This window comes from Flavobacterium foetidum, from assembly GCF_004634245.1.
Taxonomy (GTDB): Bacteria; Bacteroidota; Bacteroidia; order Flavobacteriales; family Flavobacteriaceae; genus Flavobacterium; species Flavobacterium foetidum.
Genome location: NZ_SJTF01000014.1, coordinates 1 through 115,343, shown reverse-complemented (window position 1 = coordinate 115,343; position 115,343 = coordinate 1). Strand labels below are relative to the sequence as shown.

The 115,343-nt window shown below is 35.4% G+C and carries 108 protein-coding genes, 2 tRNA genes and 1 pseudogene (1 of these 111 running past the window's edge); 42 read left to right on the top strand and 69 right to left on the bottom strand.

The window, feature by feature from the left end; all coding sequences use genetic code 11:
* From atpA to E0W73_RS17255, 9 genes are all read left to right on the top strand, one after another.
* Positions 1–1,219: the 3' portion of a F0F1 ATP synthase subunit alpha gene (gene atpA, locus E0W73_RS17295; protein WP_135223295.1), read on the top strand. It extends 359 nt beyond the left edge of the window; the window shows 1,219 of its 1,578 coding nt (coding positions 360–1,578); the start codon falls outside the window, past its left edge; the stop codon is at positions 1,217–1,219.
* Between the two features lie 90 nt (positions 1,220–1,309).
* Positions 1,310–2,170, top strand: a complete 861-nt coding sequence (gene atpG / locus E0W73_RS17290; RefSeq protein WP_135223294.1) for an ATP synthase F1 subunit gamma — start codon at positions 1,310–1,312, stop codon at positions 2,168–2,170.
* 769 nt (positions 2,171–2,939) lie between these two features.
* Positions 2,940–3,386 (top strand): GNAT family N-acetyltransferase, encoded by a 447-nt coding sequence (locus E0W73_RS17285; RefSeq protein WP_135223293.1) that lies wholly within the window; start codon positions 2,940–2,942, stop codon positions 3,384–3,386.
* Between the two features lie 92 nt (positions 3,387–3,478).
* Complete coding sequence (locus E0W73_RS17280) at positions 3,479–4,939, top strand: lipopolysaccharide biosynthesis protein (protein WP_135223292.1); 1,461 nt, start codon at positions 3,479–3,481, stop codon at positions 4,937–4,939.
* Positions 4,940–4,965: 26 nt separating this feature from the next.
* Positions 4,966–5,400, top strand: coding sequence for a dUTP diphosphatase (gene dut, locus E0W73_RS17275; RefSeq protein ID WP_135223291.1), 435 nt, complete (start codon positions 4,966–4,968; stop codon positions 5,398–5,400).
* Positions 5,401–5,488: 88 nt separating this feature from the next.
* Positions 5,489–6,505, top strand: a complete 1,017-nt coding sequence (locus E0W73_RS17270) for a sugar nucleotidyltransferase (RefSeq protein ID WP_135223290.1) — start codon at positions 5,489–5,491, stop codon at positions 6,503–6,505.
* Positions 6,506–6,554: 49 nt separating this feature from the next.
* Positions 6,555–7,904, top strand: a complete 1,350-nt coding sequence (locus E0W73_RS17265) for a tetratricopeptide repeat protein (RefSeq protein WP_135223289.1) — start codon at positions 6,555–6,557, stop codon at positions 7,902–7,904.
* Between the two features lie 14 nt (positions 7,905–7,918).
* Positions 7,919–8,698, top strand: a complete 780-nt coding sequence (locus tag E0W73_RS17260; protein WP_135223288.1) for a DUF4292 domain-containing protein — start codon at positions 7,919–7,921, stop codon at positions 8,696–8,698.
* Between the two features lie 24 nt (positions 8,699–8,722).
* The gene (locus E0W73_RS17255) at positions 8,723–9,976 is read left to right on the top strand and encodes a murein hydrolase activator EnvC family protein (RefSeq protein ID WP_135223287.1); all 1,254 of its coding nucleotides are present in this window, start codon (positions 8,723–8,725) and stop codon (positions 9,974–9,976) included.
* A gap of 36 nt (positions 9,977–10,012) precedes the next feature.
* Here E0W73_RS17255 and E0W73_RS17250 read toward each other — a convergent pair whose 3' ends face one another.
* Complete coding sequence (locus E0W73_RS17250; RefSeq protein ID WP_135223286.1) at positions 10,013–10,432, bottom strand: CBS domain-containing protein; 420 nt, start codon at positions 10,430–10,432, stop codon at positions 10,013–10,015.
* A gap of 191 nt (positions 10,433–10,623) precedes the next feature.
* Here E0W73_RS17250 and rbfA point away from each other — a divergent pair, with 191 nt between their 5' ends.
* The 5 genes from rbfA to E0W73_RS17225 all read left to right on the top strand — a co-directional run bounded on the left by rbfA (position 10,624) and on the right by E0W73_RS17225 (position 14,476).
* Positions 10,624–11,016, top strand: a complete 393-nt coding sequence (gene rbfA, locus E0W73_RS17245; protein WP_135223285.1) for a 30S ribosome-binding factor RbfA — start codon at positions 10,624–10,626, stop codon at positions 11,014–11,016.
* 1 nt (position 11,017) lies between these two features.
* Positions 11,018–12,217 carry an ABC transporter permease gene (locus tag E0W73_RS17240; RefSeq protein WP_135223284.1) on the top strand — a complete coding sequence of 400 codons (1,200 nt, stop codon included), beginning with the start codon at positions 11,018–11,020 and terminating at the stop codon, positions 12,215–12,217.
* Positions 12,218–12,390: 173 nt separating this feature from the next.
* The gene (locus tag E0W73_RS17235) at positions 12,391–13,818 is read left to right on the top strand and encodes an MATE family efflux transporter (protein ID WP_135223283.1); all 1,428 of its coding nucleotides are present in this window, start codon (positions 12,391–12,393) and stop codon (positions 13,816–13,818) included.
* 114 nt (positions 13,819–13,932) lie between these two features.
* Positions 13,933–14,187 carry a type II toxin-antitoxin system Phd/YefM family antitoxin gene (locus tag E0W73_RS17230; protein ID WP_135223282.1) on the top strand — a complete coding sequence of 85 codons (255 nt, stop codon included), beginning with the start codon at positions 13,933–13,935 and terminating at the stop codon, positions 14,185–14,187.
* A gap of 13 nt (positions 14,188–14,200) precedes the next feature.
* A complete protein-coding gene (locus tag E0W73_RS17225) occupies positions 14,201–14,476 on the top strand; it encodes a Txe/YoeB family addiction module toxin (protein ID WP_135223281.1) in 276 nt (91 codons plus the stop codon).
* A 78-nt stretch (positions 14,477–14,554) separates the two neighbouring features.
* Here E0W73_RS17225 and dusB read toward each other — a convergent pair whose 3' ends face one another.
* The 35 genes and pseudogenes from dusB to E0W73_RS17050 form a co-directional block, all read right to left on the bottom strand.
* On the bottom strand, positions 14,555–15,547 hold the full coding sequence (dusB, locus tag E0W73_RS17220; protein WP_135223280.1) for a tRNA dihydrouridine synthase DusB: 993 nt from the start codon (positions 15,545–15,547) through the stop codon (positions 14,555–14,557).
* 148 nt (positions 15,548–15,695) lie between these two features.
* Complete coding sequence (locus E0W73_RS17215) at positions 15,696–16,985, bottom strand: phenylacetate--CoA ligase family protein (RefSeq protein WP_135223279.1); 1,290 nt, start codon at positions 16,983–16,985, stop codon at positions 15,696–15,698.
* A complete protein-coding gene (locus E0W73_RS17210) occupies positions 16,982–18,646 on the bottom strand; it encodes a C45 family autoproteolytic acyltransferase/hydolase (protein ID WP_135223278.1) in 1,665 nt (554 codons plus the stop codon). The genes E0W73_RS17215 and E0W73_RS17210 overlap by 4 nt, the downstream gene beginning before the upstream one ends.
* Before the next feature lie 6 nt (positions 18,647–18,652).
* Positions 18,653–20,170 carry a phytoene desaturase family protein gene (locus E0W73_RS17205; RefSeq protein ID WP_135223277.1) on the bottom strand — a complete coding sequence of 506 codons (1,518 nt, stop codon included), beginning with the start codon at positions 20,168–20,170 and terminating at the stop codon, positions 18,653–18,655.
* Entirely contained in the window at positions 20,170–23,850 is a 3,681-nt protein-coding gene (locus E0W73_RS17200) for a 1-acyl-sn-glycerol-3-phosphate acyltransferase (RefSeq protein WP_135223276.1), read from the bottom strand. The genes E0W73_RS17205 and E0W73_RS17200 overlap by 1 nt, the downstream gene beginning before the upstream one ends.
* 97 nt (positions 23,851–23,947) lie before the next feature.
* A complete protein-coding gene (locus tag E0W73_RS17195) occupies positions 23,948–25,123 on the bottom strand; it encodes a DUF2062 domain-containing protein (protein WP_135223275.1) in 1,176 nt (391 codons plus the stop codon).
* Positions 25,124–25,142: 19 nt separating this feature from the next.
* Positions 25,143–25,628, bottom strand: a complete 486-nt coding sequence (locus E0W73_RS17190) for a hypothetical protein (protein ID WP_135223274.1) — start codon at positions 25,626–25,628, stop codon at positions 25,143–25,145.
* Between the two features lie 3 nt (positions 25,629–25,631).
* Entirely contained in the window at positions 25,632–26,003 is a 372-nt protein-coding gene (locus E0W73_RS17185; RefSeq protein ID WP_135223273.1) for a 3-hydroxyacyl-ACP dehydratase, read from the bottom strand.
* Between the two features lie 3 nt (positions 26,004–26,006).
* Positions 26,007–26,651, bottom strand: coding sequence for an outer membrane beta-barrel protein (locus E0W73_RS17180; RefSeq protein ID WP_135223272.1), 645 nt, complete (start codon positions 26,649–26,651; stop codon positions 26,007–26,009).
* Positions 26,652–26,653: 2 nt separating this feature from the next.
* Positions 26,654–27,268 carry an outer membrane beta-barrel protein gene (locus E0W73_RS17175; protein ID WP_135223271.1) on the bottom strand — a complete coding sequence of 205 codons (615 nt, stop codon included), beginning with the start codon at positions 27,266–27,268 and terminating at the stop codon, positions 26,654–26,656.
* A complete protein-coding gene (locus E0W73_RS17170; protein ID WP_135223270.1) occupies positions 27,268–27,867 on the bottom strand; it encodes a porin family protein in 600 nt (199 codons plus the stop codon). Before E0W73_RS17170 ends, E0W73_RS17175 begins: the two co-directional genes overlap by 1 nt.
* A 36-nt stretch (positions 27,868–27,903) precedes the next feature.
* Positions 27,904–28,497: a hypothetical protein gene (locus E0W73_RS17165; RefSeq protein ID WP_244248501.1), complete on the bottom strand. Its 594-nt coding sequence runs from the start codon at positions 28,495–28,497 to the stop codon at positions 27,904–27,906.
* A gap of 7 nt (positions 28,498–28,504) precedes the next feature.
* Complete coding sequence (locus E0W73_RS17160; protein WP_135223268.1) at positions 28,505–29,131, bottom strand: outer membrane lipoprotein carrier protein LolA; 627 nt, start codon at positions 29,129–29,131, stop codon at positions 28,505–28,507.
* Between the two features lie 110 nt (positions 29,132–29,241).
* Positions 29,242–29,901: a polysaccharide deacetylase family protein gene (locus E0W73_RS17155; protein ID WP_244248500.1), complete on the bottom strand. Its 660-nt coding sequence runs from the start codon at positions 29,899–29,901 to the stop codon at positions 29,242–29,244.
* A gap of 103 nt (positions 29,902–30,004) precedes the next feature.
* Positions 30,005–31,078 carry a beta-ketoacyl synthase N-terminal-like domain-containing protein gene (locus E0W73_RS17150; RefSeq protein WP_135223266.1) on the bottom strand — a complete coding sequence of 358 codons (1,074 nt, stop codon included), beginning with the start codon at positions 31,076–31,078 and terminating at the stop codon, positions 30,005–30,007.
* Positions 31,079–31,160: 82 nt separating this feature from the next.
* The gene (locus E0W73_RS17145) at positions 31,161–32,357 is read right to left on the bottom strand and encodes a beta-ketoacyl-[acyl-carrier-protein] synthase family protein (protein ID WP_135223265.1); all 1,197 of its coding nucleotides are present in this window, start codon (positions 32,355–32,357) and stop codon (positions 31,161–31,163) included.
* A gap of 82 nt (positions 32,358–32,439) precedes the next feature.
* Complete coding sequence (locus E0W73_RS17140; RefSeq protein ID WP_135223264.1) at positions 32,440–32,697, bottom strand: phosphopantetheine-binding protein; 258 nt, start codon at positions 32,695–32,697, stop codon at positions 32,440–32,442.
* A 2-nt stretch (positions 32,698–32,699) separates the two neighbouring features.
* On the bottom strand, positions 32,700–33,317 hold the full coding sequence (locus E0W73_RS17135; RefSeq protein WP_135223263.1) for a 3-oxoacyl-ACP synthase: 618 nt from the start codon (positions 33,315–33,317) through the stop codon (positions 32,700–32,702).
* Between the two features lie 30 nt (positions 33,318–33,347).
* A pseudogene (locus tag E0W73_RS17130) lies at positions 33,348–34,239 on the bottom strand (virulence RhuM family protein).
* A gap of 106 nt (positions 34,240–34,345) precedes the next feature.
* Positions 34,346–35,485, bottom strand: coding sequence for a beta-ketoacyl synthase N-terminal-like domain-containing protein (locus E0W73_RS17125; protein ID WP_135223262.1), 1,140 nt, complete (start codon positions 35,483–35,485; stop codon positions 34,346–34,348).
* 156 nt (positions 35,486–35,641) lie between these two features.
* Positions 35,642–36,091 carry an acyl-CoA thioesterase gene (locus tag E0W73_RS17120; protein WP_135223261.1) on the bottom strand — a complete coding sequence of 150 codons (450 nt, stop codon included), beginning with the start codon at positions 36,089–36,091 and terminating at the stop codon, positions 35,642–35,644.
* On the bottom strand, positions 36,066–37,349 hold the full coding sequence (locus tag E0W73_RS17115; RefSeq protein ID WP_162847722.1) for an ABC transporter permease: 1,284 nt from the start codon (positions 37,347–37,349) through the stop codon (positions 36,066–36,068). Before E0W73_RS17115 ends, E0W73_RS17120 begins: the two co-directional genes overlap by 26 nt.
* On the bottom strand, positions 37,339–38,037 hold the full coding sequence (locus tag E0W73_RS17110) for an ABC transporter ATP-binding protein (RefSeq protein ID WP_162847721.1): 699 nt from the start codon (positions 38,035–38,037) through the stop codon (positions 37,339–37,341). Before E0W73_RS17110 ends, E0W73_RS17115 begins: the two co-directional genes overlap by 11 nt.
* A gap of 62 nt (positions 38,038–38,099) precedes the next feature.
* On the bottom strand, positions 38,100–39,098 hold the full coding sequence (locus tag E0W73_RS17105) for a BtrH N-terminal domain-containing protein (protein WP_135223259.1): 999 nt from the start codon (positions 39,096–39,098) through the stop codon (positions 38,100–38,102).
* Positions 39,098–39,502, bottom strand: coding sequence for a hypothetical protein (locus tag E0W73_RS17100; protein ID WP_135223258.1), 405 nt, complete (start codon positions 39,500–39,502; stop codon positions 39,098–39,100). Before E0W73_RS17100 ends, E0W73_RS17105 begins: the two co-directional genes overlap by 1 nt.
* Before the next feature lie 138 nt (positions 39,503–39,640).
* Complete coding sequence (locus E0W73_RS17095; RefSeq protein ID WP_135223257.1) at positions 39,641–40,105, bottom strand: ABC transporter permease; 465 nt, start codon at positions 40,103–40,105, stop codon at positions 39,641–39,643.
* A 9-nt stretch (positions 40,106–40,114) separates the two neighbouring features.
* Complete coding sequence (locus E0W73_RS17090; RefSeq protein WP_135223256.1) at positions 40,115–40,546, bottom strand: hypothetical protein; 432 nt, start codon at positions 40,544–40,546, stop codon at positions 40,115–40,117.
* Between the two features lies 1 nt (position 40,547).
* A complete protein-coding gene (locus E0W73_RS17085) occupies positions 40,548–41,681 on the bottom strand; it encodes a beta-ketoacyl-ACP synthase III (protein ID WP_135223255.1) in 1,134 nt (377 codons plus the stop codon).
* 17 nt (positions 41,682–41,698) lie between these two features.
* Complete coding sequence (locus E0W73_RS17080; protein WP_135223254.1) at positions 41,699–42,601, bottom strand: NADPH-dependent FMN reductase family protein; 903 nt, start codon at positions 42,599–42,601, stop codon at positions 41,699–41,701.
* 218 nt (positions 42,602–42,819) lie between these two features.
* Entirely contained in the window at positions 42,820–43,701 is an 882-nt protein-coding gene (locus E0W73_RS17075) for an LpxL/LpxP family acyltransferase (protein WP_135223253.1), read from the bottom strand.
* Positions 43,701–43,955: an acyl carrier protein gene (locus E0W73_RS17070; protein ID WP_135223252.1), complete on the bottom strand. Its 255-nt coding sequence runs from the start codon at positions 43,953–43,955 to the stop codon at positions 43,701–43,703. The genes E0W73_RS17075 and E0W73_RS17070 overlap by 1 nt, the downstream gene beginning before the upstream one ends.
* Positions 43,948–45,183, bottom strand: coding sequence for a beta-ketoacyl-[acyl-carrier-protein] synthase family protein (locus E0W73_RS17065; protein WP_135223251.1), 1,236 nt, complete (start codon positions 45,181–45,183; stop codon positions 43,948–43,950). The genes E0W73_RS17070 and E0W73_RS17065 overlap by 8 nt, the downstream gene beginning before the upstream one ends.
* A gap of 215 nt (positions 45,184–45,398) precedes the next feature.
* Positions 45,399–46,130, bottom strand: coding sequence for a 3-oxoacyl-ACP reductase FabG (fabG, locus tag E0W73_RS17060; protein WP_135223250.1), 732 nt, complete (start codon positions 46,128–46,130; stop codon positions 45,399–45,401).
* 84 nt (positions 46,131–46,214) lie between these two features.
* Positions 46,215–47,429, bottom strand: coding sequence for a WG repeat-containing protein (locus tag E0W73_RS17055; RefSeq protein WP_135223249.1), 1,215 nt, complete (start codon positions 47,427–47,429; stop codon positions 46,215–46,217).
* Between the two features lie 67 nt (positions 47,430–47,496).
* Positions 47,497–49,017: an HAL/PAL/TAL family ammonia-lyase gene (locus E0W73_RS17050; RefSeq protein ID WP_135223248.1), complete on the bottom strand. Its 1,521-nt coding sequence runs from the start codon at positions 49,015–49,017 to the stop codon at positions 47,497–47,499.
* A gap of 101 nt (positions 49,018–49,118) precedes the next feature.
* On the opposite strand from E0W73_RS17050, the gene E0W73_RS17045 reads away from it, so the two are divergent.
* Complete coding sequence (locus E0W73_RS17045; RefSeq protein WP_135223247.1) at positions 49,119–50,369, top strand: NAD(P)/FAD-dependent oxidoreductase; 1,251 nt, start codon at positions 49,119–49,121, stop codon at positions 50,367–50,369.
* 43 nt (positions 50,370–50,412) lie between these two features.
* On the opposite strand, the gene E0W73_RS17040 is transcribed toward E0W73_RS17045, so the two are convergent.
* From E0W73_RS17040 to E0W73_RS17020, 5 genes are all read right to left on the bottom strand, one after another.
* On the bottom strand, positions 50,413–51,018 hold the full coding sequence (locus tag E0W73_RS17040) for a hypothetical protein (protein WP_135223246.1): 606 nt from the start codon (positions 51,016–51,018) through the stop codon (positions 50,413–50,415).
* A gap of 187 nt (positions 51,019–51,205) precedes the next feature.
* Entirely contained in the window at positions 51,206–51,541 is a 336-nt protein-coding gene (locus E0W73_RS17035; protein ID WP_135223245.1) for an L-rhamnose mutarotase, read from the bottom strand.
* 10 nt (positions 51,542–51,551) lie between these two features.
* Entirely contained in the window at positions 51,552–52,406 is an 855-nt protein-coding gene (locus E0W73_RS17030) for a fumarylacetoacetate hydrolase family protein (protein ID WP_135223244.1), read from the bottom strand.
* Between the two features lie 114 nt (positions 52,407–52,520).
* Positions 52,521–53,285, bottom strand: a complete 765-nt coding sequence (locus tag E0W73_RS17025) for an SDR family NAD(P)-dependent oxidoreductase (protein WP_135223243.1) — start codon at positions 53,283–53,285, stop codon at positions 52,521–52,523.
* A 39-nt stretch (positions 53,286–53,324) separates the two neighbouring features.
* A complete protein-coding gene (locus E0W73_RS17020) occupies positions 53,325–54,980 on the bottom strand; it encodes a UxaA family hydrolase (RefSeq protein WP_135223242.1) in 1,656 nt (551 codons plus the stop codon).
* A gap of 170 nt (positions 54,981–55,150) precedes the next feature.
* Here E0W73_RS17020 and E0W73_RS17015 point away from each other — a divergent pair, with 170 nt between their 5' ends.
* Entirely contained in the window at positions 55,151–56,020 is an 870-nt protein-coding gene (locus tag E0W73_RS17015; protein WP_135223241.1) for an AraC family transcriptional regulator, read from the top strand.
* A 170-nt stretch (positions 56,021–56,190) separates the two neighbouring features.
* Here E0W73_RS17015 and E0W73_RS17010 read toward each other — a convergent pair whose 3' ends face one another.
* From E0W73_RS17010 to E0W73_RS16990, 5 genes are all read right to left on the bottom strand, one after another.
* The gene (locus E0W73_RS17010; RefSeq protein ID WP_135223240.1) at positions 56,191–56,970 is read right to left on the bottom strand and encodes an L-fucose dehydrogenase; all 780 of its coding nucleotides are present in this window, start codon (positions 56,968–56,970) and stop codon (positions 56,191–56,193) included.
* A gap of 353 nt (positions 56,971–57,323) precedes the next feature.
* Positions 57,324–59,009, bottom strand: coding sequence for a sodium/sugar symporter (locus tag E0W73_RS17005; RefSeq protein ID WP_135223239.1), 1,686 nt, complete (start codon positions 59,007–59,009; stop codon positions 57,324–57,326).
* A gap of 258 nt (positions 59,010–59,267) precedes the next feature.
* A complete protein-coding gene (locus E0W73_RS17000; protein WP_135223238.1) occupies positions 59,268–60,329 on the bottom strand; it encodes a UDP-glucose--hexose-1-phosphate uridylyltransferase in 1,062 nt (353 codons plus the stop codon).
* Positions 60,330–60,345: 16 nt separating this feature from the next.
* A complete protein-coding gene (gene galK / locus E0W73_RS16995) occupies positions 60,346–61,506 on the bottom strand; it encodes a galactokinase (RefSeq protein ID WP_135223237.1) in 1,161 nt (386 codons plus the stop codon).
* 237 nt (positions 61,507–61,743) lie between these two features.
* A complete protein-coding gene (locus E0W73_RS16990) occupies positions 61,744–62,736 on the bottom strand; it encodes an aldose epimerase family protein (protein ID WP_317129337.1) in 993 nt (330 codons plus the stop codon).
* 162 nt (positions 62,737–62,898) lie between these two features.
* On the opposite strand from E0W73_RS16990, the gene E0W73_RS16985 reads away from it, so the two are divergent.
* On the top strand, positions 62,899–63,897 hold the full coding sequence (locus tag E0W73_RS16985; RefSeq protein WP_135223235.1) for a GntR family transcriptional regulator: 999 nt from the start codon (positions 62,899–62,901) through the stop codon (positions 63,895–63,897).
* A gap of 80 nt (positions 63,898–63,977) precedes the next feature.
* Here the strand turns inward: E0W73_RS16985 and E0W73_RS16980 are convergent, their stop codons facing one another.
* Positions 63,978–64,667, bottom strand: a complete 690-nt coding sequence (locus E0W73_RS16980) for an NUDIX hydrolase (RefSeq protein WP_135223234.1) — start codon at positions 64,665–64,667, stop codon at positions 63,978–63,980.
* A gap of 559 nt (positions 64,668–65,226) precedes the next feature.
* On the opposite strand from E0W73_RS16980, the gene E0W73_RS16975 reads away from it, so the two are divergent.
* The 14 genes from E0W73_RS16975 (at position 65,227) to E0W73_RS21480 (ending at position 85,307) form a co-directional block, all read left to right on the top strand.
* Positions 65,227–68,283, top strand: coding sequence for a SusC/RagA family TonB-linked outer membrane protein (locus E0W73_RS16975; RefSeq protein WP_135223233.1), 3,057 nt, complete (start codon positions 65,227–65,229; stop codon positions 68,281–68,283).
* Positions 68,284–68,311: 28 nt separating this feature from the next.
* Positions 68,312–69,871, top strand: a complete 1,560-nt coding sequence (locus tag E0W73_RS16970) for a RagB/SusD family nutrient uptake outer membrane protein (RefSeq protein ID WP_135223232.1) — start codon at positions 68,312–68,314, stop codon at positions 69,869–69,871.
* Between the two features lie 124 nt (positions 69,872–69,995).
* Positions 69,996–70,997: an arabinan endo-1,5-alpha-L-arabinosidase gene (locus tag E0W73_RS16965; protein WP_135223231.1), complete on the top strand. Its 1,002-nt coding sequence runs from the start codon at positions 69,996–69,998 to the stop codon at positions 70,995–70,997.
* 55 nt (positions 70,998–71,052) lie between these two features.
* A complete protein-coding gene (locus E0W73_RS16960; protein WP_135223230.1) occupies positions 71,053–72,591 on the top strand; it encodes an alpha-N-arabinofuranosidase in 1,539 nt (512 codons plus the stop codon).
* A gap of 11 nt (positions 72,592–72,602) precedes the next feature.
* Positions 72,603–74,225: an arabinan endo-1,5-alpha-L-arabinosidase gene (locus E0W73_RS16955; RefSeq protein ID WP_135223229.1), complete on the top strand. Its 1,623-nt coding sequence runs from the start codon at positions 72,603–72,605 to the stop codon at positions 74,223–74,225.
* 369 nt (positions 74,226–74,594) lie between these two features.
* The gene (locus E0W73_RS16950; protein WP_317129336.1) at positions 74,595–75,611 is read left to right on the top strand and encodes an arabinan endo-1,5-alpha-L-arabinosidase; all 1,017 of its coding nucleotides are present in this window, start codon (positions 74,595–74,597) and stop codon (positions 75,609–75,611) included.
* A 5-nt stretch (positions 75,612–75,616) separates the two neighbouring features.
* Entirely contained in the window at positions 75,617–77,596 is a 1,980-nt protein-coding gene (locus E0W73_RS16945; RefSeq protein ID WP_135223228.1) for a glycoside hydrolase family 127 protein, read from the top strand.
* Between the two features lie 82 nt (positions 77,597–77,678).
* Complete coding sequence (locus E0W73_RS16940; protein ID WP_135223227.1) at positions 77,679–78,794, top strand: glycoside hydrolase family 43 protein; 1,116 nt, start codon at positions 77,679–77,681, stop codon at positions 78,792–78,794.
* Between the two features lie 314 nt (positions 78,795–79,108).
* The gene (locus E0W73_RS16935) at positions 79,109–80,800 is read left to right on the top strand and encodes a ribulokinase (RefSeq protein ID WP_135223226.1); all 1,692 of its coding nucleotides are present in this window, start codon (positions 79,109–79,111) and stop codon (positions 80,798–80,800) included.
* Positions 80,784–81,485, top strand: coding sequence for an L-ribulose-5-phosphate 4-epimerase (locus E0W73_RS16930; protein ID WP_008465939.1), 702 nt, complete (start codon positions 80,784–80,786; stop codon positions 81,483–81,485). Before E0W73_RS16935 ends, E0W73_RS16930 begins: the two co-directional genes overlap by 17 nt.
* 180 nt (positions 81,486–81,665) lie before the next feature.
* Complete coding sequence (gene araA / locus E0W73_RS16925) at positions 81,666–83,174, top strand: L-arabinose isomerase (protein ID WP_135223225.1); 1,509 nt, start codon at positions 81,666–81,668, stop codon at positions 83,172–83,174.
* Positions 83,175–83,426: 252 nt separating this feature from the next.
* Positions 83,427–84,611, top strand: coding sequence for an aldose epimerase family protein (locus E0W73_RS16920; protein WP_135223224.1), 1,185 nt, complete (start codon positions 83,427–83,429; stop codon positions 84,609–84,611).
* Between the two features lie 129 nt (positions 84,612–84,740).
* A complete protein-coding gene (locus tag E0W73_RS16915) occupies positions 84,741–85,076 on the top strand; it encodes a hypothetical protein (RefSeq protein ID WP_135223223.1) in 336 nt (111 codons plus the stop codon).
* 81 nt (positions 85,077–85,157) lie between these two features.
* A complete protein-coding gene (locus E0W73_RS21480) occupies positions 85,158–85,307 on the top strand; it encodes a hypothetical protein (protein ID WP_162847720.1) in 150 nt (49 codons plus the stop codon).
* Here E0W73_RS21480 and E0W73_RS16910 read toward each other — a convergent pair.
* Positions 85,291–85,878 carry a Fic/DOC family protein gene (locus E0W73_RS16910; protein ID WP_135223222.1) on the bottom strand — a complete coding sequence of 196 codons (588 nt, stop codon included), beginning with the start codon at positions 85,876–85,878 and terminating at the stop codon, positions 85,291–85,293. The genes E0W73_RS21480 and E0W73_RS16910 overlap by 17 nt on opposite strands.
* 117 nt (positions 85,879–85,995) lie before the next feature.
* Here E0W73_RS16910 and E0W73_RS16905 point away from each other — a divergent pair, with 117 nt between their 5' ends.
* The gene (locus E0W73_RS16905; RefSeq protein ID WP_135223221.1) at positions 85,996–86,472 is read left to right on the top strand and encodes an OsmC family protein; all 477 of its coding nucleotides are present in this window, start codon (positions 85,996–85,998) and stop codon (positions 86,470–86,472) included.
* A 117-nt stretch (positions 86,473–86,589) separates the two neighbouring features.
* Here the strand turns inward: E0W73_RS16905 and E0W73_RS16900 are convergent.
* Positions 86,590–86,669: transfer RNA gene (locus E0W73_RS16900), tRNA-Leu, on the bottom strand.
* Positions 86,670–86,956: 287 nt separating this feature from the next.
* Between E0W73_RS16900 and E0W73_RS16895 the strand changes: the two genes are divergently transcribed.
* The 4 genes from E0W73_RS16895 (at position 86,957) to E0W73_RS16880 (ending at position 90,581) form a co-directional block, all read left to right on the top strand.
* The gene (locus tag E0W73_RS16895; RefSeq protein WP_135223220.1) at positions 86,957–87,898 is read left to right on the top strand and encodes a ribose-phosphate pyrophosphokinase; all 942 of its coding nucleotides are present in this window, start codon (positions 86,957–86,959) and stop codon (positions 87,896–87,898) included.
* Positions 87,899–87,954: 56 nt separating this feature from the next.
* Positions 87,955–88,566 carry a 50S ribosomal protein L25/general stress protein Ctc gene (locus E0W73_RS16890; protein ID WP_135223219.1) on the top strand — a complete coding sequence of 204 codons (612 nt, stop codon included), beginning with the start codon at positions 87,955–87,957 and terminating at the stop codon, positions 88,564–88,566.
* A gap of 586 nt (positions 88,567–89,152) precedes the next feature.
* Positions 89,153–89,830 (top strand): aminoacyl-tRNA hydrolase, encoded by a 678-nt coding sequence (gene pth, locus E0W73_RS16885; RefSeq protein ID WP_135223343.1) that lies wholly within the window; start codon positions 89,153–89,155, stop codon positions 89,828–89,830.
* A gap of 139 nt (positions 89,831–89,969) precedes the next feature.
* Positions 89,970–90,581: a superoxide dismutase gene (locus tag E0W73_RS16880; protein ID WP_095930681.1), complete on the top strand. Its 612-nt coding sequence runs from the start codon at positions 89,970–89,972 to the stop codon at positions 90,579–90,581.
* A 60-nt stretch (positions 90,582–90,641) separates the two neighbouring features.
* Here E0W73_RS16880 and E0W73_RS16875 read toward each other — a convergent pair whose 3' ends face one another.
* The 5 genes from E0W73_RS16875 to E0W73_RS16855 form a co-directional block, all read right to left on the bottom strand.
* Positions 90,642–90,950 (bottom strand): hypothetical protein, encoded by a 309-nt coding sequence (locus E0W73_RS16875; RefSeq protein WP_135223218.1) that lies wholly within the window; start codon positions 90,948–90,950, stop codon positions 90,642–90,644.
* 404 nt (positions 90,951–91,354) lie between these two features.
* Complete coding sequence (locus tag E0W73_RS16870; RefSeq protein WP_135223217.1) at positions 91,355–93,253, bottom strand: amidophosphoribosyltransferase; 1,899 nt, start codon at positions 93,251–93,253, stop codon at positions 91,355–91,357.
* A 78-nt stretch (positions 93,254–93,331) separates the two neighbouring features.
* Positions 93,332–94,255, bottom strand: coding sequence for a PfkB family carbohydrate kinase (locus E0W73_RS16865; protein WP_135223216.1), 924 nt, complete (start codon positions 94,253–94,255; stop codon positions 93,332–93,334).
* 211 nt (positions 94,256–94,466) lie between these two features.
* Positions 94,467–95,147, bottom strand: a complete 681-nt coding sequence (locus E0W73_RS16860; RefSeq protein WP_135223215.1) for a tetratricopeptide repeat protein — start codon at positions 95,145–95,147, stop codon at positions 94,467–94,469.
* 192 nt (positions 95,148–95,339) lie between these two features.
* Positions 95,340–96,536, bottom strand: a complete 1,197-nt coding sequence (locus E0W73_RS16855; RefSeq protein WP_135223214.1) for a C1 family peptidase — start codon at positions 96,534–96,536, stop codon at positions 95,340–95,342.
* 247 nt (positions 96,537–96,783) lie between these two features.
* Here E0W73_RS16855 and E0W73_RS16850 point away from each other — a divergent pair, with 247 nt between their 5' ends.
* Positions 96,784–97,581 (top strand): AraC family transcriptional regulator, encoded by a 798-nt coding sequence (locus tag E0W73_RS16850; RefSeq protein ID WP_135223213.1) that lies wholly within the window; start codon positions 96,784–96,786, stop codon positions 97,579–97,581.
* Positions 97,582–97,659: 78 nt separating this feature from the next.
* Positions 97,660–98,523, top strand: a complete 864-nt coding sequence (locus tag E0W73_RS16845; RefSeq protein ID WP_135223212.1) for a CPBP family intramembrane glutamic endopeptidase — start codon at positions 97,660–97,662, stop codon at positions 98,521–98,523.
* Positions 98,524–98,607: 84 nt separating this feature from the next.
* Here the strand turns inward: E0W73_RS16845 and E0W73_RS16840 are convergent, their stop codons facing one another.
* The 13 genes from E0W73_RS16840 to E0W73_RS16780 form a co-directional block, all read right to left on the bottom strand.
* Entirely contained in the window at positions 98,608–99,765 is a 1,158-nt protein-coding gene (locus E0W73_RS16840) for a BamA/TamA family outer membrane protein (RefSeq protein WP_135223211.1), read from the bottom strand.
* 73 nt (positions 99,766–99,838) lie between these two features.
* Positions 99,839–101,011: a helix-turn-helix domain-containing protein gene (locus tag E0W73_RS16835; protein ID WP_135223210.1), complete on the bottom strand. Its 1,173-nt coding sequence runs from the start codon at positions 101,009–101,011 to the stop codon at positions 99,839–99,841.
* A gap of 120 nt (positions 101,012–101,131) precedes the next feature.
* Positions 101,132–101,710 carry a DUF4136 domain-containing protein gene (locus E0W73_RS16830; protein WP_135223209.1) on the bottom strand — a complete coding sequence of 193 codons (579 nt, stop codon included), beginning with the start codon at positions 101,708–101,710 and terminating at the stop codon, positions 101,132–101,134.
* Between the two features lie 217 nt (positions 101,711–101,927).
* On the bottom strand, positions 101,928–102,677 hold the full coding sequence (locus E0W73_RS16825; RefSeq protein WP_135223208.1) for a DUF6515 family protein: 750 nt from the start codon (positions 102,675–102,677) through the stop codon (positions 101,928–101,930).
* Positions 102,678–102,698: 21 nt separating this feature from the next.
* The gene (locus E0W73_RS16820) at positions 102,699–103,439 is read right to left on the bottom strand and encodes a DUF2092 domain-containing protein (RefSeq protein ID WP_135223207.1); all 741 of its coding nucleotides are present in this window, start codon (positions 103,437–103,439) and stop codon (positions 102,699–102,701) included.
* A 117-nt stretch (positions 103,440–103,556) separates the two neighbouring features.
* On the bottom strand, positions 103,557–104,366 hold the full coding sequence (locus tag E0W73_RS16815; RefSeq protein WP_135223206.1) for a transporter: 810 nt from the start codon (positions 104,364–104,366) through the stop codon (positions 103,557–103,559).
* 83 nt (positions 104,367–104,449) lie between these two features.
* A complete protein-coding gene (locus E0W73_RS16810; RefSeq protein WP_135223205.1) occupies positions 104,450–105,466 on the bottom strand; it encodes an HAD family hydrolase in 1,017 nt (338 codons plus the stop codon).
* 60 nt (positions 105,467–105,526) lie between these two features.
* On the bottom strand, positions 105,527–107,203 hold the full coding sequence (locus E0W73_RS16805; protein ID WP_135223204.1) for an arylsulfatase: 1,677 nt from the start codon (positions 107,201–107,203) through the stop codon (positions 105,527–105,529).
* 484 nt (positions 107,204–107,687) lie between these two features.
* Complete coding sequence (gene pyk / locus E0W73_RS16800; RefSeq protein ID WP_135223203.1) at positions 107,688–109,121, bottom strand: pyruvate kinase; 1,434 nt, start codon at positions 109,119–109,121, stop codon at positions 107,688–107,690.
* A gap of 5 nt (positions 109,122–109,126) precedes the next feature.
* Positions 109,127–109,615, bottom strand: coding sequence for an IPExxxVDY family protein (locus E0W73_RS16795; protein ID WP_135223202.1), 489 nt, complete (start codon positions 109,613–109,615; stop codon positions 109,127–109,129).
* 125 nt (positions 109,616–109,740) lie between these two features.
* The gene (rnc, locus tag E0W73_RS16790; protein ID WP_135223201.1) at positions 109,741–110,481 is read right to left on the bottom strand and encodes a ribonuclease III; all 741 of its coding nucleotides are present in this window, start codon (positions 110,479–110,481) and stop codon (positions 109,741–109,743) included.
* A 12-nt stretch (positions 110,482–110,493) separates the two neighbouring features.
* A complete protein-coding gene (fabF, locus tag E0W73_RS16785; protein ID WP_135223200.1) occupies positions 110,494–111,747 on the bottom strand; it encodes a beta-ketoacyl-ACP synthase II in 1,254 nt (417 codons plus the stop codon).
* Positions 111,748–111,988: 241 nt separating this feature from the next.
* Entirely contained in the window at positions 111,989–112,225 is a 237-nt protein-coding gene (locus E0W73_RS16780; RefSeq protein WP_007137004.1) for an acyl carrier protein, read from the bottom strand.
* A gap of 175 nt (positions 112,226–112,400) precedes the next feature.
* On the opposite strand from E0W73_RS16780, the gene purN reads away from it, so the two are divergent.
* Positions 112,401–112,964 carry a phosphoribosylglycinamide formyltransferase gene (gene purN, locus E0W73_RS16775; RefSeq protein WP_135223199.1) on the top strand — a complete coding sequence of 188 codons (564 nt, stop codon included), beginning with the start codon at positions 112,401–112,403 and terminating at the stop codon, positions 112,962–112,964.
* Between the two features lie 90 nt (positions 112,965–113,054).
* Positions 113,055–113,534: a ribonuclease HI gene (gene rnhA / locus E0W73_RS16770; RefSeq protein ID WP_135223198.1), complete on the top strand. Its 480-nt coding sequence runs from the start codon at positions 113,055–113,057 to the stop codon at positions 113,532–113,534.
* A 62-nt stretch (positions 113,535–113,596) separates the two neighbouring features.
* On the opposite strand, the gene E0W73_RS16765 is transcribed toward rnhA, so the two are convergent.
* The gene (locus tag E0W73_RS16765) at positions 113,597–113,944 is read right to left on the bottom strand and encodes a DUF6249 domain-containing protein (protein WP_135223197.1); all 348 of its coding nucleotides are present in this window, start codon (positions 113,942–113,944) and stop codon (positions 113,597–113,599) included.
* Between the two features lie 282 nt (positions 113,945–114,226).
* Here E0W73_RS16765 and E0W73_RS16760 point away from each other — a divergent pair, with 282 nt between their 5' ends.
* Both E0W73_RS16760 and E0W73_RS16755 read left to right on the top strand, forming a co-directional pair.
* Positions 114,227–114,814 carry an RNA polymerase sigma factor gene (locus tag E0W73_RS16760; protein ID WP_135223196.1) on the top strand — a complete coding sequence of 196 codons (588 nt, stop codon included), beginning with the start codon at positions 114,227–114,229 and terminating at the stop codon, positions 114,812–114,814.
* Positions 114,798–115,193: a hypothetical protein gene (locus E0W73_RS16755; protein WP_135223195.1), complete on the top strand. Its 396-nt coding sequence runs from the start codon at positions 114,798–114,800 to the stop codon at positions 115,191–115,193. The genes E0W73_RS16760 and E0W73_RS16755 overlap by 17 nt, the downstream gene beginning before the upstream one ends.
* 76 nt (positions 115,194–115,269) lie before the next feature.
* Here the strand turns inward: E0W73_RS16755 and E0W73_RS16750 are convergent.
* Positions 115,270–115,343, bottom strand: a tRNA-Asn gene (locus tag E0W73_RS16750).

The following is a 115,343-nucleotide window of genomic DNA, read 5'->3' as shown; positions in this document are numbered from 1 at the left end:
ACCAATCGGTGGAGACTTATACGAGATGCCTTTAGAAAGAAAAGCACCTGGTGTTGTATTCCGTCAGCCAGTAACTGAACCATTGCAAACTGGAGTAAAAGCAGTTGACGCTATGATTCCTGTAGGACGTGGACAACGTGAGCTTGTAATTGGTGACCGTCAAACTGGTAAATCAACCGTTTGTATTGATACCATCTTAAATCAAAAAGAATTTTACGATGCAGGAAAACCTGTATTCTGTATATATGTTGCAATTGGACAAAAAGCTTCAACTGTAGCAGGAATTGCAAAAATGTTAGAAGAAAAAGGAGCAATGGCTTATACAGTTATCGTTGCTGCTAATGCTTCTGACCCAGCTCCAATGCAAGTTTATGCTCCATTCGCTGGTGCTGCAATTGGAGAATATTTTAGAGATTCAGGTCGTCCAGCTTTAATTGTTTATGATGACTTGTCTAAACAAGCTGTTGCTTACCGTGAGGTTTCTCTTTTATTAAGAAGACCACCAGGACGTGAGGCTTACCCTGGAGACGTTTTCTACTTACACTCTCGTTTATTAGAGCGTGCTTGTAAAGTAATCGCTGATGATGGTATCGCTAAAAACATGAACGATTTGCCAGAGTCTATCAAACCTATCGTAAAAGGTGGTGGTTCTTTGACAGCTTTACCAATTATCGAAACTCAGGCTGGTGACGTTTCTGCATATATCCCAACAAACGTAATCTCTATTACAGATGGTCAGATTTTCCTTGATGGAGATTTGTTCAACTCAGGGGTTCGTCCTGCAATTAACGTAGGTATCTCTGTATCTCGTGTTGGAGGTAATGCTCAAATTAAATCGATGAAAAAGGTTTCTGGAACTTTAAAATTAGACCAGGCTCAATTCCGTGAATTAGAAGCTTTCGCTAAATTTGGTTCTGACCTTGACTCTGTTACTTTAAACGTAATTGAAAAAGGAAAAAGAAACGTTGAAATCTTAAAACAAGGTTTAAACGATCCTTATACAGTTGAAAACCAAGTAGCTATTATCTATGCTGGTTCTAAAAACTTATTAAGAAACGTTCCTGTAGAAAAAGTAAAAGAATTTGAAGCAGATTTCTTAGCTTACTTAAACAGCAAACATAAAGATACGCTTAACGCGTTAAAAGCTGGTAAGTTAGACGATAACATTACAGATGTTATTGAAAAAGCGGCAAAAGAAATTTCAGCAAAATATAACTAATTAGATAATTCGTTAATTAGATAATTAGAAAATGCTTTAACATTTTTCTAATTATCTAATTTTCAAATTGTCACATTTTCTAATTAATAGATGGCAAATTTAAAAGAAATCCGTAATAGAATTACTTCCGTTTCATCGACGATGCAGATTACATCGGCTATGAAAATGGTTTCTGCTGCAAAGCTGAAGAAAGCACAAGATGCAATCACAGCAATGCGTCCTTATGCCGAAAAATTAACAGAATTATTGCAAAATCTTTCTGCTTCGCTTGAAGGTGAAGTTGGTGGTGCATACACGACACAACGTGAGGTTAAAAAAGTATTGCTTGTTGCAATTACTTCTAACAGAGGTTTGTGTGGTGCTTTTAATTCCAATGTTATTAAAGAAATTAAAAATCGCACCGCTTTTTATGCCGGAAAGCAGGTTGATGTTTTTGCTATAGGTAAAAAAGGAAATGATGCATTAAGCAAAACGCATAAAGTTCACGGTCATCATAATGCAATTTTTGACCATTTAACTTTTGAGAACGTTGCTGGCATCGCTGATAATCTAACTGAAAGATTCTTATCTGGAGAATACGACAGAATTGAATTGATTTACAATCAGTTTAAAAATGCTGCAACTCAAATTGTTCAGACTGAGCAGTTTTTGCCTTTGGCACCAATTAATTCTGACAAAGCAGTTTCTGGCGCTGATTATATTTATGAGCCATCAAAAGAAGAAATTGTATTGACTTTGATTCCAAAATCATTAAAGACGCAATTGTATAAAGGAATTCGTGATTCATTCGCTTCTGAGCATGGAGCACGTATGACGGCAATGCACAAAGCAACAGATAATGCTACAGCTTTAAGAAACCAATTGAAATTAACTTATAACAAAGCACGTCAGGCTGCGATTACAAGTGAAATTTTGGAAATTGTGGGTGGAGCAGAAGCTTTAAACGGATAATATCTCCACAATATAAAAAAGAAAAAGCCAGCGATTGCTGGCTTTTTCTTTTATTGAAAAGTTTGATGCTTTTTTTAATTTCTTTATAAAATGGTGATTCTCGATTTTGTTCAAAAATTGAGAATCACTACCATTTTATAAAAATTGACAGATAACTCTGTGTGCTTTGTCTTTCTTGGGAACAAACTAGCTTTATTAGTCCCACGGCTCTGTTTTTTTGAGGGTTACATTACAGCAGAATCAATCCCTTTGCTTTGTCTTTTATGGGAACAAACTAGCTTTATTAGTCCCAATGCTTAGTTTTTTTAAAGGGTTACATTTTAGCTATCCTCAATCCCTATGTTACAAATTTAAGAAAGGTTTAAGAAAAAAATCTTACATAATTTCCATGTTAGATTTATATTATTCACATGTTTTATGTAAAAATGAGGATATTTTTGCGCTAGTGTGTTCATTTTGTTGAAATTACATTTGAGTTTTTAGCCTAAATCTACTTTAATTTCAATTATAATATAATTAGTTAAAACGGTAAATCCTTAAATATATTGTGCGGTGTTCTATTTTTTTAGTCGAATTTGTGTTGATTTTTTTGCAATGATTTTTTCAAAATGTAATTATATATAGAAATATCGGTAGAACATCAGCGATTTATCAAAACATTTACATTGCCCCTAAAAGTCAAAAAAATAATAAAATAAGGTTTTTGTTATTTGATTGACATATTACGAGTCTGCTTTTTTAAGTATTTTTGAGTTTAATTTTTAATTACATGAAACTTCAAGTAAAAGAGCTGACGACCATAGCAGAAATGCTAGAACAGATAAATACCATACGTTTTTTATATCCTAATATTACAGTAGAAAAATACGAAGCCTTTCTAAATGAAATGGTACCGCATAATTATGTCCAAATCGGGGTTTTTGAAGAAAAAGTTTGTCTTGGAATTACCGGTTGTTGGTCGGCAACTAAATTATGGACTGGAAAATATCTTGAAATTGACAATTTTGTAGTAAATCCAAAACACCGTTCGAAAGGTATCGGAAAAATGCTTACAGATTATATAGAGCAAAAAGCAAATGATTTAGGATGCAGCAGTATTGTCCTAGATGCTTTTACCGGAAATTTTGCTGCACATCGTTTTTATTATAATCAGGGATATGGCCCGAAAGGCTTTCATTTTGTGAAAGTTTTAGACGAAAATAAATTAACCAGGTAAAATTAGAATTAACTTTTTTATTGGTCCGCCAAAAGCATTAATAAACAAAAGAATTGGTTATTTTTGTTTTCCGAACTTTATTACTAATTATTTTGGGATTATATAAAAATCTATTTAAACAGACCGCAATTTATGGACTGGCAACCGTTTTACCGCGAATGCTTAGTTTCTTGCTGGTTAGATTATATACGGGAATTTTACCGACAGCTGAGTATGGAGAAGTATCGATTGTTTTATCCTGGATGGTTTTCTTCAATGTTGTACTCTCGTACGGAATGGAAACGGCTTTTTTTAGATTTTATAGTGCAGAAGAAGATAAAAAAAATGTAATTGCTACTTCTACGATTTCTATTTTTTGGTCCTCGATTATCTTTTTGTTTGCTGCTTTAATTTTCAGGAACACTTTGGCAAATTGGGCCGAAGTAGATGTACAATACATTACCTACACAGTTTGGATTTTAGTTTTGGATGCATTGGTCTTAATTCCGTTTTCAAAATTAAGAGCCAATCAAAGACCTATGGTTTATGCCGCTATCAAGATTGGAAATGTTGTGATCAATTTATTGCTTAACATATTTTTCTTGCTTTATCTGCCAAATCTAGCGGCCGAACATCCCAATTCTGTTTGGGATAATTTATATGTTGAGAATTTTCAGATTGCCTATATTTTTATAGCAAATCTGCTGGCAAGCTTAGCGACTTTTGTGGTGCTTTCTCCAAATTATCTTTCCCTTGGACGAAAATTCGACCCAGTACTTTGGAGAAAAATGATGAAATACGGACTTCCGATTTTGGTTGCAGGATTGGCATTTGCGGTAAATGAACATTTTGATAAAATTCTTCTTGGTTATCTGCTTCCAGAAAACCTTGCAAAATCTGAAGTTGGAGCTTACTCTGCCTGTTATAAGTTAGGATTATTTATGGTGCTTTTTGCAACGGCTTTTAGATTAGGAATCGAACCTTTCTTTTTCAGCCATGCAAAAAACGAAAATGCACCGCAGACTTATGCCGTGATCACAAAATATTTTGTAATTCTTGGTTCCCTAATTTTATTGGGAGTTATTGTATTTGCAGATGTTTTAAAATATTTGCTGCTCGATAATAAATCGTATTGGGAAGCCATGAAAGTGGTGCCTCTTATTATTCTGGCCAATTTCTTTTTAGGCATTTACAACAATCTTTCGGTTTGGTACAAACTGACCGATAAAACAAAAATTGGTGCTTACATTTCTATTGTTGGCGCTATTGTGACTTTAATTTTAAATTATCTTTTAATTCCAAAATACAGCTATTATGGTTCTGCAATCGCTACCATCTCTGCCTACGGAAGCATGATGCTGATTTCGTATATTTTAGGAAATAAATACTATCCGATACCTTATGACATGAATAAGATTGGTGCTTATTTGGGAGTTTCTATTTTATTTTCTATTATTTCTTTTTACGGATTTAGAGAGAAATATTATGTCGGAATTCCACTTCTCTTAGCTTTTATGTATTTAGTTTACCATTTCGAAAAAGATACCATAAAAGGAATACTGAAGAAAAAATAACTACGTTTAAAATTCTATATTAAAAAATGAAAATTCAAATTATCAATAAATCACAGCACGATTTGCCAAATTACGAAACGATTGCTTCTGCAGGAATGGATTTGCGTGCCAATATTTTAGAACCAATTACGTTAAGACCTTTAGAAAGAACGATTGTAAAAACCGGACTTTTTATAGAATTGCCAATTGGTTACGAAGCGCAAGTAAGACCAAGAAGCGGACTGGCGGCTAAAAAAGGAGTTACTGTCTTAAACTCGCCAGGAACTATCGATGCCGATTACAGAGGAGAAATTGGAGTAATTTTAGTAAATTTATCTAATGATGATTTTGTAATCGAAAACGGAGAAAGAATTGCCCAGCTGATTATTGCTAAACACGAAAGAGCCGAATGGATTGAAGTAGAAACGCTTTCTGAAACTTCTAGAGGAGAAGGCGGTTTTGGAAGCACTGGAGTGAAATAATCTCATACGCAATTTTCCGTTTCAATAAAAAAATGACCAAACCCAATGAAGATTTAAAGTAAAATCTTCCTATAAAATCAAACAGAAAATGAAAATAATTGTGCCAATGGCCGGCCGTGGATCAAGACTTAGGCCGCATACGTTAACAGTTCCAAAACCATTAATTCCAGTCGCAGGTAAATCAATCGTACACCGCTTAGTTGAAGATATTGCCAAAATATTAAAAGAACCAATAGAAGAAGTTGCCTTTATTTTAGGTGATGAAGCTTTCTTTGGTGATGATGTTGTAAAAAGTCTACAAGATTTAGCAGAAGGATTAGGAGCAAAAGCTTCGATCTACCGCCAAGATCAGCCTTTAGGAACTGGACACGCCATTATGTGTGCGAAAGAATCTCTGTCTGGACCAGCTGTAATTGCTTATGCTGATACTTTGATTAGAGCAGATTTTGAATTAGATCCTGATGCAGATGCTGTAATCTGGGTTAAACAAGTGGAGCAACCAGAAGCATTTGGCGTTGTAAAACTCAATCAGAATAATGAAATTATCGAACTGGTAGAAAAACCAAAAGAATTTGTAAGTGATTTGGCTGTTATCGGAATTTATTATTTTAAAGAAGTTGGAGTTTTAAGAAATGAACTTCAAAATGTTTTGGATAACAATATTCAGAATGGTGGAGAATACCAAATCAATGACGGAATTAAAGCGATGATGGCCAACGGAAAAGTTTTCAAAACCGGGAGTGTTGACGAGTGGATGGATTGCGGAAACAAAGATGTTACTGTAGAAACAAATTCCAGAATGTTAGGTTTCCTTCATAACGACGGAGAGCATTTGGTAGACTATGGTGTGACATTAGAAAATGCAACAATTATTCCTCCATGTTACATTGGCGAAAATGTAGTCTTAAAAAATACAACCGTTGGACCAAACGTTTCTGTTGGAAAAGGATGTCACATTACTGATAGTACTATTAAAAATAGCTTAATTCAGACTCATACTCAAATTAAAAATGCTAACTTAGATAACGCAATGATCGGAAATCATGTAAGTTATGATGGCAAATTTACCAGTGTGAGCATTGGAGATTATTCAGTTTTAGAATAAAATAAATTTTAAGTAGGTTCCGTTTGTATAAAATGTGATTTATAAAATAATGAAAAACAAAGTTTTAGCTCTTTTATTTTTAGCTGTTTTGAGCAGTTCGTTTTCGGTTTATGCACAAACAGAACCCGAAGATATTGCTATGGCAACTGATGAATATCAGGACTCATTTTATGAATCACTAAAACAAAAAGGAATTGAAAATTATGACAAAGCAATTGTATCATTGGAGAAATGCATCAAGCTAAAACCCAATGATGCAGTCGCTTACTTTGAGCTGGGAAAAAATTATCTCGCACTTAAAGAATTTCAAAATGCACAAAATGCTTTTGAGAAAGCAACACAGCTTGATCCTAAAAACAAATGGTTTTGGCTTGGCATATATGATGTAAGTTACGAAACCAAAAATTATCCATTGGCAATCGAGACTATTCAGAAAATAATTGTTTTTGATGAAGAGTATAAAGACGATTTGATTTCGCTTTACATGATTACCAACCAATACGATAAGGCACTTGCAACAATTAACGAAATGAATGATAAATACGGAAAATCTTCAGATCGTGAAATTTATAAGCAGCAAATCTTGTCACAAGGAAAATATCAGAACGCTGAAATTGACAACCTGATTGCACAAATCAAAAAAGATCCTAAAGAAGAATCAAATTACGTCAATCTTATTTTTCTGTATTCTAAAAACAACGAAGGAGACAAGGCGCTTGAGGTTGCCAAACAATTAGCAAAAGAAATTCCGAATTCAGAATGGGGACAGGTAAGTTTATTCAAAACCTATCTAGATGCCAATCAGGCCGATAAAGCCATAAAATCTATGAATGTGATTTTGGCAAGTTCCAAAATTGATTCAAAGATAAAACACCGTACGCTTAATGAGTTTTTGATTTATGTAAACAAAAACCCGCAGTACGCCACAGAATTAGAAAAAGCAATTGCCTATTTTGACAATGATCCAAATGTTGATGTTGCAAAAGAAATAGGAAAATTTTATCACAACAAAGGACAATTTGAAAACGCTGTTAAGTATTATGAAAAAGATTTAAATTCGAATTCTGATACCGATCGAGAAACCAATCTGTTGTTACTCGAAGCTTACACACAGACCAAACAATTTGAGCCAATGGCAAAAAGAGCCATGATGCTGATAGAAGTTTACCCAAGCCAGCCTCAATTTTATTACTATGCAGGACTGGGAAACAATCAAATTAAACAATTTAAAAACGCCAAAACGGTTTTAGAAATGGGGCTTGATTACGTGGTTGATGACGCCACTCTTGAAGCAAATTTTAATATTCAGTTAGGAGAAGCTTATAATGGATTAGGAGATGCCAAGAAAAAAGAGGAATACTTTTTGAAGGCAAATGAATTATTAAAGAAAAAAAAGTAAAAGGAGACATTCAAATGAAAAAATATATAGCAATAGCAATCTTATCGATTTCATTAATTTCTTGTAAATCGAAAATGACTGCAGTACAGACCAGCCCAACCGAAACGGTTGCAATTAAGGAAGACAAGAAGGTGGTAGAAAAACATTACGAGAACAAATTAGATTTTTCTACATTATATATAAAAGCCAGCGCCAAGTACGTTGATGAAAAACAAAGTCAGAACGTAACGGCAGAAATTCGTATTGAAAGAGACAAACAGATATTGATTAGTGTTCGTTTTTTAGGAATTACAATGGCAAAAGCACTCATTACACCTTCGGCAGTGAGTTATTACGAAAAAATAAACAGTACCTATTATGAAGGTGATTTTTCTAGTTTAAGTAAATGGCTTGGAACCGATTTGGACTACAATAAAGTTCAAAATCTATTGGTAGGCGAGGCTTTTGATGATTTGCGAAAAGGTAAATATACGCAGACGATTGTCGAAAATCTTTTCCGTTTAGAAGATCAAAGAGACAATAACATTAAAAAATCATTTTATCTGGATGCCGAAAAATATCTGATTCAGAAAGAAGAAATTTCACAACCTTCAGAAAACAGAAACTTGCAAATTGCCTACTCAGACAACAAAGTTTTTGATCAGGGAATTATTCCAACAACAATCGAAATCAATGCGGTACAGCCAAAGGGCAAAACAAATATTAACTTAAACTACAATAACATTTCATTTAATGAAGAACTTTCTTTTCCGTATAGCGTTCCAAGCGGTTATAAAAAAGTTATAATTAAGTAAATTTGCACTAAAGAAAACAAAAACATGCCAAAATTTCTCCTAAGCCTAATTTTAGTTTGTGCCACTACATTTGTATGGGCGCAGGATTCGCAGCAAGAAAAACTGGAGCAGCGTAAAGCTCAGATTCAGCAGGAAATCAGAGACAACGAAAAAATGTTGCAGTCTGTTCGAAAAAGAGAAAAATCTGCCGTAAACGAATATTTGATTCAGGCGAATAAAATTAAGCTCAAAGAAAAATTAATCAATACTACTGCAAAACAAGAAAAATTGCTTAGTAATGATATGTATATTAATCAGGTTCAGGTAAATAAACTTAAAAAAGAACTTAAAGTTTTAAAAGAAGATTATGCCGAAATGATTTTAAAATCATACAAAAGCCGATCTGAGCAAAGTCGCGCTATGTTTATTTTGTCTTCTGAAAGTTTTCTTCAGGCTTATAAAAGGGCACAGTATTTAAAACAATATACCAATTACAGAAAAAATCAAGGACTAGAAATTCAGGCAAAAACAGCACAATTGCTTGATTTTAATGCCAAACTAGATGGACAAAGACAAGTTAAAAAGAAAATTATTGCTGAAAACCAAAAAGAAAAAGTAACACTTGAGGTTGAAAAAAAGGAACAGCAAAAATTGGTCAATTCGCTTAAAAAAGATAAAAATAAAATTGCGGCAGATATTCGTGCTAAACAAAGCGAATCTAAACGAATCGACAAACAAATCGATCGTTTAATTCGTGAAGCTATTGCCGAAGCAAACAGAAAAGCAGCGGCTGAAAGAGCAAAAGCAAATCCGGGTTCTAGCGAAACAAAAGCACCAGTTTCATCTTCTAAAATTGCCTTAACGCCAGAAGACAAAATTCTGGCTGCAGACTTTAAAGCTAATAGAGGAAGACTGCCATGGCCAGTAGAAAAGGGATTTATCTCTTTAGGCTACGGAGACCAGCCGCATCCACTGCATCCTTCTCTGACAATTCATAATTCTGGAGTTGAGATTACCACCGAAGAAGGAGCAAATGCACGAGCGGTTTTTGATGGAGAAGTTTCAAAAGTAATTGTTTTGTCTCCTGTAAACAAAGCAGTTGTAATTCAGCATGGAGACTTTTTCACCGTTTATCAAAACTTGAGTTCTGTATCAGTTAGTCAAGGTGATAAAGTAAATATCAAGCAAAGCATCGGAAAAGTAAGAACCAGCGGCGATACAGGAAAAACCGTTATTAAGTTTTTGATTCTGCAAAATACTTCTAACAATAATCCGGAGGGATGGCTGCAAAGTAGATAAAAAAGTAAAGGAGCTGTTTAGGCTCCTTTTTTTATGTTAATCATATTGTTCTAAAAAATATCTTAGAACATCGGTTGTAGTTACAATTCCTTTTAGCGCACCATTTTCTACTACTGGCAAGGCATGAAATTCTTCTTTAACAAAAACTTCTGCCAAATCTCTGATAATCATATCGGGAGAAACCGTTTTAGGTTTTGAAGTCATAACCTGAGAAATGGTCAACATTTGAAGTATCGCTTCGTCGGCTCCATCCTGTCCTTCAAACAAAGCGCCAAAAGTCAGACGATTTACATCTGTACGGCTGATGATTCCAACAACTTCTTTCCCGTTTACTACTGGAATATGACGAATAGAATTGGCTTTCAGCTTTTCTACTACTTCTTTCAAATCGTCATTTTGGTTTACAGTCACCACGGTTTTAGTCATGATGTGACTAATTGGTTCTCTCTTTTTCATAATAGATACTTTTTTAATTTCTACTCAAATGTGTAAAATAATTCCGATATTTAATATGATTTTTATCAGCTAAAGCGAATACAGAAGTATAAATTTATTTTAGAAAAAAGCTTGTAGAACTTGATATAGCAAATTCAATTTTAGTTGATTTGAAAATGCATCTATGAATTTAAAAGTATTATTTTTGCAGTATGGAAACAAATAGACAGAAAAAAATAGGTGGCGTCATCCAAAAAGATTTGGTTGATATTTTGCAGGGTGAAATCCGAAAAAACGGAATTACAAATTTGGTCATTTCGGTATCCAAAGTCAGTGTAACTACAGATTTGTCTGTGGCAACGGTATATTTGAGTATTTTTCCACAGGAAAAAGCAAAAGAAACATTAGAAGCCATAAAAACTAATACCAATTTGATAAAACACGATTTGGCACAACGTGTACGTCTGCAGTTACGCAGGGTTCCAAATTTGGTCTTTTTTATTGATGATTCATTAGATTATATCGAAAAAATTGACAATGCCCTATCCGGAAAAGAAAACCCAATCGAAAATCGTGATCTTTTAGAAAAAAGAAGAAAGTCTTAAATTGAATTTTCCTTTATACATAGCCAAACGTTATATTTTTAGCCTTAGCAAAAACAATGCTATCAATATCATCAACCTTATTGCCAGCTTGGGAATCATTGTTGGTACGATGGCTTTGTTTGTGGTTTTATCTGTTTTCAGTGGCTTAAAGGTCTTTAGTCTTTCATTTACAAATGAAATTGATCCCGATTTGAAAGCCGTAAGCACTTATGGAAAATCATTTTACATAACTCCCGAACAGGAAAAAGAAATAAAACAAATTGACGGAATCGCGTCTTATACTAAAATTATAGAAGAGCGAGTTTTGTTCTTGTTTAAAGATAAACAGCAAGTTACTTATCTAAAAGGTGTTGACAGCAATTATCCGATCGTAAATAATATCAGGAAAAAACTATTTAATGGGGAATGGCTCAAATCGGATAGTTTTCAGGTCGTAATCGGTTACGGAATGGCGCAGAATTTTTCGATGGGAATTCTCGATTTTGAAAACCCGTTACAAGTTTTTGCTCCAAAACCTGGAAAAGGTGCTATAGAAAATCCTGAAGAAGCTTTTAATAAGACAGATGTTATGCCGGTTGGAATCTATTCGATAAGCGAAGAATTAGATTCGAAATATGTTTTTGCCGATTTAGGACTGACACAGGAATTACTGATGTATAAGCCAAATCAGATTTCAGGAATTGAATTTAAACTGAATGATAACGCAGATGAAACCCAGATTAATGCCCAGCTCAAGAAGATTTTTGCCAATAAAATCACACTGAAAAATCGTGCACAACTCAATGAGTCTTTGTATAAAATGCTCAATACCGAAAATATTGTTGTATATCTTATTTTTACTTTAGTAATCATTGTGGCGCTTTTTAATTTGGTTGGTGCTTTGATTATGATGATTTTAGAGAAAAAAGGAAACTTGAAAACGCTCTTTAATCTAGGAACAGAAATAAGCAGTTTAAGGAGAATATTTCTCTTACAAGGTACTTTGCTAAGTGTCTTTGGAGGCTTGATTGGTCTTGCCTTAGGAATTGTTTTAGTTCTGCTTCAACAAAAATATGAGCTAATAATGCTGACAGCAACCTTAGCTTACCCGGTAGTCTTTACCGTTGAAAATGTAATTATAGTGATGGCAACAATCATCTCTCTCGGATTTGTGGCATCGTTAATTGCAAGCAGCCGAGTTACCAAAAAGCTGTTGGATTAATATTTATCCATAAAAAAATATTACTTATATTTACTGCCTTGAAAATCTACAGCATATGATTGTTTCTGCCTAATCCTATTTTATTTCTTAGAATAATTAGGATACTTACGTTTTTATTTTTGAAGTTCAGATTTATGCATCTGAACCAATTTTATCATTTATCCTAAAATATCATGACAGAAACATCAATAAAGAAAAGTTTTATTTCTAAAATTTTTACCACTTTAAAACAAGCCCTAAAAGGAGACGAATCATTTGATTATACTTCCGGAAGTATAAAGAAAGCCGTAATTCTTCTAGCCATTCCAATGGTTTTAGAAATGATGATGGAATCGGTTTTTGCATTAGTCGATTTGTATTTCGTTGGGCATTTGGAAGAAAGCAGTTTTGCCATTCAGACAGTTGGTTTAACCGAATCGGTTTTAACCGTTATTTATTCGCTCGCTATCGGAATGAGTATGGCAGCCACAGCAGTTGTGGCGAGAAGAATTGGCGAAAAAGATCCTACTGCCGCCGCAAAAGCAGGAATGCAGGCAATCATTATTGCGTTTGCTGTGAATAGCGTTATGAGCATTCTCGGAATTATTTATGCAAAAGATATTCTGATTTTGATGGGATCCTCATTAGAATCAGCTGAACATGGTTACCGTTTTACACAGATTATGATTGGCTCGAGTTTATGTATCATGCTTTTGTTCTTGATAAACGGAATTTTCCGCGGCGCAGGAAATGCGGCAATAGCGATGAAAAGTCTTTGGATTGCCAATATTTGCAATATCATTTTATGTCCGATTTTAATTAATGGTTTAGGACCAATTCCTGCTTTCGGATTAATTGGTGCAGCATTGGCAACAAGTATCGGAAGAAGTATTGGAGTTTTATATCAAGTGTATCATTTATTTTTTGGAAATGGCGTTTTAAAAATTAAAATATCCTATTTCACACCCGATTTTAAACAGATAAAAGCGCTAGTAAAAATCGCCGCTCCAGGAATTTTACAATTTGTAATCGCTTCCTGCAGTTGGATTTTCCTCGCACAATTAGTAGCTACGACAGGCGGAGATCATGGTTCGGCAGGTTATCAGACTGCTCTTAGAGTGATGATGTTTTTTATACTCCCCGCTTGGGGATTAAGCAATGCTGCAGCGACTTTGGTTGGGCAGAATTTGGGAGCGAATCAAATTGAACGAGCCGAAAAATCGGTTTATACAACGGCACGGTACAATGTAATTTTCATGGCATCCATTATGATTATTACATTAGGTTTCGCCAATCCTATTATCTCATTTTTTATAGATGATAAAACAGATATCAGAATTGCGGTTGAAGCTTTACAAATAATGAGCATCGGATTTATTTTCTACGGAATCGGAATGGTTCTAATCAATACCTTTAATGGAGCAGGAGATACCTGGACACCAACTGGAATCAATTTCTGTGGATTTTGGCTTTTTCAGATTCCGATGGCTTATATATTAGCAAAACATTTTAAGATGGGGCCAACAGGAGTTTTTATTGCCGTACCGGTTGCTGAAACCGCAATTACCTTAGCGGGCATTGTCCTGTATAAAAGAGGAAAGTGGAAAAGAGTTCAAGTTTAGTGAAAGATAAAAAATGGACTTTCGATATAAAGGCTTTTTTTAGTTAAATATCTTTTTTTAAACATACATTAAAAAAACTTATACATTTGTACGTACAAAAAAACGTACTGCATCATGAAAGCAATTACAATTTCAACATTAAGAAAAAACATTAAAAATTATTTTGATGAAGTTACGGAGTCTTCAGAAATAATTGTTGTGCCAAGGAATTCTGAAGAAGATGCCGTTGTAATACTGTCTATGAAGGAGTATAATTCAATATTAGAAACACAACATTTAATGTCGACTAAAGAAAATAGAAGAAGGCTTTCAGAATCTATAGAACAAATGGAGAATGGAAAATTAAAATCTTATAATTTAGAGGACTAGTTTCTTGTTTGGTATGGATATTTGCTTTACTAAAAATGCTTGGGAAGATTTTGAATATTGGATTGAAACCGATACTGACACAGCAGTAAAAATAAAAGAATTGATAAAATCAATAAAGGAGAATCCTTTCAAAGGAATTGGAAAACCAGAGCCTTTACGACATGATTTAAAGAGTTTTTGGTCTCGAAGAATTACAGGAGAACATAGATTAGTTTATAAAGTATCCGGTACAAAAGGCATTGATCAAAAATGTATTATTTTACAATGTAGATTTCATTATGATGATTAATAATAAGTAAAGACCTTCAAATTTGAAGGTCTTTTTTGATTGTATGTCTTTGTCAAAAATTTAAAAAAACATCAAATTCTAAACAAATTCATATCCGGCATAAACCTCTTCGATTTCTTTCATGATAGCGAATAAATCTTCAGGAGCATCAGTTGTAACTAATTTTTGTTTGAATTCTTTGAAGGAATGAATTCCTTTGAAATAGTTGGTATAATGACGACGCATTTCTACAATTCCTAAACGCTCACCTTTCCATTCCATTGACCATTTTAAATGATTTCTGGCTGCTTCGACACGGTCAATAACCGTTGGAGCAGGTAAGTGCTCTCCAGTTTTAAAGAAATGTTTGATTTCGTTAAAAATCCACGGATAACCAATCGCGGCACGGCCGATCATGATTCCGTCAATTCCGTATTCATTTTTATAGTGTAATGCTTTTTCTGGGCTGTCGATATCGCCGTTTCCGAAAATAGGCATTGTAATTCTTGGGTTATTTTTTACACGTGCAATATGAGACCAGTCTGAATGACCTTTGTACATTTGTGCACGAGTTCTCGCATGAATAGTTAAAGCTTGAACACCAATATCCTGAAGTCTTTCTGCGACTTCATCGATATTGATGGAGTTTTCGTCCCAGCCCAAACGTGTTTTTACTGTAACGGGCAAATCAGTTCCTTTGATAACCGCTTTGGTCAAACGAACCATCAAATCAACATCTTTTAAAACTCCAGCTCCAGCTCCTCTGCAAACTACTTTTTTTACAGGACATCCAAAATTAATATCCACTAAATCAGGTTTTACCGTAGAAACAATTTTAGACGAAAGTTCCATCGCTTCTTCATCGCCACCAAAAATCTGAATTCCGACCGGGCGTTCATAATCAAAAATATCCAGTTTCATGCGGCTTTTTATAGCGTCGCGAATCAATCCTTCCGATGAAATAAATTCAGAATACATCATGTCTGCGCCGTGCGTTTTGCATAATCTGCGAAACGGCGGATCACTGACATCTTCCATCGGCGCGAGTAATAAAGGAAATTCGGGTAATTCTATGTTGCCAATCTTGACCATCTTCATAATTTTTTGCAAAATTACAACATTTTAGTTGAATTGGAACAATTCAAGATGCAAAGGAGCAAAGGAACAGAGGGACAAAGGTTTTCCATAGTGCTGATTAAGAGCCTTTGAAACTTTGTGCCTTTGTTACTTTGTGGCTATATTAAGAACGATAATCAAAAAATCGTATTGGTTTTCGGCTCATTGGATTAAATACCAACGGATTTACAACCTCTCTGGGAGCAAATTCAATTTTTGGCGTTACTCTCAATTTGGCTCTAAAATGATCTTTAATTTCCTGCAAAAATTCTGGAGATTGATTTTTTGCAACAATTTTAATTAGGATTTCATCTGTTCCTAAATTATTGGTTGAAATTTCGATAAGATGATTTTCGATAGAATCAAAACTGCTTAAAACATCATTCATCGCTGGTGGATAAAGTGTTGTTCCTTTGTATTTGATCATTTGTTTTTTACGTCCAAGTACTGGCCCTACACGTAAAGTATTTCTGCCGCACTCACAAGGCTCGTTGTGAAACTGAACAATATCTCCGGTTTTAAAACGCAATAACGGCATCGCTTCAATGCCTAAAGTCGTAATAGTCAGTTCGCCCGTTTCGCCATTTTTAACAGGGATGTTATTTTCGTCCAGAACTTCAACAATGATTAATTCCGGATGATGATGTCCGCCTTTACCGTGTTCACATTCTGTAAAAGCTGTGCTCATTTCCGTAGAAGCATATGTCGAAAACAATTTGATGTTCCATTTATCGGTGATTTTTTTCGACAAAATATTCATTGCAAAATCTTGTTCTCTCAAAGATTCGCCGATACAGATTGCGCCTTTAATACTTGAATTATTATAATCGATTCCGTGAATTTCGGCGTATTCAATTAATTTCAGAAGAAAAGACGGAACCGTAATTAAGTAACTCGGGTTGTATTTTAAAATCGAGTCCCACTGCATTTCAGGAATCCCTGCACCAACGCGAATCACGCCGACCTTCAGTTTACGAAGTCCTAGAAAATAGGCTAAACCAGCCATAAACTTTCTGTCGATTGTGGTCATTAATTGTACTACATCGCCTTCCGCAATTCCGGCACAGGCAAAAGAAATTGCTTCATTGTAAGCCAATCGGTCTAGATCAGAATCTGTTAAGCCGAATGTTACAGGATCACCCAGAGTGCCAGATGTTGAAGCATAATCGATAATTTTATGTTGCGGAACACACAAAAAATCATCATTATATTGCTGTAAATCTTCTTTGGTTGTAACCGGCAAAAATTGTAAATCTTCTATTGTTTTTACTTTTGAGATATCAATATTCTGTCCTGCAAAAAGTCTTTTATAAAAAGGAGAATTCTCGCTTATGTAACTTAAAAGTTCGGCTAATTTTTTTTCCTGAAAAATTTTAATTTCTTCTAAAGAATCTTTTTCTATTGCTGGAATCATTTTAATTTTCTTTTGATCTTTTTTAAATATTTTTCAATCTGTTCTTTTTCAGGCAAAGTGGTGATTTCTTTGGTCAACGCTTTTTCGAAATTAAGCCGAGCCTGCTCGAATTCTTTTTTTTGGTAAAAGTACAATCCTGCTTTATAATACACAACCCAATAATCAGGGTTTAATGATTGATAATTCTGCAGAAATTCAACAGAAATCCTTTCTTCATTAGCTAGAAGCGAATCTATTTTGCGATCTTCAGTTCTGAACTTTTTATAATTCTGAAAAGCAACTGTTTCCAGAAAAGGGTCGTTGGCAATATTCAGATTTTTGATTTGAAACGATTGGACCTCTTTTTTTCTTTTGCCAAAAACAGAATCCAAATCGTAACAGACAAATTCGCCCAATTGATACGGATTTGCAGAAACCCAGACTAATTTTTCTTTTGGTTTAAAGATGATTCCGTGATGCGCCATTAACTGATTTAAAGCTTTTTCTGAACCGTAGCCCAATTCAATATTCTTTAAACCGTTTTTGTTTCTAAGAATTTCCGAGGCGATTTCAGGATTTACTTTTTTATTTTCAGACAAAAGTTCCTGCATTCTTTCAAATCGATATTCCGAATGACTGTTTAGAATCTGCTCCTGATTTCTTTTATCATCTTTAAATGCTTCACCTTGAAAATGGTTCGAACAAATTAACTGATCGGTATTAGGAACATCGTAAACATCCATTTTATCGGGAGCAACCTCAATCAAAATCGCTTTGTTGTCATGGGCACTTCCCACCATAATCGATTCAGAAACAAAGACTTTTCTTTTTTTTGCAATGGCAATTGCTTCTTCTATATTTTGGGAGTGTTGTAAAATCTCGCGGGTCAGAATTGAAATGGGTGTTTTGGCAATAAGCGGAATTTTAGATTTCGAAGCATTGATTGTAACCGTTAGACCTTCTTCATTCATTCCAGAAACTACGCCAATCATTCCGGGCCAGGTAACCATCATAAATTTATGTCCTTGTTTCGGATTAATAAAAGCAATGATTTTATTTTCTGCGAATTCATCATTCACATAAAAATCAAAATTGCGTCCGAGGATTAGGTTGCCGTCTTCGGTTTTTTCGTTCCAAACCGCAAAAGAAGAACATCCTACCAATGCCAAATCTTGCAAAGCATGCCCAATATCGTGCGCACCATGAAGGTACAAACTACGTTGAAAACGGGGTGCAATATTATCATATTCGGTAGAAGTATATTCTGAAACACCATAAATTTCTGCCTGAAATTCGTTGGGCACATTCAGGTATAATTTTCGATTGTACCAGCCTAAAAATTTGCGTAGAATTTTCTGCTGAAAATCTGATTGTACAAAATCGGTTATTTTTGAGAAAAAAATATGCTGTTGTTTTTTAAGAAGCGAATCTGTCAACGCTCCTGTATTTAAACCAATTTCGAGCGGATCTCCTTCTGCATAAAGTTCCCACAGACCTTGCTTGTTTTTTAAAAGTGAATTATTTCCGGAAACAATAACACTGTCTGATATTTTCTGAACAACAGGTTTTGCGGCATTAAAAGTGCTGATATCCGGTTTGTGTTTTTTAGATTTTGAGGTGCCACAGGAAACCATCAGTCCTAAAAAAACAATCAAAACACAATATAAGATGCGGTTTTTCATAATCGTTTATTCAGATTCTTTATTGATTTTGTTTACCAGATATTCTTTTCCTACGATTTCAGAACACGTATTTACTGCTCCGATTGTAACACCCAAAACGCCGTGCATATTGGTACTTTGGCCTGTAAGATACAGATTTTCGAGTTTGGTTTTAACCGGAATCATTGTTTTCATCGGGTTATTAGAATCCTTAACATAACCGTACATATTTCCGTTATGTCCGCCGATGTAATCGCGATACGATAATGGAGTAGAAGTATGTATTGATTTTATGCAGTCTCTGATTCCTGGAAATCTTATTTCGATTTCATCCAAAAATTTAGCTGTTTTTCGGTTTTTAAAGTCTTCATAACTTTGACCACGGTCGCTTTCCTCAGAAGTTGTATTAAAAGTATCTGCCCACGGTTCGACATCCTTATATTTCATATAGGTTAAAAAAGTCATGCCTTCTGCCCAGATTTCTTCGTTTTTAGAAGCATTCATTGAAGCCATATAACTTTTTGGCCATGAATTTTCATCATATTCCTGAGCTGTCCAGACATCGGAACTATTCTTGAAATGATAAAAATTATGGTTGATGTATTTAAAGCTTTCGGGTTTAAAAACAATGTATAAACTAAAAGCCGAAATTACATCTTCAAGATCTTGAACACGATTAAAAAAGGCTTTTCGGAAATTTTCTTCTCCAGCCATTTTCAAAGTCGTTTTTGGTTCTATGTTTGAAATAAAAAGCGAGCCGGCAACCTGTGTCCCGTCTTTTAAATCTACTGAAACGACTTGGTTGTCTTTGACATTTAAACGGATGACTTCTTTGTACTTAAAAAATTCTCCGCCGTATTTTTTTAATTGTTTTAAAAGCTGTTTGGTAATCTGACTGCCGCCATTAATGCATCGCCATGAACTTTGAATGTACGAATTGACCGAAAGGGCATGAACGTAAAAAGGCGATTTATCTGGAATTCCGGCGTACAAAAAATTCGAACCGGCCAAGACAGCTTTTAGTTTTTCATTTTCAGTGCAGGAATCAATGATTTCTTTTGCGTTTTGCTCAAGAATTTCGGTATCGTATTTTCCTTCCCATTTTAAATTATAAAGCGGAAAAGCATCGCAGGTCTCCTGTAATTTTTTGCAATAGAGGTACAGATTCTCTTTTTCTTCGGGAAAAAATTCAGTGAGTTGTTTTACAAAATTTTCATAACCCTGCGCATGTGGATATTCGTTTGGATCGTTTCCAAATGAAATCATATCGAAACAATCTTCATCTAGTTTTTTAAGATTCAGTTGCTCGATAATATCCAGATATTTGAAATATTTATAAAGATTCTGTCCTTTTTCTAACCCTCCGATATAATGAATTCCGGTATCGAAAATCGTTTTGTCGCGAACAAAAGTCTGCAGATTTCCACCGTATTGATTGTTTTTTTCGAGTACGCAAACGCTGTAGCCTTCTTTAGCCAAAATGATAGACGAAACCAATCCGCCTAAACCGCTGCCTATAATCACTACATCGTATTGTTGCTTCATTACTTTTTCTTCAAAACAATTATGTTATTTTCTTCAGAAACTATTTCAAAATCAGAACCAATCAACTGGTTTTTTAAGGCTGGAGAATTCACTAAAATTATTGATGTTGTATTTAAGACAAGTTTTTCAATCTCATCTTTAAGGCTTTCATCAGAAATCAAAAGAATATCATATTGGTTTTCAGATGCTGATTCTAATTTGTCGAGATATATTATCTTTCTCTTTTTAAGGAAATAATTTGTTTTGGCAACCAACGTTTTTTCTTCATCATTGATAAAAGAAAATATTTTTCGCTGTGGTTCCTGCAGCGAAAGTAAGACATCCAATTGTCCGTAATCGCTTCCTAAATGAAGAATTTTAGCTTTAGTATTAATATATTTATTTAGACGATAATACGTTTCTAGATTTTGTTTTACATCTCTTTTTACTTCATTTACAATTTCGATTTCTTTATAATCATAACTGTTAACGAGCATTTTTTTGAAATATTCAGGTCCTTCAAGTTCTTCACGGATTTTGCGATATTCTGCTTTAAAAAATGTACTGATTTGTTTTGTTCGTTCGGCATAATTATTTCCATACGAAAGATTTTCAGGTGTTATTCTTTCTAAAATTGTAAGGGTGAGTGCACTTTTGTGAATTACAAAATCACCTTTTGGAATTGCTTCTGAAGCACCATGAATGACCACCGGAATAATATCCAGATTGAATTCTTCTGCCAAAAAGAAAGCACCTTTGTGGAATCGTTTGATAACATTGTTTTCTGAACGCGTTCCTTCTGGAAAAACCATTAAAGAATAACCTTCCTCTACTTTTTTACGGAGATGTTCTACACCGCCTTCGATACCTTCAGAAACCGGATAAAAACCTGCTTTTCTAACAAGACCGCCAAAAATAGGAGAATTGTAAACCCAGTCGCTTACCAAGAAAATAATTTTTGGACTCAACATTCCGATGGCGAGAATATCTACAAATGACGAATGATTCGCAATTATTATCGCTGGCTTTTTGAAAGTTTCATGGTAATTGTTGATCACATTTTTGCTGATAAAAGGATTGGAATACAATACCGATTTCATCAATTTTGAAACAACGTATCGGAATCCCTTCATTTTTGTTTTCGCTTTAAGCGGAATAATTGGCAGTAGGGTAAAACTGAAAATCGACATTACAATACCGCTCAAGCCATAAAAAGTGAACGACAGCACACCGTGAATAAAAGTTCGTAATTTGAATGGCGGATTTCCTTTTTTAGGACGATTCGACAAAAATAACTTGAACAAAATCGGATAAAAAATGAAAGTAATAATCAAGGCTGCAAAAACTCCGATAAGTGAAACCGATGAAATAGAAGTCAGTGCGGGATGTTTGGCAAAAATCATTGCGCCGATTCCTAAAATGGTCGTGATTACTGCCAGAATAATTGAGGTTCTGTAAATGGCAATTTCATTTTTTCCGTTGGTATATTCTTTTTGCAAAGCGCTGGTCATGAAAATACTAAAATCGACTCCGTGACCAAAAATTAGTGTGCAGACAATCATACTGAATATATTCATCTGAATGCCAAAAATACCCATAATTCCCGCAGTTACAATTCCGGTCAATGCGATTGGAATACAGCTGATGATTACCAATTCTATTCTTCTAAAAAAGAAAAACAGAATAAGAACGACAGCGATAAAAGAATAATTGACCAGCGAATTAAAATCGGTTTTCAAAGTGCTGAAAAAAGTTTCATTCATCTGCTGACGATCAATCGCAATCAGATTTTCTTTGGCAGAAGCCGATTTAACAAAAGCATCACGTTGTTCTGGAGATACTTTCACCAAAGTTGAAATCGTATAAAAACCGTTTTTTTCGGTTACAAATTCCTTTAGCTGCAGCGCTTGAATTTTTAAATATTCATCAGCCATGATTGGTTGAAAATCAAAATCGAGACGATCAAAAAATTGCGAGTAGGTGGTAGGCTTAAATCCGAGTTTAGCACCTTCGGCAATTAATTCTGATTTTAGGAATTGTTTTTTTTGAGAATTCCAGAACGAATTCCATTTTTCAATTTTTTGTCGTTGCGCATCCTGAGCAATCATGATGCCGCCTACAGAACTGAAATTCAGTATTTTATTCTTGTTTTTTTCGTTCGATAAATCTGCAAAAAGATGGCTGTTGTGATGTAAAGCTTCATCAAGGCTTTTTCCGTACGAAGCCAGATAGATAGTTTTAGAGGTTAAGCTTGTGCTTTCTTCCAATTGTTTTTCGGCAGCCTTGATTTCCTTCGGAACAAAATTCAGCTGTGATAAATCGTTATTAAAACCGACATCGTTATAAGTAAAACAGCAGATAATCGTAATGATAACGCAGAATCCGATTAAGAATTTATTATTATGAAATGAAAAATGAGCCATTTTATCAATGACATTTTTCTTGTGTTCAGCCTGGTTTTCTTTTGGTTTGTACAAATGTGGCACAATCAAAAGAGAGAACACTGCCGAAGCCATAACAATTACGGCAGCGAAAATTCCGAGATCATTTAGTGCGTCAGATTTTACAAATAGGAGACATAAAAAAGCAACAGCCGTGGTAGAGCTGCTCATTATAACCGGCATCGTAATGTCTTTGTACAACGTTTTTACATCACTATTATGTTTGTAATGTGTAAGAATATGAATCGAATAATCAATCGTGATTCCCAATAAGATAGATCCGATTCCGAGCGAAATTGCCGAAATCTGTTCTCTGACAAAATATAAAAATGCAACAGCAAACAAGCCTCCAAAAACTGTAGGCAGAAAAATGATTAACGGAATCAAAATTTTTCTGTAAAACAAAATCAGAATCAGCATTAAGGTAAACATTGCGATTGAGGTTGTCAAAACAATATCGCTTTTGATTTGTTTCGCATTGGCGGCCGCAATTAACGCTGATCCAAAATAACTTACAGATGTTTTTCCCTTAAACTGTTTATTTAGATTTTCCTGAATCGATTGCAGCTTTTCGGAAAAAATGCTGTTTTTTTCAGTTTCGCTAGATGAAATGTCAGAGGTCAAAAAAAGCAACAGTTTCTTTTTGTCTTTGGTCATTACAAAACCATTGTCGAGCGTAAAATCGTCGCCAATATTTAGCTGCTGTAGTTTTTTTAGGGCAATAAAAGAAATTCCAAGTGGATCCTGAAGAATAAAATCTTTGGTTATAAATCCCGATGGAGAGATAATCGATTTATAATTTCCTTGAACTGTTGCTGCAATACTGTCTTTTTGCAGTTTGTTTTCGATAGCTGCATAATCTTTATCGTCAAGAAAAAGAGGCAGATTGTTGTAAACAAAATCAATGGTTTCTTGAATATTTTCTTCGTCGATTTTTCCCTGAATTCCGCTAATGTAAGGTTGGCAAGATTTAGAAACACTGTCTGAAAAAACAGCTGCCATTTCTTTTAAATCTTCGGAAGAGCCATTTTTTTCGAGCGAAAAAATAACGGTGGTTTTATCGGCAAAATTGAGCTGTTTTAAAACTTTTGCCGTAACATCTGCTTTTTCGTTTGCTGGAATAAGCTTGGTAATGTCTTCTTCAAATTTAAGCTTCGAAGCAAAAAATCCGAAAATCAAAAGCATCAAAAAAGCCAATAGTACCGAAAGAGATTTTCTTCGATTTACAAATAAATGAATGGCGTAGAAATATTGATGCATGGATTTTTATTTAAAATTTTTCCGCCACGAATTTCACAAATTTTCCCGAATTGATTGGTGTTAATTTGTGAAAATTACGACAAGAAATATAAATTAATTAATGCGTTTTTTTGCTAAATGCAGTTAAAAGCAAATAACTTATAAAGCCAACTGATAGCGCTGAAACGGATGCTAAAATAAGACTTCCGACGATATATTGGGCAGCATTTTTCTGAATATCGTCAAGTGTCATCGAGCTATCTAGAAATAAAGGTCCGTCTGAAGGAATAAAAAGGCTTCCAATCTGCAAAGAGCCATAAATAATAAAGGGGATAAAAGGAGGAAAACTCACATTTGAGAACAGAAAAGCAATGACTTTGTTGAGCCTAAAAAGCGCAGCAAGAGTAAAAAGAAGTACTGTTTGAAAACCCCAGAAAGGAGATAGGCCGATAAAAATTCCTAAAGAGATTGCAGCTGATTTTTTGAAATTAGAATCGCTGCTTTCTAAGACATCTTCTAGAAAAAATTTTTTAAGGCCTTTTTTTTTTGCTTTCCTAAAGAAATCACGTGGTTTTATATACAATAAAGCATTGGTTACCAAAACAGTATTCAAAATACTGATTCGAGTAAAATCTCTGAAAGGGCGAAAATGAGAAACACGTTCTGCTGGGTCGTACAAGACCTTGATCGGAATATTTTTTACCAGAATTCCTTTCCACGCAGCACGTACAATTACTTCAATTTCGAACTCAAATTTATTGGTGTAAAATTGTTTTGGAAGCAGTCGCAACGGATACAACCTAAAACCAGATTGTGTATCCTGAAGCTCAATGCCAGTTTCGAACTTAAACCAGAAATTAGAAAATTTGTTGCCGAAACTGCTTTTCTTAGGCACATTTTCCTGTGTCATATTTCGGCTTCCAATTAAGAGTGAATTGGGAGCAATTTGAATTTCCTCAATGAAACCTGGAATATCCGATGCAAAATGCTGACCGTCAGAGTCAATTGTGATGGCGTATTCGAAATTCAGTTCAAGGGCTTTTCTAAAACCATTTCTTAGCGCTCTACCTTTTCCTAAATTTTTAGGATGATGAATTTGCGTAAGCTGTGAATATTGTTTTAGGATTTCACTGGTTTCATCTGTCGAGCCGTCATTTACAATAATGACATTTGAAGTGAAATCTAAAATAGAATCCAGCACTTTTTTCAATGTTTTCTGATTATTATAAGTCGGAACAATAATGCAGAAAGACGTTGAATCGAGCAGATTCTGCTGAGATAAAATAGGTTTCATTGAGGGTTTTTTCTAAGGCTTATTTCACAAACTGTTTCTCTTTTTCAGAGAAGCTTTTAGATTGCAAAACAAAGTCTTTTAGATATTCTTTCAAAGCACCAGTATGCGCTGCATAGTGAGCTGTGATGAATTTCTTGTCTTCTTTAATATTTTTTTTGTACCCTGTAATAGCAGGAACATCTTCCTGAATACTCAGTCTGATCATTCTCATTTCTATGTTGCTTGGGTCGCTTTTAATAGTGGCTTCCAAAAGTTTCGCTCCTTCTTTAAAGCGTTCGATTTTTTCGCCTATTTTTTTTTCGAATTTAGAGTCTACTAAAATCGAAGCCGCTTTGTAGGCTACCAGGATTTTTTCGTCGTTATTCGAAATGCCAGCAAGTTTGTCAATAAATTCTTTTGCGTTGGCTTCTGATTTTGCAACATCAGGATAAATCTTTCGGATCGATGCCAAATCTGGAGTGCTGGCAAAATTGATCCATAAAAGTAATGATACTAGTAATTTCATAATTTACAATTTTTTATACACATTGCTTAATTTTAAAGCGATGGTTTCGTTAAAATATGTGGTGTTTTTCACCTTTACCAAATCATCTTCTGTGTTTGTAATGTCAAGTTCCACAACCAGCTCAGGAGTTAAATCCGGATTTATTAATGCCATGAATTTTACATTCGTAAGCGTTTGAATAAGCAGCGAACTTTTTGTTACTGACTCTGTAAGTTCCTTAATAATCTGAATCATGCAAACGCCCGGCATAATAGGGTTTCCTGGAAAGTGACCATTAAAAACCTCGTGTTTGGCATTAACTAATATACGAAAATTATATTTAGTATCCCCTGTTTTTTCTTCTGAAAGTACTTTGTAAAAGTCTTTTAAAACCATAATTTATTTTTTTCCAAATGTGTATGCTACTCCAAATTGAAACACCAAGTTATTGCTGTCGCCGTTTTCGTCATAATAATTAGTAAAAGAATTCAGAAATCCTTTTTTTACTCTTGCTTCAAATGCGATACCATTTTTTAAGCTGTATCCTAATCCACCAATAATTCCAAAATCGATATCATCGCCTTTGTTAAAATTATATTCTTTAGATTGTGGATTTGCTTTAATGTCATCTGCAATCAAAATATCAGCAAAAGGTCCGGCTAATACATAAAAATCTTCTGTAAAATTGAATTTATTTATCGTAAGTGCCGAAATATATTGCAAAGAAACATCTACTGTTCCGCTGTCGGAAGTAGTAGTATATGAATTTGTTACGGGATTATAAGTGGTTGTGGTACCCATACTGGTTGTTCCTTTTCCTCCTTGTCTTGAATAGTTTAATTCTGGTTGAAGGGTGTAGACTTTTCCCAACTTTAAAGCTCCAAAACCACCAATATAAAAATCTGTTTTATTGCCTAGATCAGTGTTGGTTAACTTGGATAAATTGACTCCGGCATGAATTCCGGGTCTAAAAGATACTTGAGCTTGTGTTTTTACAAATGCTAAAAAAAACAGTGTGATTATCACTAAATTTTGTCTATTCATATTTATTTTGCTTTAAATGAGTAACTAATTCCAATTTGAAAATTTATATTGGTGTTGTAATCGCCAAAAAGATAATGATCGTTGGAGTCATTAGTATAATAATCGCTATCTAGAATATCTAAGAAACCTTTTTTAAACCTCGCCTCAAAAGCAAGACCACTAGGCATTCTGTATCCTAATCCTAGATTAAAGGCGATATCATTATAATTTTTTCTAAGTACTAAATTATCATTTAAGCGAACATCTAAAGAGGGCCCGAATAGAACTTGAAAACCCTGTCCAAATGTAAATTTATTAATCATTGAAATAGATAAATAATCTAGTTTTAAATCAAGATGTTCTACGCTTTGAGTGTTGGTTTCGGGATTAGTATAATTTCTAGCAACATTGTTGGATCCTTGCCTAACATAATTTATCTCAGGTTGAAGAGCGTATTTTTTGGTCAAATTAATTTCTCCAAAACCTCCAAAATAAAAATCAGGTCGGTAGTTGGCGTGCATTTCTGAGATTGTCGATAAAGACAAACCTCCTCTTAAACCCGGTTTAAAGTCTTGGGCGTGAAGATTTGCGATGGCGAAAAAAATAAATAGAATTAAGGTTGATTTTTTTGACTTCATTATTTTGTTTTAAAAGTATAGCTGATTCCGATTTGAAAAACATTGTTTAGAATAACATCTTCATAATAATAATCGTCATCTAATCCGTTGTAGCCATAAATATCAATTAATCCTTGTTTAAATCTGGCTTCAAAAGTTAAACCGTTTGGCAGCGTATATCCGACACCGCCGATTAAACTAAAGTCTACACTTGCAGGATTATAATCGTACTCAGGAAAATTATCATCTGTTTTGATATCTAACGATGGACCAGCCAATATATGAAAGCCTTTTCCGCCAAAATGATACTTAGCCACTGCGCCAACCGATAAATAGTTTAATTCGTATTTTACATTACGTGATCCAAATCCTCCAACAGCATATTCTCTAACTTCTGCACCTTGTCTAGAATAAATTACTTCTGGCTGTAAAGTAAAATATCTATTGAATTTTATCGCGATTAATCCCCCAGCATAAAAATCTGTTTTTGGATCGCTTGATTCAAAATTAGAAAAATTAGAAATATTTAAACCTCCCTTAAGCCCGGGGCTTACGGTAACTTGTGCGTGCGATTTTAGAAAACCGATAAAAACAAATGCAATTACAATAAATTTTCTCATTTTGATTTGATTTAGAGTTTAGGATTAGTTTAAATTCTATTCTGATTTTAAATAGTTGAACTCGATTTTGAGCTTTATGTTTTGATGTAAAATTTGAATTTTCTCAGCAAAAATATTGTTTTCTGAATTGAAAAGCAGTGTAAATTTTTCTTTTGTTTTGGATGAATGAACGATCTTTTCTAATTTTTGGTCTTTTTTGGATAAGAAGATATAATTATCGCGATTGCCGTCTGCCGATTTGTAAATGTCTGCCGATTCATTCTCAAATTGTTCCTGAATCTGGTATTCCTTTTTTAAAAGCAGACGAAAATCTTCCTTTAAAGTATTGATCAGTATTTTTCGGTCTAATTCTGAAACGATAGAATTGACTTTGAAATCGTTTTCCGAAATCTCAAAATCCATTAATTTATTACCGAATTCTGTCGTAAAAACAATTCGGTGCGTGGTGTCGTTTATTTTTTTGGCAATAAAAATTCCTGACAATTCATTTCCGTAAACGCTTATGTTGGCTTTGTAAACATAATCGGTTTTTGAATCAGTAAAATAGGGAACCGTATAAGACGTCTTGTCTAATTTTTTAGGAACATAATTTTTTGTGACCGAACCACAAGAAATTAAGATGACTGCCAAAAAGCAATTAATTAGTAAAAACTGAATCGTCGATTTTTGCATTGATTACTTTATTTTTAAGTACAATTCGGGTATAATCTTCAGATGATTCAAGAAGTCTTACCTGAACTACGGTTGCTTCTTCTTTGTCAAAAGTAAGCTCTATCTGTTTGATGTATTTTTTGAGCGCAGCATCTTTCGGAATAAATTTAGCCAGATTTTGTCCTTTAAGCTTGAAATACGAAATCGTAAATTCTTTGTCGTCAAACATATTACCGCTCACGCTTCCGATAATCAACTTGTTAATTCGTGAAAAGATTTTACTGTTTCCAATATCGACAGCGCTTTTTTTACCTTCGTCGTTGATCAGGATTTTTCCGTTTTTAAAAGTAATGCTATAATTATAAGGTTTTTTATACTGCCATTGTAAAAGGGCTGGTTCCTTAAAAACCATTTTTCCCGAAGTTTCAATGTCTTTCGATAGAAAATCTAAATGTTTGTACTGAACAAAATCGGTACTCAGGGTTTTGATTTTTTTGGCTACGAGATTTACTTCTTCTTTAAACTGCGTTATTTCTGCAGAGGTCATTTTTTGCTCTTGTGCAAACAAACTGCCTGAAATAAAAAGAATTAGAAATGCTATTTTAGTTTTCATATTTGTCAAAATTGTGCTTAGTATTGTTTTGCGAATACACCCATTTTCACGAATTTTAATTTAACAGATCCATTTTATCGGTGTCTTCGTGTAAGCTGTTTTATCCGCATTCAATTATCATAAGCTTTAAGATTCAAAAGTTCTTCGATTGAAACGACTTGATAATTATGTTGCTGCAAAAATTGCAAAAACTGTTCCAATACCAAAACCGAATGTAATGCCGTATCGTGCAAAAGTACAATTCCGCCGGGAGAAACACGTTTAGTTATCCGTTTTAAAATCAAATCCTGATTTTTAGTGCCGCCGTCGAGCGAGCGAATATTCCAACCAATAACTTTATGTCCGGTTTTTTTTAAAGCCCTCCTGATCGAAGGAGTGGTAACTCCGTATGGAGGACGAAAAAAATTTATTTTTCCGGGAGTGAATTTTTCCAGCAACAAATCGGCCTTTACGAGTTCTTCTCTTATTTTGTCTTCATTGTAAAAATCGAAAAATTTAGAATGCGAATAGGAATGATTTCCAACCAAATGTCCTTCGGCTATCACTTTTTGAATTATTTCCGGATGGGCTTCAATATTTTTGCCAATGCAGAAAAATGTAGCTTTGGCGTTGTATTTCTTTAAAAGATCTAAAACTTCCAAAGTATAAATACTCGGACCGTCATCAAAAGTAATGGCGATTTTTTTTTGTGTTTCAAACCTGTTATTACAGTAGGCTTTTACGTGGTAATTGGAAGAAATTATCGATGATCCGACCGCATTTATTCCCATCCATATTAAAACTATTCCTAAAAACCAGAGAAAATTTATTGTTACATAAAAATTCAGAACATTCAGAATCAGTAAAATAAAGATAAAAAATATCGATATGTTTTTATGCGTTATCATTTTGAAGCAGCGTAAAACTATGATTTTTTCCGTTCAGCTGATTGTATAATAAGACGGTTTTATAAACAGGTTTTGTAACCGAATTTACTTTTACGATTTCTGGAACTTCCTGATTTTTCAATATTTTAGAAGCCATCCAAAAACCAAAAGCCGAAGCCGTATCATATTCACCACTCAAATGTTTGTAATATAGAACAGTTGTCTCAGCAAAAGCATTTTGAGCTAGATTTCTATAATAATTTTCGAAAGTCGCATTTCCGTCAAAACCTAAAACGACAGCGTCAATATCTGAAACGTCTAAATGATTTGATTTTAAGAAAGATTTTATGGCAGGTTCAACTTCATTTTCTTCCAAAGTATTTATGAGAGAAATGTCGAGAAGTTCTGCATATGTATTTTCTTTTTTTTCGTTTTCTAAAACAAAAAAACTAGCACCTTCTCCGTAAACAGCACCACTTGTTTCAGAATTTAAAACATCGTAAGGAGCATTGTTATCTTGTTTGATTCGGCCGTTTAATTTGAAAAGGGCAGTAGTATAATCGCCATTTTCGTCAACACCGCCAACTAAGATAGAATCTGCTTCGTTTTCTTCAATCTGCATTTTCGCATCCAAAAGAGCCGATTCAAAAGAAACAGCACCATTTACGTAAGTAAAGTTATAGCCTTTGCATTGCTGTAAAAGAGCAATCTGCGCTCCCACAGTATTATGGGTAGATTGAATAAAAGAAGTCGGAGTTAAAAATTCTTCATTATTGTCTAGAATGCCTTTTAGGAATTTCTCAGAATCTTCGATGCATCCTAAACCGGTTCCGGTAATAATGGCGTCCACTTTTTCTACGTTAGCATCTTTCATGGCTAGAGCAGAAGCAACAATGCCATTTTTTACGCCCTTTGCCATTCGTCGGCTTGCTGCAGGCGAAATGTATTCTTTGTACGCAGGCGTTACAATTGCAAACACATTTTCATCATGATTAACAACAGCTTCTTCTAAAAAAACAGTATCAAATGTTTTTTGAGTTGAAATACAGCCTACTCCATTTATATATGTTTTTTTTGTCATACGAAGATTATATTGTTTTTTTTAAGGAATATGGTATCGCCGTTCTTCATTTTGTTTTTTATTGGGAATCTTGGCGATTTCATTAGCTTTTAGAAAATATAAGTGTTGAACAATTTCCTCCAAAACCGAAAGAGTTAGATAAAACGTGTTCGATATTTTTGTTTTTTAAGGTAGTTTGCGGTTTCAAATCAAATTCTTCCATTTGGGTTTCAAAATTCAGATTTGGATACACCACGTTATTCTGTATCGCCAAAACACTGTAAACAGCTTCGATTGCGGCTGCAGCTGCCAAAGTGTGGCCTGTAAAAGGTTTTGTTGAGCTAAAATCAGGAACTTTTTCTTCACCGTAAATTCGGTTTATGGCACGTCCTTCAGACAAATCGTTATTGGGAGTAGCCGTTCCGTGTACATTGATATAATCTATTTGTGAAGGTTGTAAGCCCGAAACTTCAAAAGCTTTTTTCATGGCAAGAAATGCGCCGTCTCCATTTTCTGAAGAAGCGGTCTGATGAAAAGCATCGTTGGCATTTCCGTATCCAGAAACTCTTGCCAGAACTTTCTTGTTTTGCTTTGCCACCAAATCATCTGATTCTAAAACCAGATAAGCAGCAGCTTCTCCAAGATTTAATCCTTTTCGGTTATTGTCAAAAGGTTTGTTGTAATCGTCAGATAAAATCATCAAAGTCTTAAATCCGTTGATGGTGAATTTAGCCAAAGCATCTGCACCACCTACAATCACTCGGTCTAGTTTACCGGTTTTAATAAGCCTTGCGCCCAGCATAATCGAATTTGCTGCAGAAGAACAAGCAGTGCTAATTGTGGTAACCATGCCTTTTAATCCTAATTCTTCAGCAATTTTTTCTGCTACATCTCCGCCGTCATGACAGGTAATGTATTTTACCAATTCCGGTTTTTCGAAATAATCGTAATAATATTTTTCGGTCATGTCCATACCTCCAACACTGGTTGCAGAAATTAGCCCGGTTCTGAATTCGTTTATAGACGTAATCCCGGCATTTTGAACAGCTTGCTTGGCTGCCAAAGTACCGATCATTGCAGTTCTAGAAAAATTATTACTGTCATTTAATTGCAATGCTGCGATCAGCTCTTCATTGGTTTTTTTGATTTCACCAACTTTAATCACATTTGCATGAATGGTTGAAATATTTTGAATTTCAGAGACACCGATTTTATTTTCGATTAGCGAAATGTAATTTTCTTCGACTGAATTTCCAATCGCAGAAATAATTCCCATTCCGGTTATGGCAACACCTTTCATCTAATTTTAGATTTATGATTTTAGATTTTAGATTTGAACTTTGTCAAAGGTTCAGACTTTGACAAAGTTGATTGGATGGAAACTATTTCGTTCTGTTTGCGTCAATATACGCAGCCATAGTTTCGATAGATTGAAAAATAGATTTTCCTTCTTTCGGATCAACTAATTTAATTCCGTAATCTTTATCTAAAATCACGATCAATTCAAGTGCATCAATCGAGTCTAAACCTAAACCGTCTCCAAACAATGGATCGTTATCTGCAATATCTTCAACTGCGATATCTTCCAGGTTAAGAGTAGTAATGATTTTGTTTTTTAATTCTGCTTTTAATGCTTCCATGATTATTTATTGTATAATGTATTGATTGTTTCGTTTTTAAACTCTGTTTTTTCTTCTGTACCGAGGGTGCAAAGAAAAGCTTTATAATTGTCATTAAAAAATTCTACCCATCCGCATAAAACCATATCTGCTTTATTCGTATTCAGAAGAATACTAGAATAATTGGACATGAATTCGGTATTAAAGGTGTCAAATATAAAGAAAGAATTTTCACTTTTCAGCTGATGACGGATACTTATTTCGCCCAAACAAATATTTGGCAGCGTGTAAACAAAGATTGCTGGGCTCGGAAAATAGTTTTCTTTGTCTGAAATTGATTCCTGATGTTTGACATCGGTATCTAAACTTGACGATTTATTAGCCAAAATCAAAGCAATATTATTTTCTTTTTCTTCTGATGTTATCGGACTCAAAAGCAGTTCTGCACCAAGAAAAGCCAATTTGCTCAAAGCATCCATTTTAAAAAACTTTGGATATTGCATTTCAAAATGACGATACGCTTGTTTCGAGAAATCGCTAAAATCGGTTGGCTCGATTTTAAAAACAGAAGTTCCGTCGAGAACAATTTCGTTGTTTTCGATTTTGATATAAGATTGTATGTTGGTTTTGTTTTGAGTCATTTAATTAAGGAGGAATGATGATATGTTGTTTTATCTTCTGATTTTCTTTATTTCTTTATCAAAATCCGAAATTATTTTTTGAGTTTTATTAAACTCATCATATTCTTTAATCGCTTTTTTATCTGCTTGAAGTTTCGAGATTCTGCCTTTTCCTTCTAATATTTTGTATTCATTGAAAGAAAGAAATTTATTAACACTTTCAGCTAATTGTTCCATAGTAAAAGTATTTTCTCTTTCGATTAAACCTTCTATAATCAAAATAGCCTGTAACTGTTCTCTCTAATTGATTAATTTCTTTTTCTTGTAAATAATTTTTGGCGACAATTACGTCAGATTTTATGATTCTTCCTTCTGGAGCATTTTTCCAAGTGGTAAGCCCCATATTGTCTTTCTTTTTGTCCACAAGTTTATGAATGATTTCTGCAGCCGTATTTCCAGTTATAGCAAAGTGAAATTTATTTTGAACCATAGCATAAAAATTCTTTGTTATATCCGAATTTCTATCATAATCAATACTACATTCTGCGAAAATATCACTTACTTGTTGGTAAATTCGACGTTCGCTGGCTCGGATTGAACGTACTCTACGTAGTAATTCTTTGAAATAATCTTTACCAAAAACGGTTTGTCCTTGTTTTAGACGTTCATCATCTAAAATAAATCCTTTTATTATATATTCTTTTAAGGCTTGTGTAGCCCAGATTCTAAATTGTGTCGCTTTTGTTGAGTTTACTCTATAACCTACTGATATAATGACATCAAGATTATAAAATTTTTGATTTCTGGAAACTTGACGATTGCCTTCAAGTTGAACTTGTAAAATTTCTTTACAAGTTGAATTTTCTTCTAATTCTCCTGTTCCAAAAATATTTTTTAAATGTGTTGTAATGTTTTGAGTTGTAGTATCAAACAACTCACTCATACCTTTTTGTGTAAGCCAAATAGTTTCATCTTGCACAATTACATCGACCCTAACATTTCCGTTTGGGTTGTTATAAATTATAAAATTTGTTTCATTATTTTCCATTTCATTTCATCTTTTCAAAAACCACAGCCGTATTACAACCTCCAAATCCAGAAGCCGTTTTCAAAAAATATTCAATAGTTGCTTCTTCATTTTTCTCAATCACATTGATAGTTTCGCTAACTCCAATTTCATCAAAACCTTTTGATTCAAAAAGCGTATTTTGATTGGCAGATTCTATTGCGATTACTGTTTCCAATAATCCCGAAGCTCCTAAGGTATGACCGTAAAAACCTTTTAAACTATTTACAGGAACGTTTTGTAAACCTAAACGATTTAAAGCAATTGCCTCCATTTCGTCATTATAAGGAGTTGCCGTTCCGTGGGCTGAAATATAATCTAATTTTTGCTTGTCAATTTGAGCTTCTTTCAAAGCATTCTGAATACTCAAAAACAAACCTTCACCTGTTCTTGACGGTCCCGAAATATGATTCGCATCGTTTATAGAACTGTCGCCGATGATTTTTATTTTGGCAGTTGCCGGATTCGCCGAAACTAAAACTGCTGCGGTTGCTTCGCCTAAACTTACTCCAGTTCTGTTTTTAGAATACGGTTTGCAAGGAAGTTCGCTCATGGCCTGAAAAGCATTAAAACCAGACAAAACAAATTCTGAAACTTCATCGCCCGCTGCTACAAAAACATTATCGTAAAGCCCTGACTGGATCATTCTTTTAGCAATTGAAACGGCTAAAATTCCAGAAACGCAGGCATTTGAAACTACGATTGGCTGTGTCTGAAACCCGAAGAAATCTGAAATGTTTTTCGCCAAAACATCTAAATGTGCGTTGTTGAAACTTTCTTCAGAATTGTCTCTTAAAGCCGTTACATTTCCTTTTGTAGTAGAAAGTAAAAAGGCAGTTTTTGAATTTAATTCGACTTTAGAATTTTTGATAATCGGTTCTAAAGCCAGAATCATCATTTTTTCTAAACGAGAATATTGGGTTTCATCACTGATTTTTGAAAAAGCACTGTTTATTTTTTCATCTGAAATGATAGACGCATAAAATGAATTCGGCATCAAAGAAATGTCATTATGAATCTGAATGCCCGAATCGCCGCGAAGAATCGCTTCAACATTTGATTCAACATCAAAACCTAAAGGCGTGATACAATTTGTTTCTGTAATGTAAATTTCTCTTAACATTTTATGATTCTCGATTTCTCCTGCAAGGTTTCCAAAAACCTTGTAGGTATGTTTTTATTTAAAAGCTTTATCTTCAAAAATGGTTTCAAACAGATTTGTATCAATCTTAATTATTTATACCTACAAGGTTTTGGAAACCTTGCAGGAAAGAAAAAACTATTTCAATAATCCCACTTTTCGTTTCCATTCTTCATAGAAAGGCGGATTGGTCAACATTAAATTTCCTTCCTTATCTAAAAAAACCTGAGTCGTTTCGCCTGTGCAGGCAACTTCTCCTTTTTCATCAATAATTTTAAAACGATAAATCATTTTGGCGGCCGGTGTGTCTACCACTGTTGTTTCGATTGTGACCACATCTCCGTAACGCAAAGATAATTTATGTTCACAGGTTGATTTTACAATTGGCGTTATATAGCCCGTTGCGGCAATATCTAAATAAGTCAATCCGTGTTCACGTCCAAAAGCTTCACGTCCATCTTCAAAATAAGTAATGTAATTGCCGTGCCATACGATTCCAAGCGGATCAGTTTCGTTAAAACGAATTCGGATTTCGTGTGAAACAGTTAGTCCAGAAGCTTCGTTATACTGTTCTTTTCTTTTTGTCATAGAATAATGCAATGTAGGTTGTGATAATGAAAAACAAAAACAGGAGCGCTATTTTTGGAAGAATTTCTGCAAAAGAAACGCTTCTTAACAAAACATCGTAAAAAGCTTCAAGAGCCCAGTTCATCGGCGACGACTTAGCAATGTACTGCATGATTTTGGGCATTGCAAAAACAGGAACCCAAACGCCGCCCACAGCAGCAAGGATGATTACGCTTGTGGCTCCAAATGGGGCAGATTGTTCCTGAGTACTCGCAACAGTACCCAATAAGATTCCGTAACCAATAGCCGCAAAACCAGAAAACAATGCCACAACGCTCATCATTAATAAATGGCCTTCTATATTTAAAGAAGGTAATCCGATGGAAGGAAATAAAAATACCGCAACCGCTACCATCATATAAAACTGAATCATACAGATAATGGTGTACGTAATCGTTTTACCGATAATTACAACTAAATTAGAAACCGGATTGGTTCTCAATCGTACAAAAGTTCCTTGTGATTTTTCTTTTACAATGTTAATAGACAACGGAATTACGATAAAAAAAATCGCAAAAAGTGTCCAAGCCGGAACATTGTGCTGTACAGAATTAGGACGTACTTCTTTATTATTGATTTTTGGAATTATTTCTTTGAAAGTAATAAAACTCTTTTGTTCAAAATCAGTAGATCCTTCCCCTAATTGTTTTTCAAAAGTGGTGTAAATCGATTTGGTTTCAATCTGCGAAATCATTTTGTCGATTGAACTCATGACCGCATTTTTAAAGCTCATCTGAACCGCTGGATCAAAATACAGTTTTACTTCTTTTTCTTTAATTTCTCTTTGCGGTTCTTTTGTTGCAGTGCTATCAGTCAAACCTAGACTGCTCACAATTTTTTCTACATTTTGATCTACTTTGGCTTGCAAATCAGAACTTAAATTTTCGGGAATTACTATTGCCAGCTGAAATTTTCCTTTGTAGACATTTTCTCTGGCGATATCTTCGGTAATGTTTTTATGATCTATCTGTGTTACAATGCTGAACAGATTACTTTTTTCTAAATTCTCAAAAACGGTTTTAGAAACAGTTCCTTTATCGTTATCGACCAATAAAATAGAAATTTTTGAATCGCTTACTGATTTAAAAGTGCTGTCCTGAATTAAGGTTACAGTAATAACCAAGACCAACGGCATTACAAACAGAATAATCAATCCGCCCAAATCTCTCTTTAAAAGAAGAAATTCTTTTACAACCGACATCCAAATTTTATATACCATCTCTCAGGGCTTTACCGGTTAATGAAATAAAAACATCTTCAAGATTACGTGCTTCTGCTGTATCGTTAATTAAGTCCGATGGAGTTCCTTTGGCATAAATCTGACCTTGGTCTAAAATAGCAATATTGGTACAGAAATCTTCTGCTTCTGCCAAATGATGTGAAGTGTAAATAATTGTTGTTCCGTTTTGATTCAGTACTTTAAGGTACTCCATAATAGCATTTTTAGAATGAACATCAACACCAACAGTTGGTTCATCCAAAAACAAGACTTTCGGATTGTGTAGAATTCCTGCAATCAGATTAACACGGCGTTTCATTCCGCCCGAAAAAGTTTCAACGGCTTTGTCTGCAAATTTCAAAAGCCCCAAACGGTCAAGAGCTTCAATTACTTTATCTTTTAAATCGGCACCTTTTAAGCCGTACATACTTCCAAAATAATGAAGGTTTTCTCTAGCTGTCAAGGTCGGATAAAGTGCATATTCTTGAGGAACTACACCAATTATTTTTTTAATTTTTGATGAATGGCTGGTATAATTTAAGCCATCAATGGTAAAGCTTCCCGATGTTGGCTTAACCAAACCGCAGAGCATAGAAATCAGTGTTGTTTTTCCTGCTCCGTTTGGTCCGAGCAGACCAAAAACCTGTCCTTCATTTATGTCAAGCGAAACATTGTTCAAAGAATACATTTCTGCATTTTTGTACTTTTTCGAAAGGGATCGTATTTGTATTATAGGCTGCAAAATATTTTTTAGCTAATCGCTTTTTTTAATTTTTTAAAAAAGATTTCTTCTCTATTGGCAATGTCCAAAAGTTCATCGGCAATAATGTTGTAGGCATCTTCTTTAGCGCTTCTGTTTTTGTAAATACGGGAAGCTTCAACAGCAAAATCACGCCATGAATCACCAATTTTTGTCATTTCTTTAGAAAGTTCTTTTAGTTCTTCGTTTCCTAAAATTACCGAAGCTTCCTGAAGAAATGCGGCATAAATAAAACGAAAACCACCGCCACCGGTTCCAATTTCTTCTTGCATACGAACCATTTGCGCCAAGTAATGATTGGCTTTTTTGGCTCCGTATTTTGACGGCCATTTTCTAATACGTTTCGAGACATATTTTATGCCGCCCACACCAACAAGAGGAAATGGCGCCAACATATCGCGACAAGTATTTTTGATTCCTTTAATGATTGCACTCTTTAGATCGACATCTTCAGGAATCTGGATAGGGTAGTACATTTGTCCTCGCGGCGCAAACGCCCCTTTGGCAAAACGGACTTTTTCCATTTCTTCGTGAGTCAAAGTGGTAACAGTTTCCATTACTGGGTCACTCACCAAATAGTCGGTTTCGGTTTTTCCGTAAACGACTAAATTATGTGCATTGAAATGAAAGCGGTATTCATCAGGAAAATAACTTAGATGATAAACACCAACTTGTAATCCTGTTAGAATGTTATTTTTTAAATTTTCGTCTAAAGCTTTGCTTGCTGCGCTTACAGAAGAAAATTTCTGTCTTTTTATTTTTAAATTCAAGCGTTTCGCCACTTTATTAAAAATCTGTCCAGGCAAAGTTCTGTAACTAATAGCCGGCGCATGATTGACTTTTAAGAAAGGAAGATATACGAAAAATAGACCCGAACCAATACCAAAAACCATTGGTTCACTAATATTGAGTCCGTTGCTTTTAAGCAGATTAGAAGCTACTCCATTTTCGCAGTGTGCAGATTGATGATGTGTAAAAGGTAACTCCATTATTTGGTAATGCTGTTTTTTAGTTCTTCGATGGAAATTTCAAAAGTATCAGCGTATTTTTTTAAAGTTTTATCATTTAGTTTTGCAAAGACACCTGGTTTAAAATGTCTTTTTACGCGCCATTTCCACAAGCCCACATAGCTTGAAAGAATGTTCAAATCCATTTTATTAAGTTCCATGAAATAAACAATCGGACTTGCTTCACCGTTTTGAACCTGTTGTTTTGCATCGGCAATGCGTTCGTTGATTTCGTCGATTGAATTGGAAAGCGCAATAGTTTTTGGCTCCCAGCCTGTACTTAAGGTTGTGGTATATTCTCCGTTTTCATCGGTTGCATACAAAAGCTCCTTTACATTATTTTTTGTTAAATTGCTTTTATCCTGTGGTACATTTTCTTTTTCCATAGTGCTAATTTAAGTTATTAGAATATAAAGGTCGTTTCCAGACATAAACTAATTATTAAAAATCTGTGGTTTCCAAAATACAGATTTCTCTTTTTTCTTTACAAAATAAATAAATTCTAAGTGATTTGTTTTAAATCATTAAGCCGGAACTATCTTCTGAATAAACAAATTGATTTCGCATTCTAAGAGAATCTGATTTTCCAAAAAGCTTTTGCAGCTCATGGTGCATAAAGTATAATCTTCTGTTGGAAACTTTGAAACCAAAGAGGCTTTGGTTAGAATAGTATCGCCGACTTTTGGCAGTGCATGTATTTTGACGCTTTTCAAAGCACTGATAAATCCGATTACATTTACGTTTTCATTTTCTATGCCGCTTTCGTCAAGAAAATATTTTTTCCCAACAATAGCCGAGCAGGTCTGTGCTGTATTTTCGATTAATCCCGCTTCGATAAAAACATCGTTGTCTACAAAAACATTGTCTTTTTCTATAAAAAAGATCGTTTCTACCGAGCTGGCATCAATATTCAAAATTAAATCGACCATAAGCAAAGGTGCTCGGTGTGGCAGATAATTTTGTATGTCAACGGTAGAAGTTGTTTGCATGATTTGTTTTTATTTTGCCAAGACGGTTTTCATTTGTCCACGGGCTATTTCTTCGTTATTTAATGTCGTAACAATATTTACCAGCGTAATTCCGGCAAATTCCTGCAAAATAGTAACTTCTGACTGGATAGAATCGTTAAGCTTCGGAAGTTTAGTGATTGTAATTTCTTTAATAGAGCCAATGTATCCCGTTGGGGAGGCTTCGTTTTTTAAAGAAAACTGATATCCGGTATGCAATGCTACAGACTGCGCCATGTGTTCTATTAAACCGGCTTCTAGAAAAATATTGTTATTTACAAAGATATTATCGCTCTGTATTGTTAATCCTGAAATCAATGAAATTTCAGAATACGAATGCATAGTATCTACCATTACAAAAGGAAACTTTTGAGGCAGTAAATCTTCGACAGTATTTTTTTCTAAAAGAGTCAATGTTTCCATTTTAGCAAACAGTTAAATACGCATATGCGAATGAGAATCTTCCGCTTTCAGGAACAGATAAAAGAATGTGTTCGCCTTTTTTCAGTTTTCCTGAATTCATCAATTCTTCCAAAGCTAGGTAAATAGAGGCAGAACCAACATTTCCTACTCTTGAGAGATTCATAAACCATTTCTCATCACTCATTCCGATGCCTTTTTCGACAAGTCCTTTTTTCAAACCTTCAACAAAGAAGTTAGAAGAAACGTGAGGAATAAAATAGTTGACATCTTCAGACTTGATATTGTTTTTATCCATGGCATCTTTCATGCTTTCTGCACCTTTTGTCAGGATAAATTCATCTAATAATTTTACATCTTGTTTGATTGCAAACACCGATTCGGTCAATAATTCTTCTGGTTCGTATTCGCTCCATGGCTTAATATCGCCGTTTTCTAATTTATCACCTCCCGCATACATGCATGTCTCTAATTCGTAAGCATACGAAAAAGCTTCCATCCATTCAATTTTTAAAGAAATCTCACCTTTAGGCTTGTTTTCCAATAAAAAGGCGCCCGCTCCATCTGAAAGCATCCATCTTAAAAAATCTTTCTTGAACGCAATAATAGGCTGTTCTTCTAAGTTTTTCAAATTTTCAACTTCGGTTTTATACTTTTGAGCAATAAGCCAAGTCGAAACTTTTTCTGATCCCGTACAAACTGCATTTTTGGAGTTGCCAGAACGTACCGAAAGGAAACCGAATTTTAAGGAATTCATTCCCGCACAGCATACCCCTGTAGACGAATTAAGCTCAACTGATTTGTTTTGCAATAATCCGTGCACCATAGCGGCATGTGATGGAAGGAAAATATCAGGCGTTGAGGTTCCGCATGAAAGAACTTCTAAATCCTGAGGCGTAAAATCCTCATCAAAAAGCTGTACAATAGCGTTGCGGGTTAACTCTGCATTATTGTGCGTGCTTTTTCCGTTTTTGTCAACAGCATAATAACGGCTTGTAATTTTATTGTTGCGCAAAATAATACGTCTTGCTTTTGAAGCAGTGTCGTTGATTAAACCTAAATAGGATTCCATTTCATCATTTGAAACAGCTTCATTCGGCAAATATTTTGCAGCCTTTGTAATGTATACGTCAAACATAATTTAAATTTCGTCTTCTAAACTCCTTGATAATACTGAGTTTCCTTTTTTATTTTCGTTAGCTTAAGCGGGTAAGTAATCAGGTGCAATATATACACTATTGGTGAGATTAACCAAATCGCAAGGAATAAATAAACATTAAATACTTTTAAAAGCTTTTTTCGGTTTTTTTGATTTTTATAAATGAGATTTGACCATTTATTGAAAATTTTATTGGCCGTTTTGTCAACAGTTACTAAATACGAACTGATTCTTACTCCTCCTGCGGCAACCAGTTTTGGCTGTAAATTGGCTAGATTGTTCTGATGAAGCGCATCTGCCATAATTTTTCCGAACTGATCTGACTCGCGAATATCTTTTTCTGAAACTCCAGGTAAGGGAAAAATTCCGAGATACTTTTTCTTTACCCCAGAGAACATCCATTCTACAATGGTAATCACGCTGATTAAATTTCCAACACGATCAACCAATGCAATATTTCCGACCAAATCTGCGTTAGCTTCTTTCAGCAGTACTTTTATTTTTTCCTGAGCCATGATCCACATGTTTCTAGAACCACTGATTGTGATAACTGGCGTTCCGTTTAAAATCTTTTTAGCATCGTTGCTTTTCAAGAAAGAATTTATCGGGATGGAAGGTGAAAGATACCAAACCTGATAGTGAAACAGTACTAAATCGAATTTTGTATTTAAAATCTCATCTGGTACTGGTTTAAGCGTTGCTGGAATCTGTAAAAATGACTCTGGAAAAGCATCAAAAAACGAATCCTTATTCCATGGAAAAGGGAAAGGCTTCTCCAGCTGAATTTCGTAAAAAGTCAGCTTTATATCTTCAGACTCCAGAAACGGTTTCGATACATTTTGTGCAATCGATTCCAATTGTCCGGATTGTGAATAATAAATTACGAGAACATTTTTCATTTAGTTTATCTAGCTTTGGTGGAAGCGCAAAAATAGTTAAATTTATTTAAAAGGATTTTTCTTCTTTTATAGATTCGCATTTTTGCCTTTTAAAACCGTATTTTTAACAATTATTGCTAGTTTTTACAAGTTTTTTCTTGTATTTTATAGCAAAAAAGTTGGCAAAAAATAAATCGAATAATTTTTTAAATAGGTTATTTCTTTCAAAACAACAAATGCTATTTCTCGATTTGGTTCCAAAAATCGAAATAATTGAACCATTGCAGCGGATATTTTTCTAAGATGCTTTCGACACTTTTTACATATTCTTTTAAAAGCGCTTTTTCGTCGCGATGTTTTACAGCAGCTTCTCTTGCATACAAATGATAGTGCAAATTTTCTTCTTTCATTACATAGACAAAAACCACAGGAGCTTTTAATCTTGAGGCGATTAAAAACGGACCCGCAGGGAAATTAGCTTCTTTGCCAAGCAGATTTTCTGTAAGCGATTTTGTGCCTTCAAAATAACGGTCACCTGTAAAACAGATTAGTTCGTTATTGGCGAGCGCGGCATTGATCTCGAATATATGCGATAAGTCTTCCTTGATAATGATAAACTTAACGGCTGGTTTCTGAGAAATGGTCTCCAGATAATTTTTTATTGCCGAATGCTCTAAATCTGTAGTAACGAGATTGATTTGGAAATCGAGGTCGATTTCTCCAAAAAAATGTTCTGCAATTTCAAAATTGCCAACATGGGCGCTTATCAAGACACCGCCTTTTTTTTCGGCAAGCAGTTTTTTTAAAGTTTCGATTCCGTCAAATTCGTAAGTAAATTTATTACGCATTCCTGCCGAAATCGAAATTTTATCAATAAGAGTTTGTCCAAAAGTGTAATAACTTTTGAAAACCATTTTTTTGGATTTGAAATAGGAAAACTGAAGTCTTTCTTTAAAATAGTAAAAGATAGCCTTATTACTTTTTCTTAAGAACAGAAAGTAATAAGAAGCGACAAAATAAAGTAAGACGTAAGCAGCTTTTACACCCGCTTTTTGAATTAAAAAAACGAATATCTTATAACCTAAAACTGTACCTTTAGATTTGCCATCCCATTGACTCATTAAACAGCTTTAGCTTTTAGTTTAGCCTCGATAAGGTCGTAGAAATTCTGAAAAGTAGCAATTCCGACAAAATCAGCCTCAACCAGTTTTACACCAAAGTTAGCCTCGATAGACACTACAAGATCAACATAATCTAGACTGTCTAATCCTAATGTATCCTTTAAATTGGCATCTGGTTCAATATCGTCATTATCTACTTCAAATTCATCAACCAAAAAACCGTTAATTTTTGCTATAATCTCTTCTTTATTCATTGCTCAATTTAAACTTTTTAACCACCAACGCAGAGTTGGTTCCTCCGAACCCGAAAGAATTGGACAAAAATATGTCAAATTTTTTGTTTAACGTAGTTTTAACTAAATTTAATTTTTTAGCATCTTCGTCTGGGTTTTCTAAATTGATGTTCGGGGCAATAAAATCGTGCTGCATCATTAATACAGAGTAGATTATTTCGCTTGCTCCAGCCATCCAACATTCGTGTCCTGTCATCGATTTTGTCGAACTCACTGGAGGATTTTTCTCACCAAAAACTTCATAAATCGCTTTGGCTTCGTTGGCATCTCCAACTGGTGTCGAAGTGGCATGAGCATTTATATATTCGATATCGGTAGCTTGCAGTTGCGCATCTTCAAGGGCACGTTTCATGGCAGTTGAAGGACCTTCTACATTTGGCGTAGAAATGTGGCCTCCGTTCGAAGAGAATCCGTAACCTACAACTTCTGCGATTATATTGGCGCCACGGGCAATGGCAGATTCATAACTTTCGAGTATTAAAGTTGCGCCACCGCCACTCGGAATAAGTCCGTCGCGGTCTGCGTCAAAAGGTCTTGAAGCTTTCTCTGGGTCGCTTTCTCTATTCGAAAAGACGCCCAAACCATCAAAACTGCTCATGGCATATTTGTTGATTTCCTGTGCTCCTCCTGTAATGATGATATCCTGAAAACCACTTTTGATTAAGTAATAAGCCAATCCGATAGAATGAGAACCACTGGCACAGGCCGCACTAACGGTTAAGTTAATGCCTCGAAGTTTGAAAATCGTCGAAAGATTCATCGTTACTGTAGAATTCATCGATTTAAAAATTGCGCCAGAACCAATAAGGGCAGTATCTTTTTTGTCACGCACAATATCAGTAGCTTCGATGACAGCTTTAGAAACGCTGTCGTTTCCATACATAATTCCGACCTCTCTTTCATCAAAAAAAGCATCGTCGATATTGGCGTTTTTCAAAGCTTCGATTGTTGCCATATAAGCATATTCGGTTTCTTCACCAATGCTCATACGTTGTCTGCGGGTCAGCAAATTTTTTAAATCAGCTTTCGGAACCATTCCGGTCAAGGCCGACTGAAAACCAAATTCTTTTCGTTCAGAATCAAACTGAATACCAGATTTTCCCTGATATAAAGATTCTTTTACTTCATCTAAAGAAGTTCCGATACAAGAATAAATTCCCATTCCAGTAATTACAACTCTTCTATTCATCGTCGTTCAAAGTAATTTTTTATCCTTAAAGTGTAATTTTTTAAACAAGGGCACAAAGTTTTTTTTAATCTATTGTTTATTTTTTAATCTCGCAAAGTCGAAGAGTCGCAAAGTATTTTTGTTTAAGCTTCTTTAAAATAAACTCTTCGTCTTTGCATGAAATTTTAGTTGTTAAATAAAAAATTTAAAAACAAACTTCGCAAACATAGTATTCTCTATGAATATATTCCGCCGTTAATATTAATAATTTCTCCTGTAATATAACTTGCTTTTTTAGAAATCAAAAAGCTTACAAGATCTGCAACTTCCTCGGCTTCTCCAAAACGGTTTACCGGAATTAGTCTTAACAATTCTTTTTCGTCCAATTCGCTGGTCATATCGGTTCTTATAAATCCTGGTGCAACAGCATTTACGGTAATGTTTCTTTTTGCGACTTCTTGTGCTAGTGCTTTTGTCGCTGCTACGATTGCACCTTTAGCCGCAGAATAATTGGTTTGCCCTGCTGTACCTTTTACGCCCGAAACTGAAACAATGTTTACAATTCGGCCGAATTTATTGCGCAGCATTTTCTGAATGAAAAACTGTGTTACGTTAAAGAAACCATTTACACTCGTATTCATTACACCGTTCCAGTCTTGAGGAGTCATCCACATAAAAAGACCGTCTTTTGTTATTCCGGCATTGTTTACAATTGCTTCTACGATTGCTTCAGGATTCTCTTCTTGCCATTTTGTTAAAGTATTTTGTACAGCATCAAAATCAGCAACATCAAAACCTAAGATTTCTCCGGTTGCACCAAGTTTTTGTATTTCCTGCAATGTTTCTTCGGCAGCTGTTTTATTCGAATGATAATTTATAAGAATATGATAATCGGATTCTACGGCTAATTTTTTACAAATTGCACTTCCAATTCCTCGTGAACCGCCTGTTACTAATACACATTTCATTTATGTAAGTTTATTTTTTTTTGGGAATAATGTTTTATCGCTTTCGTTGGGACTTTTGGCGATTTTGTTTTTTTGAATTGCTATTTAACTCTTTTTCTTAACGGGGGCTTTTGTCGATTTTGCAGCTGGTTTTGCTTCTGCTTTTGGTTTTTCTGCCGGAGTTTCTTTCGCATAATTTTTTTCTGATTTCGAAAAAAGTTCTGCATTTTCAAACCACTGGTTGCCAATAACAGTTCCGTCTGCTCTTAGAAAACCCCATTTTCCTTCATTTTTTACTCGGGCAACACCATTAATAAAACCTTTGTCTTGCTGCACAAACATTGCAATAATGGCATTTGTCGTAATGCCGTATTGCGTAGGAATTACTAATTTTCCGCTTTCGTTGATAAAGCCCCAATTGTTTTCTTTAACAGGAGCAAGGCCATTGGTGCCAAAAACTTCTGCATCGCTGTAGGTTGGTTCAATTACAAAATCTCCTTTTAAATTGATGTATCCCCATTTTTTTCCTACCAGAACTGGTGCTAGATTTTTGGAAAAAGCTTTTCCTTTATCATAAAGAGGGAGAATTATCCAGTTTCCTTTGAGGTCGATATATCCAATTTTTCCGTTCTTTTTGGCGTATGTCAAATCTTGGGTTTCAAAATCGTAAATTTTCTCAGCACCATCAACCGGAATGAATTTGTCCTCGCTTACAAGTCCGAATGTTTTGTCTTTTCTTGCCCAGGTAGTGTTTTTAAAATAATTTCCGATTTCAGAATAAGCCGGTTCGACCACTTCTTTGCCGCTTGTGCTAATAATGCCCCAGCTTTTATTGAGTTCAACTCTCGCAAAACCGTTTTCAAAAGATTTAATCTGATCGTACTTAGGCTCAAGAACAACGGTCATTTTTGAATTAATTAATCCAATTTTGTTCCCTTGTTTTATAAAAGCGACGCCTTCGTTAAAGTCAAATAACTTTTCTGTTGCAGGCGCTTTCAGGATTTCTCCTTTCGTATTAATATAAACCCATTCTTTATCTTTCTGCACTACTGCGATACCGCTGTTAAAGTCTTTAGCATTCGAAAAATCCGCAGGAATTGCCCATTTTCCGTTCACATCAATAAAACCCCATTTTCCGTTATCTTCAACGGCAGCCAAACCTTCAGAAAAACTTCTGGCCGATTTGTACTGAGGCTCTATTTTAAAAGATCCGTCTTTGGAAATGTATCCAATTTTTGAATTTTTCTTAACTAATGCCAGTTCCTGACTATTAATAAATTGAATAAAGAACAGCAATAAAAAAAATAATGGCTTTTTCATGATTTTTAAAATTCAATATTAATACTAAAAACGCAAACCTGCTGGGTTAATTATTATATGAAAACAATTAACTATTGATTAGGTAATCTTTTACTTTTTGTACAAAAGGATACATTACCTGATCTTCCTTAAATGTTGGAATAATGTTTCTAACATCATCGTACCATTTTTTGGTTACAGACGAAATCTTATCTTTTTGTCCAAGGTAATCGATTGCCTGAACGATTGTAATTAATTCGATTGCCAATACTTCAAATGAGTTTTCGATTACTTTTGAAGTAATTACTGCCGAGTTTGTTCCCATACTTACAATATCTTGATTGTCGTTGTTGTTCGGGATACTGTGCACATACATCGGATTTGATAACATTTGGCTTTCTGCAGTTGTTGATGTAGCCACAAATTGTACACCTTGCATTCCGAAATTAAATCCAAGAGTTCCAAGATTAACAAAAGGAGGAAGTATTTCGTTGATTTTTGAGTTCAACAAATAATTCAATTGACGTTCTGCCAACATCGTTAATTTGGTAATAACGATTTTCAGCTTATCCATTTCAAGGGAAATATAGTCTCCGTGGAAATTACCTCCATGATAAACATGCTGATTTTTTACATCTATAATAGGATTGTCGTTTGCTGAGTTGAATTCGCCTTCAAGAACAGCAGCAACGTTATTGATTGTTTCTAATACCGGTCCAAGAATTTGTGGAACACATCTTAATGAATAATACTCCTGAACTTTTTCCTTAAAAATTTCTTCGGTATTTTCGCCAGAATACAAATGGTCTTCTCTTTTTCTGATCAAAGTACTGTCAGCAAGATTAGTTCGCATTTTTTCTGCAATATCTTGTTGTCCTTTATGACGTTTAGTTTGGTTTAATTCTGCAGAGAAATGATCGTCATAAGCCTGTACCAATTCGTTGATGGCGCATGAAGCATTTACAGACCAGTTTAGTAATTTTTTAGCATAAAAAGTATTTACAACTCCAATTCCTGTCATTACAGAAGTTCCGTTGATTAAAGCAAGACCTTCTCTGATTTCTACCTGAATTGGTTTTAAGCCTTCGATTTCGAAAACTTCCTGAGTTGGTCTTCTTTCGCCTTTATAAAAAACTTCACCTTCTCCAATTAATACCAAAGCCAAATGTGATAGCTGTACAAGGTCGCCGCTTGCACCAACACCGCCATGCTCAAAAATCAAAGGTGTGATATCTCTGTTGATTAATTCTGCCATAAGATGGATTACAGAAGGATGCACTCCAGAATTTCCTAACGAAAGAGTGTTTAATCGTGCAAGGATAGCCGCTTTTGCACATTCAGCATTTAAAGGTTTTCCTGTTCCAGAAGAATGGCTTCTAATTAAATTATATTGAAGCTGAATCTGATCAGACTCCTTAATTCTGTATTGAGCCATTGGGCCAAATCCGGTATTTACACCGTAAATCACCTTGTTTCCAGAAAATTCTTTTAAGAAATTGAAACTTTCATTTACTCGGTCTAGTACTACATTGTTGATTGTAACTTTCTGATTTCCAAAGATTATTGCTTCAAAATCTTCTAAACTTAGATATTCATTAATTGTATTCATTAAATCTATTTTGATTGTGCTAATTTAATTTTATTTATCAAAATAAATGTAGTTATTTTGACGATGGCAAATGTAGGTTAATAATTGATAATATTTCTAATATGACAAAGGAGTTTGTAGATGTTTTAGTTATCGGAGCTGGACCGTCTGGATGCGTGTCTGCATCGTATCTTCACAAAAACAATGTAAAAGTTAAGGTTGTTGAGAAAACAAAATTTCCGAGACTCGTAGTTGGTGAAAGCTTAATTCCTAGAGTAATGGACCATTTTGCAGAAGCAGAATTGTTTGATGCTCTTGATGCAATGAATTTCGAAAAAAAGCTTGGAGCACGTTTTATACGAGGTGAAGAAATCTGTGTTTTTGATTTTAGTAAAAAGTTTGGTGAAGGCTGGGATTGGACCTGGCAGGTTCCTCGTGCTGATTTTGACAACACAATGGCGCAGGAAGTTATTAGAAAAGGAATTGATCTTGAGTTTGAAACCGAAGTTCTGGAAGTTTCTTTTGAAGGAAAAAATTCGAAAACGGTCGTGAAGGACAAAGATGGAAATCTAAAAGAGATTCATGCTAAGTTTATTGTCGACTCAAGCGGCTACGGACGTGTATTGCCTAGACTTCTTGATCTAGACACTCCTTCTAAATTAGATCCTCATTCTTCTATCTTTACACATGTAAAAGACATTAATAGACCAGAAGGTGAAGAAGGTACTCTTATCTCTTTTGATATTCTAGAAACAGAAGTATGGTTATGGGTTATTCCGTTTTCTAATGGAAACACCAGTTTAGGAGTTGTAGGACCTACAGATTTTATCAATTCGCTTTCTGAAAACAAAGATAATGCTGAGGCGTTAAAAAATGCTATTCAGAAATCTGACTATTATATTAAAAGATTTGCAGGAACCGAATTTTTATTTGAGCCAGTTAAATTGGAAAACTATTCAAGAGCAGTCAAAAAAATGTACGGCGACGGTTTTGCCTTAACAGGAAACAGTTCAGAGTTTTTGGATCCTGTTTTTTCTTCAGGAGTAGCTTTTGCAACAGAATCAGGAATGCTGGCAGCAAAACTGTACTTAAAAGAAGCACAAGGAATTGCTGTTGATTGGGAAACCGAATTTACAGGTTACATGAAACGCGGTATTGCTGTTTTTACCACTTACGTGAAAGAATGGTACACAGGAAATCTTCAGACCTTATTTTTCCATCAGCCTGAAAATCCAGAGGTCAAAGAAAAAATTTGTGCCGTACTAGCAGGTTATGTTTGGAACGAGGAAAACTCTTTTGTAAAGAAACACGACAATGTAATCAAGAACATGGCTTATGTTATTGATATGGAAAAACAACAAGCAACAAAATAAAAAAACAAAACCCCAGCTGGGGTTTTGTTTTTAAGATATACTCTTACTTATAAGCTTTTTTCAGAAGAAGTTTAGCTAAAGATTTACCTGTTTTGGCATAACCTTCACCGATTCTTGATTCGTTGCTGAATTGGCTTCCGTATTGATCTCCAGGAGCTTCGTCACTTGAAATTTCTAACAATACATTTGATTTATTAGCTGTTTCAACGAATTTTAAAACGGTACTAACTTTTGCAGCTTGTTTCATCATTGCAACATCCCAACCTGGGTAAATCCAAACTGTCTGAACAATCAAAGTATAAGGAGATGAAAGACCTTCTTGAAAACTCACATCTTTTTTGTCCTTATTTAGTACAATATTTACTAGTTCTAAGAATTTGGGATTCCATATGGATTCTTTTGCTCCGCTCCATTTTTTACTCCAGATTGTCCCGTTTCCTTTTGATTTTTCGTTTAGATCGGCAGTTCTTTCTTCAATATATTGCGCTTCCGATTTTTTGTCTTTCATCATAGTAAAATTACTATAATCAAATTCAACATTGATTTCTTTTTGATCTTTAAGGAAATCAAAATTTCCAGATTTTACTTCCATATCCTGAGCGCTTACGGCACCAGAAACCAATAATAATGTTAATACTAGTTTTTTCATTTTTGGGTTTTAAAAGGTTAGTTTTTATGGGGTAAATATATTTAAAAAAACAACAGTAGCGATTTTTTCCTTGTAAATTTTAGTGTAACAATTTGCAGTTATAAAACAAAACGAGAATGCGTTTTGGCATTCTCGTTTTATCAAAAAGAGCTTGTGCGAATTATACTTTTTCTTGTTTCTATTAAATTTAAAGCTGGAAAATTTTCTCCATCAAAATCCACTTTTGCCCTGGTTTTGCCCACGGTAAAGCTTGTTGGAATTTCCACATTAAGTTTTCCCATTCCTGAACTTTTTCGTTTGCAGCATCGGCCGCATCTTTCTTTTCGAAAGTAAAATCGGCATCAGCTTCGATGATCATGAACAATCGGTTTCCGGTGCAATAAATATCCAGCACTTCAATTCCGGAATCCTGAATACTTTTTTTAATTTCTGGCCATACATTTTCATGCAGTTCTTTGTATTCTGCAATTAAAGCTGCATCATCTTTAAGATCTAGAGCCAGATAGAATTTTTGAGTTGTCATAATCTAAAATTTATCCTTGATAAGCTACAGCAGTTTGCTTGCTTGTACCTAAACCTTCAATTCCTAATTCGATTACGTCACCCGCTTTAATGTAAATCGGATCTGGTTTTATTCCAAGACCAACTCCCGGAGGCGTTCCTGTACTGATTACGTCGCCAGGAAGCAATGTCATAAACTGACTTAGGTAATGAACCAAGAATGGAATTTTAAAAATCAAGTTTGAAGTATTACTGTTTTGGAACGTTTTTCCGTTTACCGTAAGCCACATTTTTAGGTTGTTTACATCGCCAACTTCGTCCGGAGTTGCCATAATTGGTCCAAGAGGAGCGAAGGTATCAGAACCTTTTCCTTTTGCCCATTGTCCGCCACGCTCGATTTGGAATGCTCTTTCACTGTAATCATTCAGAAGGCAGTATCCAGCGATGTAGTTTGGAGCATCTTCTTCCGAAACGTAGCTTGCTTTTTTACCTACAACAAAAGCCAATTCCACTTCCCAGTCTGTTTTTTCACTGTTTTTCGGAATAATCAAATTGTCATTTGGTCCGCATAGAGATGTTGTTGATTTAAAGAATATAATTGGTTCTTCCGGAATGGCAGCGCCGGTTTCTTCGCAGTGATCTACATAATTTAATCCGATGCAGATAATTTTTGAAGGACGCGCAACAGGCGAACCTAAACGTACTGAATCGCTTACTTCTGGTAAAGATGGATTGTTTTTTAAGGCTTCTTCTAATTTTGTCAAACCATCATTTTCAAAAAAAGCTTCGTTGTAATCTGTTACAATAGACGAAACATCGTATCTTTTTTCATTTAGTAAAACTCCCGGTTTTTCCTTTCCTTCTTCTCCGAATCTAATAAGTTTCATATTTTAATTTTTAGTTTTTTGCCACGAATTACACGAATTTTCTCGAATTTTTATTTAGAAAATTAATTTGTGGAAATTAGTGTAATTCGTGGCTATAAATTTTGTTTAAATATTTTAGTTATTCAATTTAATAAAACCACCATCAATTGGATAATCTGAGCCTGTGATGAAAGATGATTCGTCGCTGCATAAGAATAATGCTAAAGTGGCGATTTCTTCCGGTTTTCCCATACGGCCGATTGGTTGTGATTGCGATAGTTTTTCGAAAATTTCCTCTTCTTTTCCTGGGTAATTTTTAGCAATAAATCCGTCTACGAAAGGCGTGTGAACTCTCGCAGGAGAAATAGAATTACATCTGATTTTATCATTCAAATAATCTTTTGCAACCGATAAAGTCATGGCCATAACTGCTCCTTTTGCTGTTGAATAAGCAAAACGGTCTGGAATTCCAACCCAGCAAGCGATAGAAGCCAAGTTCAAAATTACACCTCCGCCAGAACCTTTTAAAGCCGGAATCGAAGCATGAAGACAGTTGTAAACTCCTTTAACGTTTACATTCATGATACGGTCAAAATCAGATTCAGAAGTCGTGTCAACTTTTCCAACGTGAGCAATTCCAGCATTGTTTACCAAAATATTGATATTTCCGATTTTCTCGAAAGTCGATTTTAATTGTTCGTGGTTTGAAACATCGCAAGCATGAGCAAAAACATTTCCTCCAACCGATTTAATTTCTTCAACTGTTTCTTTTGCGCTTTCTTCAGTCAATTCTAAAATATGAACTTCAGCTCCTTGTTTAGCAAATAAAACCGAAATCGCTCTTCCGATTCCGCTTCCACCTCCAGTGATAATTGCTTTTTTATTTTGTAATGAAAACATCTGATATAAATTTTTTATGAGTTATTTTTAATTAGTCGTTTACAAAGATACGCCGCGTTTCCACGGAATAAAATCATCTTGGTTTAATTGTACCGCTTTTGGAATAATTTCACCACTTGCTGCTTTGATGCAGTATTCTAAAATTTCCTCGCCCATTTCCTCAATAGTTTTTTCACCACTGATGATTGGTCCGCAGTCAATATCGATAATGTCTTTCATTCTTGTCGCTAGAACAGAGTTTGTCGCTACTTTAATTACAGGACAAACAGGGTTTCCTGTTGGAGTTCCCAATCCGGTTGTAAACAAAATTAAAGTTGCTCCAGAAGCTGCTTTTCCAGTTGTCGCTTCTACATCATTTCCTGGTGTACAAACCAAACTTAAACCTGGTTTTGTAACCAATTCGGTATAATCTAAAACATCAACTACAGGAGAAGTACCGCCTTTTTTGGCAGCTCCCGCACTTTTAATCGCATCTGTAATTAATCCGTCTTTGATATTTCCCGGAGAAGGATTCATGTGAAAACCAGAACCTACTTTATGTGCCAGTTCGTCATAAGATTCCATTAAATCGATGAATTTTCTAGCCTTATCTTCAGTAACACATCTATCGATTAAATTCTGCTCGGCACCGCATAATTCTGGGAATTCAGCCAAAAGAATTTTACCGCCTAAAGCCACAACCAAATCAGAAGTGTAACCAACCGCAGGGTTTGCAGAAACACCGCTGAAACCGTCGCTTCCGCCACATTTTACGCCAATGCATAAATCGCTTAAAGGCGCTTCAGTTCTTTCGTATTGGTTGATTTCAATCAAACCTTCAAACGTTTTTTTGATGGCATTTGTAATCAGAACTTCTTCACTTTCTGTTTGTTGCTGCTCAAAAATAAACAACGGTTTATCGAAATCCGGGTTTTGTCTTTTTACGTCATTCACAAAATCCTGAACTTGTAAATGCTGGCATCCTAAACTCAAAAGCGTAATCCCGCCCACGTTCGGATGATTCGCATAAGAAGCCAATAAAGCACTCAAAGTAGAAGCATCCTGACGCGTTCCGCCGCAACCGCCCTGGTGATTTAAGAATTTAATTCCGTCTACATTTTCAAAAACACGATTGTTTTTTGGAGTCGGATTCAATTCAATATTGATATCGTTAATGTCATTTCCGTTCAAATAACCCTGAAGCAATTCGTGCGTAAATTGATTGTATTTATCGGTTACAGCATAACCCAATTGCTTGTGTAAGGCTTCTTTGATGACGTCAAGATTTCTGTTTTCGCAAAAAACAGTTGGGATAAAAAGCCAGTAATTGGCGGTTCCAACTCGTCCGTCTTTTCTTTTATACCCTTTAAAAGTTCTGTTTTCAAATTTAGAAACATCGGGTGCATTCCATTCGTAAGAAGCATTTCTGTAGGCATAAGGATCTGCGGCATGTTTTAGGTTTTCGGTTGTCATTAAGCTTCCTTTTGCCACATCATTTTGCACTTTTCCAACCAAAACACCGTACATATTCACTTCTTCTCCCTGCTTCATGTCCTGCATGTAGAATTTATGTTTGGCTTTGATGAGGTCTTGTAAAACGTAAGTTTCGTTTTCAAAATGAATGGTTTCGCCTTTTTGAAGATCGGTTAAGGCAACCAATACATTATCATCTGGATGCAGTTTTACAACCAGTTTTTTTGTGTTATTCTCAGACATTGTGTTGTTGTTTTTTCTTTTTTTTGATGTCACTGCTTTCGTTTTATAACAATTTAATCCTCTGATTTTGTATAGAATTGGGGCAGTTAACGAAAAATAAAATTAGTTTTTTTACCCATTCCTCAATAGTCTAATATTATCCGTATCTAATCTTTAATTACCTTTGCAGCATGAAATTGGAACAAACCAAAATAGCGTCTTATCTTAACACCAAAGTTTCGGTGCTGAATCGTATTGAGCCATTTTTTCAGGCGCCGTTTCATTCGCATCCGGAACTGGAATTGGTTTATGTAAAAGAGAGTTACGGAAAACGAATTATCGGAAATTCGGTCATGCCGTTTGAACCGGGAGATATGGTTTTTTTAGGTTCTGATATTCCGCACGTTTGGCTGAATGACGAAAAATATTATCAGGGAATTGAAGAGTTAAAAGCCAATTCGATTGTCGTATATTTTCATAAAGATATTTTCGGACCCACTTTCTACGAATTAAAAGAAACTCAGAAAATCAACGAACTTTTTTTTCAGGCTGGAAAGGGCATTTCGATTATCGGAAAAACCAATAAACAGATTGCGAAAAAACTGGAAAAATTAGTTTCTAAAAAAGATTTTGAAGTTATTGTCGGACTTTTTGAAATTTTGTCTATTCTTTCTGAAAGTCAGGATACGATTTACATTAATGATGAAATTTATTCTTTGATGCAGAAAGATTCGAAAGTAGATCGTCTTTCCGAAGTTTTTCAATATGTCAACAAAAATTATAAAAAGAATATTTCGTTGGAAGAAATTGCTGCTGTCGCTAATATGACACGGACATCTTTCTGTAGAATGTTCAAAGTAAAAACAAAGAAAAATTTTGTGGATTATCTACACGAAATCCGAATTTCGAATGCCTGCAAATTGTTGTTGGAAACGGATAAAAGCATGTCTGAGATTGCTTATGAATGTGGTTATAAAACGGCATCTGATTTTAATAAACTATTCAAAAAAGTAAAAGCAATTACGCCGACTGATTTTAAAAATAATGCGAAGGTTAATTAGTTTCAGCCACAGATTATATGGATTAAAAGGATTTTTATAGAAATCTGCCTGATCTGCTAAATCTGCGTGAGAAATAAATAATTTGCCACGAATTACACGAATTAACCCGAATTTTTTATTTGGAAATATAAATTAGTGGAAATTAGTGTAATTCGTGGCAAACTAAAAAATTAAATAGATCTGTCTAAATGAGTATAGCCTCCATCAACATAAATAATCTGTCCAGTTGTATGGCTTGATTTTTCTGAAAGAAGGAAAACGACCATATTTGCGATTTCTTCTGCTGTTGTCATTCTGTTTTCTAGTGGAATATTTTTAGTGATTGCCGCCAGTTTTTCTTCTTTGTTTTCAAAAGTATTGATCCAGGTTTCGTAAAGCGGCGTGTAACATTCGGCTACAATTACAGCGTTTACACGAATACTGTATTTTAGCAATTCAACTGCCCATTCTCTGGTTAAAGCATTTCTTCCTCCGTTTGAAGCAGCATAAGCTGAGGTGCCGCCTTGTCCGGTTTCGGCAGTTTTGGAACCGATGTTTACAATAGCTCCTTTAGATTCTTTAAGGTAAGGAAGAGCATGCTGTGCCATTAAATAATAATGCACTAAATTTTTATGAAGCGAATCGGCGAAATCTTCATAATTTCCGTTTTCCAATCCAACACCGTCATTAACTCCGGCATTGTTTACCAATCCGTCAATTCTTCCGAATTTTGCGATTACGGCTTCAACGGCTTTTTTGCAGTCTTCAGGTTTTGTTAAATCGGCGGCAACTTGGTGCGCTTCTTTACCAATGGCTTTTAATTCTTCTACGGCTTTGATGTTGTCATTTTCGTTACGTCCAACGATAAACGGAATGGCATTTTCTTCGGCTAAAACCTTAACGATTCCTAAACCGATTCCTTTTGCACCTCCCGTAACGATAATGATTTTTTGGGTTAATGATAACTGCATGATATTTATATATTATAATTTAAATTCAGATTGTTTTTTTTGCCACAGATTAAAAGATTAATATGATGCTTTTTCTCTTCAATGTGTTTTTTTTTTTTTGCCACGAATTACACGAATTACGCCAATTTTAAAATAACTATGAAAAATAAATTAGTGGAAATTAGTGTAATTGCTTCGCCTATTCGCTATCGCTCGAGTCGTGGCAACATTTTACTCTTACAGAAATTTTAATCTTTTTAATCCTTTTAATTTGTGGCTATATTTATTATTCAATGAATATTCTTTAAAAATTTACAGCTGTTGTTCATGACAAACAACAGCTGCAAAAAGAGAGAATTAGAACTGATAGTTTATTACCAGAACTTAACGTAAAGCGCTATAATGATTAACATCGTAATAACGATTAATACTGTTGTCTGTGGTTTTACTTTAAACATTCCTGGCTCAGTTTCGAAAGCTTTAGGATTTACTTTTGGACCAGCGAAACTCATTAAGATCATTACCAACATGGTAAAGAAGAATGATAATCCCATACAAATGTGGAACGGAATTTCGAATCCGCCTTTTCCGTTAGGGTAAGCTGTGTATAAAAGTGTGTCGTTTCCGAACAAGGCAGGAGCATATTCGTTGAATAAAACAGATAAAACAAATCCTAAGATTACACCCACGATTGCTGCCGACCCAGTAGTTCTTTTCCAGAACATACCTAAGAAGAACATAGCAAAAACCCCAGGGCTGATGAATCCTGTATATTTTTGGATGTAGGTGAATCCACCGACACCACCAATTCCTAAAACATCATTCCAAGTAAATAAAACTGCCAAAAGCATTGCGGCAAAAACGGCAAAACGACCAATGTTTACTTGCTGTTTTTCACCAGCTTCTTTTTGAATGTATTTTTTATGAATATCTAATGTATAAATAGTAGAAATACTGTTTACTTTTCCAGCCAAAGATGCTACTATTGCAGCGGTTAAGGCAGCAACTGAAAGTCCTTTTAATCCTGTTGGAAGGAATGTTAAAATAGCAGAATAAGCTCCGTCTTTTCCTCCAACTAGCTGTGGTAAATGTCCGTCTTTGTATAAAACATAAGCGGCAATACCAGGAAGCATTACGATAAGCGGCATTAATAATTTTAATAAACCAGCAAATAAAATTCCTGTACGTGCAGTTTGCAAATCGGCACCCAATGCTCTTTGTGTAATGTATTGGTTGCAACCCCAGTAGTTTAAGTTGATGATCCAAATACCTGCAGCATAAGATAACAATCCAGGGAAAGTCAAATATTTATCGATTTCTAATTGAGAAGAAGTAGCGGTTGGTTTTGGGATGATCATTTTGAAATGCTCAGGAGCTTCTTTCATCAATACTTTGAAACCTGCAATAGCATTTTCGCCCACTCCAAAATACTGTCCTACAGTTGTTAATGCAATGTATGAAGTAACCAAACCTCCAATGATTAAAACCGCAACCTGAATAACGTCTGTATAAGCCACCACTTTCATACCACCAAGAGAGATGAACAAGGCAAAAACCGCCAATCCAAGCATAATCGCGTGAAGATAATCTCCTCCAGCAAGACCGTTAATCGCAACAGCTCCTAGATAAAGAATTGAAGTTAGGTTTACAAAAACATATAAAAACAACCAGAAAACCGCCATAATCAAGGCAGTAGATTCGTTGTAACGCGTTTTTAAGAATTGAGGCATCGTGTAAATCTTATTCTTAAGATAAACAGGAATAAACCATACCGCAACGATAATAAGAGCAACAGCAGCAAGCCATTCGTAAGCTGCTACGGCGATTCCTAAAAAGAAACCTTCACCGCTCATTCCGATAAATTGTTCTGCAGAAATGTTAGAAGCAATTAAAGAGGCTCCAATTGCCCACCAGGTAAGGTTTCCTTCGGCCAAAAAGTAAGCTTTAGCATCTTGTTCGTCTTGTTTACGCTTGCGGTAAACGGTATAACCGTAGACCGAGACTACGATAAAATAAATTATAAAAACCGCATAATCTGCGAAAGCGAGGTTTTGGTTCATTGTTAGTAGTATTTTAAAAAATTAGTATAGGTGTTTGTTTGTTTTTAAGGTTTCGATTTAAAAATAATTTTTTATGTTGTTTTGTCTTATTAAAAATGCATTATGTGTTTTATTTGTGTTATTTTTTTAATAAAACAAGAACAAGAGCCAAATGTAAAATAAAAATTCATAAATACACTATACACAAATGTGTTTTTTACATTTATGAACAGTGAATTCTGTTAAATTTTAAGGCTTCTTTTATAAAAAGATAATTTTTTAACCAAGATTGACCGCGTCTTTGTAATGAATCTCTGGTTGCTGTCTTAAAATCTCTGCGCTTTTCTCTGGAGTAATGTCGCGTTGTGATTCGCCAAGCATTTCATAACCAACCATAAATTTCTTTACCGTTGCTGAACGAAGAAGAGGCGGATAAAAATGCATATGAAAATGCCATTCAGGATGTTCTAGTCCATCTGTAGGCGACTGGTGAATTCCTGATGAATACGGAAACGATGTACTGAAAAGGTTGTCGTATTTAATGGTTAACTGTTTTAATATTCGTGCAAAGGCAGTAACTTCTTCTGTTGTAAAACTGGTAATTTTATTGACTGCTCTTTTGCTGACAATCATGGTTTCGTAAGGCCAGATTGCCCAAAACGGAACTAATGCCACAAAATGATCATTTTCTATAACGATACGAGTTCCTACTTTTAATTCGGCTTTTACATAATCTTCAAGTAATGTTGTTTGGTTTTTATCGAAATACGATTTCAGACTCATCTGCGTTTTCTCTACTTGAGTCGGCAATGATGACTGCGCCCAAATCTGCCCGTGCGGATGCGGGTTGCTGCAGCCCATAACGCTTCCTTTGTTTTCGAAAATCTGAACATGGTTGATGTATTTGATATTCCCAAGATCTGTATATTCTTTCTGCCAGGTTTTAATAATGGTCTCAATTGCTTTAAGCTCCATTTCTGGAAGCGTAAGATCATGTCTTGGAGAAAAACAGACTACTCTAGAAATTCCTTGTTCTGGTTTTGCTTTAAAAAAAGTATGTTTGATATCTTCTTCAAAAATGATTTCGTCTTGTTTCATTGCGGCAAAATCATTTTCAAAAACAAAACTACTGTCGTATGATGGATTATTTACTCCGTTTGCGCGAACATTTCCCGGACATAAGTAACAAGTCGGATCGTATTTTGGCAATGCTTCTGCAGAAATAGTTTCATTTTGTCCTTGCCAAGGGCGTTTTGCTCTATGTGGCGATACCAAAACCCATTCGTTCAATAATGGATTAAAGCGTCTGTGCGGATCTTCGTTAATGTCAAAATTTTTCATTGTAGTTGTGGTGGTATTAAAGTAATGTTGTTCCGTTTGCGATTTTTACATCGTAGAATTTTAATTCGATGCCAAATGTATTTAAATAAAGATTTGAAAACTTACTTTTTACCTCATTTTCATGACCTTTTTTCACTAAATTTATCGTACAGCCACCAAAACCGCCTCCCATTAAACGAGATCCAACAATGGCATTGTCTTCTTTTGCAGTATCTACAAGCATATCCAGCTCTTCGCAACTTACCTCATATTCTTTAGAAAGACCGTAATGGGTTTCAAAAAGAAGTTCGCCCAAAAGTTCGATATTTCCTTTGTCTAATGCTTCGCAGGCTTTTACAACGCGATTTATTTCTTTTACCACAAAATGCACTCGGCTGAAAACTTTTTCGCTCATTGCATCTTTCAGGCTCAATACTTGCTCTTCAGAAGCGTCTCTGAAACTTTTTACTTCAGGAAAATGATTTTTTATGATAGCAAGACCTTCTTCACATTCGATTCTTCTGGTATTGTATTCTGAAGTAAAAAGTGAATGTTTTACGTTTGAGTCAAATAAAATCAGTGAATAGTCCTTGAAATCTGCATTATGATATTCAAAGTCAAGCGTGTTGCAGTCAAGTTTGATTACTTTGTTTTCAAGTCCGTGAACGCTCGAAAACTGATCCATAATACCGCAATTGATTCCCACCCAATGTTCGGCTTTTTGTCCTAACAACGAAATGTCCTTTTTAGCAATTTTCAGATCAAAAAGCGACGCAATCCCAAAAATCATTCCGCATTCCAAAGCCGCAGAAGACGATAAACCAGAACCAACCGGAATATTGCTGCTGAAAACACAGTTAAAACCTTCAAAAGAAAATCCGTTGTCCTGAAGTTGTTTTATAACACCGCGAATATAATTTGTCCAAACAGCATCACTCAATGTCACTTCTTGAGTTAAATCGATTTCAAACTCTTCATTCAAATCAATTGCGATAACTTTAGAAGATTTGGTATTGTTTTTTGCGAAAGCGAAGCAGATAACCTTGTCAATCGCAGCTGGCAGTACATAACCGTCATTGTAGTCAATATGTTCTCCGATAATATTGATTCTTCCCGGAGAAAGAACAGTTTTTTGAGGAGCAGCTCCAAAAGATTTCTCAAAAAAAGCAACGGTATTTTGTATTAAAATATCATTCATTATATAGTTAGTTGTATTGTGGTTTTAGAATTTTATTAATGGGTTGAGTGAAATTATTTTTTCTATTTATAGCTTAAATTAAAAATCTGTCTAAATCAGCTTTAATCTGTGTAAATCTGCGTGAAAAAATCCTGGAAAAGTATTTCACGCAGATTTTAAAAGATTTCAGCAGATTCAATTTGATTTTACTTGCTGGATGAAACTATTTTTATTTTATCCCATCCAACGGTTATTATATTAATCTAAACTTTCAAATTTGTAAACTGTTTTTTGAACATATTGTTCTCCTTTTTTCAAAACAGCATTTGGAAAATGTGCCTGATTGGGTGCATCCGGAAAATTTTGTGTTTCAAAACAAATACCGCTTTGTGCATTATAATCGACGTTTTCTTTTCCTTTTAATTTTCCGAAACAATTGCCGCCTACATATATATGTACACTTGGCTGATCGGTGAAAACATTCATTCTCAGTTTGTTTTTTAAGCTGATCAATTGTGCTACAATTTCGGTTTTAGAATTCACTACAAAAGAATTATCAATTGGGAACGGACAATTTTTAGGAGCTCTGAAATCAAAATCATGATCGGTCAAATCGGTAAAATCTCCTGTTGGAATATTATCTGAATTCGTTTCCAGCATTTTATCAGATTTGATAAACATCTGCTGTTCTAAAACATTGCCGTCGTGTCCGTCAAGATTAAAATAACTGTGATGCGTTAAATTGATAACCGTATCTTCTGAAGAGGTTGCTTTGTATTCTAATTTTAATTCGTTTTCTTCTGTCAAAGTATAAGTTAAGTAAACCGTCATTTCGCCAGGGAAATTTTCATCGAAATGTTCGCTCAAAAGACCAAAAGTAATAGACGGATTTTCGCCAGTTTTTGCATCGGTCACACTCCAAGCTTTTCTTCCAAATCCCATTGTTCCACCGTGAAGTGTATTGCCATTATTGTTTCCGTCAAGATGAAATTTTTTATCGTTCAGACTAAAAGTGGCTTTATGAATACGACCGGCGTAACGTCCTACTGTTGTTCCAAAATACGGAGCACTTGGCAAGTTGTAAGACTCCAAATAAGATTGCAGATTATCAAAACCAAGAACAACATCTATCAGTTTTCCATCAAGCGGAATTTGAAGAGACGTTACCGTTGCACCATAATTAATAAGCTGGACTTTCATTCCGTTTTTATTCACTAATTCAAATGAATAGATTTCTTCGTTATCAGGCATTAAACCAAATAATTTGCAACTGTGATAGTCTTTAAAATGTGATATGTGTTTTATTTCCATGCTATTTTTACCAATAATGAAATCCAAAAATAAAAACATTCTTTATTTTTGCATACCAGTACCTACCAGTTTTTCATTTTTTAGAACAAAAAACATAATTTTATGAATGTCATTTCGATTCAAAACAACATCGGACTTCCAAAATATAAACAGATTATTCTCTCAATTGAAAAAGCTATTGAGGAAGGGAGATTGGCAAAAGGCGACCATCTTCCGTCGGTAAATAAGGTATGTCTGGCTTTCTCTCTTTCGCGCGACACGGTACTACTGGCGTATGAGGAGTTAAAAAAAAGAGGAATTATTTATGCCATTCCCGGTAAGGGTTATTATGTGAAAAGTATTGAAATCACTATAACTCAGAAGATTTTCTTGCTTTTTGATGAATTGAATATTTTTAAGGAAGACATTTATAATTCGTTTTTGAAGAACATTGGGAAAAATGTGCAGGTCGATATTTTTTTTCATCATTTCAATGTTCAGGTTTTCAAAAAATTGCTGCACGACAGCAATGGCAACTACACAAAATATATCATTATGCCGACCAACTTAATCGATATTGTCGATACCATAAAAACCCTACCAGTAAATGACGTAATTATTCTAGATCAGACCAATCCGGACTTGAAAATCTATCCTGCCGTTTACCAAAATCATAAGAAAGATATTTTTGAAGGGCTTCTGAAAGGAAAATCCAGACTGTCTAAATATCAAAAACTGATTTTGATTTTTTCGGGTCACAGAGAACCTTCTGGAATGAAACTGGGTTTTGAGGAGTTTTGCAATGAATATGATTTTGAATATGAAGTCATTTCAGAATTTACCAATGAGAACATAACATTGGGCGACTTGTATATTATACCAAATGACCGCGATTTGTTGCTGGTGATTGAAAAGGGAATGAATCAGAACCTTAAACTTGGTTATGATTTTGGAATTATCTCATATAATGAAACTCCTTTAAAGAAAATTGCCGCAAACGGAATTACTACTATTTCGACCAATTTTGAAATGATGGGAAAAATTCTGTCTGATATGGTTCTGAAAGGAACAAAAGAGCAGATTGAAAATAAATCTGCCCTTATTGTAAGGAACTCTTTATGAATTTCTCTCGCAGATTTAGCAGATTTTTTTGATAATGATCAGCTAAATCTCCTAAATCTGCGAGAGTTTAAATAAAGTTCTTATAAATTAAGTGCAAAGTTATTTTGCAGTTTTTCTTCGTATTTCTCCTTGTTAAAGGTATATAAATAAGAACCTTTTCGGGAAGACTGCATGTCTTTTTCGTCCAGTTTATTTAAAATATCAAGAGAATTAATTTTGCTGATGAAATTTCGTTTGTCCAATTCCTTGCTCAAAATAGCTTCGTACAATTCTAAAAGCTGACGCATCGTGAATTTCTCAGGAAGCAATTCAAAGCCAATTGGTTTTACAGATGTTTTATAGCGAAGTCTCTTGATAGCATTTTGAACCATTTCGTTGTGGTCAAAAATCAAGTTGGGAGCATCGTTGATCGGAAACCATTCTGCGTGGTAATTCTGGATTAATTCGGCATTGTGGTTTTCAATATTAATTAGAGCAAAATAAGAAACAGAAACTGTTCTTTCAACTGGGTCACGATTAATTTCGCTGTAAGCGTATAGCTGTTCCATATAAATATCGTTCAGACCCGTATACGTATTTAAGATTCGGGTAGCGGCGCTATCCAAAACTTCGTCACGTTTTAAGAAACCTCCGATCAAGGACCATTTTCCTTTTTCGGGCTCAAAATCTCTTTGGATCAAAAGGATTTTCAAACCTTCATTATCAAATCCAAAAATGATGCAGTCTACTGCCAGTAAAACTTTATCGGCAGAACTATAGCTATTTAACATATATTATTAATTTGGATTGTAAATATATGAACTTCCTTAGTTGTATCATAATTATTAATGTAGATTGTACACTTACATAATCAGTAGTGTAAATAAAGTGTTAAAAAATTTTAATATATATACAATATTAATAGTATTTTTTTAAGTTCTGCAATTACCAACTCATTTTTTTTGTCTTTTTAAATCGGTCAGAAGAGCATTTGGCTCGTTTCAATACAGTTTTAAAGGAGATTTTTCTTTCAAATAATCTTTTTTAATTATTTCATAATTGTTAAAAACCATAATTTTTTTAAGTTTTTTTTAAGAGATGTTTTTTTGCAGAAAAAGTTGCTTTTTTTTAAAAAGTGTCAATTTTACACAAATAACTTTCCAAAATGGTCTTTTTTTTGACAAAAACTAAAGATTTTAAATGTTGAATGCACACTTAAATTACGATATATATTTTTTTTTGTTACTTTTTTTATCATATCAATTTGTTTTTAAGCTTTTTTTTTATTTATCTTTACAAATGTAGAATTAACACTTATAATTCTGCGCTAACTAACCTAAACCACTTACTATGATAACAAACCACAAAATGCTTTTTTGCTGCAATTTTTTATTGCCAAAAAAAGAATGGCTTTTAGCCTTTTTTATGTTGCTATTTTCTGTTTCCGAGATTTCGGCGCAGGATAAAACAGTGACAGGTATCGTAACTTCGGCACAGGATAATCTGCCATTGCCGGGAGTTAATGTTATGATTAAAGGAACCAAAACCGTAACGACTACAGGTTTTGATGGAGAGTATTCAATTAAAGCATCTCCAAATGATGTTTTAGTTTTTTCATTTATAGGATTTCAGAATAAAGAAATAACAGTCGGAAGCCAATCCAAAATAAATATTGGTTTAGGAGAAGACACCAATAAGCTTAACGAAGTAGTAGTTATCGGATACGGAACTCAAAAGAAATCTGATTTAACAGGATCGGTAAGCGTTGTAAATTTAGAATCGGCAAAAAAGGTCGTTACCTATGATGCGGCCAAAATGCTACAAGGACAGGTTCCGGGCGTTACGGTACAATCATCTGGAGAACCAGGAGGTTTTGTAAACGTAAAAATCAGAGGGATAACATCGTTTACTAACAACAATCCGCTTTTTGTAATTGACGGAATAATGGTAGATGCTCCATACGATTTTGCTCCGGGAGAAATCGAATCGATGCAGGTTCTTAAGGATGCTTCTTCTGCCGCTATTTATGGTGTGCGTGGAGCAAATGGTGTTGTTATCATTACAACCAAAAAAGGAAGAACCGGAAAAATGGATATTAAATTCAAGTCGATTGTCGGACTTCAGAATGTTGCCAAAAAATGGGATGTAACAGATCGTGTCGGTTACCAAAAAATTACCAGCGAAGCAGAACGTAACCGCGATATCAGAGCAGGAGTTTCAGTAAGTATCGCACCAGGAAATGATCCAACAAGTCCTTATTATATTTCAAATGTGAATACAGATTGGCAAAAAGAAGCTTTGCAGACTGGAGTAGTGCAAAATCAGGCGCTTACTTTTAACGGAGGAGCAGAAAGCTTGGCTTACAGTTTTAATATTGATTATTTTAAAAATAGCAGTTATATTAAAACACCTCAGGATTATGAGAGATTGTCTACCAATCTAAATCTGAATGGAAAAAAAGGAAGATTTAAGTATGGTGCAAAAATAGCCTACACACAGTCGGATAAAGAGATTTTTAATGAGTACAATGCGGGTCAAACCGTAATCAGTGATATCTTAGGTGCGGTTCCGACAATGCCGGTTTACGATGAGAACAGACTTGGAGGCTACGGCGGTACAGACAACCTTACACAAAGAGCGATTTCTATGAACCCAATCGGATATAATAATTTGATTAATAATAACGGAAAAAGAAACCGTTTCATTGGAGATGTGTGGGGAGAAATTGAAATCGTGAAAGGCCTTAAATACAAATTGGATGTAAGTTATGACAGAACGGATTGGGTGAACAGAAAATTTATTCCGCCAAGTGATTTAGGATGGTATTATATTACCACAAATGATGAAGCGTCTTTGGATGTTGAAACTGGAAATGAGTTAAGAACATTTTTAAACAACTTACTGACTTACGAAATTACTCTTGGCAAGCATAAAATTGATGCTCTAGCCGGATGGATTCAAGAAAAAAGAGACTATCACAGGTATAATATGAGAGGTGTAGGTTACACTCCGGGAGAAATTCCGATGCTTCAATATGCGGATGCCAGAAATGCATCAGAGTATAAATTTACCATTACAGGAGTTTCATACATCAGCAGATTAAATTATTCTTTTGATGACAGATATTTAGTGCAAGCTAACTTTAGACAAGATAAAACTTCTCTTTTCAGTGAAAAAAATAATTCGGCAAACTTTTATTCATTTTCAGGAGGATGGAGAATCAGCAACGAAAAATTTTGGACATTGCCAGAATGGATAAGTAATATCAAACTTAGAGGAGGTTATGGTACTTTGGGTAACAACACAATTCCGCAATATTTCTTTGCGACAACAGTAAACAGTTTTGCAGGTTATGATTTTAATAATGAACTTGCTCCAGGAACAACTGTAGTCGCAGCTCTTGACCCTAATGTAAAATGGGAAAAATCGATAAACTCAAATGTTGGTATCGAATTAGGTTTCTTAAATAATGATTTACAGTTTACAGCAGAATATTTCATTAAAAAATCAGATGATTTATTATTAGGAGTTCCTCTTCCTTATTCTACAGGAGCATTTCCGGCTAGTGTTACAACAAATGCTGGATCAATGAAAAATTCTGGAGTAGAATTTACTGCTGCCTACAGCAATCATCATCATAAATTCAAATATGATATTTCAGCCAATTTTGGTACACTTAAAAATGAAGTTACCAAAATCGGTGTAAACGGAAATCCTATTTATGGCGCAGTTTCTAAAACAGAAGTAGGAAGGTCTGTGGGAGAAATGTTTGCTTGGGAAGCAATCGGGATTTTCCAGAATGCGGCTGAGGTTGCGGCTTCTCCTACACAAACTGGAGCAGCGCCTGGAGACGTTAAGTTTAGAGATGTAAACGGAGATGGAATAATTACAGATGCAGACAGAACTTTCCAAGGAGTAACAATTCCTAAATATGGTTTCGGATTTAATTTCAGTGCTTCTTATGCCAATTTTGATTTCTCAATGTTCTGGCAAGGAGCTGGCGGAAACAAAGTATTTAATGCCATGTACCGAAATTTGATGATTGGTCAATACACCAACCATCATACAGACGAACTCAACTATTGGACACCAACCAATACCAATACCAATGTTCCTGCTCCGGTTATCGGAGATCCAAACGGAAACAGCAGAGACTCGAACAGATTTATCGAAAGCGGTGATTATATGAAACTGCAAACTATGGAAATCGGTTATAATATTCCGATAAAAGATAAATTTATTGAAAAAGCCAAGGTTTACCTAAACGGTCAAAACCTGCTGATCATTTCTAAATACAAAGGATACGATCCTGATTTCAACAGCGACGGATTAATCTCAAGAGGATATGATGCGGGATCTTTTCCAAATCCAAGAACAATTTCTTTAGGAGTAGAAGTAAGTTTCTAAACAGGTCTAACCATTAAAACGTATTAAAATGAAATCTAATTTTTTTAGCTATATAACCGTTTTTCTTTCACTAGCCTTGGTAACAACAAGCTGTGTTGATAACGAAGATTTGACCCAACTAGATCCTAATAACGATGCGGTCGATAATTTTTGGAAAACAGATCAAGATGCACTTCAAGGAGTAAATGCAGCTTACGGAAGTTTGCTGACAGACGGTACTTACATGAGAAGTACGCCATTATTGCTAGACGTAAAAGCAGACGATTCTCGAACAAACAGTCCTTGGGGATCTATGTATAATGTAGGGCATTTCAACTCAAATGTTGCTGATGCAGCAATCTACGGATGGGCTTATGAAACATACTATCAGGGAATCTATCGAGCCAATCAGGTTTTGGCAAATGTGCCGGCAATTGATTTTGAAGACGGCGCCTTAAAAGACAGGATTATAGGACAAGCTTACTTCTTAAGAGGATTGTATTTGTTTCACGCTGTAAATATGTTTAAAAATGTTCCAATTCCGACAGACTTAGCGGTTTACTATCCTCAAAAAACACAGGATGAGGGTTGGGCGCAGGTTATATCAGACTTTAAAGCTGCTGCAGAATTACTGCCAAATTCTTACACTGCAGTTTCGGGATTAGATGCAGGACAAAAAGGCCGTGCGACAAAGGGTGCTGCCTTAGGATACTTAGGAAAAGCTTATTTGTTTACCAAAGATTTTGCAAATGCAAGAACCACTTTTAAACAAGTAATCGATTTGGGTGTGTATTCTTTGGTTGCTAATTACAGAGACAATTTTACTACCGCAAATGAAAACAATTCAGAATCTCTTTTTGAAGTTCAATTCAGTAGAGATGCTGGTGGAGTTGATTTAGGATGGGGAGGTGCTCCAGCTTCAGGTTGGGGGAAAACATCGGCTAGAGCAATTACGTATGCACCACGTGCTTTCGGATGGACAGACGTACAGCCAACTTGGGCATTGTTTAATGAATTTAAAGAAGAAAAAACAAGAACTGGAGAAGACGATCCTCGTTTAGATGCTACTATTTTCTACAATAAACCAGGAACAAAATTATATGGGAAAGATTTTGCGACTTTTTACGCTTCAAGTCCTGCTGATTTAAATGATCTTTTTTGCAGAAAATACCAAAATTCTGATGGTGAATTTGCAGACGAATACGATTGGCGTTCTGGAATTAATGAACGTTTATTGAGATATGCAGATATCCTTTTAATGTATGCAGAATGTTTGAACGAAACAGGCGATACAGCGGGAGCTTATACTTATATTCAAATGGTAAGAAACAGAGTTAATCTTCCTGATTTGTCTACAACAAAGCCAGGAATGAGCCAAGAGCAGATGAGAGAGCAGATTGGTCATGAGAGATTTTTAGAATTCCCTCTTGAAGGACATCGTTTTGATGACATTCGCCGCTGGGGATGGTTGGATAATCCGACAAAATTGGCTTGGTTGAAATCGAGAGATGCAGAATTCAATTCGTATACAAAAGGAAGAGAATATTTCCCGATTCCGCAATTGGAAATGGATAACAATCCAGGAACAAAACAAAATGACAGTTATTAAATTTTATTTGAGTTAGTTTAGAATACCCGATATCATGTGAAGGCGAAAATCTTCACATGATATTATGCCTTAGAATTTTGGAATACAAGAGAAATAATTTTTAACAGTAACTAAAATTAGAACAATGAAAACAATTATAAATTTGGTTTTATTAGCGATATTATTTGGGAGTTGTCAAAATGAAGAAATTGTCCCAACACAAGAAGCAGCAGCGGTAAATGCTCAGGATTCACAAGTTACCAATTCGACAGCAAAAACAGTTAGCGGAAATGTCCCATCGCATGATCCTAGTACAATTGTAAAAAGCGGTGTTAATTATTATGTTTTTACGACAGGAGATAATATTCCAATGACCTATACAAGAGATTTGGTGAACTGGACATGGGGAACATCTGTATTTTCTTCTACACCGAGCTGGATTTCAGGATATGTTCCAGGATTCGGTAAAACTTTCTGGGCACCAGATGTTGCTTGGTTTAATAACAGATGGAATATGTATTATTCTTGTTCTACTTTCGGTTCAGCAACATCAGCAATTGGACTGGTAACAGCTCCATCTATTTCGCAGAGTGCCGGAACCAATTGGACAGATAGAGGTGTTGTGGTTTCATCATCATCGGCATCAGATGTTAATGCTATTGACCCTTCTATTTTGGTTGACGGAAACAATGTTTATATGGCTTACGGTTCGTGGCATGCTGGTATTGGAGTGATTCAAATTAATCCTTCAACAGGAAAAACAATAGGAAGCAGGACTATTGTTGCTGGCGGAAACAGCGCATCTTGGGAGGCTCCTTGTTTAATTAAAGAAGGAAGCTACTATTATATGTTTGTAAACCGAGGCACTTGCTGCAATGGCGTTAACAGCACTTATTATATTGTGGTTGGCCGTTCTACAAGTCCGTTTGGACCTTTTGTGGATAAAAACGGAATATCTTTAAAAAACGGCGGAGGAACAACTGTTCTGGCTTCACAAGGAAATTATATTGGTCCAGGACATTTGTCTAGAATCACGGGAACACAAAAAGGAGCCGTTCATTATTATAACAAGGCCGACAACGGAAATCCTAAACTCGAAATCGTATACTTTACATGGTCATCAGGATGGCCAACACTTTCTTATTAAAAAACTAAAATTCAGAGGAAAGTCTTCGAGCTTTCCTCTACAAACAAAAACCACTATGAAAAAAGCACTTTTAATCTCATTTCTTATTACGTTTTGTAGTCAGTTAACTTTCGCGCAGACGACCATAACCATTAAAAATTCTGCTGATGCACCAACAATTGATAAAAATATTTATGGTCATTTTGCAGAGCATTTAGGCCGTTGTATTTACGGAGGATTTTTTGTGGGAGACACTTCGAAAATTCCAAATACAAAAGGGGTAAGAAATGATATTATTGCTGCTTTAAAAGATTTAAAAATTCCAAATTTAAGATGGCCTGGAGGTTGTTTTGCAGATACGTACCATTGGAAAGACGGAATTGGTCCACAAGAACAAAGACCAACTATTGTAAACAAATGGTGGGGCGGCGTTACCGAAGACAACAGTTTTGGAACGCATGATTTCTTGAATATGTGCGAACTTCTTGGAGCAGAACCGTATTTATCTGGAAACGTAGGAAGCGGAACCGTTCAGGAATTAGCAGACTGGGTTCAGTACACGAACTTCAGCGGAAAAAGCCCGATGAGCGATTTACGTGCAAAAAACGGAAGAAAAGAACCTTGGAAAGTAAAATACTGGGGAATCGGAAATGAGGCCTGGGGATGCGGCGGAAATATGACGGCAGAATACTACGCTGGAGAATATCGTAAATATGCCACTTTCATGTCAGACTGGGAAAATACAGGAGGAATTACACGTATTGCCTCAGGATCAAACAGTTCTGATTACAATTGGACAGAAGTTTTAATGAAAGGAATTCCACTTAATATGTTAGGAGGAGTCGGTGTTCATCATTATGCTGTAATTGATTGGGGTAAAAAAGGAAGTGACAGAGAATTTACAGAAGAAGGTTATTTCAAAACCATGCAGTCGGCTTTAAAAATGGAAGAACTGGTTACCAAACATTCTGCTATTATGGATAAATACGATCCAAAGAAAAAAGTAGCGATGATTGTTGACGAATGGGGAGGCTGGTACGAAGTAGAAAAAGGAACCAATCCAGGATTCCTGTATCAGCAGAATACAATGCGAGATGCAGTTTTAGCAGGAGCGACTCTTAATATTTTCAACAACCATGCAGACCGAGTTCGTATGGCAAACTTAGCACAATGTGTTAATGTTTTACAAGCCGTAATTCTTACAGATAAAGCCAAAATGATTGTGACGCCAACATACCATGTAATGAAAATGTACAGCGTGCATCAGGATGCGAAATTATTGCCAGTAAGTTTTGCATCACCAGATTATACATTTAACGGAGAAAAACTTCCAGCAGTTTCAGCATCAGCATCAAAAGATAAAAACGGAGTGGTTCATATTTCTTTAGTGAATGTGGATGCGAAAAATAAAAACAAAATCGAAATCGATGTTAATTCTTTAGGAGTGAAAAGCTTTACAGGAACGGTTTTAACCTCGGCTAAACTACAAGATTACAATTCATTCGAATCACCAAACAAAATTGTTCCGACAGTTTTTAAAGGCTTCGAAAACAAAAAAGGAAAACTTGAAATCACAATTCCTCCTTTCTCAGTAGTTGTTTTAGAAGGAAAATAAAATAGAAGCAGATGAAAAAAGAAAATTTCATTTTAAAAATCATTTCTTTCATCGGATTTTTTGCAGTGTCGATTTTATTCATAAGCTGTTCAAAAGATGATCCGGCAGCACCAGAAGTTGGTGGACCAGATCCGGTGACGCCTCCAGTGGTAAATCCTCCTTTTGCGGGACCAATCTATGCAGACAATTATACTGCATTTGCAAGTTGGGCAACTAGATCACAATGGAATCTGGCAAACGTGCATGATCCGTCAGTAGAAAAGTCGGGAGAATACTATTATATGTATCAAACCGATGCTTCGTACGGAAATGCACATGATGGCAACGGACATTTTTTCTATAGAAGATCAAAAGATTTAATCAACTGGGAGTTTATGGGGCCATCGATGCTTCAGGTTCCGGCTTGGGTAAAAGATTCTTTGAATAATAAAAGAGCGAGAATGAATCCTGCTCTTCCTCCAATAACAAATCCAAATTACGGATTTTGGGCGCCATGCGTTCGAAAAGTGGGGAATGTTTTCAGAATGTATTACAGTATTGTGGTAACAAATCCAATCACAGGAACCGATACCAACACATCTTGGACAGAACGTGCTTTCATAGGTTTGGCAGAAACTACAGATTTGGCTTCTAACAATTGGGTCGATAAAGGAATGGTAGTCTGCTCAGAACCCGACGGTGTAAAAAGTTATGTTCGAAACGGCGGAAACGATTGGGATGCTTATTTTAAATTCAACGCCATTGATCCGAGTTTTATTGAAACTCCAGAAGGCGAACAATATTTAATTTACGGTTCTTGGCATTCCGGAATTGCTGCCTTAAAATTAAATCCAGCAACAGGAAAACCAGATAAACTAAAAACGATAGACGATTACGGAGTTCGAATTGCAGGCCGTGGCAATGTAAACACAAACCGTTGGCAAGCGCTCGAAGGACCTGAGATTATCTACAATCCAGACACACAATATTATTATTTGTTTTTGGCTTATGACGAATTATCGGTAGCTTATAACACTCGCGTGGCTCGTTCGAAAAACATTCTCGGACCTTACGTGACAAATACAGGAATGAGTATCACAAACGGTGCTGAATGTTATCCATTGATCACGCATCCATATCAATTTAAAAATCATACAGGCTGGGTTGGATTTGCACATTGTGCTGTTTTTCAAAATCCAACTACCAAACAGTGGTTTTATGCTTCTCAGGCACGTTTGCCAGAAGGAGTTGCCGGAATCAATGTCTCAAATGCAGTCATGATGGGTCACGTACACGGTATTCAATGGACAGAAGATGGCTGGCCTGTAATAGAGCCAGAACGTTATGCAGGCGTGCCAACAACAACTTTTGCTGAAGGAAATCTGGTAGGAACTTGGGAACAGATTACGATGAACTACCAATACAAAACGATGCAGAAAGCAGTCACTATTTATTTAACAGCAGACAAAAAAGTAAGCGGCGATGTAACAGGAACTTGGTCGTACGATCCTGCAAAAAAAATAGCCACCATAAACGGAGTGAAATGCAACGTAGTCGATGCCTGGGATTGGGAGTCGGCAACCAGAAAAGTCACTTTGAGTTATACCGGAATCAATAGTGCGGGATTGGCTGTTTGGGGTAAAAAAATGAATTAGAGAAAATGCAACAGATTACAGGATTAAAAAGGATTTTTTAAATCTGCTAGAAAATAAAAATTCAAACACATAGAAACATAGATTTTTTTGATTAGTAAGAAGAATAAAAAACAAATCTAGATTTGAACACATAGATAGGCTATGTGAATTCAAACAAATGAAATGCCTTTTTGAGACAAAGTAATGCTATGATTCTACGTGTTTAAAAAAAATACCACAAATTTCACTAATTCGCACAAATTAAAAATTCGAGAAAATTGGTGCAATTCGTGGCAAAAAATAAAGCCAAAGATAGTGTTCAGTTTTTTTAGTGTTCAGTCGCAGTCGGAGTTTCAGTTGAACTACTTATATGGGCTAAAAAAGTTTTCGTTGAGGTTTAAGCTTAAATTTACTTACATCACTTATATGGTTTACAAAAACATAAAATATACAATTTCGGTTTTTCTAATGCTTTTAACTTCGATGGTTATGGCACAGGAAATTGTGGTTCACGATCCAGTTGTCATCAAACAAAAAGACATCTATTATTTGTTCTGCACAGGAAAAGGAATCAGTGTTTTCAGTTCAAAAGATTTAAAAAATTGGAATAAGGAACCGCAAGTTTTCAAAGAGAAACCGATTTGGGCAGATGGCGTTGCTGCCGATTTTAAAAATCATATTTGGGCGCCGGATGTTTCATTTCACAACAATACTTATTATCTGTATTATTCAGTTTCGGCTTTTGGCAAAAACACTTCGGCGATTGGTGTTGCCACTAATACCACTTTAGATTCAAAAGACAAAAATTACAAATGGGTCGATCAGGGAATTGTTATTCAGTCACAACCTAATAGGGATATGTGGAATGCCATTGATCCGAATTTGGTTTTTGATGAAAACAATACACCTTGGCTTTCTTTTGGTTCTTTTTGGGAAGGATTGAAATTGGTCAAATTAAATCCCGATTTAAAATCGATTGCAGAACCGCAGGAATGGCACACGATTGCAAAACGTAAAAGGACTTTCGAATTGGCAGATTCTGATCCAGGAGACGGTGCGCTTGAAGCTCCTTTTATCTTTAAGAAAAACGGTTATTACTACCAATTTCTGTCTTGGGATTTATGCTGCCGTGGCGAAAAAAGCACGTACAAAGTTGTGGTTGGAAGGTCAAAAAATGTAACAGGACCTTATTTGGATAAAGAAGGGAAACAATTGGATCAAGGTGGAGGAAGTTTAGTAGTGCAGGGTGATGAAAACTACTTTGGCGTAGGTCATAACAGTGCTTATACTTTCGACGGAAAAGATTATATGTTTTATCACGCTTATGAAAAGAAATCGAATGGAACGCCAAGATTAATAGTAAAAGAAATACAATGGGATGCCGATTTGTGGCCTGTTTTAAAATAATAATAATGAAGAAATACAACTTACCAATTTTAACGATTTTCATGTCACTTCTGGTTTTGGCTTCCTGTAAAGAAACCAAAAATGATGTGGTGCAAAATAAAACATCTGCCTTAAAAGCGGGCTACGAAATAGAGCCGGTTAATATTCAAAATGTAAAACTGACCGATTCGTTTTGGCTTCCTATTATCAAAAGAGTGCAAGAAATTACCATCGAATATGCCATCAAAAAATGTGATGAAGAGGGTCGTTTTGAGAACTTTCTAATTGCGGGAAAAAAGAAAACCGGAAAAGTTCGCGGCGATATGCCTTTTGACGATACTGATGTTTACAAAATAATCGAAGGCGCATCGAATACTTTAATCAGTGCTCCAAATCCGAAACTGGAGAGAGTGCTAGATTCGATGATTGCGATTGTAAAAATTGGTCAGGAAGCCGATGGCTATATTACGACTTGGAGAACGATAAACCCTGCAAAACCACCCGCAACGTGGGTTCCAGTAATTGAAGGAAAACGTTGGGAATCTTTGCAGATTAGCCACGAACTGTACAATCCGGGACATTTAATCGAAGCGGCAATTGTACATTATGAAGCAACAGGAAAAACCAATTTTCTAGAAATAGCCATTAAAGCTGCCGATATGCTGGTTCGAACTTTTGGTGATAATCCGGGACAGGTAAAAGGAGTTCCGGGACATCAAATTGTAGAAACTGGATTGTTGAAGTTGTACCAGATTACAGGAAAGGAAGAGTATCTGAAACTCGCCAAATACTATCTAGACAATCGAGGAAATCCGAATAATCATAAATTATACGGCGAATATGCTCAAGATCATATTCCAGTTACAGAGCAAAAAGAAGCTGTCGGGCATGCCGTAAGAGCGGTTTACATGTATGCAGGAATGACCGATATCGTTGCGCTGACGAAAGACAAAGCCTACGAGAATGCCGTAAATAATTTGTGGGAAAACATGGTCAACAAAAAAATGTATATCACTGGCGGAATTGGTTCGAGACATGACGGCGAAGCTTTCGGTGCAAATTACGAATTACCAAACTTAACGGCTTACAACGAAACCTGTGCAGCAATCGGCGATGTATATTGGAATCATAGATTACATAATTTGTATGGAGCTTCTAAATATTTTGATGTTATCGAAAGAACGATGTACAACGGTCTAATTTCGGGTATTTCGCTTGACGGAAAACAATTTTTCTATCCAAATGCCTTAGAAGCAGATGGCGTTTATAAATCGAACAGAGGTTCTTGTACACGTCAAGCATGGTTTGACTGTTCTTGTTGTCCAACCAATTTGATTCGTTTTATTCCGTCGATTCCGGGATTGATTTATTCTAAAACAAGCAAAGATTTATATGTGAATTTATACGCTTCAAACGACGCATCTTTCAAATTAGGAAAAACCGATTTACAGATTTCGCAACAAACTTCTTATCCTTGGAACGGAAAGGTTGGCATCTCGGTTAATCCGAAAAAAGAAGCCATATTCACTATCAAACTTCGCGTTCCGGGCTGGGCAAGAAATGAAGTTTTGCCAGGCGATTTATATGCGTATAAAAAAGCTTCAAACCAAAAACCATCGATTACGGTAAACGGAGAAACATTCGCAATTCAGCCTGAAAATGGTTATTTCAACGTAACCAGAAACTGGAAAAAAGGTGACAGAATCGAGCTTAATTTCCCTATGGAAGTTCAAGAGGTAGAAACCAATTCTAAAGTAGCAACGAACAAAAACAAAGTTTCTTTAGAGTACGGTCCTTTAGTGTATGCAATTGAAGAAATCGACAATAAAAACAATTTCGATAAGATTGATATTTCGGCTTCAGATACTTTCAAAGTGAGAAAAGAAACGAACTTATTACAAGGTGTTAATGTTATTGAAAATTCAAAATTCAAAGCCATTCCCTATTACTCATGGTCAAACCGAGGTGTTGGAAAAATGAAAGTTTGGATTGATTTTAAAAATTGAAATTTAACATTAGAAAATAGAATAAATACTGAAAGTCTGAATTCCTCAAAAATAAATTAAATTCAAAATAAACGATTATAACATGCAAATAAACATATTAAAAAATTGGGCACTTTCGGCCGTTGTTTTTGTAAGTGTTTCTTCCTGCAAAGATAAAAAAGCAGAAAAAGAACTGTCCAAAGAAGAAGTGACTACTACAAAAACAACTTTAACAAATAAACCTATTGTGTTGCAAAGAGCAGATCCTTTTATCTACAAACATACAGATGGGTATTACTATTTTACGGGATCGGTACCAACCTATGACGCTATAGAGTTAAGACGTGCAAAGTCTATTGACCAACTTCAAAATGCTGAAACCTTTAGAGTATGGGAAAAACATAAAAACGGACCAATGAGCCGCCATGTTTGGGCTCCTGAAATTCATTATTTGGATGGAAAATGGTACGTGTATTTTGCAGCAAGCGAAGAAGACGATATTTGGAAATTAAGGCCTTATGTTTTGGAGTGTACAGGTCAAGATCCCTTGCATGACAAGTGGACTGAACTTGGGCAAATGCAGGCCGCTGACGCGGATCCCAAAAGTTTTACCGATTTTTCTCTTGACGGGACTGTATTTGAGCATAAAAATAAACGCTATTTCTGTTGGGCAGAAAAAACAGGCGGGCAGTTTGCGGCTTCTAATTTGTATCTAGCCGAAATGGAATCGCCCATAAAACTTAAAACAGTTCAATTCATGCTAACAACTCCAGATTACGATTGGGAACGCGTAGGTTTTTGGGTAAACGAAGGCCCTGCAGTTATTAAAAACAAAGGGAAAATTTACATTACTTTTTCGGCAAGCGCCACTGGTTCTTGTTACAGTATGGGAATGATGGAAGCAGATGAAAGTGCTGATTTATTAGACAGAAATTCTTGGAAAAAATCTCGATATCCAGTATTAAAAACCGATAAAACAAAAAATATTTATGGGCCAGGACATAACTCATTTACAGTAGATGAAAACGGAGAACCCTTACTAATCTATCATGCGAGGGATTACGAAAAAGCCGTTGGTGATCCCAAAGTTGTGCCTGCAACAGACAAAAGGCCGTTGAAAGAAATTATTGCAGATCCGTTATATGATCCTAATCGTCATGCGAGAATGCTGAAAGTAAAATTTGATGAAAATGGTACGCCAATATTCAAATTTAACTAAATGCTCAACAAGAATTGAGGAGAATTCATTGCAGAGCCAACAAAAATCAGCCCTAGAGAAAGTAAGTTTAGACGGTATGGAAATAAATTTCAATAGGATTTTTTCAGATATTCTGTTGCTCTTTTGATAGTTAGAATGAAATAATCGCAACAGAATAAATGTAAAACAAACATTTATATTTGGATTTTCGTCAAAATACTTCTTTTGATGCATTATTTGTAAAAAATTTGGAAGCTTGTTTTTGTTAAGTGTTTTTTATACACTTATAGATTAATTATATATATATTTGTCAATATTTAAAAAACAAATTTAGAATGAAAAATTACGTAATAGGATTGGACTACGGAACAGATTCTGTTCGAGCGGTGCTTATTGACACAGAAAATGGGCAGGAGCTGGCATCGGATGTTTCTCATTACAAAAGATGGAAAAACAAACAATATTGTGACGCATCAATCAATCAGTTTCGTCAGCATCCTTTGGATCATATTGAAGGATTGGAAATCACGATTCAGAATGTTGTAAAAGAAAGCAAAGTAGATCCGTCATTGGTTCGCGGAATTTGTATCGATACCACTGGATCTTCTCCGGTTCCAGTTACAAAGGACGGAACACCATTGGCTTTGACAAAAGGGTTTGAAGAAAATCCAAATGCCATGATGGTATTATGGAAAGATCACACTGCGATAAACGAAGCCAACGAAATCAACGAATTGGCAGTAAGCTGGGGCGGAGAAGACGTTACAAAATACGTTGGGGGAATTTATTCGTCTGAGTGGTTTTGGGCAAAAATCCTTCACATTGCAAGACAAGATGAAGCCGTTCGAAATGCAGCGCACACTTGGATGGAACACTGCGATTTAATGACGTACTTGCTAATTGAAGATAAAGATTTAAAAACCTTCAAAAGAAGCCGTTGCGCAGCGGGTCACAAAGCCATGTGGCACACAGACTGGAACGGATTACCACCAGTTGAATTCTTAGAAAAATTACATCCGTATTTGGCACAACTTCGTGGCAATTTATACGATGAAACATACACTTCAGATTTAGTTGCCGGAAAATTAAGCCAAGAATGGGCAGACCGTTTAGGACTTTCTACAGAAACAGTTGTAGCTGTTGGAACTTTCGATGCGCATTCTGGAGCGGTTGGAGCAAAAATCGAAGAAAATACTTTAGTTCGCGTTATGGGAACTTCAACTTGCGATATTCTAGTTGGTTCTTATGATGAGGTCGGAACAAAAACCGTTCGTGGTATTTGTGGTCAAGTTGACGGTTCTGTTATTCCAGGATTTATTGGTTTAGAAGCAGGACAATCTGCTTTTGGTGATTTATTGGCTTGGTACAAAGAACTTTTGATGTGGCCGACAGAACATTTATTAGCTTCTTCATCAACTTTAAATGATGCCCAAAAGGAACAATTAAGAGAGGAATTCAGCGATATATTAATTGTGGAGTTAACGAAAGAAGCGGAGAAAATCCCAGTTTCAGAAAGTCTTCCAATTGCTTTAGACTGGATTAACGGACGTAGAACTCCAGATGCAAACCAAGAAGTAAAAAGCGCGATTTCGAACCTTTCTTTAGGAACAAAAGCGCCTCACATTTTCAAAGCTTTGGTAAACGCAATTTGTTTTGGAGCGAAGAAAATTGTAGATCGTTTTGAAGAAGAAGGTGTAAAAATCGACAGCGTTATCGGAATTGGTGGTGTGGCTCGTAAATCGCCTTTTATCATGCAGACTTTGGCAAATGTTTTAAACAAGCCAATTAAAATTGCAGCTTCAGACCAAACTCCTGCTTTGGGTGCGGCAATTTATGCAGCCGTTGCAGCCGGAATTTATCCAAACGTAATCGAAGCAAGCCAGAAAATAGGAAGTGATTTTGACGGAGAATTTTTCCCTCAATTAGACCAAGTAGCAGCTTACAACAAACTTCTTGTAGGCTACGAACAATTAAGTGCTTTTGCAGACCCAACTATTAAAATTTCTCAAAATGAGTTCTCTTTATAAAGATTTAAAACAAGAATGTTACGAAGCCAACATGCAGTTGAATGCATTGAATTTGGTGGTGTACACTTTCGGAAACGTAAGTGCCGTAGACAGAAAAAATGGTGTTTTTGCCATTAAGCCAAGCGGTGTTCCTTACGAAGATTTAAAACCAGAAGATATCGTAATTGTTGATTTTGACAACAATGTTATCGAAGGAAACTTGCGTCCGTCGTCTGACACGAAAACGCACGCTTATTTATACAAACACTGGCCCAATATTGGAGGCGTTGCACATACGCACGCGACCTATTCTGTGGCTTGGGCGCAGTCGCAGTTGGATATTCCAATTTTTGGAACTACACATGCAGATCATTTAACAGCCGATATTCCGTGTGCACCGCCAATGGCAGATTCTTTAATTGAAGGAAACTACGAACACAACACTGGAATCCAAATTCTGGATTGTTTCAAAGAAAAGAATCTTTCATACGAAGAAGTAGAAATGATTTTGATTGGAAATCACGGTCCGTTTGCATGGGGAAAAAATGCAGCTAAAGCAGTTTACAATAGTAAGGTTCTTGAAGTCGTGGCAGAAATGGCCTATCTGACTTTGCAAATCAACCCAAACGCACCAAGATTAAAAGATTCATTAATTAAGAAACATTACAACCGCAAACACGGAAAAGATTCGTATTACGGACAATAAGATTTTGTTTCAGGTTTCAGGTTTTTTTGTTTCAAGTTGTTTGAGCGTAATCTGAAACCTGACACGAGGCTAAGTCGAATTGGCGAAGCAAACTTGAAATAAATAAAACAAAATAATAACATAACAATTTAAGATTTCAGATTCCAACAACCTGAAACCTGAAACAAAATAAACAAAACAATGATAGACATTTCTCAAAAAGAAGTATGGTTTGTAGTAGGAAGCCAAGAATTATATGGTGAAGAAACGCTTAGAAAAGTAGCAGAACATTCACAGATTATTGCAAAAGGATTAGACGCTTCGTCTTCAATTCCGGTAAAAGTGGTTTACAAAGATGTGGTAAAATCGCCTTCGCAGATTTTAGATGTATGTTTGGCTGCAAACTCGGCTAAAAACTGTATCGGAATTATCGCTTGGATGCATACTTTCTCTCCAGCAAAAATGTGGATTGGCGGATTAAATATCCTTAAAAAACCATTATGCCATTTACACACGCAATATAATGCTGAAATTCCGTGGGGAAGCATCGATATGGATTTCATGAACTTAAACCAATCGGCTCACGGAGATCGCGAATTCGGTTTCATGATGTCTAGATTACGTAAAAAACGTAAAATCGTTGTAGGACACTGGGAAGACGAGAGAGTTCAGAAAAAAATCGGAATCTGGTCAAGAGTGGTTTTAGGATGGGACGAACTTCAAAACCTAAAAGTAGCTCGTATTGGAGACAATATGCGTGAAGTTGCCGTTACAGACGGTGATAAAGTGGAGGCTCAAATTCGTTTCGGAATGTCGGTAAACGGATACGATTCTTCAGATGTTACCAAACATATCGAGAAAATTACTGATAAGGAATTAAACGATTTATTAGCCGTTTATGAGCAGTCATATAACTTAACAGATTCGTTGAAAGAAGGCGGCGCACAAAGAAGTTCTTTGGTTGAAGCAGCAAAAATCGAATTAGGTTTAAGAGCTTTCCTTGAAGAAGGAGGTTTTGGCGCTTTTACAGATACATTTGAAAACCTTGGAGCTTGGAAACAATTACCAGGAATCGCAACGCAAAGATTAATGGCCGATGGTTATGGTTTTGGAGGCGAAGGAGACTGGAAAACGGCTGCAATGGTAAGAGCTTTAAAAGTAATGAATATTGGTTTGGAAGGCGGAACTTCTTTCATGGAAGATTACACCTACCATTTCACGCCACAAAAATCATATGTTTTAGGTTCTCACATGTTGGAAATTTGTCCGTCTATCACTGACGGAAAACCTTCTTGCGAAGTGCATCCGTTAGGAATTGGAGGAAAAGAAGATCCAGTTCGCTTGGTATTCAATTCTCCTGCTGGAGATGCCATTAATGTTTCTTTGGTTGATATGGGGACTCGTTTCCGTTTGATTGTGAACGAAGTTGAGGCAGTAAAACCAATGGCCGAATTGCCAAAATTACCAGTTGCAAGAGTTTTATGGGATTGCAAACCAAATTTAGAAGTGGCAGCAACAGCTTGGATTTTAGCTGGTGGAGCACATCACACGGTTTACAGCCAAGCAATTACAACAGAATATATGGAAGATTTCGCAGACATTGCTGGAATCGAATTGTTGGTTATTGATGAAAAAACAACAATAAGAGAGTTTAAAGATAAAATCAATGCCAACGAAGCATACTTTCATTTGTTTCAACACGGATTGTAATCTGAGATACTATCCCGATAACTATCGGGACTAAGTTGCTAAGACTCTAAGTTTTTGTTACTTTTAACTTTTAACGCACATAAAACAGATTTGCTTTCGCAAAAGCGCAGATACAAACAGATTAAAATAATTTAAAAATCAGTGTAAATCCGCGTCTTCGTGAAAGCGAATCAGTTTTATCCGCGTCCAAATAGTATGTTCAACGAATAACTTTTAACATCTAACATTTCACAAACCAAAAAAATATCATCTATGAATGCATTAAAACGTTGTGTTTTCGGTCTAAGCCTTTTGAGTTTAGCGGCAGTTTCAGTTCAATGTAAAGGCGATAAAAAAGTCGATACAGAAAAAGTGGCCACTGATGAAAAAGCATTAGTAACAATTGACAAATCAGACTATGGAACTACTGCCAAAGGCGAAAAAGTAGAAAGCTATAAACTGAAAAACCAAAATGGAATGGAAGTGGATATCATTACTTTTGGTGGAAGAATTACAGATTTGAAAGTGCCAAATAAAGCAGGTGTTTCAGAAAATGTGGTTATTGGATTTAATTCTTTGGCGCAATACGAAAAAGAAAATCCGTTTTTTGGAGCTTTAATCGGAAGATACGGAAACCGAATTGCAAAAGGTAAATTTTCGCTTGACGAAAAAGAATATCAATTAGCAATCAACAACGCACCAAATGCCTTACATGGAGGTCCGCAAGGATTTTTTAATGTGGTTTGGAAAGCAGATGAGGTTAAATCTGGCGAAACAGCTTCTTTAAAATTGTCTTATTTAAGTAAAGATATGGAAGAAGGTTATCCTGGAAATCTGAAAGTTTTCGTGACTTATACCTTGACAAATGATAATCAATTAGAGGTTTTGTATGAAGCAACAACAGACAAAAAAACAGTCGTTAACTTGACACAGCATTCTTATTTCAATTTGTCAGGAGATTTTACCAAAACAATCTTAGACCACGAATTGACATTAAATGCAGATAAATTAGTTCCAGTAGATGTGACTTTGATTCCGACAGGAAAATTAGAAGATGTTGCTGGCACGCCATTCGATTTCAGAACGCCAAAATTAATTGGAAAAGACATCAATGCTAAAAATGAGCAGTTAGAAAGAGGAAAAGGCTACGACCACTGCTGGGTATTGAACAATCCTGAAAAAGGAAAAACAATCATTGCAAAAGTGTACCACGCAGCAAGCGGAAGAGTTATGGAAATGACAACAGACGAACCTGGAATTCAATTCTACTCTGGAAACTTCCTTGACGGAACTTTGCCAATGCCAAACGGAGGAACTTTTGCACACAGAACGGGATTATGTCTAGAAACAGAACATTATCCAGATTCTCCAAACCAGAAAAATTTCCCAACAACGGTTCTAAACCCGGGAGAAAATTATAAAACGAAAACAACTTTTAAGTTTTCGGTTCAAAAATAATTTTTAGATTTTGTTAATTAATTTTAGTTCAAAAAACCTCGGAAGGAAATGGCTTTTCGAGGTTTTTTTGTTTTTTCTGAATTTTGTGATTTTTTCTTACATTTGAAAACAACAATTTAAAAAAACAGAATGAGTTTCACTTCATTAACAGCTTACGATTCACCTGTATTAGTCGGATTAACGATTGCTTATGGAATTATTTCAGCAATAACTACTCTTGATATTCGAATAATTCAAGCAAAAAAGAATGGAACACTTCCTTATGATGAACCAAATCTTCCTAAATGGGTTGAAATGCTTTATTGGTTGGAATGGTTAGTTTTTATTGTAATGGTTTATTTGAATTGGAAATACGCTTTATTAGTATTTGCTATAAAATTTATCCTTAAAGTTTTGCCAGTGTTAGAAATTATTGGGAATTTTCTAATGATGCCATTTAAAAAAAAACAAATAAAGAGTTTTTAATGATTTTTAAATGGAAAGTTATAGATTTTTTCTTAATCTAAAATTATATGATAACAAGTTAAAATTAGCTATCTTTGAAAGATGAAATCAGTGGATAAAAAAAGTAATAAGGTATTAAGAAAGCAAGTTTTAAAATCAGCAGTAGCTTCTTTTAAAATTGAAGGTATAGATATATCTAAAAAGGAAGCTTTAAATGCATTGAAAAAAGTGGAACTTAATCTGGGAAAATAAACCGTATTAATTCTATCATTTCTTTATAATCTTTTTTTGCACAACTTTGAACTGCCGAAACATATTGGTCGAATTTTTCTCTTCCAATTTTTTCAAATTTAAGTGATTCATATCCATGTTTTCTCGCCATTAGATTTGCTAGTATCCTTGTTGTGCGCCCATTGCCCTCTCTAAATGGGTGAATGAAAAGCAATTCCCCATGAATAATTGCAATATCTTTTATTAAATCTTCTTTTTTAACATAGTTATTTGGCAGGTTCAGTAAAATTTCTTCTTCAAGAGTCTTCATGATTTCAGGTAGAAACCTTGCGGATGCAAAAAGAAAACCAGCTTTAGACATATTTACATCACGATATTTTCCGGCAAAAGAATATAAATGATTAAGTGCCAGCTTGTGTATTTTTAAAATATATTTAATATCAAATTTTGTGCGAGATGATAGTCTTTCGGTAAGTAATATTTCGGCTTCTAAAAAACCTTCAAATTCAGACAATTCAATTTCTTTTTGATTTTTTAATCCAAGTTTATTGGGAAGTATTTCGGATTGATTATTTGGTATGTTATATTTCATGCTGTTTATAAAAAACACAAATTTACGCTTAATATCGACAACACGTAGGAATTTTTTTATTGACTTACCGCTAAGAAATTTTCAAAAATGATTTTTATATTAGTATAAAAAAGAAAAATGGCATTCAAACATCTATTCAAAGCAAAATTAAACTGGACTTCAAAACAAAATCCAAAAGATTCTTTCAAAAAATTCAACAGCAAAACGCATCAAATTAAAATTGAAGGAAAACCAGTTTTAGATGTTTCTGCAGCAAAAGCTTTTAAAGGCGATCCGTCGTTATACAATCCGGAAGATTTATTGTTAAGCAGTTTAGTTTCCTGCCATATGATGTCGTATTTGTATGTCTGTTCTCAAAATGGAATAGAAGTTCTGGAATATTCAGATAATGCAGAAGCAACATTAGAAGTAAATCCGGACGGAAGTGGGCGTTTTGTTGAGGTAAGATTGTATCCAAAAGTAAAAATCTCAAATTTAGATAAAGTGGAATTGGCTTTAGAACTGCATCAAAAAGCCAATCAATTGTGTTTTATTGCTAATTCGTGCAATTTTCTGGTTTTGCATAGTGCGAGTTGTGAGGTTTTCAACATATAAGTGATATAAGTTCATTTAAATACAGAGCTTTAAACGCACAGTTATATTTTCTTATATGACTTATATGGTTTAAAAAAAAAGCCATAAAAAAACCTCTTCAGTTAAGAAGAGGTTTTGTACCCGGAGCCGGAGTCGAACCGGCACGGTTTCCCACAGGTGTTTGAGACCAGCGCGTCTACCAATTCCGCCATCCGGGCGTAGCAGACGAAAAAATAAATGATTAATCAACTATTTTAACGCAATAGAATGAAGTCATAAATGGCATCATTCCTTTAACACGGTGCAAATGTAAAAAATAAAATTAAACAAACTACTAAAAATACTTAATTTTTTGCTTTCAGTGTTCAATAAATTTTATAAATTTGCACCTCGTTAAAACGAAGCACACACAACTAACTACACCCGAGACATTTAAAACGCTCAGCTTTATTTAAATGATAAAGTTGAATAGTAAAAAAGTAGCGGAATAAAACAACAAATTATAATGTCGCACCTAGAACCAGAAGCTAAAATTTTTGCTTGTTCACAAAGTGTTTATCTTGCAGAAAAAATTGCAAAAGACTACGGGATTCCGTTAGGAAAAGTAACGATGTCAACGTATAGTGATGGAGAATTTCAGCCATCTTACGAAGAATCAATAAGAGGTTTGCGAGTATTTATCGTATGTTCAACTTTTCCAAGTGCAGATAATCTGATGGAATTGTTGTTAATGATTGATGCGGCAAAACGTGCATCGGCAAGACATATTACAGCTGTTATGCCTTATTTTGGTTGGGCAAGACAAGACAGAAAAGACAAACCAAGAGTGCCGATTGGGGCTAAGTTAGTAGCAAACCTATTAACAGCCGCAGGAGCAACAAGAATCATGACAATGGACCTGCATGCAGACCAGATTCAGGGATTCTTTGAAAAACCAGTAGATCATTTATTTGCATCTACGATCTTTTTGCCTTACGTGCAGAGCTTAAATTTAGAAAATTTAACCATTGCGTCTCCAGATATGGGAGGTTCAAAAAGAGCATATGCTTACTCTAAGTTTTTAGAATCAGATGTGGTAATCTGTTACAAGCAAAGAAAAGCAGCCAACGTTATCGACACTATGGAGCTGATTGGTGAAGTAAAAGGCCGTAACGTGATCTTAGTAGACGACATGATAGATACAGGAGGAACTTTGGCAAAAGCAGCCGACCTGATGATCGAAAAAGGAGCGCTAAGCGTAAGAGCAATCTGTACACATGCTATTTTGTCTGGCGGTGCGTACGAGAAAATTGAAAACTCTAAACTAACAGAATTGATCGTCACAGATTCTATTCCGTTAAAGAGAGAATCAAAGAAAATAAAAGTGGTAAGCTGTGCGCCTTTATTTGCAGAAGTAATGCAGATGGTTCACCACAACAATTCCATCAGTGGAAAATTTATAATGTAGCAATTCGCTCCATTAAAGAATTAGAATATTTATATTAATAACTATATTTTTTTACAATGAAATCGATTACAATTAAAGGATCAGAAAGAGAAAGCGTGGGCAAAGTGTCAACTAAAGCCTTACGTAATGCTGGACAGGTACCTTGCGTTTTATACGGAGGAAACCAAGCAGTACATTTCTCAGCAGACGTTACTGCATTCAAAAACTTGGTTTACACTCCAAACGCTCACACAGTTGTGATCGAACTTGGAAAAGGAAAATCATTCAATGCAATTTTGCAAGACATTCAAGTTCACCCAGTAACTGACAAAATTTTACACATCGACTTCTTCCAATTATTTGATGATAAAGAAATCACAATGGAAGTTCCTGTGAAAATCGTTGGTACATCTAAAGGTGTTCTTGCAGGAGGTGTTTTACGTTTGAACCAACGTAAACTAAAAGTTAAAGCTTTACCAGCAAATCTTCCTGATTTCGTTGAAGCTGACATCACTCCACTAGAAATGGGTAACAAATTATACGTTACTAAAGTTGGAAAACCAGAGTACAAAGTTATGCACCCAGACAACACAGTTGTTGCTCAGGTAAGAATTTCTCGTGCTGCTATGAAAGCTGCTCAAGAAGCTGCAAAAGCTGCAAAAGCTCCTGCAAAAGGAAAGAAAAAATAATTTTTTTTCAAACTCTATACAAAAAGCCTCAATCTTTCGATTGGGGCTTTTTTTTTGAGGTTCTGAGATGCTGAGGCGCTAAGGTTCTAAGTTTTTTATTGCGGAAGGGCTTCGACTCCGCTCAGCTGACACGCTTAATATTTGTCAGGCTGAGCGAAGTCGAAGCCTTTTTCAAATTATCTAATTGTCATATTCTCTAATTGGCACATTAATAATTTTTAGAAGCAGAAAGTCTCTGTTTTCAGAAGACGTGACGTTCCTGCCATCCGCTATATCTTTTCCCTGCTAAAGGAGCAGGAAAAAGGATGCCGCTTCTGTCAGGGCTAGCAAGAAAAAATCTTTTTTTAAGCTTCTGAGTTGCTAAGCTTCTGAGATACTAAGATGAAATCTGCCAAATCTGCAAGAGACCTCTCTTGGCGTTCTTTGTGTATTTCGATAGAGAAACTATTTCTTAGCGAACTTTGCGTAAAACCCTTGCGAACTTTGCGGTTAAATCACGCCAATGGACAATTATCTAATTGGCACATTTTCAAATTATCTAATTATCCAATTGCCACATTCTCTAATTAATCTTACTTTTGCAAACATGATAAAATGGATAACAAAACTGTTTTCATCAACACCAAAAGAAGAGAACATAGAAGACAATGTGAAACCGGAGGTTCACGAACACCAAAACAACAATATAAAAAACGTGAGTAAAAAATATTTAATCGTCGGATTAGGAAATATAGGAGCTGAGTATGTAAACACCAGACATAATATCGGATTTAAAGTGCTGGATTTTTTAGCCAAAAAAGAAGGGCTTTCATTCGAAACCGTAAAGTTAGGTGCTTTGGCCGAATATAAATTCAAAGGTAGAACCTTCTTGCTGCTTAAGCCAAACACTTACATGAACCTTAGCGGTAAAGCGGTCAAGTATTGGATGGATAAAGAAAATATTCCGTTAGAAAATATTTTAGTGATTACAGACGATTTAAATCTTTCATTCGGAACCATCAGAATCAAACCAAAAGGAAGCGATGGCGGCCACAACGGACTAAAAAACATCAATCTTGTTCTCAATACACAAAATTATACCCGTTATAGATTTGGAATCAGCGATCAGTTCAAAAAAGGGCAGCAGATCGATTATGTTTTAGGAGAATGGAATGCCGAAGAAGAGGCAAAACTACCAGAGCGTTTAGAAACTTCGGCTGAAATTATTAAAACTTTTGGAACAGCGGGTTTAGAAAATACAATGACCACTTTTAATGGAAAATAAAGATTTTCAGCTCTTTATATTGTAAAAATGTAAATTATCAGTGAATTTAATTCAATTATAACGAAATAGTATTTTCAATTCCAAAGTTAAATGTCTAAATTTGGAATAAATTATTATAAACCATAAAAATTAGAATATCATGGCTTTTGAATTACCACAATTACCTTATGCATACGACGCATTAGAACCACATATTGATGCACGTACAATGGAAATCCACCATACAAAGCACCACAATGCTTATACTACAAATCTTAACGCTGCTATCGCTGGAACAGATTTAGAAGGAAAAACAATCGAGAACATCTTAATCAACTTAGATAAATCTAACGCTGCAGTTCGTAATAATGGTGGAGGTTTCTACAACCACAATTTATTCTGGACTGTAATGTCTCCAAACGGAGGAGGGTTGCCAACAGGAGATTTATTAGCAGCAATCGAAGCTTCTTTTGGATCATTCGAAGAGTTTAAAGCAAAATTTGCTAAGGCTGGTGCTACACAATTCGGTTCTGGATGGGCTTGGTTAACAGTTCAAAAAGGAGGAAAATTAGAAGTTGTAGGTACTCCAAATCAAGATAATCCATTAATGCCAGAAGTTGCTGGTAACGGTGGAACTCCAATCTTAGGAATGGACGTTTGGGAGCACGCTTACTACTTAAACTACCAAAACAGAAGACCAGATTATATCGAAGCTTTCTTCAGCGTAATCAACTGGACAGAAGTTGCTAGAAGATTTGCTTTAGATAAATAAGAAGATAGAGCATAGAATACAAAAAAAAGACGAGCACACCGTGTTCGTCTTTTTTTTGTTTTACCATTTTCCGTAGAAACTGTTTATGTCAAAATAGTATTTTACTTCTTCACCCTTCGAATTGGTTAATTTCAAAACGTCGTAATGTTTGTTGCCTTCTCCAATTAATGCTTGTCCATTCATTTTGCAGTCAGGGCAAAGTTTTCGAACGATTTCATATTCTTCAGATACGCTTTTTACTTTGATAGCATTTTTTATAGAACTGCCATCATTGACCGATTTTTTAGTATCTGATGACTTTGCTCCCGAGCAATTAAAGAGAAATAAGCTTAAAAGAGCAATTAAAAATAACTGAGATGATTGTTTCATAATATGTTTTTTTTTTGGTTAAGGCAATATTATGACTTTTTTTAAAATAAAAAAGGCGGAATTGCTTCCACCTTTTTTGCCCCAAATCTACCATAAACTTAACCTACTAATGTTATGGTCTAGTAAATATAGGATAGATATATTGTAAAAAAAAACTTTCTAGACGAAAGGTCAATATTTCCGATGAAGTGAACGTAATTCTTTATTAAAGAAATACTTAAGTTTATTCCAATAAAAAAGGTGGAATTTCTTCCACCCTTTTTGCCCCAAATCTACCATAAACTTAACCTACTAATGTTATGGTATCTCAAAAGTATTACAGCAATTCATCTTTACCAAACAAACAGGATGAACGGCAAAAAAAACCGATGAAATGCACAAATTAACCTTTTTTTAATACTTTTTTAATAAGCTCGAGCGTCTTTTCCTTCATAAAAATTCATAAATGCACGGTTCACAACTCGATTTCCACCCGGGGTTGGATAGTCACCTGTAAAGTACCAATCTCCTAAATTTTTAGGACACGCTTTATGTAAATCTTCTACGGTTTGGAATATAATTTTTACCTCTGCGTTAATTTCTGGAGAACTTAACATTTCGGCAATTTTATCTGAGATTTCTTCGTCTGTAAATTGATCATAAATTGCAGTTACATAATTTACAACATCGCTGTCTTTATAATTTTCCTGCGCTTTGCATTTTGCATAAACCTCGTCAACAATGTGGTACAGGTTTCTTTCCTTCAATAAAGCTAAGGCTGCTCTAAAAGCTACAAGCCCTTCAAGTTTTGCCATATCGATTCCGTAACAATCAGGGTAACGAATCTGTGGTGCAGACGAAACAATTACAATACGTTTTGGTTTTAAACGATCCATCATTTTTATGATGCTCATTTTCAAAGTTGTACCACGAACAATACTGTCGTCAATAATTACTAAATTGTCTTCTGGTTTTATTACACCGTACGTTACGTCATAAACGTGCGCCACTAAGTCGTCACGGCTGCTGTCTTCTGTAATAAAAGTTCGAAGTTTGGCATCTTTGATGGCAACTTTTTCGGTACGTATTTTTACAGACAAAAGTTCCTGGAGCGTTTCAGCAGTTAATGTATTTCTGTTTTCTAGAATATAATTGTTTTTTCGCTGATTTAAGAAATCCTGAGCGGCCTCTACTAATCCGTAAAAAGACGTTTCGGCTGTATTGGGAATATAAGAGAAAACAGTGTTGTCTGTGTCGCTGTCAATCGCCTTAAGTACCGCAGGCAAAATAAATTTACCTAAGTCTTTACGTTCTTGATAAATTTCGGCATCGCTACCTCTAGAGAAATAAATTCTTTCAAAAGAACATGCTTTTTTAACGGTAGGCTCCAAGATTTGATTCATTGTTACACGTCCATTCTTTTTGATGATCAACGCATTTCCTGGTTCGATTTCCTGAACGCTGTCAAAAGGAACGTTAAATACCGTTTGGATAACCGGTCTTTCTGAAGCTACCACTACGATTTCGTCGTCTTGATAGAAATAAGCTGGACGAATTCCGGCAGGATCTCTAAAAACGAAAGCGTCTCCATGACCTAATAATCCAGCCATGGCATAACCTCCGTCTAAGTTTTTGGCAGAACGGGCTAAGATTTTAGCAATATCCAAACGCTCTGCAATTACAGGCGAAGCATCTCTTTTTGAATAACCTTCGGCTTTGCAGTCTTGGTACAATTGCATCACTTCTTTGTCTAAGAAGTGACCAATTTTTTCCATTACAGTAACGGTATCCGCCATTTCTTTTGGATGTTGCCCAAGTTCTACCAGATTTTCGAAAAGTTCTTTAACATTGGTCATGTTGAAGTTTCCGGCCAAAATTAAATTTCGGTGCATCCAGTTGCTCTGACGTAAAAATGGGTGAACACTTTCGATGCTGTTTTTTCCGAAAGTTCCATAACGAACGTGGCCCAGAAACAATTCTCCAACATACGGAATGTTTGTTTTCAGTTCTTTCATATTATCACCCAATTCAGGATGCTCTTTTAGCTCTTCGCTGATGCGTTCGTTGATTTGTTTGAAAACATCCTGAATAGGCTGAGAGTGGTTAGAACGCACTCTGCTGATGTATCGCTGTCCTGGATCAACATCCAATTTGATGCTCGCAAAACCGGCGCCATCTTGTCCGCGGTTGTGCTGTTTTTCCATCATCAGGTACATTTTCTGAATTCCGTAAAAAGCAGTTCCGTATTTTTCTTTATAATATTCAAGCGGTTTAAGAAGTCTGACTAAGGCTATACCACATTCGTGTTTTAAAGCGTCGCTCATTGTTTTTTGTATTTTGTGTGTTGTTGTAAGTTGTATTCTCTTAATAAAAAAGCCCCGTGTTATCGAGGCTTTTGGGCATTATATTTCTATGTCAAACTGAGTTAACGATCTAAATTGCTGTAATCGAATCGCTACTTCGGCTTTGCTTAAGGTTTCCATCCTTTCTGTTCCGAATTTTTCTACGCAGAACGAAGCCAGATTTGAACCGTAAATAATTGCATTTTTCATATTGCCAAACGAAATGTTTTCGCTTTGCGCAATAAATCCAGAGAACCCGCCCGCAAAAGTGTCTCCAGCTCCGGTTGGATCGAAAACTTCTTCTAATGGCAAAGCTGGCGCAAAAAACACCTCTCTGTTGTGGAATAAAAGCGCACCGTGTTCTCCTTTTTTGATTACCACATATTTTGGCCCCATGTCTTGGATTTTGGCAGCCGCTTTTACTAACGAATATTCGCCAGAAAGCTGTCTTGCTTCTTCGTCATTGATTGTAATTACGTCTACGCGTTTAATCACATCCAATAATTCAGCTAGAGCGCAGTCCATCCAGAAATTCATTGTGTCTAAAACTACTAATTTTGGTTTTTTCTCCATTTGGTCCAAAACACTGCTTTGTACCAACGGGTGCAAGTTTCCTAACATCACCACATCGGCATCTTTGTAGTTTTGCGGAACTTTTGGCTGAAAATCAGCTAAAACGTTCAATTCGGTAACCAAAGTGTCTCTTGAATTTAGATCATTGTGGTATAAACCGCTCCAGAAAAAGGTTTTTCCTCCTTTTACGATTTCGATACCAGAAATATCGATATTTTTTGAAGTCAATAAATCTAAATGTTCTTGAGGGAAATCGTCGCCAACTACAGAAACAATGGCCGATTGCAGGTTGAAAAATGATGCTGATAAACCAATATAAGTCGCAGCACCGCCTAAGATTTTATCTGTTTTTCCGAAAGGGGTTTCAATCGCATCAAAAGCAACTGTTCCAACAATCAATAATTTATTCATTTTATGAATTTCGAATTAGGGTGCAAAGATACTTTATAAGTTACAATATTGCAATGGTTTAGGTTCTCAAAATTTTCATAAAAAAACAATATCGTTTTCGGGTTTAAAAGTATTGTAAATGAAATAATTACAGAAGAGCTTGCAGAGCGTTTAAAATAGTTTTTCAGAATTTAAAAAACAAGCATTATTTTTAAAAATCCGGGGGCTATAGTTACAGATTCTTGCTCTTGAATCGTTTCATTAATTTATCAGCTTTTTCATTTTCGCCATTTGCTCTCAGCGACTGCGCATACCTGTAAAAGTAAATAGATTCTATATCGGTAGTGCTATTTTCAAATAATTGCTGGTAATATCTTGCCGCAGCTTTTAAATTTCCTTCAAAATACAATCTATCGGCTACCTTTCGCAGCATTTCAGGAGTTTTGTAGCCTTTGTCAACTACCTGTTCGTAGGTTTTTACTAAATCTATGTCTACGTATTTTGAGGAGACTTCGGGGCTGGTTGCTTTAATGTCTTTTTCAGCTTTTGGGAGTTCAGGCAGCATTGCAGTTGGAACTTGTGCCTCGATGACGCCAGAAACAATCTTTTGTTTGGGTTTTGCATATTTAGGAATTACGGTTCTTGTATTGTTTGGTCCTAAATCATTAGTGTAAATCATTTCTAATTTTGAAACGACATACGTGGTAATCGTGCCGCCAAAAAGTTTATTGATTCTTTCTTCGACATAATAAGCTGTAATTACTTGTTTTTCTGCTTCGGCAAGACTGTCTGTCAGTAATACTGTATTTCCTGATCCTGGGAAAGCAGCAGTATTTGGAATGAGTTGGGCAAAGCAGCTTAGGGAAAAAAACAACGTAATTGGAATCCAAAATACGATATCGTGTTTCATCATCAATCGAATAAAAATTATTATTAGAGTAAAAACATGTTAAAGTTACTTATTTTGCTGTGTTTGGATTGTATTTTGACTATAAAGTGCTTAGAAAAACGATGAAGTGCTTGTTTTGAATAATTTTAAAATATAAAAGGCAAAAAAAAAGCGGCACCATTAAGTACCGCTGTTTTGTAGTTAGATTTAAAAAAATTAAACCCCTAGTTTTTTGGCAATATCAGCAGGGATCCCTCCTTTATTTACCAATAAAGCTGTCGTTTTATACTTTACGAAGTTTTTGGTTACAAACAAGAAACCTTTATAATCGTTAGTTTCCCCCCAAGAATTTTTCACGATGTAATATTCTTTTCCTGTTTGATCTTTTGCCAGACCGATAATGTGCATTCCGTGGTCGTCTGTCGTTGTGTAATTGTCAAACGCTGCCTGACGCATTTCTGGAGTAATTTCCGGTTCTGCTTTTGGTCCGTTAAACATATCTGCTTTTTCTTCTGCAGTCATGTCGTCGTATTTTTTGTTTGCTACATAAGCAACGCCATTTTTCCAGCTAAAGCTTTTTTCGCTTACATCTGTTGCCCATGCTACAGTATATCCTTTTTTCAAAGCATTATCTATAACATCTGTCATGTCATTTACTTTTACGTTGTACACTTGGTCTAATGACCAGTTGTCTGGCACCATCATAGTTGTTTTTTGATAGTACGGAGAAGTCGTAAAAGAAGACATTTCGATATAATCGTCTGGATTGATTCCTACTACTTCTTTAGCAAAAGTCTGTGGCGTATAGTTTTTTCCTTTATAAGTAAAGTTTTCTGGCACTTTTCCTAAATAAGAATCGATTACGGCAGTGTAGGCTTTTTGCCAGTTTGGAGTTAATTCTCCGTTCGGATTTTTAACCACTGCGGCTAGAACGCCTTCGATTAAGGCGGCCATTTCAGCAAATTTATTTTTATCGGTTCCGTAGTTTAATCCTGTATAAACTTCTCTTGGAACTGTTCCGTATTTTTTGTACATATTGATTACGTCATGCAAAGCTCCGCCATCGCCAAGAGTAATGGCTCCGTGCATGCGAACATAGTTTACTCCCTTATCTACATAAACATTTCTTGCAGAATAAATCTGAGACAATTCTACTGGCTGTTTTCCTAAACGAATCATTTCTGACTCTAAGAAAGAGTTTGTAGAATAGCTCCAGCAAGTTCCAGAAGAACCTTGTGTTTTTACAGAGGTGGTTCCTAAATTGATGACTTCTGTAAATTTAAAGTTTTCTTTGCTTTTGTCACTTGCATTTAATTTAAGTGAATTTACTAAAATGTCCTGTGCGAAACCGCTGCTTACCCCAACTAAAAAAGCTGATGCTGCGAAAATTGATTTCATTGTAATTTTATACATAATCAAAAGATTTAAATAGTTGACTTGTTAGTAGCCCTTATTTTATTTTTGTTACAAATCAATTAAATATTAGGTAAAAAAACTATTATTTTTCCGTTAATATTTACACAATGTTTTTGTTAAGCATCCAAAACTTACAAATTACGCAAAATGTAGTTCTCTATTAAATAGGTTTTGACTAATATTCTTTAAATGTAAGAATTAATAGTACTTTAGCCTCTGATAAAAGCCACGCCAGAAACATAAAATGTACGAGCTCACAAACGAAAAATATTTAGGCAATACCAAAAATAGCTTTAATACGCAGCAAGGAATTGCAGTGGTAGAAACTGAATACCAGCAAAAGGTTTATGAAGGATGGCATTCGCATAACAATGCACATATTACGCTTTTCTTAAAGGGCGGCACCACCGAAAAGCGAAAAAATTTTAGCGAAACTGTTGGGCCGGGATCTTTGTTGTTTTATCACAGTGACGAACTTCATTTAAATCAGAATACTCTTTTTCCTTCTCGGAATATCAATATCGAAATTGAAGAAAACTTGCTTAAAGAACTTCATTTATCTGAAGCTTTAATTGAAAAATCAGTCCAAAATAGCGCCTTAACGAAGTTTTTGATTCTAAAAATTTTTAAGGAAACGCAGAACCCTGATAACTTTACAAATGATAATGTCAGGATGTTGTTTTCGCAATTGTCTCACTCAGGCACACATTTAGAACGATTTGAAAAAAGTCCGTATTGGGTAAAAAGCTTAAGCGAATTGTTAAACGATTCCTGGAACGAAAATCCGAATCTTCAGGATTTATCTCAGGTTTTGCAATTGAATCCTATTACAATCTCGAAACATTTCCCGAAATATTTTGGCTGTACTTTGGGCGAATACATGCGTCGTATTAAAATTAATCGTTCGCTTTCGCTGATACAATCTTCGCAGAGCAGCTTAACAGAAATTGCTCTAGACTGCGGTTTTTCAGACCAAAGTCATTTTATCCGAACGTTTAAAAATCAAACAGGGTTTCTTCCGAAACACTTTCAAAAATTATAGAGAGGCAAATTTCATTCTATTTTTTGGCTGTGAGGCAATTTAAATTTGCTTCAAATTAATACTTAAACCCAAATATAAATGGAAACTCTTACTGTAAAACAAAAAATATTTAGTTCGCCAATAACCAAAATTATTCTTGCCTTACTTGTTTTTATGCCTGTTGTAATTATTGGGCAACAAGTGGCTGTCAAACTGCTGGCTTTAACACCACTCGAAAAAGATTATAGAAATCTTCTTAAAGGTCTTTTTGTATCTACTGCATGCATTTTCAGTTATATTATCTTCTTTAAAAAATACGACCAAAGAGCAGTTACAGAATTTGCATCGACAGGGCTTGCTAAAAATCTTATCATAGGTGCGCTGATAGGTTTCGTATTACAATCGCTAACGGTTGTGGTAATGTATCTTAACGGAAGTTACAGCATTACAGCTGTGAATCCAATTTCGTTTATCCTGATTCCGTTTGCCCTCATGTTTACCGTGGCCATCATCGAAGAAATATTAGTGCGAGGCATTATTTTTAGAATTATGGAAGAAAAGCTCGGAAGTTACATTGCTTTAGCTATATCATCGTTCTTATTTGGCATTTTTCATTTGGCAAATCCGCACAGTACTTTAATTTCTTCAATCTGCATTACAACTGCCGGATTTTTAATGGGAGCAGTATTTATTTACAGCCGAAATTTATGGATGCCCATTGCACTGCATTTTGCATGGAATTTTACACAATCGGGAATTTTTGGCGCTATCACATCTGGAAACGAAAAGACTAAAAGTTTAGTAGAAGCTCAGATTCAGGGACCGGAATTGATTACTGGAGGAGCTTTTGGTCCAGAGGGTTCGATTCAGGCAATAGTTTTCCTCGCATTGGCAACGATTTTAGTGTTGGCAGTAAGCCACAAAGGAAATAAAATGGTTAGGCCTTATTGGAAAAAAAATTAACCAAAAAACCATTCATCAGTCAAACAACATATATACATTATTCTGTTGTGAAACCCGAAATGTAGATTTCGGGTTTTACTAGTATTACCTTAGCCAATTGCTGCCGAAAACAATATAATATGCCCAATCTTCGGGGCCTCGGGCGACATCGACACCCATTCTGAGTTTAAATTTCCGGGCAATTAGATACCTGAGACCAGTTCCGTAGCTGTATACAACAGGTTTAGCAAAAGCCTTGTCCCAGTCGTTAAATGCGCTTGCTAGACCTCCGTATCCCATAATGCTCCATCTTCTGTAGAAGTCCCATCTTAATTCGGCTTCGGTAACAAGACTCGTTTTTCCCTGATATCTTGCAGCCGGTATTCCTCTTAAGTTGATTCCAGGCAATAAATAAAAAGGCGGATTTCCGAGCGCTTGTTCTCCTTCTATACGTAGTCCTCCGATTAATTTTTTAGTTAATGGATAAAAGCCAATAGCCGATAAATTTACCCTCCAAGCATCATAATCGCTTCCGAGTATATTGTCTGACCAAAAAAAATCTGATTGTAGACGTATTCCTCTGTCTGGAGTAAAGATATTGTCGCGTCCGTCAAACTGAATGGCCACTCCTAACTGACTTATAGTGCTTTTAATATCTTTAGGCTCTACAAAAGGTGGCGGAAAATTAAAATCGGGAAGATTTATCTTTGAATTCAAAAAGAGATATTGTAGACCAGCACTCCATTTCGGATTATTGAACTGTTTGAGCCACTGTGTATAAAATATTGTTGACCTAAAATTGAGCTTAAATTCCTGATCGTTTTGATTGGGCAGATTGTTGGCGTAAAATGATAAGTTCATATCGCCATAACCCGCCATTACGCGATATAAAATCTTTGGTTTAATAATGGTTCCCGAGCGAAAAGCACCTGCCATCCAGCTTTTGTTTGAGGTATACATTCCGATACCGCCCGTTATATCTGGATTAATAAAACGTTTTTTGCCGTTTTCGTCTACAACGGGAGCATGTTTTTTTAGGAAAACCGGAACAATAGCCCCGCCAAATCCGCCAAGCGCGGGTTCCGTAATAATGGTTGGTACCACTATAAATCCGTGAGCATAAATTAAATAGTCGCTTAAGTCAAATGCACCGTCTAAAGAATCTTTTATGCTGATATGATATTTTTGCCCGTGAACAATACACGAAAACAACAAAAGAACCAGAAGAAAAATTTTCTGAAAGAGAAGTTTCGTTTTTTTCATATAGACTTTAAATATTTTTCAAAATTGCCTTTCATCCAAAATCTATCGCAATAAGCAGATATGCTGTTGCAATTTATCTGAAATAATAAGAGTTTGACTGTTCAGGATGTATTCTGATTGTTTTAAAATATTCAGATGGCGATTTGCCGGTATGTTTTATAAAAGCCCTAAAACAAGTTGTTCGGGACTTAAATCCAGAACCCCAAGCCATTCCTTCTAAGGATAAATCTTTCCATTCAGGATCATTTATTTTTTCTTTAAAATATTCAATTCTTTTCAGATTGACATAATCTTGAAAATGAAGCCCAAATTCGGAATTTATTAGATTTGACAGATGATGGACAGATATTCCAGTTTCGTCGGACAAATCACGAATAACAAAATCCTTTTTCAGAAAGAGTTTTTTGGTGTTAAAAATGTGGTCGAGTTTTAAAAGATAGGCTTCTTTTTTCTCTGCGGTTAGTTCGTTTATGACCGGAACCATGTTTTTTGTATCTTTTGTTTTAACGGTAATCGCAGTATCGTTCACAAGATTAAAAGTCTCTTCATCATCATAAAAAATCTGTGGCTTAAAATAGAGCCATCCTACAGTAAAAAACAGAACAGATGAAATTAAGAAATAACAAGAAAGATCTATTATTTCTATAGTTTTGAGAAAACGATGTACAAAAAGAGCAGAAAATAAAAACAGTATGCTAAGATTATAAACTCTAATCCAGTTAATTACTTTGATTCTGTGAAATTGATTTCCTTTGAATTTTTTCAGATCATAGTTTAAAATCAACATGGTTTGAAAAAACACATAAAAAAGCCAAATGGTAAGAGCCAAAATCGAAAATGGATTATTGATGATAGAAGAAACAAAATCTACTATTCTAAGATCTGTAAGACTTCCTGCGTATACAAAAACGGTCAAAAAAAGGTAGACCGCGAAAGGCAAAAAATGCAACCAATCGTATTTTCTAAAATTGCGTTCATTGGACAAAATATTTCTTACGTATAAGAAAGAACATGGAGCTGCTAGAAAGATAAAAGATTTAGGAATTAATAATAAATCGGGGAATTCTTTAAATAGGTTAGCCGAAAGGTAAAAATTATAAATGCTTACCACAGCCAAACTCAGCAGAAACATTCCTAAGAAAAAGCTTTTCGAAAAATTTTTCTTAGAAAAGAGAACAATAAAAGCAGTAGCAAAACCTGCAATTGTTGCCATAAAAAAGAAAAGAGAAAGTAATAGATCAATCATTTTTAAAGTTTGATTTGTTAGCTTATTCTTAAAAGGAGAACACGAAAAAGACATCAATTAAAGCGATGTATTTGTCTATGGGAGGAAGACAAACACACCAGCTTTGAATCGGTTTTCAGATTATTTCTTAGCCATTCCAGGCGGAAAATCGGCTAGTATTTTTTTGATGGAACTGTTGATGAACTCCTCTGGATTATCGGGCTTGCTGTCAATTTCAGCATTTCCGATTCCTTGCCATAATAGTTTTTGTGATTTGGTCGACACGATATCAATAACCAATGAGCCGTCAACATAATCATAAGTATTAAATGTTGTGTTTGCGCCGCCCATCATTGGGCCTCCTCCCCAGTATCCGTAAGGACGATACATTCCGCCATAGCCATAAAAATCGGTGTTGGCACTCACAGATCTTTTATTTTTTAGAATAGATACTGCATTGACTTTCAAATCTGGATTTGAAGATTCTGTAAATCCTTTGGCAATCATTTCGTTTCTGATTGCTCTTGTCACGCGTTCTATATTGAGCTGATTGACTTGGCCTTCCTGCGCTCTTAAGTCGTAGACAGCAAAAGTTTTGTATTCGCTAAAGTTGGCGTTGCGATCATAATCGGTTGTAACTTTTACAGTTGGAGAGCAACTGAAAAAAAATCCCAAAAGTAATAAGGGAACAATACGAAGATTTATGCTTTTAATATTCATGTTGTGGTATTTAAATTAATAATTAAATTAGTCTAACTCGAATGTATTAAAAATGGTAAAATCCTAAATGTAAGAAAAAAGGCGTTTATTGAATTGGCTTGTTTTGTAAAGTTCTACTAACCAATTATTTGTATGTGCTCAAAGATAGTTTTTTTTATTTAACCAGCATAGCTTTACATGTAAAATTCTTACTTAAACTGTATAGCATTTACAAAAGTTATTTTCCCTGAACAACAACATAGCTATCTTGTCCGTCTTTGGAAATCGGCTGATAATACACATTATTGTAAATCATATACTTCTGGCCGTTTATGGTTTTCTCTTCAGAACCTTCAGGCAAATGCGTCACGATGGCTCCAACAGGTGCTGTTACCACCTTATATTTTGGGGCATTTTTTACATAATAAGTGCCTCCATAATAGTAATATTCTGTTCCAGAAACATTTAGTGTAACATACCCTTTGGGTAATTCTGGAATTTCGGCGCCTATTGGAGCAGGCACAACCTTATAACCGTTTGATTCTTTTGTATAATATACTCCGTCATCATAATTGTATTTGCTGTCTTCTACAGAAATCACGATTGCAGCGGTAGTAAGTGTAGTTAAAAAGAATCCGACAGGATACCAAGTTGGTCCCCAATAATAGGGAACAAACGGATGATAAATATAAGGATAAGGCACCGGATACGGATGAAACGGAGGTGGAGGCAAAGGCCGTGGATAAGGATGCGGCGGGATTGGGCGAGGCCCTGGCGGGATTGGGCGTGGTCCTGGCGGAATTGGTCTCGGTCCAGGAGGCACGGGTCTGGGAGTCGGCGGATGAGGCATCGGCATAGGTCTTGGCATAACCGCATGTGGTGTAAAATGACCAAAACGTTGTGAACTTGCAGTTTCAGGAAACAGCATCATTACAAATAATGCTATAAGAATCCATGATTTTATATTTTTAAGGATATTTACTTTCATGATTATAGAGTTTTGTAATGATTACTTTTTGTCTTCTCTCGGTATCATTTTGACTTTTACTGCTTTGGGAGGTGCTGTAAATTCGAACATATAATCTGAATATTCGGTATTTATAATCCAGTCTTTATAAACAGCTTCGTATTGAGGTTTGTCTTTATCGTTGGTATAAACAATTACCATTTTTGCCGGAAGGAAATAATCGTCATTGGCAATCCAAAACTGAAAACTTTTGTTGTTGTCGGTTCCTGCAATATGAAAGCACTCACGATCGTTGATAATTGTTTTTCCTAAATAAATCAGATTTCCCTGTTCAGCTTTTAGGTCTTCCAGAAAGGTTTCGTAGAAAAAATCAGCGCCAGGAAATTCGATTCCGAATTTTTTACTCATTTCATCCATTGTTTGAATTACAGATTGCGGCGCAGCTACTGTGGCATGAGTGTTATTGTCAAAAGAATAATAGTTTAATGTCTTGCCATTGTACCACAAACTTTTATTTCCTTTATCTCCAGACGAAGTGATTTTCATTTTATCTGGAAATTTAATTGTTATTTTTTCGTTTACAGAATGTTTGATTAGCCCGAGGCTTTCATTAGAAATATCATACGTTAGAACAGCATTAAAACTGCATGATTTTAGGTGTTGCAATGATTCTATAGAACGGTGTAAAATATAGACCGAGGCAGAATCTATGCGCTGGGTCTGGCTGTTAATGGATATAATCGTCATTAAAAAGCCTGTTAAAAACAGTATTTTTGTTCTCATGCCTTAAATTGTTTAAATGAATGGAATCTGAAATTGAGCGTCTTTGGATATTTTCAAATGAAATCCAAATAAAATTTTCCTCCTATAACATTAGAATTCAATCTCATAGCTAAAGTTTTATTTTTCGGGAAATACAAAAGCAATTAAAGCCCTCAAACCCCAGTCTGGTCTTATGTTTCGAGGCCCGACAATCGGTATCATTGGTTGAACAGACAACTGAACGACCTGATCGCCAAATTTTGTAATACCACCCAAAGAAGGATTTAAGGAAATCAAAGTCGAGTTGGATTCCCAGTTTTGTGTAATCTCAGCATTGACGCCCCAAGAGGCACCGCTTTTATAACTATGGGAAAGAAATATCTGAGTATAAAAAGTATTATAATCAGCACGATCAGAAGCTCCGGCAACAGACCAGATTTGGTTGGCAATAAAACCAACAGAAAGGCCTTTTCCTTGATGCATGACTAATAAACTTGGTCCGACGCCGAATTTCTCCGTTCCTAACAGTTTTTCTGTAGCAGTCGGCACCAAAAACGCAGGTCCGATTCCGTAAATCAATGGGGTTGATTTAGGAGCAAAAAAGGCAGTTACAGTAGCATCACTCAAACCAAATTCGTGTGTGTTAAGGCCGGTTATATTTCTTTGGTCTACCACAGGAATAATGTATCGTGTAATTAAATTCAGCTTATCGCTAAGCTTAAACGGAACTATAGGCTGTATGTTTAAGGTATATTTAACCCCATTATATAGTCCTATTCCATAATTTAAATTGTTCTGGAGCGGCACACTTATTAAACTAGCCACCGGATTGGCCAATTTATCGGCTAATTCTTGAGCGCTGTTACCCGGTTTTTCAGTTTCTTGTGCGCACAAACCAAGGCTTAGCAGACAAACAATTGCATTGCACAATAATTTTAGATTTTTCATAACAAACCAATTTTAGTATTCAAATTAAAATGCAACAGCTCTTAATAAGTAAAAGCTGTTTCATTTTAATTCTACTAATTCAATTATTCGCCCGCAAAAACTTTTTTCCAATCTTCTTTCATATTAACTACATGCCATTTGTTTTTGGAGGCCGCATTTAGTGAAGCATTATCTTTTTCCTGATATTTAAATTCTCTAAGAGAGTCGTTGTGATTGATGAGAAGCTGAAACGAAGGATATTTATTTCCTTGCGAATACTTTAGCATAGCTATATCTCCAGAACCACCTTCATTGCCGCAAGCAAAAACTGGTCTTTGCCCTATATGCAGCTGTATGCCAACCGGTTTTCCTTCCTTGTCATTAAAATGATTTAAAGCAGATTCTCTTTGTACAGTGTTTTTAGCTCCATCATATTTATATTTGAAAGAAGTTCCGACCACTTGATTTTTAGGAATTCCATAAAAATCTTGAGCTATTGCTCTTACCACTTCGATTGTACCGCCAGTCACAATATAAGTTTTGAATCCGTTGGCACGCAGATAATTAAGCAATTCTAGTTGCGGTTGATAGCGAATTTGTTTTATAGGGACATTTTTGGGAGGGTATTTTGCTTCTTTAAAAAATGTATTAACTGCATTTTCAAATTCATCCTCGCTTGTTCCGGTATGTGTTGTAGCTACAAGCTCAATGAGTGCTTTCTCTCCTCCTTTTTCAAAGTAAGATTTGTCTTTTTCGACAACGGCTTTAAAAGGCTGTTTTTTTGCCAATTCAGGATTGGATTCGACCATTTTTTGTACGCGGTAAAAAGCAAATAGTTCCTGAACATATGGTTTTTCTGCCCATAAAGTTCCGTCGTTGTCAAAAGTTGCAATTCGGTTTTCTATCGGAATAAAGTCTGGGCTTCCTTTCTTGGTTACTTTTTCAACATAAGCAATAATGTCATTTTTTAAGGCTCCATCGTTCCAGCTTGGCAGCGGATCACCTGTTATGACAGATTCAGATTTATGGTTTTCTGAAGAAGGAGCAATCAAAGTATCTGATTTTTTGCACGATGAAAGCAGAAACAAAATAACTAGCAAAAAAAATATTTTTCGTATCATATCTTTTTCATTTTAATCAAAAGACACAGACCAGAGACTGTATATTTTGATGATCATTGTTTATTTTTTCTTTTTTGAAGATGCATTCTCTTCTTCTTTCAGTTTAGGTAAAATGTTCTTTTCTACATATTCCTGAGCTTTTATGCTTTTTAAAGTCTGTTGTAATATGGTAGTAGGATTAAAGCTTGGCGGGAAAGAACGAGGAGGGTATTCTTTAAAAGTTTCTGCAAAAACAAATACATTATTCATTGCTCCGTAAACAGACCCAACGTGATTCATTACCCAATCCCAATAAGTGTTTGAAGTAAAATCGGCTCTTTCATAAGGATCTTGGAAGAGGTTAAATATTTTTTGAAGGCGAAGTTCTGTAAATGGTTCTGCCCAGACACCCATAGTTCCTGCCAGACGTTGTTCTGCAAAAACATATTTATAATCTCCAGCACGCATGCCGACGAGCAAGCCATCATCATCAGAATAGAAGAATTTATCTCTTGAACTTTTTCCTCCTTCAAGTAATTTTGTTTGGTCAAAGCCATCTAGGTGTACTTTGTAGTTTTTACCATTTGCGTTGTATCCTTTAAGAAGTTTATTTACAATATCTGGTTCTCCTGCGATAGAAGCAAAAGTTGGAATCCAGTCGTTATGGCTCATTAATTCTGTAGTTATAGTTCCTGCTTTTATATGACCTGGCCATCTCACAATGCAGGGCACACGAAAAGCTCCCTCCCAGTTGGTGTTTTTTTCTGAACGGAAAGAGGTCATCGCGCCATCTGGCCATGTATTCATATGAGGACCATTGTCTGTAGAATAAACCACAATTGTATTATCGGCAATTCCTAATTCGTCTAGTGTTTTTATGATGCTTCCAATAGTTTCATCATGTTCAATCATACCATCGATATATTCGCTGTCTCCATGTGTATATCTTCCTCTATGTTCTGATCTTACGTGTGTGCGAAGGTGCATACGAGTGGCATTAAACCAGCAGAAAAATGGTTTTCCTGAAGCATTTTGTCGTTTAATAAAATCAATTGCTGCGGCAGAAGTTTCGTCGTCTACAGTTTCCATTCTCTTTTTTGTCAATGCTCCAGTATCTTCTATTTTTTGTTTTCCAACTCTTCCAAATCGAGCATCTGTAGTTGGGTCGTCAACATTTGTTGCAATACATTTTAAGACTCCTCTTGGCCCAAATTTTTTTAAATATTCTGGGTCTTTAGGATAATCGGGTAATTCTGGTTCTTCTTCTGCATTTAGGTGATACAGATTTCCAAAAAATTCATCGAAACCGTTAACCGTAGGCAGTGTTTCATTTCTATCTCCGACGTGATTTTTACCAAATTGTCCTGTTGCATATCCTAAACTTTTCATGATCCCTCCAATAGAAGGGTCTAGCTGACTCATTCCCATAGGAGCACCGGGAAAACCAACTTTAGTAAGTCCTGTGCGAATACCGTGCTGTCCTGTTAAAAAAGCAGCTCTTCCGGCGGTGCAACTTTGTTCTCCGTAATAATGAAGAAAGCGAAGTCCTTCATTGGCCAATTTATCAATGTTGGGAGTAGTATATCCCATCAATCCATCGCTATAAGCACTTATGTTTGTAATTCCGATATCATCACCCCAAAGCACCAGAATATTTGGTTGTTTTTTACTTTGAGCAGTTATTGATGAGGTTAAGCATAATAATGCTAGTGTTAGAACAGCACTACAAAATCTACATTTTAATTTGATTTGTTTCATGATAAAAAAATTGGTTAATAATTCTATTATGTATAAGTGTATGGTCAAATAAAAAAAAGTAGGATATTCAAAGGTAATTGGCAGAACTGTTGCATATTGATTACAAGTTCCAAATTGCCCAAAAAAAGATGCAACTTTCAACATTCTCAAAATTATATAATTAATAAGTGAAAGGTTGATTTTGTAAGGCACGACATTGTTTCATTTTATAAAATGAAACAACAAAAAGGAGAATCTGCAACATGATCTTTCATTTTATTAGGTGAAAGACCAAAATCGAATGAAATAGGATGATGGATTTTGTGTTCCGAAAAAAGTATCAGGAATTACTTTTGACTTTTTACGGTAATAAGAAGTCTTTTTGCTTTTCTAATGTACTTGGAAAAAAGAATTTCTGGATTTGTATCAATAAGCATCTAATTAATTAAAGCAAAAAAGCCACTTACTTTACGTAAATGGCTTTTGTAAATATTTTGAGAAAATATTATTCTATTTCAGATACTCTCATGGTGTTCACCATTCCTTTATCTTTTATTGGCATAGCCGCAAGGTTAATTAAATAATCTCCTTTTGCAGCATAACCTTTATCGACAGCGATTTTGTTTACATCTGTAACAGTGTCGTCTGTGCTTTCTTCGTTATCGTAGTAAAAAGATTTTACTCCCCATAACAAATTCAATTGTGTTAGGATTCTTCTGTTTGAAGTAAACACTAAAATATGTGCAGACGATGGTCTCCAAGCCGAAATTTGAAAAGCAGTATATCCGCTATTGGTAAGAGTACAGATTGCTTTTGCATGAATTTCGTTTGCCAATAAAGCAGCTTGATGGCATACAGTTTTAGTAACAAAACGTTTTGTTTTGATCTGTGGCGTATTTTGAGGAACCTGAATAAGTGGTGAATTCTCAACAGCCTCACAAATTTGTGCCATTCTCTGAATTACTTGTACTGGATAGTTTCCTGTAGCAGTTTCTCCGGAAAGCATTACAGCGTCGGCACCGTCCATTACTGAGTTTGCAACGTCGTTAACTTCTGCTCTTGTCGGAGTTAAGCTTGTAATCATTGTTTCCATCATTTGTGTAGCAACGATAACAGGAATTCTAGCAGTTTTAGCTCTTCTGATCAAATCTTTTTGCACCAATGGTACTTCGTGAGCAGGAAGTTCAACTCCAAGATCTCCACGAGCAACCATTAAGCCATCACAGTATGCTACAATCTTATCCATGTTCTCAAGAGCTTCTGGCATTTCAATTTTAGCAACAATTGGAATTTTATATTCAGAATGTTTAGCGATTAATTCTTGTAAATCCTGTAAGTCGCGAGGAGTTTTCACGAATGAAAGTGCGATCCAGTCTACTTTTTGCTCGATTGCAAAAATCGCATCAGCAATATCTTTTTCAGTTAAGGCTGGTAAAGAGATTTTGGTATTTGGTAAGTTAACTCCTTTTTTAGATTTTAATTCACCACCTTGAATAACTCTAGCAACAACTTCTGTTTTTTTATCAGTAGAAACAATTTCAAAAATAAGTTTACCATCATCAAGCAAAATACGCTCTCCTGGGTTCACATCATTTGGGAAATTTTGATATTTCATGAACACTCTTTTAGATGTTCCGATAATATCTTCTGCAGTAGTAAAAGTGATTTCGTCGCCATCATTTACTACAGTGCCTTCTTCCATTACACCAACTCTAAGTTTTGGTCCCTGTAAATCGCCAAGGATTGCAGTTGTATAACCAAACTCTTCGTTTAAGCTTCTAATAATATTAATTTTCTCTTTTACTCCTTCGTAATCTGCATGCGAAAAATTGATTCTAAACACATTAACACCTGCTTCGATCATGTCTTTGATGATCTCTCTTGTACTACAAGCGGGGCCAAGTGTAGCAACAATTTTGGTTTTTTTGTTTTTTAGCATTTTGTTTAAAAAATTAGATTGTTTTTTGATTTTATTTTGTCTGTATCAACAGCATAAATTGCTGCGATACTTTCTATTGCATTTAATTTTTGTTGGATTTCTGAAAAATCAAGCGCCTCTTCGCTATTATCTATTTTCAGGAAAAAATCGACCTTTTTAAATTCAGGAAGTAAATGAATTGTTGTCGAAACCTCACTTGTTTCATTAGAAAACAAATTCTGAAAATCATTTTTACTCACAGAAATGATTTCATTTTTATTCTGAATTAAATTCCATGAAACTTCTTTTTCAGCATCATAGTAATAAAATCTCGAAAAATTTGTTTCTCCTTCCTTAGTCTGAGCATGAATCTCGTTTTTGCTCTTACTTAAGTTAATAGGAAGGTTTTTATTGATAAAATAGGCTAATCGATAATCTTCTAATGAAGTATGAATTGCCATTAAATAATAATCAACTTCGTCAAATTCGTCTAAATCCAATCTATGAATTGCCATATCATGAAAAATCAAGTTGTAAATATACTATTTCTAACGGAGCATCAATAGTGAAGACGAAGTTGTTTTTGTTAATTTATAAACGAAAACGTTATAGCGTTAAGAAAACTACACTATTTTTGTAGTTATTTCTTGTCTATTTTTTCTTGAAATGCAAAATATGCTCTTTGTGATGCTTTTTCTTCTGCCTTCTTTTTTGAAGTTGCTCTTGCTCTCGCAATTACTTTGTCGTCTATGCTGAGTTTAACGCCAAATAAGCGTTGGCCGTCTATACCGTTATCTTCAAAGATGTCATAATGAAAAACTCTTTTTTCTTTCTGACACCACTCGATAACCAAGCTTTTATAACTGATGACTTTTCCTTCTAGCCTAGCAATATCGACATAAGGAGTTATAACTCTTTTCTGGATAAATCTTTCACAGAAAACGTACCCCTTATCCAAATATATAGCACCAATAAGCGATTCGAATATATTGCCATGAATGTTTTCTCCAAAATGCTGAATCGGCACTTTGCTTTCTACAAACTGTACTAAATTTAAGTCTTTTCCTAATTCGTTGAGATGTTCTCTGCTGACAATTTTAGAACGCATTTTGGTTAGATAGCCCTCGTCTCCATTGGGTGCCTTATTAAACAAATGTGCAGCAATAACAGCACTTAGCATTGCATCTCCTAAAAATTCAAGTCGCTCGTAATTGATCGGATGACCGTCTTTGTCTAATTTGTTTGATGATCGGTGTGTAAATGCTTTCCTATAGAAATCTGTATTAACGGGCTGAAAACCAAGTATTTTCTGAATAGTGTCAAAAAAAATCCCGTCTTCAAGAGAACGGGATTTAGAGAATATTTTTTTGATAAAATTCATACGCACGACGAATTACTCAGCTATTTTTTTAAACAAAACGCAGGCATTATGTCCGCCAAAACCAAAAGTATTGCTCATAGCAACATTTACTTCTCTTTTTTGAGCTTTGTTTAAAGTCAGATTAAGAGAAGGGTCGATATTTTCGTCAACTACGCTATGGTTGATTGTTGGAGGAACAATACCGTGCTTCATTGCCAAAATAGAAGCAATTGCTTCAATAGCTCCAGCAGCACCCAGTAAGTGTCCTGTCATCGACTTTGTAGAGTTGATATTGATTGTTTTAGCATGATCGCCAAAAACAGCGCTGATGGCTTTAAGTTCTGCAACGTCTCCAAGAGGAGTAGAAGTACCGTGAGTGTTGATGTGGTCAACTTGCTCAGGGCTCATTCCTGCATCTCTCAAAGTATTTTCCATTACGGCGATTACACCAATTCCTTCAGGATGAGGTGCTGTTAGGTGATACGCGTCAGATGACATACCGCCACCGCCAATTTCGCAGTAGATTTTTGCGCCTCTTGCTTTTGCATGTTCGTAATCTTCAAGAACCAAAGCTCCGGCCCCTTCTCCTAAAACGAAACCATCTCTGGTTGCATCAAAAGGTCTTGAAGCTGTTTCTGGGCTTTCGTTTCTAGTAGATAAAGCGTGCATAGAGCTGAAACCACCCATACCTGCAATTGTAACAGCCGCTTCAGAACCACCAGATACAATTACATCACACATGCCTAAACGAATGTAATTGAAAGCATCGATTAATGCATTTGCAGAAGATGCACATGCAGAAACCGTAGTATAATTTGGACCCATATAGCCGTTACGCATCGAAATGTGCGCAGGCGCAATATCGGCAATCATTTTAGGGATAAAGAAAGGATTGAACTTTGGAGTTCCGTCTCCTTTTGCATAATACAATACTTCTTCTTGGAAAGTCTCTAAACCTCCAATTCCTGCTCCCCAGATAACACCAACTCTTTGTTTGTTTACATTATCATTTGTAATTCCGGCATCTTTAATAGCCTCATCACTTGCAGCAATTGCATATTGAGCGAATTTATCAAGTCTGCGGGATTCCTTACGATCCATATAATCTTCAATATTGAAGTTTTTTACTTCGCAGGCAAATTTCGTTTTATGCTTCTCTGTATCATAATATGTGATAGGAGCGGCTCCGCTAACTCCATTCACAAGTGCATCCCAATATTCCTGGATATTATTCCCGATAGGAGTAAGTGCACCTAATCCTGTTACAACAACTCGCCTTAATGCCATAAATATGTGTTTTGTATCTTAAACAAATAAAACCCACGCTTTCTTAACTTTATTGTTACTTAAGAGCCATGGGCATTACAATATAAATATATCTTTATTGATTGAAAATCAATCGAAATTTAAATTTCAAAAAAATAATAACACCCGATTTTAAAAATTCCAATCTTTCAAAAAAAACAAATTCCAATTTTGGGATTTGGACATTTAAATTTGGAATTTTTAAAAATCGGGTGTGGTATTATTATTTTTTAGCTTCTTCGATATAAGAAATAGCTTGACCAACAGTAGCAATGTTTTCTGCTTGATCGTCTGGAATTTGAATGTCAAATTCTTTTTCGAATTCCATAATAAGCTCAACAGTGTCTAATGAGTCAGCTCCCAAATCATTAGTGAAGCTTGCTTCTGTTACAACTTCGTTTTCGTCAACACCTAATTTGTCTACGATAATCGCTTTTACTCTTGATGCAATGTCTGACATAATCTTTAATTTTAGAATTTAATTTGTTGGCAAAAATAAAAAACTTTATTTTAAAACAACTATTTAGTTTATAAATGTGACACTAATTTATAAAATTAATTTCAAGAAAGGTCTTTCAAAGCTATTTATTTTCGTTTTTTATTCCGTTTTTTGCACTCTCAAAATTAATCTGATTATGAAAAAAATTGTTGTTTTTGCCTCAGGTTCAGGCACTAATGCAGAGAATATTATAAAATATTTTTCTAAAACAGAAATTGCTGCCGTCGTTTCTGTTTTCACCAATAATGCTTCGGCAAAAGTTATTGAAAGGGCAAAAAATCATCAAATTTCGGTCGAAATCTTCTCAAAAAGCGAGCTTTTAAACGGAAATGTTTTACAAAAAATCCAAAAAATCGACCCAGATTTGATCGTGCTGGCTGGTTTTTTGCTTAAGTTTCCAGAAAACATAATCGAGAAATATCCGCACAAAATCATAAATATTCATCCTGCGCTTTTGCCTAATTATGGAGGAAAAGGAATGTACGGAATGCATATACACAGAGCAATAGTAAATAACAAGGAAAAAGAAACTGGAATCTCTATTCATTATGTAAATGAACATTATGATGAAGGGGCTGTTATTTTTCAGGCAAATGTAGCCTTGACCGATGAGGATACACCAGAATCAGTGGCAGAAAAGATACACGAATTGGAGCGGAAGCACTTTCCTGAGATTATTCATAGATTGTTAGATGCGTAACTATCAAGGCTCAAATTAAGTGCAATTATAAATACCAATTTTAGATTAGGATGAGCAATCTGAAATCTAAAATCAACAATCTAAAATTAAATGTCTCACGAAGTACATATATATACAGACGGCGCCGCAAAGGGGAATCCGGGAAATGGCGGTTACGGTGTTGTAATGGAATTGGTCGGAACTCCGTATAAAAAAGAGTTTTATGAAGGTTTTAGGCTTACGACCAATAATAGGATGGAGCTTCTGGCTGTAATTGTAGGTCTCGAAAAGCTTAAAAATCCTAACATGAAGGTTTTGGTTGTTTCGGATTCGAAATACGTAGTAGATTCTGTCGAAAAAAAATGGGTACTTGGTTGGGAGAAAAAAAAGTTTGCGGGAAGGAAAAATGCCGATCTCTGGAAGCGTTTTTTAGTTGTCTACAGAAAACACCAAGTCGATTTTAAATGGATTAAAGGTCATAATAATCATCCACAAAATGAGCGCTGTGATCAATTGGCCGTTATGGCGTCAATGCAGCCTTCGCTTTCTATAGATTCTTATTACGAAAATATAGATTCTAAGCTTTTGTAAAAAAATAACGCATCAGGAATCCGGATTCTTGATGCGTATATTCAGTCTCTAATTCTGTTTCTTTACTCCTTGTCCAGGTCTTTTGCGGTCTTAAATCCTGTCAATAGTCCAATTCCGGCCATTATGAATATGATGGAAGGGTAAACCGCATCATCTTCTAGTGAAGTATAGGTGGTGATTAATAATGCCAGAAATATTCCGACACCGCATCCTATCAATAAGAAAGCCAGATTCACAACAAAGATTTTCCACGCCGGAACGCCGTTGTTTTTTCCTTTCAGGAAAATACTGGCATCGACACCTTTTTCTATAAGAGCTAAGCGCTCTCTATTTCTTGTTGAATAAATTAAGTAAACAATCCCGAAGATCATTAGAAAAAGGCTAACTGGTACTAAAACTTGTGGTCCCATGATTTTTATGTTTTTAATTGATTGATATATCCCATAGGACGACACCTTATAAAATCAGGTTACAGTTTTTTGGAAAAAAAATCAAAAAAATAAAACCCAAAATCCAAAACTTGCTGATTATGAGTTAATTTTGAATGTGTTTTTCTGCGTTTCCAACTTTGCCGAAGTTTTAAGCTTTACCAAATTCTGGCCAATCCAATATTTGAATTTGAAATTAAAGAAAAATAGAATTTATTTTCATTTAGCTGTAACCTAAGGAAACAAACTGTCGTCCTATATAATATGAGTGCAATAAGTGATCAACATTATATCGATAAGATTTTGCAGGGAGACGCTAGTGTGTTTGCCGTGCTGGTGGACCGTTATAAGGATATGGTTTTTACGCTTGCGCTAAAGATGATCAAAAACAGAGAAGAAGCAGAGGAAACGGCGCAAGACACGTTTGTAAAAGCTTACAAGTCGTTGGGCAAATTTAAAGGAGATTCGAAGTTTTCGACATGGATTTACAAAATCGCCTATAATGCGTGTTTGGATCGTCTAAAGAAAAATAAAAAAGAGGATTCTAACATCTCTATTGATGAATTTTCTTCAAATTTGGTTAAAACGATGGATAATGCTCTGAGTCTTTTAGAAGAGGCTGAAAGAAGGCAAACCATTCAGAATTGCTTAAATTTGCTTCCTGCCGATGAAAACCTGCTGCTGACATTGTTTTATTTTGATGATCAAAGTCTTGAGGAAATTGGCAAAATCATGAATATTTCGGCAAATAATGCCAAAGTCAAATTGTTTAGAAGCCGTCAGAAATTGGCGGTTATTTTGAGAAAGCAACTGCAACCAGAAATAATTGAATGTTATGAAAGAGAACGATAAAAATTTAGAAAGCCTTATCGAAAAGATGATGGCAGACGTCGAACTTGACTCGGCGCCAATAGATTTCACCTCTAAGATAATGTCGGAGGTTTCTATACTCGAGAATAAAAAAGCTCAGATCTATAAGCCTTTGATTCCAAAAGTTGCGTGGGTTTTTATCTTTTTCGGTCTTTCGGCCTTAATTGCATATGTTTCTTTGTTTTCGGGATCCGATTCCAATATGGAGGTAGGGAAGTTGTATGTAGACAAAATTTCAGGTTTGTTCTCTGCTGTGCATTTCTCTAAAAATGTCCTGTATTCGATTTTGATTGTTCCGATTATGATTTTGATCCAGGTGGGACTGCTCAAAAATTATTTTGATAAAAAATATGAAGTTTGAGCCTGATCCGGGATTCGCGGGGCGCAAAGTATAGAAATAAAAAAGCCATTCTTCGGAATGGCTTTTTTATTTTTTGCTCCCCCTCTTGGGCTCGAACCAAGGACCCTCTGATTAACAGTCAGATGCTCTAACCAACTGAGCTAAGGAGGA

Excerpts from the sequence above, each read along its gene's own strand:
- atpG (WP_135223294.1), top strand. The coding sequence starts at position 1,310 with ATGGCAAATTTAAAAGAAATCCGTAATAGAATTACTTCCGTTTCATCG.
- E0W73_RS17285 (WP_135223293.1), top strand. The coding sequence starts at position 2,940 with ATGAAACTTCAAGTAAAAGAGCTGACGACCATAGCAGAAATGCTAGAA.
- dut (WP_135223291.1), top strand. The coding sequence starts at position 4,966 with ATGAAAATTCAAATTATCAATAAATCACAGCACGATTTGCCAAATTAC.
- E0W73_RS17270 (WP_135223290.1), top strand. The coding sequence starts at position 5,489 with ATGAAAATAATTGTGCCAATGGCCGGCCGTGGATCAAGACTTAGGCCG.
- E0W73_RS17265 (WP_135223289.1), top strand. The coding sequence starts at position 6,555 with ATGAAAAACAAAGTTTTAGCTCTTTTATTTTTAGCTGTTTTGAGCAGT.
- E0W73_RS17260 (WP_135223288.1), top strand. The coding sequence starts at position 7,919 with ATGAAAAAATATATAGCAATAGCAATCTTATCGATTTCATTAATTTCT.
- E0W73_RS17255 (WP_135223287.1), top strand. The coding sequence starts at position 8,723 with ATGCCAAAATTTCTCCTAAGCCTAATTTTAGTTTGTGCCACTACATTT.
- E0W73_RS17250 (WP_135223286.1), bottom strand. The coding sequence starts at position 10,432 with ATGAAAAAGAGAGAACCAATTAGTCACATCATGACTAAAACCGTGGTG.
- rbfA (WP_135223285.1), top strand. The coding sequence starts at position 10,624 with ATGGAAACAAATAGACAGAAAAAAATAGGTGGCGTCATCCAAAAAGAT.
- E0W73_RS17235 (WP_135223283.1), top strand. The coding sequence starts at position 12,391 with ATGACAGAAACATCAATAAAGAAAAGTTTTATTTCTAAAATTTTTACC.
- E0W73_RS17230 (WP_135223282.1), top strand. The coding sequence starts at position 13,933 with ATGAAAGCAATTACAATTTCAACATTAAGAAAAAACATTAAAAATTAT.
- E0W73_RS17225 (WP_135223281.1), top strand. The coding sequence starts at position 14,201 with ATGGATATTTGCTTTACTAAAAATGCTTGGGAAGATTTTGAATATTGG.
- dusB (WP_135223280.1), bottom strand. The coding sequence starts at position 15,547 with ATGGTCAAGATTGGCAACATAGAATTACCCGAATTTCCTTTATTACTC.
- E0W73_RS17215 (WP_135223279.1), bottom strand. The coding sequence starts at position 16,985 with ATGATTCCAGCAATAGAAAAAGATTCTTTAGAAGAAATTAAAATTTTT.
- E0W73_RS17210 (WP_135223278.1), bottom strand. The coding sequence starts at position 18,646 with ATGAAAAACCGCATCTTATATTGTGTTTTGATTGTTTTTTTAGGACTG.
- E0W73_RS17205 (WP_135223277.1), bottom strand. The coding sequence starts at position 20,170 with ATGAAGCAACAATACGATGTAGTGATTATAGGCAGCGGTTTAGGCGGA.
- E0W73_RS17200 (WP_135223276.1), bottom strand. The coding sequence starts at position 23,850 with ATGCATCAATATTTCTACGCCATTCATTTATTTGTAAATCGAAGAAAA.
- E0W73_RS17195 (WP_135223275.1), bottom strand. The coding sequence starts at position 25,123 with ATGAAACCTATTTTATCTCAGCAGAATCTGCTCGATTCAACGTCTTTC.
- E0W73_RS17190 (WP_135223274.1), bottom strand. The coding sequence starts at position 25,628 with ATGAAATTACTAGTATCATTACTTTTATGGATCAATTTTGCCAGCACT.
- E0W73_RS17185 (WP_135223273.1), bottom strand. The coding sequence starts at position 26,003 with ATGGTTTTAAAAGACTTTTACAAAGTACTTTCAGAAGAAAAAACAGGG.
- E0W73_RS17180 (WP_135223272.1), bottom strand. The coding sequence starts at position 26,651 with ATGAATAGACAAAATTTAGTGATAATCACACTGTTTTTTTTAGCATTT.
- E0W73_RS17175 (WP_135223271.1), bottom strand. The coding sequence starts at position 27,268 with ATGAAGTCAAAAAAATCAACCTTAATTCTATTTATTTTTTTCGCCATC.
- E0W73_RS17170 (WP_135223270.1), bottom strand. The coding sequence starts at position 27,867 with ATGAGAAAATTTATTGTAATTGCATTTGTTTTTATCGGTTTTCTAAAA.
- E0W73_RS17160 (WP_135223268.1), bottom strand. The coding sequence starts at position 29,131 with ATGAAAACTAAAATAGCATTTCTAATTCTTTTTATTTCAGGCAGTTTG.
- E0W73_RS17155 (WP_244248500.1), bottom strand. The coding sequence starts at position 29,901 with ATGGGAATAAATGCGGTCGGATCATCGATAATTTCTTCCAATTACCAC.
- E0W73_RS17150 (WP_135223266.1), bottom strand. The coding sequence starts at position 31,078 with ATGACAAAAAAAACATATATAAATGGAGTAGGCTGTATTTCAACTCAA.
- E0W73_RS17145 (WP_135223265.1), bottom strand. The coding sequence starts at position 32,357 with ATGAAAGGTGTTGCCATAACCGGAATGGGAATTATTTCTGCGATTGGA.
- E0W73_RS17140 (WP_135223264.1), bottom strand. The coding sequence starts at position 32,697 with ATGGAAGCATTAAAAGCAGAATTAAAAAACAAAATCATTACTACTCTT.
- E0W73_RS17135 (WP_135223263.1), bottom strand. The coding sequence starts at position 33,317 with ATGACTCAAAACAAAACCAACATACAATCTTATATCAAAATCGAAAAC.
- E0W73_RS17125 (WP_135223262.1), bottom strand. The coding sequence starts at position 35,485 with ATGTTAAGAGAAATTTACATTACAGAAACAAATTGTATCACGCCTTTA.
- E0W73_RS17120 (WP_135223261.1), bottom strand. The coding sequence starts at position 36,091 with ATGACAAAAAGAAAAGAACAGTATAACGAAGCTTCTGGACTAACTGTT.
- E0W73_RS17115 (WP_162847722.1), bottom strand. The coding sequence starts at position 37,349 with ATGGTATATAAAATTTGGATGTCGGTTGTAAAAGAATTTCTTCTTTTA.
- E0W73_RS17110 (WP_162847721.1), bottom strand. The coding sequence starts at position 38,037 with ATGTATTCTTTGAACAATGTTTCGCTTGACATAAATGAAGGACAGGTT.
- E0W73_RS17105 (WP_135223259.1), bottom strand. The coding sequence starts at position 39,098 with ATGGAGTTACCTTTTACACATCATCAATCTGCACACTGCGAAAATGGA.
- E0W73_RS17100 (WP_135223258.1), bottom strand. The coding sequence starts at position 39,502 with ATGGAAAAAGAAAATGTACCACAGGATAAAAGCAATTTAACAAAAAAT.
- E0W73_RS17095 (WP_135223257.1), bottom strand. The coding sequence starts at position 40,105 with ATGCAAACAACTTCTACCGTTGACATACAAAATTATCTGCCACACCGA.
- E0W73_RS17090 (WP_135223256.1), bottom strand. The coding sequence starts at position 40,546 with ATGGAAACATTGACTCTTTTAGAAAAAAATACTGTCGAAGATTTACTG.
- E0W73_RS17085 (WP_135223255.1), bottom strand. The coding sequence starts at position 41,681 with ATGTTTGACGTATACATTACAAAGGCTGCAAAATATTTGCCGAATGAA.
- E0W73_RS17080 (WP_135223254.1), bottom strand. The coding sequence starts at position 42,601 with ATGAAAAATGTTCTCGTAATTTATTATTCACAATCCGGACAATTGGAA.
- E0W73_RS17075 (WP_135223253.1), bottom strand. The coding sequence starts at position 43,701 with ATGAGTCAATGGGATGGCAAATCTAAAGGTACAGTTTTAGGTTATAAG.
- E0W73_RS17070 (WP_135223252.1), bottom strand. The coding sequence starts at position 43,955 with ATGAATAAAGAAGAGATTATAGCAAAAATTAACGGTTTTTTGGTTGAT.
- E0W73_RS17065 (WP_135223251.1), bottom strand. The coding sequence starts at position 45,183 with ATGAATAGAAGAGTTGTAATTACTGGAATGGGAATTTATTCTTGTATC.
- fabG (WP_135223250.1), bottom strand. The coding sequence starts at position 46,130 with ATGAAATGTGTATTAGTAACAGGCGGTTCACGAGGAATTGGAAGTGCA.
- E0W73_RS17055 (WP_135223249.1), bottom strand. The coding sequence starts at position 47,429 with ATGAAAAAGCCATTATTTTTTTTATTGCTGTTCTTTATTCAATTTATT.
- E0W73_RS17050 (WP_135223248.1), bottom strand. The coding sequence starts at position 49,017 with ATGAATACAATTAATGAATATCTAAGTTTAGAAGATTTTGAAGCAATA.
- E0W73_RS17045 (WP_135223247.1), top strand. The coding sequence starts at position 49,119 with ATGACAAAGGAGTTTGTAGATGTTTTAGTTATCGGAGCTGGACCGTCT.
- E0W73_RS17040 (WP_135223246.1), bottom strand. The coding sequence starts at position 51,018 with ATGAAAAAACTAGTATTAACATTATTATTGGTTTCTGGTGCCGTAAGC.
- E0W73_RS17035 (WP_135223245.1), bottom strand. The coding sequence starts at position 51,541 with ATGACAACTCAAAAATTCTATCTGGCTCTAGATCTTAAAGATGATGCA.
- E0W73_RS17030 (WP_135223244.1), bottom strand. The coding sequence starts at position 52,406 with ATGAAACTTATTAGATTCGGAGAAGAAGGAAAGGAAAAACCGGGAGTT.
- E0W73_RS17025 (WP_135223243.1), bottom strand. The coding sequence starts at position 53,285 with ATGTTTTCATTACAAAATAAAAAAGCAATTATCACTGGAGGTGGAAGC.
- E0W73_RS17020 (WP_135223242.1), bottom strand. The coding sequence starts at position 54,980 with ATGTCTGAGAATAACACAAAAAAACTGGTTGTAAAACTGCATCCAGAT.
- E0W73_RS17015 (WP_135223241.1), top strand. The coding sequence starts at position 55,151 with ATGAAATTGGAACAAACCAAAATAGCGTCTTATCTTAACACCAAAGTT.
- E0W73_RS17010 (WP_135223240.1), bottom strand. The coding sequence starts at position 56,970 with ATGCAGTTATCATTAACCCAAAAAATCATTATCGTTACGGGAGGTGCA.
- E0W73_RS17005 (WP_135223239.1), bottom strand. The coding sequence starts at position 59,009 with ATGAACCAAAACCTCGCTTTCGCAGATTATGCGGTTTTTATAATTTAT.
- E0W73_RS17000 (WP_135223238.1), bottom strand. The coding sequence starts at position 60,329 with ATGAAAAATTTTGACATTAACGAAGATCCGCACAGACGCTTTAATCCA.
- galK (WP_135223237.1), bottom strand. The coding sequence starts at position 61,506 with ATGAATGATATTTTAATACAAAATACCGTTGCTTTTTTTGAGAAATCT.
- E0W73_RS16990 (WP_317129337.1), bottom strand. The coding sequence starts at position 62,736 with ATGCCTGATAACGAAGAAATCTATTCATTTGAATTAGTGAATAAAAAC.
- E0W73_RS16985 (WP_135223235.1), top strand. The coding sequence starts at position 62,899 with ATGAATGTCATTTCGATTCAAAACAACATCGGACTTCCAAAATATAAA.
- E0W73_RS16980 (WP_135223234.1), bottom strand. The coding sequence starts at position 64,667 with ATGTTAAATAGCTATAGTTCTGCCGATAAAGTTTTACTGGCAGTAGAC.
- E0W73_RS16975 (WP_135223233.1), top strand. The coding sequence starts at position 65,227 with ATGATAACAAACCACAAAATGCTTTTTTGCTGCAATTTTTTATTGCCA.
- E0W73_RS16970 (WP_135223232.1), top strand. The coding sequence starts at position 68,312 with ATGAAATCTAATTTTTTTAGCTATATAACCGTTTTTCTTTCACTAGCC.
- E0W73_RS16965 (WP_135223231.1), top strand. The coding sequence starts at position 69,996 with ATGAAAACAATTATAAATTTGGTTTTATTAGCGATATTATTTGGGAGT.
- E0W73_RS16960 (WP_135223230.1), top strand. The coding sequence starts at position 71,053 with ATGAAAAAAGCACTTTTAATCTCATTTCTTATTACGTTTTGTAGTCAG.
- E0W73_RS16955 (WP_135223229.1), top strand. The coding sequence starts at position 72,603 with ATGAAAAAAGAAAATTTCATTTTAAAAATCATTTCTTTCATCGGATTT.
- E0W73_RS16945 (WP_135223228.1), top strand. The coding sequence starts at position 75,617 with ATGAAGAAATACAACTTACCAATTTTAACGATTTTCATGTCACTTCTG.
- E0W73_RS16940 (WP_135223227.1), top strand. The coding sequence starts at position 77,679 with ATGCAAATAAACATATTAAAAAATTGGGCACTTTCGGCCGTTGTTTTT.
- E0W73_RS16935 (WP_135223226.1), top strand. The coding sequence starts at position 79,109 with ATGAAAAATTACGTAATAGGATTGGACTACGGAACAGATTCTGTTCGA.
- E0W73_RS16930 (WP_008465939.1), top strand. The coding sequence starts at position 80,784 with ATGAGTTCTCTTTATAAAGATTTAAAACAAGAATGTTACGAAGCCAAC.
- araA (WP_135223225.1), top strand. The coding sequence starts at position 81,666 with ATGATAGACATTTCTCAAAAAGAAGTATGGTTTGTAGTAGGAAGCCAA.
- E0W73_RS16920 (WP_135223224.1), top strand. The coding sequence starts at position 83,427 with ATGAATGCATTAAAACGTTGTGTTTTCGGTCTAAGCCTTTTGAGTTTA.
- E0W73_RS16915 (WP_135223223.1), top strand. The coding sequence starts at position 84,741 with ATGAGTTTCACTTCATTAACAGCTTACGATTCACCTGTATTAGTCGGA.
- E0W73_RS21480 (WP_162847720.1), top strand. The coding sequence starts at position 85,158 with ATGAAATCAGTGGATAAAAAAAGTAATAAGGTATTAAGAAAGCAAGTT.
- E0W73_RS16910 (WP_135223222.1), bottom strand. The coding sequence starts at position 85,878 with ATGAAATATAACATACCAAATAATCAATCCGAAATACTTCCCAATAAA.
- E0W73_RS16905 (WP_135223221.1), top strand. The coding sequence starts at position 85,996 with ATGGCATTCAAACATCTATTCAAAGCAAAATTAAACTGGACTTCAAAA.
- E0W73_RS16895 (WP_135223220.1), top strand. The coding sequence starts at position 86,957 with ATGTCGCACCTAGAACCAGAAGCTAAAATTTTTGCTTGTTCACAAAGT.
- E0W73_RS16890 (WP_135223219.1), top strand. The coding sequence starts at position 87,955 with ATGAAATCGATTACAATTAAAGGATCAGAAAGAGAAAGCGTGGGCAAA.
- pth (WP_135223343.1), top strand. The coding sequence starts at position 89,153 with ATGATAAAATGGATAACAAAACTGTTTTCATCAACACCAAAAGAAGAG.
- E0W73_RS16880 (WP_095930681.1), top strand. The coding sequence starts at position 89,970 with ATGGCTTTTGAATTACCACAATTACCTTATGCATACGACGCATTAGAA.
- E0W73_RS16875 (WP_135223218.1), bottom strand. The coding sequence starts at position 90,950 with ATGAAACAATCATCTCAGTTATTTTTAATTGCTCTTTTAAGCTTATTT.
- E0W73_RS16870 (WP_135223217.1), bottom strand. The coding sequence starts at position 93,253 with ATGAGCGACGCTTTAAAACACGAATGTGGTATAGCCTTAGTCAGACTT.
- E0W73_RS16865 (WP_135223216.1), bottom strand. The coding sequence starts at position 94,255 with ATGAATAAATTATTGATTGTTGGAACAGTTGCTTTTGATGCGATTGAA.
- E0W73_RS16860 (WP_135223215.1), bottom strand. The coding sequence starts at position 95,147 with ATGATGAAACACGATATCGTATTTTGGATTCCAATTACGTTGTTTTTT.
- E0W73_RS16855 (WP_135223214.1), bottom strand. The coding sequence starts at position 96,536 with ATGTATAAAATTACAATGAAATCAATTTTCGCAGCATCAGCTTTTTTA.
- E0W73_RS16850 (WP_135223213.1), top strand. The coding sequence starts at position 96,784 with ATGTACGAGCTCACAAACGAAAAATATTTAGGCAATACCAAAAATAGC.
- E0W73_RS16845 (WP_135223212.1), top strand. The coding sequence starts at position 97,660 with ATGGAAACTCTTACTGTAAAACAAAAAATATTTAGTTCGCCAATAACC.
- E0W73_RS16840 (WP_135223211.1), bottom strand. The coding sequence starts at position 99,765 with ATGAAAAAAACGAAACTTCTCTTTCAGAAAATTTTTCTTCTGGTTCTT.
- E0W73_RS16835 (WP_135223210.1), bottom strand. The coding sequence starts at position 101,011 with ATGATTGATCTATTACTTTCTCTTTTCTTTTTTATGGCAACAATTGCA.
- E0W73_RS16830 (WP_135223209.1), bottom strand. The coding sequence starts at position 101,710 with ATGAATATTAAAAGCATAAATCTTCGTATTGTTCCCTTATTACTTTTG.
- E0W73_RS16825 (WP_135223208.1), bottom strand. The coding sequence starts at position 102,677 with ATGAAAGTAAATATCCTTAAAAATATAAAATCATGGATTCTTATAGCA.
- E0W73_RS16820 (WP_135223207.1), bottom strand. The coding sequence starts at position 103,439 with ATGAGAACAAAAATACTGTTTTTAACAGGCTTTTTAATGACGATTATA.
- E0W73_RS16815 (WP_135223206.1), bottom strand. The coding sequence starts at position 104,366 with ATGAAAAATCTAAAATTATTGTGCAATGCAATTGTTTGTCTGCTAAGC.
- E0W73_RS16810 (WP_135223205.1), bottom strand. The coding sequence starts at position 105,466 with ATGATACGAAAAATATTTTTTTTGCTAGTTATTTTGTTTCTGCTTTCA.
- E0W73_RS16805 (WP_135223204.1), bottom strand. The coding sequence starts at position 107,203 with ATGAAACAAATCAAATTAAAATGTAGATTTTGTAGTGCTGTTCTAACA.
- pyk (WP_135223203.1), bottom strand. The coding sequence starts at position 109,121 with ATGCTAAAAAACAAAAAAACCAAAATTGTTGCTACACTTGGCCCCGCT.
- E0W73_RS16795 (WP_135223202.1), bottom strand. The coding sequence starts at position 109,615 with ATGGCAATTCATAGATTGGATTTAGACGAATTTGACGAAGTTGATTAT.
- rnc (WP_135223201.1), bottom strand. The coding sequence starts at position 110,481 with ATGAATTTTATCAAAAAAATATTCTCTAAATCCCGTTCTCTTGAAGAC.
- fabF (WP_135223200.1), bottom strand. The coding sequence starts at position 111,747 with ATGGCATTAAGGCGAGTTGTTGTAACAGGATTAGGTGCACTTACTCCT.
- E0W73_RS16780 (WP_007137004.1), bottom strand. The coding sequence starts at position 112,225 with ATGTCAGACATTGCATCAAGAGTAAAAGCGATTATCGTAGACAAATTA.
- purN (WP_135223199.1), top strand. The coding sequence starts at position 112,401 with ATGAAAAAAATTGTTGTTTTTGCCTCAGGTTCAGGCACTAATGCAGAG.
- rnhA (WP_135223198.1), top strand. The coding sequence starts at position 113,055 with ATGTCTCACGAAGTACATATATATACAGACGGCGCCGCAAAGGGGAAT.
- E0W73_RS16765 (WP_135223197.1), bottom strand. The coding sequence starts at position 113,944 with ATGGGACCACAAGTTTTAGTACCAGTTAGCCTTTTTCTAATGATCTTC.
- E0W73_RS16760 (WP_135223196.1), top strand. The coding sequence starts at position 114,227 with ATGAGTGCAATAAGTGATCAACATTATATCGATAAGATTTTGCAGGGA.
- E0W73_RS16755 (WP_135223195.1), top strand. The coding sequence starts at position 114,798 with ATGAAAGAGAACGATAAAAATTTAGAAAGCCTTATCGAAAAGATGATG.